The following is a 109,372-nucleotide window of genomic DNA, read 5'->3' as shown; positions in this document are numbered from 1 at the left end:
CAATCCGAAACCGGCGAAGCCGCCGCGCAGAATCGCCTGGCCATGGGTGATGCTGGGCGCGTCCACGCTGGCGCTTCTGCTGGTCGTCACCCTCGTCGTGGTGAAGGCGACCCAGCGGGACACGGGGTCCTGGCAGCTGGCCGGCGAGGAGTTCGCCGCCGATCCCGTCGCCCGCTCCGACGGGCGCGACCAGGAGCTGCGCTCCGTCGCCTCGGTCGGGAGGCTGACCGTCGCGGTCGGCGGCGAGCGGAGCGTCCTCGGTTACCGGGCCGTCTTCCTCGTCTCGCCGGACGGGGGCCGGACGTTCGCCTCCGCGCGGGTCCGCACCCCCTCCGGAGAACCCGCCCCGCTGGACGACGTGCCGTCCTTCGTCGCCGGTTCCCCCGCGGGCTGGACGGCCCTCGGCCGCAGCGTCGCGGGCGGCACCGTGGTGTGGACGAGCCCCGACGGCCGGATCTGGACACGCCAGCCCGACCAGGCCGGACAGCCGTTCGCCGCCCAGGACAGGGTCCGCGCCCTGACCCGCTACGCGCAGGGCTTCATCGCCACCGGAGGCACCACCGCCAAGGGCGACCACAGCGACACCGCCCCCGTCGTCTGGTTGTCGCAGGACGGCCGGAGCTGGCGCCGCGTCACCGGCTGGCAGCTGCACCCGCCCGCCAAGGGCACCCTGGAGTTCACCGAGGTCGCCGCCGTTTCCGGCGCCATCGTGCTGAGGGGGGTGGCCGAGAAGGGCGCCGAGGTCACGTGGCGCTCCGTGGACGCGGCGGCGACCTGGCAGGAGTTCGTGCCGCCCAAGCCGAAGGACTCCAAGGGCCTGCGCCTCGCCGCGACGGCCGGCGCCCTCCACGTGATTCGCCAGGTCAAGGACGGCGCGAAGCTCTACTCGTCCGCCGACGGTCAGGAATGGACGGAAGGTCCCGCCCTGGAGGCGCCGGGCCTGGAGAGCGTGCAGGGCCTCGCCGGAGAGGGCGGGGCGTTGACCGCCTCCGTCGTCACCGACCGGCGGCTCGACCTGCTGGCCTCCAAGGACGGCGCGGCCTGGGCGCCGGCCGGCTCCCTCGCCCTGCTGGAAGGCCGGGAGGTGACGGGCCTCTCGAGCGTGGAGGGCGGCGCCGTCATCACCGGCCGGGACACCGGCGGCGACGACGTCAACGCGCTGCTGGCGGTCCGTGACACGGCGGGCGGGGAGATCCCGGCCAAGATCTCCGGGCTCGTCGTTCCCGACAAGTCCGTCACCGCGCTGGCGCAGCGCGGCGGCACCGTCATGGCGGTCGGCAGCACCAACGGGGACGCCTCCGTCTGGCTCTCCTCCGACGGGCGCTCCTGGCGCAGGGCCAAGGGCGGCACCCTCGCACGGCCCGGGACTCAGCGCCTGCACGGGGTGACGGCCGGGGACGCGGGGTGGCTCGCGGTCGGCGCGGACACCACGGGCCGTCCGATGGTCGTGACGTCCCAGGACGGCACCGACTGGATCCAGGCGGACCGGGAAGAGATCTTCGCCGCCGACGAGGACACCCCCGTGACGGCGCACGCGACGGTCAGCGGACCGGGCGGTTACGTCGTCGTCGGGGACTCCGGGGACAGCGCCATCACCTGGCACTCCACCGATCTGAAGACGTGGGAGCGGGGGGCGGGGGCCAGCGGGGACAACCTGGAGGGCGCGCCGACCACCCGCAGGTGGATGCGTTCGGTGGCCGCCGGGCAGTTCGGCTTCGTCGCCGCGGGCGGTGTGACGGACCCCGAGGCCTACGGCGGGGTGTTCGTGCGGAGGCCCACCGTCTGGGCGTCGCCGGACGGGCGCAAGTGGATCCTCACCCGCCTGCCGCTGCCGACCGGCGTCAACGAGGGCTGGCTGACGCACATCGTGGCCAAGGACGACCTTCTGGTCGCGTCGGGGACCGCGGTGGTCGCGGACGGCGCGCGCACGTGGTCGCTCACCTACCTGTCCTCGGACGGCGGACGGACGTGGCAGGCGGTGGAGCTTCCGGCCGAAACCGGCCAGAACGTCACCGTCACGGCGATGACGGTGACGTCCAAGGGGGTCCTGGTCGCTGGAACGGTGGGGCGCCCCCGGGACGTGATGCTGTGGTCGACCCGGGACGGGAGGTCCTGGAGCAGGTCCCGCCCGTCGGGGCTCGGCGCGAACGGGCCGGGGGACCAGCTGCTCACCGCGGTGACGGCGGCCGGAGGGTCGCTGATCGGGGTGGGCGCGAACGCCGCGGGCGGGGAGGACCAGCCGACCCTGCTGGTCAGACCGGATGAGTAAGCGGAGTCACATAGTTGTTGAAATCTGTATGACTGATGAGGCGGTCGGCCCTCCGCAGGATGCGCGTGGCCGGATTCGGTCAAAGAGACGGCTGTGAATTCGAGGGTGGTTGCTCCGCCATTGACTACATTCGTCGGGAGGTTCAGAGAAGGCGGAAATCGTGGGGATTTAGCGTGAAAACGCGTTGGTCGGGGGGCGTCGTGACGGTCGCCCTGCTGCTCGCGGCCCAGACCGGCCCCGGACAGAGCCTCCTCACCGCCGCGGGACTCCGCCAGGCCCCCGAGGGCTTCACCGAACTGGCCTTCGCCAACCCGCACGCGCTGCCCGAACTGGTGCTGTCCACCACCGTGCTGCCCCTGCCGGAGTTCACCATCCGCAACCGCACCGGGCACGCCCGCGACTACGGATGGACCGTCACCCTCACGGCCGGCACCGAGACCAGGCTGGTCGCCAAGGGCCGCGTCCGGGCCGCCCACGACGGCACGGCGGTCGTCGAGCCCTTCTCCACCTTCCAGTGCGGAACCGGCGAGTTCACCCTCGCGGTCCGGCTGGAGGGCAGCGGCGAGAGCATCGACCACCGGTCGGCGTGCACCTCCGACCCCGACCAGAGGAGACCAGGGTGACCTCCCGCCCGGTGGTGGCGGTCGTCGTCGACGCCGTCCACCCCTACAGCTTCGGCGGGCGGGAGAACCGGTACCGGGAACTGTCGGGCCACCTGTCCGAACGGTTCGACCTGCACGTCTACACGATGAACTGGTGGCGGGGGCCGCGCGTCCGCGAGGAGGACGGGCTGACCTTCCACGCCCTGTGCCGCCACCTGCCGCTCTACCGCGACGGAGCCCGCTCGCCGCTGCAGGCGGTCTTCTTCGCCGTGGCCTGCCTGCGGCTGCTGGGACGCCGCTTCGACGTGATCGAGGCCGACCAGATCCCGTTCTTCCCGATCCTGGTCCTGCGCCTGGTCGCCACGCTGCGCCGCCGCCCCCTCATCGGCACCTGGCACGAGGTGTGGGGGCCGGACTACTGGCGGGACTATCTGGGCCGCCGGTGGCGGCTCGGCTGGTGGGTGGAGCGGCTGGCGATGCGCGCGCCCGACCGCATCATCGCCGCCTCCTCCGAGACCGCGCTCAGGCTGGAGGCCCACCTCCGCGGGAAGGTGCCGGTGACGGTCGCGCCGAACGGCGTCGACCTGGCCCGCGTGGCCGCCGCCGAACCCGCCGACGACCCCTGCGACCTGGTGACGGTCAGCAGGCTGATGCCGCACAAGCGGCTCGACCTGCTGCTGGAGGCCGTCGCGGTGCTGCACGCCCTGGAACGCCCGGTGACCTGCCGCATCATCGGCGACGGGCCGGACCGCGAACGCCTGCGCCGGCGGGCCGACGAACTGGGCATCAGCGACTCCGTCGACTTCCGCCACGACGTCCGCGAGCAGAAGGACGTGTACTCCCTCATCAAGTCCGGGCGGCTGTTCGCCTTCCCGTCGGTGCGCGAGGGGTTCGGCGTGGCGGCGCTGGAGGCGCTGGCCTGCGGCGTGCCGGTGGTGACGACCTCGGCCCGCGACAACCTCGCCCAGTTCCTGGTGGCCCGCTCCGGCAACGGCATCGTCTGCGCCCCCCACCTGGCCGACTTCACCGTCTCCCTGGTCCGCGGCCTGGACCGCGCCCCGGAGAGGCGCTCCGACCGCTGGCTCGCGGAGTACGAGTGGAGGCTGGTCGCCGACCGGGTGGCGGAGGTCCTGGCCGCCTCATGAGGATCCTCCACATCGGCCCCTACCCGCCCGCCAGGGACGGCATCGGCGTCTACACCCGCACCCTCGCCGGGGCGCTCACCGCCCGGGGCCACGAGACGGCCGTCGTGTCGGCACGGCCCCACCCCTCCTCCCCGCCGGAGGTCATGGCCGCACTGGGAGACCCGGCCCTCCCCGAGAAGACGGCCCGTTTCAGACCCGACGTGGTGCACCTGCAGTTCGCCGTTCCCGCGTTCGGCCCCCGAACCCCCGCCGTCCTCCGCCTCCTCGACGCGCTGGACGCACCCGTGGTCGCCACCCTGCACGAGGCCGCCCGGGACCTGGCCCTTCTCCGCGCCCCCGGCCGCATGCTCTACCGCCGCCTCACCGACCGCTGCGCCGCGCTCGTCGTCCACACCCGGGACGCCCAGCGCGCGGCAGGCCCGAAAGCGGTACTCATCCCGCACTTCTGCGCCCCGCCGCCTCCTCCCGCGACCACTCCCGACGCGCTGCGCGAACGCTTCGGCCTGGGCTCCGCTCCCGTCCTCCTGGCCTTCGGCTTCATCCACGTCGACAAGGGCCTGGACGTCCTCGTCGACGCGCTCCGGTCACTCCAGGCTCCGGTGACCCTCGTCGTCGCGGGAACGGTCCGGGGCAGGACGGGCCCGTTCAGGCTGATGGAACTCCGCGACCACCTTCACGAGCGCGGAGTCCGCGCCTCGATCAGGCGGCACGGGTTGGAGAACCGGGTGGTCTTCACCGGTTACGTCCCCGACGAGGAGGTCGCCGCCTGGTTCGCCGCCGCTGACGTCGCCGTTCTTCCGTACCGCAAGGCCGCCCAGAGCGGAGTCGCGCACCTGGCTCTGGCGATGAACGTGCCGGTCGTCGCCACCGGGGTGGGCGGCCTGCGGGAATTGTTCGGGTCCTCGACGGTGCCTCCGGGAGACGCGGAGGCGTTCGCGAAAGCGGTCACGGAGGCGCTGGACGGGGGCGGAAGCCCGTCACCCGGCGTCCCGCCCGGACCCGAGGAGGTCGCGGCCCGGACCGAGGCGCTCTACGAGAAGGTGCTGGCCGGTGCCGCCTGACCTGACCGTCGTCGTCTGCAGCAAGGACGGCGCCGGACGCATCGAACTCTGCCTTGACGCCCTGGACATGCAGACGATCAGGGGCGGGCTCGAAATCATCGTCGTCGATGACGGGTCGTCCGACGCGACCGCCGAGATCGCACGCGAGCGGGGCGCGAAAGTCGTGCGGCATCCCCGCAACCTGGGGGCCCCGGCCGCCCGCAACACGGGCCTGCACGCGGCTTCCGCGCCCGTCGTCGCCTTCCTGGACGACGACTGCGCGCCGGAGGAGAAATGGGCGGAACTGCTGCTGTCCGCCTACAAGAACGAGGACGTCACCGGAGCGGGCGGACCGATCGTCCAGGCGGGCGGGCGCGGGTACACCGCACGGTTCATGAAACGGAACCACCGGCACGTCCCGCTCGAACTCGGACTAGCCGAGCGGACGGGCCTCCCGGCGCGGTTCCTCATGTACTTGCGACGGCAGTGGCAGCCGTCCGAAGCCGAGGGGCGCCGCTACGTCCACGCCTTCTGCGGCGGCAACATGTCGTACCGGAAGGCCGCGCTCGAAGCGGCGGGAGGCTTCGACGAGGAGTTCCGGTACGCGTCGGAGGAAGAGGATCTCGCGCGACGGCTGGACGGGCGGCTGCTGTTCATGCCGGAGGCCTCCGTCGAGCACCACGGGGTGCCGTCGCTGTTCGGGCGGAGCCTCGCGTACGGACGCGGGAACGCGATGCACTACCGCAAGTGGCCCTCCGTGCGGCCGACGGTCTTCCCCTGGCCGGTGCTGGCGGTGGTCCTCGCCGTCGCCTCTCTGCGGTTCCCCGCCCTGGCGGCCTCGGTGGTCCTGCCGCTCCTGCTCTACCCGGGATGGGCGCGGGTGGCGTTCAGGGGGCAACCGGACGCCGTCGCGGACCCGTATGTGCGGCTCGTGCAGGAGGGGATGGAGAACGTCGGGTTCGTCCGGGGGCTGCTCCACGCGCCCCACGGGCCGAGCGCGGAGCAGCGTCAGTACGGGTACGGCGCCCTTCTGGTCGCCATCGCGGCCCTGACCCAGGTCAGGGAACTGTGGGCCGCGCAGTTCGTCCTCGCGGTACTGCTGCTGACGGTGCCGGGATGCCTGCTGCTGCGGGCTCTGCGCGTTCCGGGAGAGCGGATCGCGGCCTTCCCGCTCTACGTCCCGGCGGCTTCGCTGGCGGTGCTGCTGGCCTCGGGCCTGGGCGTCGACTTCGTGTGGCCGCTGTTCTCGGACGTCCCGCCGCTGCGGGCCGGTCCCCTCCTGGCGGGCCTGGAGCTGTGCCTCCTAGCGCTGCTCGCCGCGGGAGGGAGGGCGGGCCCCGGCACGGTGATCCCCTGGCGGGAGCTGCCGTCGCCCCTTCCACTGGTACTGCCGCTCGTCGCAGCCGGCGGGGCGCTGTGGCTGAACCATGGCCGGGGGCCGGTCCTGGCGGCCGTCGCGGTCTTCGGCTGCCTGGTCCTGCTGGCCGTCGGAGCGGTGGAGGCGAGGAGTCGGGACGGCCGCCCGGCGATGATCCTCTACTCGGTCGCGCTGGCGATGATGTGGTCGTACTCGCTGCGAGGCGACATCGTCTACGGCTACGACGTGGCGACCGAGTACTTCATGGCGTCCCGTACGGTCACGGAAGGCGTCTGGCACGCCGGGCCGCATCCCGACGCCTACGGCGCGATGCTCAGCATCACCGTGCTGCCCGCCCAGCTCGCCGCGCTGACGGGGCTGCCGGTCCTGATGGTGCTGAAGCTGCTGCTGCCCGCCGTCTTCGCGATGCTCCCCGTGGGCGTGTTCTTCCTGGCCCGCCGGATCCTGCCGGGGCGGTGGGCGTTCGCGGCGGCGGTGCTGGTGACGGCGCAGGGCGGACTGGCCCAGCAGATGCCCGCCGTGGCCCGGCAGGAGATCGCGATGCTGATGTTCGCGGCCCTGGTCGGGGCGCTGCTCGACACCGGCCTGCGGGCCCGGCAGCGCACCGTGCTGGCCGGCCTGTCCGGCGCCTCGATCGTGGTGTCGCACTACACGACCGCCTACGTCACGATCGGCCTGCTCGCGGGCGCGCTGCTGCTGGTCCTGCTGCTGAGGCTCGGCGGCGCCGGGCCGGTGACCGCCGCGCTGGCCTGCTGCGCCGCGGCGGCGTTCGTCTGGTACGTGCCGGTCACGGCCTCGACGTCCAACGTGGGGGAGCTGAGGGTCGCGCTGCAGTCGGACGGGTTGCGGCTGCTGCCCCGGGCCGTCAAGGGGGAGAGCGCGTGGAACGCCTTCCTGCGGGGAGCCGAGGCGACCCGGATCTCGACGGTCGCCTACGCCGACCAGGTCGTCCTCAAATACCGGCCGCCGAACATCGCCGTCACCCCGGCCGAGGACGCCTCGAAACCCCAGTACGCGCTCGGCGACGCCCAGGCCCCCGAACCCGCCGAACGGCTCCCGGCCGTCAGCGCGGGACTGGACGTGGCCCTGCTGATCCTCCAGCAGCTCGTCAACGTGCTCTGCCTGCTGAGCGCCCTCTGGCTCCTCGTCCGGCGCGGGGCGGCGCCCACCGCGCGGAGGCTCGCGGCGCTGGCCCTGCCGATGCTGGGCTTCCTCGTCCTGGTGCGCTTCTCCGGCACCCTCGCCACCGCCTACAACCCCGGGCGCGCCCAGCTCCAGGCGATGGTCCTCACGTCGATCACGCTCTGCTGGCTGCTGCGCTCGCTGGTGCCGCGGCTCCGCCTCCTGCGGCCCGCGCGCTGGCTGGCGGGGACGGCCGTCGCGGCGGGCCTGCTGCTGTTCGCCGGGACGAGCGGCGCCACCGCCCTCGCCCTCGGCGGCCCCCGTGCCGCCAACCTCGCGGACGACGGCGAGGACGTGGAGCGGTTCGAGCTCTCCCGGCCCGAACTGGCCGCGGCGGACTGGCTGGGAGACCGGCTCCCGTACTCGGCCGACCGCGTCTACGCCGACAGGTACGGCCAGCTCAGGCTCTTCGCCGCCGAAGGCCCGGGGGTGCGGGTCCTGACCGACCTGACGCCGCTCACCCTGGACCCGGCCGCCTGGATCTACGCGAGCCGCGCCAACACCCACCACGACAGGGCCCGCTCGCTGTTCGCCGGGAAGCTGGCCGTCTACGCCTTCCCCGAGCTGTTCGTCGCCGACCACTACGACCGGGTCTACACCAACGGCAGGGCGGAGGTGTTCCACCGGTGAGCCCGACGCTGAGCATCGTGATCATCACCAGGGACGAGCCGGGCCTGCCCGCCGTCCTCGACGCCCTGGCCGGGCAGACGGACGACCGCTGCGAGGTGATCGTCGTCGACGCGTCCGCCGAACCGGCGGCGCGCACGGACGCGCACGTCATCCCCTTCCAGGGTCCGCCCGGCGTCCGGGTGACGATCCCGCACCAGCGCAACGCGGGAGTCCGCGCCGCGAAGGGGGAGGTCGTGGTCTTCCTGGACGCGAGCTGCGTCCCCGGACCGCACTGGCTGGAGCGGCTGACCGAGCCGATCCTCGCCGGACGGGAGAACGTCACCGTCGGCCTGACCGTCAGCCCGCCCGGACGCGAGGGCCTGTACGACGAGGGGCTGCGGAACGCGGGCCCCTACCTGGAGGAGGCGCCCACCCTCAACCTGGCGTTCCGCAGGGAGCTGTTCACCGCGCTGGGCGGCTTCGACGAGGGTTTCGCCTACGGTTCCGACGTCGACTTCACCTGGCGGCTGCGGGACCGGGGAGAACGGCTGAGGTCCGTCCCCGGCGCGGTGGCCGTCCACGACTGGGGCGACGCCCGCAGGCAGGCCCGCCGCTCGTTCGCCTACGGCGCGGCCCGCGCCCGCCTCTACCGCAAGCACCGCGCCCGCCGGGCCGGCCTGTGGCGCAGGGAGCCCATGGTCGTGGCCTACCCCCTGTTCCTGCTGGGCCTCCCGCTGACGTTCGTCTTCCCCCTCTACCCGCTGCTGCTGCTCGTCCCGGCCTGGCGCCACCGGCACGCCGGCGTCCGGCGGACCCTCGCCGACCATCTGCTCTACGGCGCGGGCGTGCTCAGCGAGCTGACCCGCCGATGAGGCTGCTGGTCTTCCCGCGCGACGCCAACCCCTACCAGGAACTGCTCCACGGAGAACTCCGCGGGCAGGGGGTGAGAGTGAGCCACCTGGGCGAGCTGACGCCCTCGCACACCCTGAACGTCCTCCTCCTGCCGGTGGAGCTGGCCTGGCACCGGCTGCGCGGAGCCCGGCTGGTGCACCTGCACTGGACGTGGGGGTTCCGCCTCGCCTCACCGGCCCTGGCCCGCTGGTGGTTCACGGCGGTGCTGGCGGCGGTCGCCCTGCTCGGGCAGCGGCTCGTCTGGACGGCGCACAACGTCCTCCCGCACGGCCCGGTGTTCGACGACGACGTCGCGGCCCGGCGCTTCCTGGTGCGGCGCTGCGACCTGGTGATCCTGCACGACCCCGCCACCCGCGACGCGCTGCGCGAGATCGGCGCGCCGCCCCGGCACGACGCCGTCATCCCGCACGGCCCCTACCCCGCCCCGCCGCCTTCGGGCAGACCGCCGGGAGACCCGCGCACCTTCCTGTTCTTCGGCCGGATCGAGCCCTACAAGGGCGTGGAGGAACTCCTCGCCGCGTTCGCGCGCGTCCCCGGCAAGGCCAGGCTCGTGGTCGCGGGCGACTGCCCCGATCCGGGGCTGGCGGCACGGCTGCGCGCGGCGGCCGACGAGCGGACGGAGCTGCGCCTCGGCCGGGTGCCCGAAGCGGAGATCCCCGCGCTGATGGCCGAAGCGGACGTCGTCGTCCTGCCGTTCCGCTCCATCACCACCAGCGGCAGCGCGCTCCTGGCGTTGAGCCACGGCCGCCCCCTCGTGGTGCCCGACCACGACACCCTCGCCGAGCTCCCCGCCGTCCGCTACGACGGGACGGTCGAGGCCCTCACCGAGGCGCTCACCGCGCTCAACGAGGTGGACGCGTCCGTCCTCAAAGCGGGGGAGAGGGCGAGCCTCGCCTACGCGCACCGGGTCGGCTGGCCGGAGCTCGCCCGGACGACCCGCGCGGAGTTCGACGCCCTGCTCGCCCGGCCCAAACGGCCCGTCTGGCGGACGTTCCCGCGGGACGCGCTGCTGCGCGGCTCGACCCTCCTGCTGGCCAACACCGCCGTCCTGGCCGTCCTCGGCTTCGCGTTCTGGACCCTGGCGGCCCGCCGGTACCCGCCCGCCGACGTGGGGCGGCTCGCGGCGGTGGTCGCCGCCGTCAACCTGCTGGCGACCGTGGCGGCGCTGGGCCTGCCCAACACCCTGCTGCGGCACCTGGCGTCCGCGCCCCGGCCCCGGCTGCTCACCGCCGCGGCCGTCGGAGCGGTCGGGTCGGCGGGCGCGGCGCTGGCGGCCCTCGCCTTCGTCGCCTGGAGCGCCCTCCCGTTCTCCAAGGACCTCGACCCGGCTCCCGGCACCGTGGCGCTGGTCGTCGCTCTGGTCGTCGCGACGGCCGCGGGGAGCACCTTCGACGCCGGGCTCATCGCGGTCCGGGCCACCGGCCCCCTGCTCGCCAAGAACACCGCCGGATCGGTGCTGAAACTGGCGGTGCTGCTGGCCGCCCCGGCCGGAGCCGCCGCGCTCGTCGCCTCCTACGGCTCGGGAATCGCGGCGGCCTGCCTGCTCGGCGGCCTCGCCCTGCTGCCCCGGCTGGCCCGGGGCGGCGGCCCGGCGGGGCTGCGCGACAGGCTCGGCTTCTCGCTGCGCAGCCACCTCGGCACGGTGCTGGGCATCCTGCCGAGCACCGTCGTGCCGCTGCAGATCCTCGCGATCCTCGGCGCGGGCCCGGCCGCCTGGTTCGCGGTCGCCTTCCAGATCGCCGCCTTCCTCACCTTCATCCCGGCCGCGGCCGGGCAGGTGCTCTTCGCCGAGTCCCGGCGGGCCTCCCGGCGCCGCAACATCACCCTCGCCCTGCTGTGGACCTACGGGCTGCTGCTGCCCGCCGTGTCCCTCACCCTCCTGGCCGCGCCCCGGCTCCTGGCCGTGTTCGGCCCCGGCTACGCGGCCGAGGCCGCCGGACCCCTCCGCCTGCTGGCGCTCTCGGCCCTGGTCGGAGCCGGGAACTACCTGGTGGACGCCCTGCTCATCGCGGACGACCGGACGGCGGCGTTCACCTTCGCCAACGGGGCCAACGCCGTGCTCGTCCTGGCGGCCACGGCCCTGTGCGCGCCGCACGGGGTGACGGCGGCCGCCGGGGGCTGGGCGCTGGCCCAGGCCGCCTCGCTGCTGATCGGGATGGGGCTGCTCGCCCGGGGCCGTCAGCCGAGCCGGGAGACGCGGACGTAGTCGACGAGCATGTGCCGGGGGAACTTCGTGCTCTTGTCCGGCCCCTCGGCCCAGTCCCCGCCCACGGCCAGGTTCAGCAGCAGGAAGTACGGCCGGTCGAACTCCCAGCCGGGGGTGGCCGCCTTCTTCCGGCAGGCGTGGGTGAGCCCGTCCACGGAGAAGCAGATGCCGTCCTTGCGCCACTCGGCGGCGAAGACGTGGAAGTCCCCGGCGAAGTCCTGCCCGTCCGGCAGCCGGTAGGTGTCGGTGACGTCGAGGTCCCGGTCGCCGTGCAGGCTGCTGTGCACCGCGCCGGGGTCGCGGCCGAGGATCTCCATCACGTCGATCTCGCCGCGCCCGGCGTCCGGCGGGTCGCGGCGGGCCCAGAACGCCGGCCACATGCCCTGGCCGCCCGGCACCTTGATGCGCGCCTCGATCCGGCCGTAGGTGAAGGTGAAGCGCCCCTCGGTGGTGAGCCGGGCGGAGGTCGCGGCGCAGCGGCGCGGACGGCAGTCGAACAGGTGGGCGTTGTCGTCCCTGGCGGTGATGACCAGCCGCCCCCGCCCGTCGAGCGCGGCGTTCTCGGGCCGGTAGTAGTCCAGTTCGTCGTTGTAGCCCAGGTGCCCGTCGATGAGGTTCCACTTGTCGAGGTCGGGAGGCCCCGCCGGCCCGTCGAACTCGTCGGAGAAGACGAGCCCGGGTCCGGGCGGCCCGTCCCGCAGCGAGGCCGAGAGACCGGCTCCGGCCAGCGCGCCCAGAACGAGGCCGCCGACGGCCATCACCCCGCTCGACCGCAGGAGACGTGCTCTCCCGAGGCCCTGCTGCTTCTTCTGCGGTACCGGCATGATCGGTGCGTCCCAGTCGGTCTTCGCCTATTGTCGAAAATACGGGCTGATCGAGATCTTCACACGGAGCGGCCCGGCGAGTTCGAACGGACAGGTCGTTCCCGGAGGCCCAGGTGTCGGCAGCGAGCCCGCTCGACCGCGCCGATCCCAGGCGGATCGGCCGCTACCGCCTGGTGGGCAGGCTGGGCTCGGGCGGCCAGGGCGTCGTCTATCTCGCGCAGGCGCCCGACGGCCGCAGGGTGGCGGTGAAGGTCCTGCACGCACGGCTGTCGGACGATCCTAAGGCGCGCCGCAGGCTGCTCCGCGAGATCGAGGCGACCCGCAAGGTCCGGCAGTTCTGCACCGCCAGGGTCCTGGACGTGGACGCCACCGGCGACCGGCCGTATGTGGCCAGCGAGTACGTGCCGGGGCCGACCCTCGCCGAACTGGTGCGCGCCGAGGGGCCGCGCGGGCCCGACGCGCTGGAGCGCCTGGCCACCTCCACCCTCACCGCGCTGTCCGCCATCCACCGGGCCGGGGTCGTCCACCGCGACTTCAAGCCCGGCAACATCATCTACGGGCCGGACGGGCCCCGGGTCATCGACTTCGGGCTCGCCCGCCTCCAGGACGGCGGGTCGTCCACCACCGACTCCATCGGCACCCCCGCCTTCATCGCCCCGGAGGTCGTCTCCGGGGCGCCCGCCGACTCCCGCGGCGACATGTTCGGCTGGGGCGTCACCATGGTCTTCGCCGCGACGGGCGAACCGGCGTTCGGCAGCGACAGCATCCCGGCCGTCCTGCACCGCATCCTGCACGAGGAACCCGACCTGGAGGGCCTGGCCGAACCGGTGCGCTCGGTCGTCGCGTCCTGCCTGTCCAAGCAGCCCGCCGACCGGCCCTCCGCCACCGAGGCGCTGCTCGCGCTGCTGGCCCACGACGGTGAACCGGAGGAGGCCGGGGACCACGACCCCGCCGCGACCCTGGCGATGGAACCGCCGCCGTCCGTCGAACCGGACGAGCAGGAAGAAACCGACAGGCCGTCCGCCGAGTACGCCGAGTACGCCGAAGATACCGACCCTCCCACCGACCTCGGACTCGGCGAGACCCTGGCCGGAGCGGCCACCGAGCCGCTCCGCCCGCCCCGGATCCGGGGAGTGCCCGGCCGCCGCGTCCTGCTCGGGGCCGCCGCGGGGACGGTGTTCCTGGCCGCGATCCCCTCGGTGCTGCTGCTGAAGGACGGAGAGGCGACGGGACCGGACGGGCCGCCGACCCCCGCCGGAAGCGCGCCGCCCCGCGAGGTCGCCGAGGCCGGGACCCTGCCCGTACAGCCGGACACCGTCTACACCGCCGTCTACAGCGTGGACGGGACCGAGCTGTTCACCAGCACCGCCGAAGCGGTGCTGCGCTGGAACGTCGAGAAGAAGAAGGTCGTCGAGACCTACCGGGGAGTCCGCAGCAGCCTCGAACCGAGCCCGGACGGGAGCGTCTTCGCCTCGGTCGCCTCCGACAACTCTGCGCGGCTCGTCGAAGTCGCGGGCGGCAGGCAGATCCGGAGCATGCCGCACTCCTCCTGGGTCGCCGCGCTCTCCTGGAGCCCCGACGGACGCACCCTCGCGACCGGGAGCCACGACGGAGAGGCCAGGCTGTGGGACGTGGCGACCGGCGAAGTCCGCCTCACGCTCACCGGCCACACCGACTGGGTCACCTCCGTCGACCACAGCCCCGACGGACGGCTCCTCGCGACGGCGAGCAACGACCGGACCGTCCGCCTCTGGGACGCCGCGACGGGGGAGCCGCGCCGGGTGCTCACCGGCCACACCCACTGGGTGCAGACGGTCAGGTTCAGCCCGGACGGCACCCGCCTGGCCTCCGGCGGAACCGACAACGCCGTCCGGATCTGGGACGCCGGCACCGGACGCCGGCTGGCGGTGTTCTCGGGCCACCGCAGCCGCGTCAACATGGTGTGCTTCAGCCCCGACGGCAGGACCCTCGCCTCGGCCGGTCACGACCGGACCGTCCGCCTGTGGGACGTCGCCACCGGGACGTCCACGGCCGTCATCACCGGCCACGAGGACTGGGTGTTCACCATCGGGTTCACCCCGGACGGCAGCGGCCTGGTCACCGCGGGCACCGACCGCACCATCCGGCTGTGGCGCATCAGCTGATCGTGGACACCTGGTTGGCGGGCGGCGCCTCGATGGTCACCGGCACGCCCCAGCGCGAGTAGTCGACGGTGAAGCTGGAGTCCTTCAGCACCGCGTAGAACCGGCGGGGCAGCCCGTCCGTGCCGACCCACAGCGTCCAGCCGACCGCGCCGGAGCCCTTGAACTTCTGCTCGGTGAGCTTCGCCGCGTCGGTCTCGCCCTCGTACCGGCGGACCTGCGTGCCGTCCAGGTTCTCCTCGGCGGGGTCGCCCTTGAGGCGGCCCTTGCGGACGATGTCCAGACCGGTGTCCACTGAGAGCTCACGAAGCGACGACTCGACGCCGTCCAGCAGGGCGGTGAGCATCTGCTTCACCTCCACGGGCTCGGCCGGGATGTCGTCCCGGGAGAGCTTGGCCCACGGCTTGCCGGGCTCGATCTCCTCGCCCTCGGTCCGGGCGTAGACCACGCCGTCCAGGACCACGGCCTCGGTCGGGGGCGGCCCGGAGATGGTCAGCCGGAGCGCGGGCGACTCGGTGTCGGTGCGCAGGTCCCCGCTGCCCTTCTCGGCCCCCTCGCCCTTGGCGGTGATCTCGGCGTGGACGCTCCCCGCCTCCTTCACCCGTCCGCTGATCGTGTCGACGAGCGGGCCGGCGGAGTCCGGCAGCTCCACGGAGGGGAGCTGGACGGCGGGATCGCCCGCCGGGCTGCTCGCCGGGGCGCTCGTGGGGGTTGCGGGCTCTTCGACGCCGCCGGACGAGCAGCCGCCGAGCAGCAGCGCCGGGACCAGCAGGGAGGCGGGCAGCAGGTTCCTCAGAGGACGCGCGGGGATGGACATGGAGACCGAGGCTAGCCCGAGGCGGCCCGCCGGGGCATGGGTCCAGGGACCCTGTCGGGTGAGCCGCGCCGTTCCTACAGTTCGTCCATGATCGTGGCGTTGTGCTTGGGCGTGGGGCTGGCCGGGCTGCTCGCAGGCTGGTTCCTCGCACCGGCGGCCGAGCGGTACACCGGGGAACTCGGCGCCCGCCGCAGGACGGCGACCGCGGTGACCGCCGGGCTGGTCTCGGCCGCGCTGGCACTGCGCTTCGGCGCGCACCCCGTGCTCGTCGCGTACCTGTACTTCGGGATCGTCTGCACGCTGCTGACCTTCATCGACCTGGCCGTGCAGCGACTCCCCGACCCCTACACGCTGCCCGCCTACCTGGCCGGCCCGCTCCTGCTCGCGGCGGCGGCTCCCTTCACCGAGCAGGGCTTCCCCCGGCTCGTGTACGGGCTGATCGGCCTGGCCGCCCTGTGGCTCGTCTACGGAGTGCAGCACTTCCTGCTGCCCGACGCGATCGGCCGCGGCGACGTCAAGCTCGCCGGCGTGCTCGGCCTGTACCTGGGCTGGCTCGGGCTGGACGCCTGGATCTGGGGCATGGTCGGCGGCATGCTGGCGGGCGGCCTGTGGGGAGTGGTGCTGCTGCTGCGAGGCAAGCGCGGCACCCACTTCCCCTACGGTCCGTTCATGATCGGCGGAGCGCTGGCGGCGGTGCTGCTGCCGCCGTGACGGATTGGGCCCACGGGCCCTGTCCGCGCGCGCCCGCGCCCCTCTAGGTTGCTCGGGGACCGTACGGTCCCGCGACACTGCCGTTCTCTCGAGGGGTGCTCGATGGCGAGGCGGATCCGAGGGCGGCGCCGGGACGAGGGCGCGGCCACCCCCATTCTCATGATGGCCATGGTGCTGTTCCTGGCCATGGCGCTGCTCCTGTTGTCACGGATCGCGCAGGCCGGCGACATGCGCACCCGCGCGCAGACCGGAGCGGACGCCGCGGCGCTGGGCGCGCTCGCCGCGCTGCGGGACGAGGCGGTGGACCTGACGCTGACGCAGGGCCTGGACCCGTCCTCGGCCGGCTACTGGCTGGTTCCTGGCGGCCCCCAGCCGCCCGCCGCCGAGTACGCCGACAAGAACGGCACCGCCCTGGTGGGCGCGCCGGAGCTCAGCGGCGTCGCGGGCGACACCGTGAAGGTCTCGGTGAAGACCAAGGACTGCCAGCTCCTCGAGGAGGACGAGCAGGCCGACGGCGCCGAGGACTGCACCGACTCCGCGGGGCGGAAGGGCCAGGGCCGTTCGGGCACCGCCACGGCGACCGCCACCGTCAACTGGCCCGTCTGCGTGCCGGTCGTCACCGAGGCCACCGGGTACCAGCTGTTCTGCGACGGAATCCAGGTCTACCCGAACGGCGACCGCGGCATCCTCGAGAAGCTCATCAAGATCCGCCTGGTGGACGAGGGCTCCGCCGTCCCCTACCTGGGCTTCCCTTCGGACGAGGACGGCGGCAACTACCCTCCCGAGGCCATCGGCCCCGGCGGCATCACCGAGCGCACCGCCGAGATGCGCGCCAAGGTCATCGAGACCTTCGGCGCCCCCTACCCGGTCGGCTGCCTGCGCGAAGGCGACCCGCAGGACCACGGCAAGGGAAAGGCCTGCGACTTCATGACGGGCCCCTACGGCCAGATGCCCAACGCCGCGCAGGAGGCCCGAGGCGACGCCATGGCCGCCTGGGCCGTCGCCAACGCCAAGGCGCTGGGCATCCACTACGTCATCTGGAAGCAGCAGATCTGGAACGCCGACCGCGCGGGCGAGGGCTGGCGCCCCATGGAGAACCGCGGCAGCATCACCCAGAACCACTGGGACCACGTCCACATCTCGATGTACTGACGCCTACTCCAGGGTGAAGGAGGCGGCGATCGGGTCGACCACGGCCGGGGTGAGGGACTCCGGGGGGCCTTCGAGGGAGACGTAGCAGAACTCGTCGTCGGAGACGGGGACGCGGACGTCCACCTGCTTGTAGGTGACCTGGTCGTGGCTGCGGGTGCCCGAAGAGGTGATCTTCAGGGCGGGCTTGCCGCCGACGGCGGTGTCCTCCACCTGGGCGCCGGTCTTGGCCTGGGCCTTCCTGCGGAGGGATTCCAGGTCGCTGCCGGTGAGGCCGCCGGAGTCGCAGGCGGCGCTCAGGTGGACGGCGAACGAGCCGGACGCCGACGCCGGGTCGAGCGCCCAGACGGCGCCCTTGGCCTTGAGCTCCTTCTGCAGGTCCATCACGAGCTCCCCGAGCGGGTTGTCCTTGACGCCCCAGGAGACCTGGACGACCTCGGAGGTGTCCGTCGTGAGATCCACCTGGTTCCATCCGGCGGGGACGGTGACGCTGAAGCCGCGGGAGCGCAGCACCTGGCCCTGCCCGGCGGCGGCCGGAGACTCTGTCGGGTCCACTGAGGCCGCCGAGGAGGACGTGTCCGGGGACGCGGGAGGCGCGGTCGTGGACGGGTCGCCCTGGCAGCCGGAGAGCAGCAGGGCGCCGGCGATCGTGCACAGCGTGACGCGAGAGAACACGGGAGCTCCTGAGATGTAGGGGGTTGCCTCAGGGTAAGAGTCCGGTTCCCCGCGGGGGGTTCAAACTGAGATGTTCAGCGGCCCGTGGTGTTGCGGCGGATCTTCTGCAGCTCTTCGGTGATCTTGAACTGGTTGATCACGAACTCCAGGGCCATCCGGACGAAGAGCACCTGGAACAGCCAGAAGAGGGGGGCGACGACGAGGGCCACGTAGAAGAACTTGTCGGAGTCGCCCTCGTCGTAGGGGTTGTTGCCGTCCAGGCCCCAGATGCCCAGGAACAGGAACACGCTGATCAGCGTGATGACGGCCAGGGACAGGAGGTAGAAGCCCCGGATGAGCATCGGGGTGACCATCGCGTCGAACTTCGTGTCCAGCAGGGCGCCGAAGAAGCCCTTCTTGCGGACGACGGGGTGCCCCTGGGACTGGCCGGGCGGGGGCGACTGCGGGCGCTGGCGGTCCTGCGGGGGGAGCGCCTGCTGCGGGCCGGTGTGGCTCTGCGGAGGGAGGGCCTGCTGCGGGCCGGTGTGCTGCGGGCCGGGCTGCCACTGCTGCGGCGGGTTCTGCGGGCGCGCCTGCTGGCCGGGCTGGCCCTGCTGTCCCGGCGGGTTCTGGGGGCCGGGGCGGCCCTGCTGCTCGGGGGGCTGGTTCGGGCCGTATCCGTACTGCTGGGGGTTGAACCTCGGCTGTTCGGACGGGGTGGTCATCCGGCCTGCTCCTGTCATCGGGGAACCTGCGTCCACCTTAGAGCGCGGGGGGTGGCGAGCGTGGCCGACACGGAGTGGGGTTACCTGTTGTAGGGGAAAGAGGAAGGGGCATAAAGGGCGAATCAATCAGCCGAAACCAATTCCCTTCAGATGTCCTGTCCATAGCCTCCGGCTATCGAGTCGGGGAAAAGCATCTGTGATGAGCATCACAGCAAGATGGCGCGTTGTTAGCTGTGTCACATCGGTCGGGGAAGAGCGTAAGGTCGCCTTCCTCAGACCCCTGAGGAGGCTGCGATGGCTACGGTCGAAGCACCCGCGAAGACGCGGGCGCGGATCTCGGCGAAGACCTTCCGGACCGACGACTGGCGGAAGTATCCATATGTCACGTTCATCATCTTCACCGCCTGGGTCGCCTACGCGACGGTCCGCGCGATGTGGGGCTCCGCCTTCTACGTCCCCGAGTACAACTACCTGACCCCGTTCTACTCGCCCTGTGTGAACGAGGCGTGCAACAGCGTCACACTCGACGGGGTGACGGGAAGCGCCGCGCACTTCGGCACGTTCGTACCCGCGAACGTGCCTTTTTTCATTCCCTACGCGCTGGTCTCCCTGCCGTTCCTGCTGCTCTTCCGGTTGACCTGCTATTACTACCGCAAGGCCTACTACCGGTCCTTCTGGGCGTCCCCGCAGGCTTGCGGAGTCCGCGAGCCGCACGCCAAGTACACCGGCGAGACCCGCTTCCCGCTGATCGGGCAGAACCTGCACCGGTACTTCTGGCTCATCGCGGGCGTCATCTCGGTGATCAACACCTATGACGCGATCCTGGCCTTCAAGGGCAAGGACGGCGGCTTCGGCATCGGCCTGGGCAGCCTCATCCTGCTGGCCAACGTCATCCTGCTGTGGCTGTACACGCTCTCGTGCCACTCCTGCAGGCACGTGGTGGGCGGCAGGATGAAGAACTTCTCCAAGAACCCCGTCCGCTACCGCCTGTGGACGTGGGTCTCGAAGATCAACGCCCAGCACGGGACGTACGCCCTCGTCACGCTCGGGTCCCTGGTGGTCGCCGACTTCTACGTGATGCTCGTGGCCAGCGACACCATCAACGACTTCCGCTTCTTCAACTGAGGTCCTCATGACTGAATTCGAGCGACACTCCTACGACGTCGTCGTCATCGGCGCGGGCGGCGCGGGAATGCGTGCGGCCATCGAGGCCCGGCTGCGCGGCAAGAAGGTCGCGGTCATCTCCAAGTCGCTGCTCGGCAAGGCGCACACCGTCATGGCCGAGGGCGGCGCGGCGGCCGCGATGGGCAACGTCAACAGCAACGACGACTGGCAGGTGCACTTCCGCGACACCATGCGCGGAGGCAAGTTCCTCAACAACTGGCGGATGGCCGAGCTGCACGCCAAGGAGGCACCCGAGCGGGTGTGGGAGCTGGAGGCCTGGGGCGCGCTGTTCGACCGCACCAAGGACGGCAAGATCTCCCAGCGCAACTTCGGCGGCCACACCTACCCCCGGCTGGCGCACGTGGGCGACCGGACCGGCCTGGAGCTGATCCGCACCACCCAGCAGAAGATCGTCGCCCTCCAGCAGGAGGACCACGCCGAGTTCGGCGACTACGACGCCCGGATCAAGGTGTGGGCCGAGACGACCGTCACGCGGCTGCTGAAGGACGGCGACCGCATCTGCGGCGCGTTCGCCTACGTCCGCGAGACCGGGAAGTTCGTGGTCTTCGAGGCCCCCGCCGTCATCCTGGCGACCGGCGGCATCGGCAAGGCGTTCAAGGTGACCTCCAACTCCTGGGAGTACACCGGGGACGGCCACGCGCTGGCGCTGCTGGCCGGGGCGTCGCTGATCAACATGGAGTTCATCCAGTTCCACCCGACCGGCATGGTCTGGCCGCCCTCGGTGAAGGGCATCCTGGTCACCGAGTCGGTCCGGGGCGACGGCGGGGTGCTGACGAACTCCGAGGGCAAGCGCTTCATGTTCGACTACGTCCCCGACGTCTTCAAGGACCAGTACGCCACCACCGAGGAGGAGGGCGACCGCTGGTACACCGATCCCGACAACAACCGGCGCCCGCCGGAGCTGCTGCCGCGTGACGAGGTGGCCCGCGCGATCAACTCCGAGGTGAAGGCCGGCCGGGGCTCCCCGCAGGGCGGCGTCTTCCTGGACGTCTCCTCGCGGCTCCCCGCCGACGTGATCACCAGGAAGCTCCCGTCGATGTACCACCAGTTCAAGGAGCTGGCCGACGTCGACATCACCAAGGAGCCGATGCAGGTCGGCCCGACCTGCCACTACGTCATGGGCGGCGTCGAGGTCGACCCCGACACCGGCGCGGCGCTGGTCCCCGGCCTGTTCGGGGCGGGCGAGTGCACCGGCGGCATGCACGGCTCCAACCGGCTGGGCGGCAACTCCCTGTCGGACCTGCTGGTCTTCGGCCGCAGGGCGGGCGCGGGCGCGGTCGACTACCTGGAGTCGCTGGAGGCGCCGCCCTCGGTGCCCGAGGCCGAGGTCGAGGCCGCCGCGGCCGAGGCGCTGGCTCCGTTCGCGCGCCCCGAGGGCGAGAACCCCTACACCGTGCACGGCGAGCTCCAGCAGACCATGAACGAGCTGGTCGGCATCATCCGCACCGAGAGCGAGCTGGAGACGGCGCTGGAGGCGCTGGTGAAGCTGCGCGAGCGGGTCGAGAACGTCGGCGTCCTGGAGGCGGGTCCCGGCGGCCGCGGCTACCACCCCGGCTGGCACCTGGCGCTGGACCTGCGCAACATGCTGATCGTCTCCGAGTGCGTGGCGAAGGCCGCGCTGACGCGGCAGGAGTCGCGCGGCGGCCACACCCGCGAGGACCACCCGGCCATGTCCCCCGAGTGGCGCAAGGTCAACCTGGTCTGCCGGCTGGACGCCGACGGCGGGGTGGAGCTGCGGCGCCAGCCGCTGGACCCGATGCGCCCCGACCTGCTGGCCCTCTTCGAGAACTCCGAACTGAAGAAGTACCTCACCGAGGAGGAGATCCCCTCATGAGCTATCTGGGCAGGTTCCGCGTGTGGCGCGGAGACAGCGGCGAAGGCTCGCTCCAGGACTTCGAGGTCGAGGTGAACGAGGGCGAGGTCGTCCTCGACGTCATCCACCGGCTGCAGGCCACGCAGACCCCGGACCTGGCGGTCCGCTGGAACTGCAAGGCCGGCAAGTGCGGCTCGTGCTCGGCCGAGATCAACGGCAAGCCCCGGCTGCTGTGCATGACGCGGATGTCGACGTTCGCCGAGGACGAGACCGTCACGGTCACCCCAGTCCGCACGTTCCCGGTGATCCGCGACCTCGTCACGGACGTGTCGTTCAACTACGAGAAGGCCCGGCAGATCCCGGCGTTCGACGGCGGGGACACCGCCCCCGGCGACTTCCGGATGCAGCAGATCGACGTGGAGCGCTCGCAGGAGTTCCGCAAGTGCATCGAGTGCTTCCTGTGCAACAACGTCTGCCACGTGATCCGCGACCACGAGGAGAACGAGCCGAAGTTCGCCGGCCCGCGCTTCCTCATGCGCATCGCCGAGCTGGAGATGCACCCCGCCGACGTCCAGGACCGCCGTGAGATCGCCCAGAACGACCACGGCCTGGGCCTGTGCAACATCACCAAGTGCTGCACCGAGGTGTGCCCCGAGCACATCAAGATCACCGACAACGCCCTGATCCCGATGAAGGAGCGGGTGGTCGGCAAGAAGTACGACCCCCTGGTCTGGCTGGGCTCCAAGCTCGGCATCGTCCGCAAGGGCGAGGACACCCCGAGCGCCTGAGCGCCCGAACGCGAAGGAGCCCCCGTCCCGGAAAGGGACGGGGGCTCCTTCGTGAGGGGGGTTACCGGGCTGAGAGGGCCACGTTGACCAGGATGTTGGCGACGACCTGGCCGTTGCGCTTCTTGCCCGCGTCCTGCAGCAGGGCGTCGAGGACCCAGGCGATCTTCTGGTCCTGGGTGTCGCCGGGGGCGGAGACCTGCTTGAAGACGGGGCCGCCGTTGAAGGAGGCGGGCGTGACGACCGGGGCGGGGTCCGTGACCGGGGCGGGCTCGGTGGCCGGCGGCGGCGTGGTGGCCGGCGGGGGCTCGGTGCCGCCGAACTGGCCCAGGATCGTCTGCAGCGTGGCGATGATCGTGTTGATCTGGGTCGGCGTCAGCTTCATGGCCTCGGTGAACAGCTCGAAGAACCGGGTGAAGTCACCGGCGAGGAGCTGGCGGGCGATGTCGGCCATGGCGGGCGGGAACGCGGCCAGGACCTGCTCGACCAGGCTCAGTTCTTCGACGAGGGCGGCGGCCAGGACCTGGGCCTTGGAGGGGGCGGCCTGCGCCGGGGTGACGGCGGTCAGGGCCGGGGTGATGGCCAGGGCCAGGGTGGCGGCGGCCAGAGCGGGCTTGCGGATCTTCAAGGATGGCTCCTCGTGGGGCGGAACTCGGGGGGACGGCGAGGAGGAGGCTCGAACTCCCTCGCGTCGAGCCTGCTAAGAGTAGTGACAGAAATGAACAACTTTCAAGATCTGGCCCTTTCTGGTCCAGGCGTGACAAAAACCAACAAAAAGACGCTCCAGGGTCGAGCCCTGGAGCGTCCTTCGTGCTGATTCGCGCCGGTACCGGAGAGGTTACTTTCCGGAGGCCTTCAGCCAGTCCTTGTTCATCCGGCCGATGAACTCCAGCGGGATGCCCTTCGGGCAGGCCACGGTGCACTCGCCGGTGTTGGTGCAGCCGCCGAAGTCCAGCTCGTCGTGGGTCTTGACCATCTCGAGGACCCGGCTGTCACGCTCGGGCTGGCCCTGCGGGAGCAGGCCCAGGTGCGAGATCTTGGCCGACATGAACAGCGAGCCGGAACCGTTCGGGCAGGCCGCCACGCACGCGCCGCAGCCGATGCACTCGGCGGCGACGAACGCCTTGTCGGCGTCGGCCTTGGGCACCGGGGTGGCGTGCGCGTCCGGCGCGGTGCCGGTCGGGGCGGAGATGTAGCCGCCCGCCTCGATGATCTTGTCGAACGCGCCGCGGTCGACGACCAGGTCCTTGACGACCGGGAAGGCCTTGGCCCGCCACGGCTCGACGTCGATCGTCTCGCCGTCCCTGAACTTGCGCATGTGCAGCTGGCACGTGGTGGTGTTGCGCTCGGGACCGTGCGGCTGGCCGTTGATCACCAGCGAGCACATGCCGCAGATGCCCTCGCGGCAGTCGTGGTCGAACGCGATCGGCTCCTCGCCCTCCAGGGCCAGGCGCTCGTTGAGCACGTCGAGCATTTCCAGGAACGAGGCGTCCTCGGAGATGCCGTCGACGTCGTAGGTGACCATCTGGCCCTTGTCATCGGCGTTCTTCTGACGCCAGATGCGGAGCTTCAGCTTCATGAGATTCGCGCCTCTTACTTGTAAGAGCGGGTGCTGGGCTTGACGTATTCGAAGAGGAGCTCTTCCTTGTGGAGCACCGGCAGGTCACCGCCGGTCCACTCCCAGGCGGCGGCGTAGGAGAAGGCCTCGTCGTCGCGCTTGGCCTCGCCCTCCTCGTCCTGGGACTCGGCACGGAAGTGCCCGCCGCAGGACTCGGTGCGGTGCAGGGCGTCGACGCACATGAGCTCGCCGAGCTCCAGGAAGTCGGCGACCCGGCCGGCCTTCTCCAGCGACTGGTTCAGGTCGTCGCCGGAGCCCGGAACGGTCACGTTCTGCCAGAAGTCCTCACGCAGCTCGCGGATCATGCCGATGGCCTTGCGCAGGCCCTCGTCCGTCCGCTCCATGCCGCAGTACTCCCACATGATCTGGCCCAGCTCGCGGTGGTAGGAGTCCACCGTGCGGTTGCCCTTGATCGACAGGAACTTCTCGACCTGGGCCTTGACCGCGCCCTCGGCCTCCTGGACGGCCTCGTCCGGCACCGGGGCGGCCGGGTTCTTCGCCAGGTAGTCGCCGACGGTCTGCGGGATGACGAAGTAGCCGTCCGCCAGGCCCTGCATCAGCGCGGACGCGCCGAGGCGGTTGGCGCCGTGGTCGGAGAAGTTGGCCTCGCCCAGCACGAACATGCCGGGGATGGTCGACTCGAGGTCGTAGTCCACCCACAGGCCGCCCATCGTGTAGTGCACGGCGGGGTAGATGCGCATCGGCTGCTCGTACGGGTTCTCGCCCGTGATGCGCTCGTACATCTGGAAGAGGTTGTCGTACTTGGCCTCGACGGCCTTGCGGCCCAGACGCGTGATCGCGTCCTTGAAGTCCAGGTAGACGCCCAGGCCGCCGGGGCCGACGCCGCGGCCCTCGTCGCAGACGTTCTTGGCGGCGCGGGAGGCGATGTCACGCGGCACCAGGTTGCCGAACGCCGGGTAGATGCGCTCCAGGTAGTAGTCGCGCTCGTCCTCGGGGATGTCCGAAGGCCTGCGGGCGTCGCCCGCCTCCTTCGGCACCCACACGCGGCCGTCGTTGCGCAGCGACTCCGACATCAGGGTCAGCTTCGACTGGTGGTCGCCGGAGACCGGGATGCAGGTCGGGTGGATCTGCGTGTAGCAGGGGTTGGCGAACAGCGCGCCCTTCTTGTGCGCCCGCCAGGCCGCCGTCACGTTGGAGCCCATGGCGTTCGTGGACAGGAAGTACACGTTGCCGTAGCCGCCGGTCGCCAGGATGACCACGTCGGCGGTGTAGGACTTGATCTCGCCGGTGATCAGGTTGCGGACGACGACGCCGCGCGCCTTGCCCTCGTGCATGATCAGGTCGAGCATCTCGTGCCGGGCGTGCAGCTCGACGTTGCCGAGGTCCACCTGGCGCATCAGCGCCTGGTAGGCGCCGAGCAGCAGCTGCTGGCCCGTCTGGCCGCGGGCGTAGAACGTCCGGGAGACCTGCGCGCCGCCGAAGGAGCGGTTGTCGAGCAGGCCGCCGTACTCGCGGGCGAACGGGACGCCCTGCGCGACGCACTGGTCGATGATCTGGGTGGAGATCTCCGCCAGGCGGTGCACGTTCGACTCGCGGGCGCGGAAGTCGCCGCCCTTGACCGTGTCGTAGAACAGACGGTGCACCGAGTCGCCGTCGTTGCGGTAGTTCTTCGCGGCGTTGATGCCGCCCTGCGCGGCGATGGAGTGGGCGCGGCGCGGGGAGTCCTGGAAGCAGAACTGGATGACCTTGTAGCCCAGCTCGCCCAGGGTGGCGCCCGCCGAGCCGCCGGCCAGGCCGGTGCCGACGATGATGACGGTCTTCTTGCGCTTGTTGGCCGGGTTGACCAGCTTCACGTCGAACTTGCGCTGGGTCCAGCGGTCCGCGATCGGCGTGGACGCCGGGGCCTTGGTGTCGGCGACCGGGTCGCCGACGCGGAAGTATTCGGTCTCGCTCATTAGTCGATCAACCCCACGGTCACGGAGAAGGGAACAACCAGGAATCCGACGACGATCAGCAGGGAGAAGGCGGTGGCGAAGAGGTTCAGGGGAGCCTCGTGCTTCGGGTTCTTCAAACCGAGCGTCTGCACCGCGCTGACCAGGCCGTGGCGCAGGTGGAAGCCGAGCGCGATGACGGCGGCCGCGTAGAAGAGGGTCACCCACCAGCGGTCGGGGGCGAAACCGGCGACGACGTTCTGGTAGGCCTCGCCGTGCACGCCGTTCGGGTTCACGGTGCCGACCGTCAGGTCGAGGATGTGCCACACGAGGAAGAGCAGGATGATCACGCCGCCCCAGCGCATGGTGCGCGCCGCGTAGGAGCCGTTGACCTTCGCCCGGTGCTGGTACTTCACCGGACGGGCCCGCTTCGCCCGCGCCGTCAGCTCGGCGGCGGTGCTGAAGTGCAGGAAGATGACGACCAGCAGGCCCACCCGCTGGATCCACAGGAACCAGCCTTCGTGCAGGGCGGGTTCACCGAGGGTGCGCAACCAGGCCGCATAGCCGTTGAACTCCTGGAGCCCGAAGAAGATCTTCAGGTTTCCGATCATGTGCCCGAGAATGAAGAGCACCATCAGGCCGCCGGTCACGGCCATGATCGCTTTCTTGCCCACCGTGGACCGGTAGAGGGCGGGGATCGTCGCTATAGCCACGGGCCGAACCGTACAAATGTGACAACTATTAGGTCCAAGTCATGAACCTTCTAGTTTCCATAGCCGCAGACTATGAGTGCTGCCGGGCAGGCGAATTCGCCGGTTGGTTCAGACCACTCCGGTGACGGATTTCACATGCTCACCGGGAACCCCGGGAGGCCGTGAGCTGCCCGGACGGGACCTCGCGCCCCTTCCGAACCGGCTTCGAACTCACCGTACCCCTCACTTTTCCGGCCGCTCTCCGGGGTGCCCCGAAGGGATCGGCCCACACGAATTCCGCCGGGGGCGTCCCGGGCGACCGGAGCACGCCTCCTCCGCGCGCGGGGGCGCGGAGGAGGCGTGCTCCGGCGGGAGGGGTCAGCGGGCGGCCAGGGCGTCCTTGAGGAACGAGACCTGGAGGTGGAGCAGGTTCTCGGCGACGACCTCCTGAGGGGTCATGTGGGTGACCCCCGACAGCGGCAGGACGGTGTGCGGGCGTCCGGCGGCCAGGAGGGCGCTGGACAGGCGCAGGGTGTGGGCGGCCACGACGTTGTCGTCGGCGAGGCCGTGGATGATCATCAGGGGGCGCTCCAGCTTGGGGGCGTCCTCGATGAGGGAGTTGGCGACGTAGGCCTCGGGCTCCTCGTCGGGGTGGCCCAGGTAGCGCTCGGTGTAGTGGGTGTCGTACAGGCGCCAGTCGGTGACGGGGGCGCCCGCGACGGCGGCGTGGAAGACGTCGGGGCGGCGCAGGACGGCCAGGGCCGCCAGGAAGCCGCCGAAGGACCAGCCTCGGATCGCGACGCGGTCCAGGTCCAGCGGGTACCGCTCGGCGGCGGCCTGGAGGGCGGCGATCTGGTCCTCCAGGACGACGTCGCAGAAGTCGCCCGCGATGGTGCGCTCCCAGACCGGGCCGCGGCCCGCGCTGCCCCGGCCGTCGGCGATGACGACGGCGAAGCCCTGGTCGGCCAGCCACTGGGCCTCGCAGTACATGCGGCCCACCGCCAGGACGCGCTGGGCGTGCGGGCCCCCGTACGGGTCCATCAGCACGGGCAGCCGCTCGCCGGAGGCCGGGTCGAAACCGGACGGCAGCAGCACGGCGGTGCGGATCTCCCGCTGCCCGGCGGAGAACAGCGCGACGTCCGGGGTGATGACCGGCTGCTCGGCCAGGTTGGAGATCTCCACGCCGGTGCCGTGGATCCAGGTGCGGGAGCGGGTGGAGCCGAGGGTCGAGCCCGTCAGCACCGTCACCTCCCCGGCCCGGACCCCCGAGTACACGCCGGGCTCCTCCGTCAGCCGCGTGACGCCGCCCTCGGGGGAGTAGGTCCACACGTGGACCTCGGTCGGCTCCTGCGAGGCGGTGAACAGCACCGAGGCGCCCTGGACGCCCAGCACCGAGCGGACCTGGAGGCCCTCGGGGGTGACGGGCTCGCCGCCGACGGTCAGCCGCCGGGTGCCGTCGTCGTCGAGCGTCCAGACCAGGGCGCCCGAGGAGGTGCGGGCCGGGACCCCGGAGACGATCTCCAGCCAGATGGAGTCGTGGTCGGCGTGCTCGACGGTGGTCTCGCCGTCGAGGTCGTCCACGTTCAGGACGCGCAGGGTGCGCTGGTCGCGGGTCTGCACGACGATCAGCGGCCCCCGCTCGTTCCAGGAGGCGCAGACCAGGTAGGGGTACATGCCGCGGTCCCAGGCGACGGCCGCCCTGCCGGTGCCCTCGGCGGTCACGATGGACAGGGAGACGATGGCGTTGGCGGTGCCGGCCGCCGGGTAGGCGACCTCCTGCGCGGGCCGCTCGGGATTGGCAGGGTCGGCGATGTGCCAGCGCTGCACCGGCGTCTCGTCCACCCGGGCGACCAGGAGGTTGCGCCCGTCGGGCGACCACCAGTAGCCGCGCATCCGCCCCATCTCCTCGGCGGCGATGAACTCGGCCAGCCCGCACGAGATCTGCGGGCTCTCCGGCCTGGCCACGACGGTGTCGGCGCCGGTGGCCAGGTCGATCACGTGCAGGGAGCGCTCGGCGACGTAGGCGACCCGGCCGCCGCGCGGGTCGAGCCGGGGGTCGAACACCGGCGTCACGGCGTCCAGCTGCCGCACCGCGCCGCTCGCCAGGTCGACCAGGAACAGCTGCCCGGCCAGCGCGAAGACCGCTTTGCGGACGGCGTCGTCGGTCGTGTAGGCGACGATGCCGCCCGCGGCCTCCCTGGCGCGCTCCCGGCGGGCCCGCTCCTCGGCGGGCAGGTCGCCCTCGTCCACGTTCAGCCGGGCCGGGTCGGCCAGGAGGGTCTCCTCGCCGGTGGCCGGATCGAGCCGCCACAGGCAGGTGACGGGGTCTGTGCCGCCCCGGCTGCGCAGGAAGAGCACGGCCGAACCGTCGGGAGCGATCGTGATGCCGCGGGGCGCGCCCAGGGTGAAGCGGCGGGTCCTGGCGCTCTGCCGGGGAAAGCTCATCGTCATGCGTCCAGCGTAGGACGAGCCGCCGACACCCGGGCACGCCGCCGTCCCTCCTGCGGATCACCGCGGTCCCACCCCTGTGCCGTGACCGATCTCACATCGTCACTGGAGATCTACTGCGCTCTTCTCGTAATCAGAGCAAACTGGCAGCAGTCACCTCAGGCAGGGCGACACGACTCCGGGAGCCGTCCGATGAAGCAGATCACCCCCTTGCTCACCCTGGCCGCGGGAGTCATCGTGGGCGGCGTCGTCTACGGGCTCGACGTCCGCGCCTACAAGGACGACGGGCCGCCCGAGGCCGCCGCGCCCGCGGCCTCCTCCCCGGCGGTCGCTCCACCTCCGACGGCCGGATCCGCCGAGCCGAGCGCCTCCCCGTCCGGGGCCCCCGCCGCCGACGGCAGTTACGCCGGGTACGCCCAGGTCAAGGGACAGCGGGTCCCGCTGGCGATCACTATCCGGGCAGGCAGGGCCATCGCCTACCTGTGCGACGGGCAGAGCCTCGAGGCCTGGTTCAAGGGCGCGGTGGACACCGGGCTGAACCTCGTCGGGAAGAACGGGGCGGCCCTGACCGGCCGCTCCGCCTCCGGGGGGATCGCCGGCGAGGTCACCGTCGCCGGGGGCACCTACGCCTACACGCTCCAGGAGGCCCGCAAACCGTCCGGCCTGTACCGGGCGACGGGCCCCACCCGGGAGGCCATCGGCTGGATCGTCCAGGCCGGCGGGCAGGTCGGGTTGGCGACCTCTCCCGACGGCACCTCCCGTCCCGCGCCCGTCCTCGACCCCGCCACGTTGACCGCCACGGTCGACGGCGCCCAGATCACCGCAGCCCCCGCCGATCCGGAGGAATGATGGCCACCGCACCCCCGCCCGCCCCGCCCCCGCAGTCCGCCGCCCAGGCCCCGCCCGCCCCCGGCCCGTCCGCGGCCCTCCTGCTGGTCCCCCTGCTGGCGGGCTGCCTGGTCGCCGTCGCCCTGGGCGTCTACGGCGGCCTCCACGAACCGACGAGAGTGGGCGTCCTGCTCGCGGGGTTCTCCTCCGCGCCGGCCGCGAAGGCCTGGACCGCGACGGGGGCGATCGTCTTCGCGGGCGTCCAGCTGCTCTCGGCACTGGCCATCTACGGCAAGCTCGGCACGGCGCCCAAGTGGACGGGAGCCGTGCACCGCTGGTCGGGGCGGGCCGCCTTCCTGATCGCGATCCCGGTGGCCGTCCACTGCTTGTACGCCCTGGGCTTCCAGTCGGGAGACACCCGGGTCCTGCTGCACTCGCTGCTGGGCTGCCTGTTCTTCGGGGTCTTCACCGTCAAGATGCTCGGCCTGCGAATCGACCGGCTGCCCGGCTGGGCGCTGCCCGTCCTGGGCGGGCTGGCCTTCACCCTGCTGGTGGGGGTGTGGCTGCTGTCGTCCGTCTGGTTCTTCTCCACCAGCGGCCTCACCCCCTGAGGCGCCTCGGGATCTGAGGGACCCCCGGCCCGTGAGGCCCGGGGTCCCGGCGCCTCGGGGGCTACCCGACGAGGAACAGGTCGTCGCCGCGCAGCTCGACGGTGGCGGGGGGCAGGGGCTCGGACGCGGGCCCGCGGGCGACCGTTCCGTCGGCCACCTTGAACCTGCTGCCGTGGCACGGGCAAGCGGCCTCGGCGCCTTCGATCTTGTTGACGGTGCACCCCTGATGGGTGCAGACGGCCGAGAAGGCGACGTACTGGCCCGCCGTCGGTTGGCTGACGATGACCTTGGCGTCGGGGAAGACCTTGGAACCGCCGACAGGGACGTCGGCGGCCTTGCCGATCGCCTTGTCGGCGACCTCCTCGGGCTCCACCTTGCCGTAGACGCCGCAGCCGGTGGCGGCGAACGCCAGACCCGCGGCGCCGGTGGCCAGGACCGCGCGCCGTGAACTCGTGTGCTCCGTGATCGGGTCGCTCATGATCCGAATCGTGACACCTCCAACCCCCTCATGTCTCTCTATGGGAGGGAATCGGTTCCGTCCTATGGCGGACGGGTAAGCAACAATGGCGGGTGTGCAGCTCCAGCAACTGGCCTACTTCGTCGCGGTGGCGGAGATCCGCCACTTCACGCAGGCGGCCGAGTCGCTCGGCATCGCGCAGCCCTCGCTGTCCAAACAGATCCGGACGCTGGAGGGCGAGCTGGGCGCGCCGCTGTTCAGCCGGGCGCGCGGCAACATCACCCTGACCCCGGCCGGGGAGATCCTGCTCCCGCTGGCCAAGCGCATCCTCGCCGACGTCGACACCGCGCGGCTGGAGGTGCGGGAACTGGCCGGCCTGGTGCGCGGCCGGGTCCGGCTGGGCGCCACCCCGTCGCTGTGCGCGGGCCTGCTCGCGGACGTGCTGCGCCGCTTCCACGACGTCTATCCGGGCATCAGCCTCACCGTGGAGGAGGGCGGCTCCCGCGACCTGGTGCGCGAGCTGACCCGAGGCTCGCTGGACCTGGCGCTGGTCATCCTGCCGCTGGCCGAGGACACCCCGCTGGTGACCACCCCGATCCTGCGCGAGCACCTGGTCGTGGCGATGCCGGCCGACCAGCGTTCCCGGCGCTCCCCGATGTCCATCTCCGACCTGCGCGACCGCGACCTGGTGATGTTCCGCTCCGGGTACGACCTGCGCGACTCCACCATCGCCGCCTGCCGCCAGGCCGGTTTCGAGCCGCGTTTCGCGGTCGAGGGCGGCGAGATGGACGCGGTGCTGCGCTTCGTCGAGGTGGGGCTGGGCATCGCGGTGGTGCCCAGCATGGTGCTGGCCGGACGGCCCCGCCTGCGCGGCGTCCCGCTCACCGGGGCGGACAACCTGGCGAGCACGACGTCGGTCACCCGGCGGGAGCTGCCGCCGCCGCCGGGACTGCAGCGCACCATCGCGATCGCGCACCGCAAGGACGTCGCGCCCACGCACGCCGCCCGCGCCTTCCGGGGCATCCTGGAGGAGTTCCTGGTCGAGGCGGCGCGGGAGGAGACACTGCCGGCGGGCGTCCAGTACCTCTCCTGACCTGCCCCGGACCCCGGGGACTGATCGGCCGATCCTCGCTTCGCTGCGGTCGTCTGATCAGGTGCCGTTCCAGGTGCGCCACAGCGCGGCGTAGGAGCCGGACAGCGCGAGGAGCTCCTCGTGCGTGCCGAGCTCGGTGATCCGGCCGTCCTCGACGACCGCGACCCGGTCGGCGTCGTGCGCGGTGTGCAGCCGGTGCGCGATCGCGACGACCGTCCGGCCCTCCAGCACCGCGCCGAGGGACCGTTCGAGCTCGCGCGCCGCCTGCGGGTTCAGCAGCGAGGTCGCCTCGTCCAGGACCAGGGTGTGCGGGTCGGCGAGGACCAGCCGGGCCAGCGCGAGCTGCTGGGCCAGGGCGGAGGACAGCTCGGCGCCGCCGGAGCCGACGACCGTGTCCAGGCCGGGCCCCGACCAGCCGACGGCCTCCAGCGCGCCGGTCAGCTCCTCGTCGGAGGCGGGGCGCACCAGGGTGAGGTTCTCGCGCAGGGTGCCGCGGAAGACGTGGTGCTCCTGGCTGACCAGGGTGATCCGGTGGCGCAGCTCCTCCAGCGGCAGCTCGCTCAGCGGCACCGAGTCCAGCGTCACCGAGCCGGTGCGGGGCGCGTCGATCCCGGCGAGCAGCCGCCCGAGGGTGGACTTGCCCGCCCCGGACGGCCCGACGACCGCCAGCCGCTCGCCGGGCTTGAGGTCCAGGTCGACCCCGTGCAGCACGTCGCGGGTCCCGTAGGCGTACCGGACGTCCTGCGCCGACAGCTCCACCCCGTCGGGGGCCTCGCGGTTCTTGCGGTCCTCGGCGAGGCCGGCGACGCCCAGCAGCCGGGCGAGCGAGGACCCGCCCAGCTGGAGTTCGTCGAGCTCGGCCAGCAGCAGGTTCAGCGGATGGGCGAGCTGCTGGACGTACAGCGTCGCCGCCGTCACCTGGGCCAGGGAGGCGTGCCCGTTCAGGTACAGCCAGCCGCCGAACAGCAGGGTCAGCGTGACGGGGAAGACATAGGACAGCTCCAGGACGGGGTACCAGACGGTGCGCAACCGCAGGGACCGGCGTTCGGCCGCGTAGCTGAGCGCCATCTGCGCGTCGGCCTGATCCCTGCGCGACCGCTCCCTGCCCAGCGCCACCACCGTCCGGGCGCCGTTCACCGTCTCGGCGAGCCCGTCGATGACCTCCGCCCAGGCGGCGTTCTCACGCAGGTAGGCGTCGCGGGCGCGGCTCAGGTACCAGCGGGTGCTGATCCACAGCACCGGCACGACCAGCAGGACGGGCAGCACCAGCAGGGGGCCCGTCAGCACCAGCGCGCCCAGGGTGCACAGGCAGGTGACCAGGGCGATCACCACCTGGAGCAGGCCGTGGCGCACCGACCGGTTGAGGGTGTCGATGTCCCGGGTGGTGCGGGAGAGCAGGTCGCCCGTCCCGGCGCGTTCCACGGTCGCCAGCGGGAGCCGGAGCACCCGTTCGACGAACTCCTCGCGCAGTTCGGCCAGGACCCGTTCGCCGAGCCGCGAGGAGGCGGCGAACGCCTGCCGGGTCAGCACCGCCTGCAGGACCACGAACACGGCGATGCCGACCGCGATCAGGTCGATCCGCCGGGCGTCGGGGTTCTCCAGCAGCCGGCTCAGCAGCCAGGGCGTGGTCAGGCCGCTGGCGGTGGCCAGCGCGTGCAGGGCCAGCGCGAGGCCCAGGGGGCGGGGGTGCCGCCGCACCAGCAGCCCGGTGTAGGCCCGTACCTCCGCGGCGGAGGCCACCGGCAGTCGCATGATCACTCCTTGGTTCCGGCGCCGGCGGTCTGCCTGGTGACGGCGGCCCGGTAGTCGGGGGCCCGGTCGAGCAGCTCGCGGTGCGCGCCTTCGGCGGCGACCTCGCCGCCGGAGACCCAGACGACCCGGTCGGCCCGGTCCAGGACGAGGGGGCTGGAGGTGAACACGACGGTGGTGCGTCCCGCCCGGTGCCCGGCGAGCCGCTCGGCGACGCGCGCCTCGGTGTGCGCGTCGACGGCGCTGGTCGGCTCGACCAGGATGAGCACCTCCGGGTCGGCGGCCAGGGCCCGCGCGAGTTTGAGCCGCTGCTGCTGTCCGCCCGAGAACTCCCGGCCGCCCTCGGCCACGAGGCCGTCCAGCCCCGTCGTCTCGACGACGTCCTCGGCGCAGGCCGTCCGGATCGCCCGGCGCAGGGCGCGCTCGTCGCCGTCCGGGGACAGTTCGGCGGCCAGGGCGCCGGTGAACAGCCGGTCCTCGTTCCCGCTGACGAGGATCCGGCGGCGCAGCCCCGCCAGTTCGGCGAGCGGGACCCCGCCGTAGCGGACTCCCTCGCCGGTGTACCCGCCGAGCCGGTCGGCCAGCTCCCCTGCCCGCTCGCCCGCGACGACCGCGGTGAGCAGACCCGGCTCGGCCCGCAGTCCGGAGCCCGGATCGACCAGCACGGCGGCTTCGGGCCCGTCGGGTTCGCGCGTCCCGTCACCGGGGTGCTCGGGTTCCAGCGCCAGGAGGCGGACGACGCGGGCCGCCGCCACATGGGCCTTGATGAAGGACTCGGCGGCGTCGGCGAGCGTCCACAGCGGGTTCACCAGGAACGCGGTGTAGCCGTAGGCGGCGACGAGCTCTCCGGCGCTGATCGTCCCCGCGGCCAGCTGGTGGGCGCCCAGCCAGGTGACGGCCAGGACCAGCAGTCCGGGCAGCAGCACGCCCGCGCCCTTGAGGGTGGCCTCGGCGCCGGCCGTGTGCGCCCCGGCCCCCCTGAGCCGCTGGGACCGGGCGCGGAAGCCCCGGCCGAACGGCTCCTCGCCGCCCAGCCCGCGCAGCACCCGCAGCCCGGCGACGAGGTCGGCGGCCTGGCCGGTCACCTCCCCCTCCAGCTCGCGCTGCAGGGTCCGCCGCCGGTGCACCGGGCGCATCAGGGGGGCGCTGACCGCCATGATCAGCGGGACGCCGAGCAGGACCACCAGGCCCAGGCGCGGCGTGGAGGCCAGCAGGACGACCGTCACCGTCGCGATCGCGATCACCGCGCCGGAGCCGCGGGTGAGGATCTCCACCGCGGAGGACAGCTTCGAGACGTCCGAGACGCCGACCGCGACGACCTCCCCGGTGCTCATCCGCCTGGGCAGGGTCGCGCCCAGCCGGGTGGCCTGCCGGGTGACGAACTGGACGGTGCGGTAGGCGGTGTCCAGCCAGACGAAGACCGCCAGCCGGTGCAGGGGCGTCCCCACGGCGGCCTGGACGAGGCCGAGCAGCAGCAGGATCAGGGACCAGCGCAGCAATTCCGACTCGTCCCGTCCGACCAGGCCCCGGTCGACGGCGCGGCCGATCGCGGCCGGCATGAGCGCCTGGACGGCCATGAAGACGGCGCTCAGGCCGATGGCGGGGAGGAGTGTCCGCGCCTGCGCGCGTGCCAGCCACCCGAGGAACCGCCAAGGTCCGCGATGGTCGGGCGTCCCCGGGTCGGAGAGCGGCAGAGAGCGCATCCTCTGACGGTAAGTAACAAAGTGTTGACGATGCCAACCATTTTTTTTCCGGCTCTCCTCCCGGTCAGTGCCGGTAGGGCCGTTATCGGGTGTGGAGCCGGGGGACCCTGGTATCCGGAGTGGTCCGCACCGCTGATTAGGCTGCTGCACATGAGCGATCGCCGCATCCTGTTCATGCACGCCCATCCCGACGACGAATCGATCAATACGGGCGCGACCATGGCCCGGTACGCGGCGGAAGGCGCCCATGTCACCCTCGTCACCTGCACGCTGGGGGAGGAGGGCGAGATCATCCCGCCGGAGTACGCCGAACTCGCCTCCGACCAGCAGGACAGGCTGGGCGAGCACCGGATCTCCGAGCTGGCCGACGCCTGCAAGGCCCTGGGCGTCGCCGACCACCGGCTCCTGGGCGGCGCGGGCCGCTGGCGGGACTCGGGCATGGCGGGCGTGGCCTCCAACGAGCGGCCCGGCGCGTTCTGGCAGGCCGACCCGGACGAGGCGGCGGCCCAGCTCGAGGAGATCGTCCGCGAGGTCAGGCCGCAGGTGATCGTCACCTACGACGACAACGGCTACTACGGCCACCCGGACCACATCCAGGCGCACAAGATCTCGTGGCGGGCGTTCGAGAACTCCCAGGGCACCGACTGGCAGGTCGACAAGTTCTACGCCATCGCCATGCCGCGCTCGGTGCTGGCCCGCTCGGTGGCGGTGCTGAAGGCCAGCAGCCCCTTCCGCAGCCCCGGCAGCGTGGACGAGCTGCCCTACGGCGTTCCCGACGACCAGGTGACGACGGCCATCGACTGCCGTCCCTACCTGCCGCAGAAGCTCGCGGCCCTGGCCGCCCACCGCAGCCAGATCACCGTCGAGGGCGCCTATTTCGCGCTGTCCAACAAGGTCGGCCAGCAGGCCTTCGGGGTGGAGTACTACACCAGGCTGGCGGGGCCCGAGGGGCCTCGGGGAGCGGACGGGCGTGAGAACGACCTGTTCGGCGGGCTAACCTGATTTTTCGTGAACAGGTCGGACAGTGTCCTCACGGGCGCACTCTACGGACTTCTCGCGCTGGGGGGCGTGTTCCTCGCCCTGGTCGGCTCCTTCAGCTACGGGCGCTCGCCTCTGGCCGCCCTGGGGCTGTGCGCGCTCAACCTGGTGGCCTTCCGCGCCGCGGGCTGGGCGGCCGGCGGGCGCACCGGCGCGTTGATCCCCGCCGCGACCTGGCTCACCACCGCCGGGCTGCTCTCGACGGCCCGCGCCGAGGGTGACGTGATCATCACCGGCGGCGCCCTCGGGATGGTCTTCCTGCTCGGCGGGGCCTTCGCCGCGCTGGCCGCCGTCGCCCTCACCCCCGCCGCCCGCTCCTGGCTGACTGGACTGCCGCATGACGTCCCCGCCCGATCCCGCTGAGTTCCGCCGCGTGGTCGGGCGCTTCGCCACCGGCATCACGGTGGTGACGGCCGTCGCGGACGGGGTCGACCACGCGATGACGATGAACGCCTTCACCTCCGTCTCGCTCGACCCCCTGCTCGTCCTCTTCTGCGTGGAGAAGAAGGCCCGTTTCCACAAGGTCGTGCTGGACGCCGGGACCTGGGCGGTGTCCATCCTGGGGGAGGGCTCCGAGGCCGCCTCGTCCTGGTTCGCCACCCGGGGCCGCCGCTGGGAGGACCAGCTGGAGGGCTGGGCGACCCACCGCGGCGAGGTCACCGGTGTTCCCGTCCTGGCCGAGGCCATCGGCGCGCTGGAATGCCGCACCCACTCCGTCCACGACGCGGGCGACCACACCGTGGTGATCGGCGAGGTGCTGTCCGCCGGCTCCCCGTCGGAGGCCGACCCGCTGCTGTACTACCAGGGCGCCTACCGCACGCTCCGGAGCGAGTGACCGGGTAAAAAAAGAACCATGGATCCCGCGCCTGTTTCCCGGGACGGCGGGCAGATTTAGCCTGAATTCATGACGACCACTTCCGCCCGGCTGCTGGAGCTGTCCGACGCGCATTCGGCGCACACCTACCATCCGCTTCCCGTGGTGATCTCCCGGGCGGAGGGCGTCTGGCTGACCGACGTGGAGGGCAGGCGTTATCTGGACATGCTCGCCGCCTACTCGGCGGTCAATTTCGGGCATGCCAATCCGAGGCTGACCGCCAGGGCGAAGGAGCAGCTCGACCGGGTCACGCTGGTCAGCAGGGCCTTCGAGCACGACCAGTTCGGCCCGTTCGTACGGGACCTGGCCGCACTGTGCGGCAAGGACATGGTGCTGCCCATGAACTCCGGCGCGGAAGGCGTCGAGACGGCGCTGAAGACCGCGCGGAAATGGGGTTACGAGGTCAAGGGCGTGCCCCCGGGAAAAGCCAACGTCATCGCTTTCCGCGGCAATTTCCACGGGCGGACCACAACGATCATCTCCTTCTCCGACGACCCGGACGCGCACGACTCCTACGGCCCCTACACGCCGGGTTTCCGGCTCGTGCCGTACGGGGACCTCGAGGCGCTGCGGGCGGCGGTCGACGGCGCGACGGTGGCCGTCCTGATCGAGCCGATCCAGGGCGAGGCGGGGGTGAACGTGCCGCCGTCGGGGTTCCTGCGGGCGGTCCGCGAACTGTGCACCGAGACCGGGGTCCTGATGATCGACGACGAGGTCCAGGCGGGCCTCGGCCGGACGGGGCGGACGTTCGCGGCCGACCACGAGGACGTCGTCCCCGACGTCTACATCCTCGGCAAGGCGCTGGGCGGCGGGATCATGCCGGTGTCGGCGGTGGTCGCGGACCGGGACGTGCTGGGGGTGTTCGAGCCGGGCCAGCACGGCTCCACGTTCGGCGGCAACCCGCTGGCGTGCGCGATCGGCCGGGAGGTCGTCGCGATGCTCAGGGAGGGCGCCTACCAGCGGCACTCGGCCGAGCTCGGCGCCTATCTGCACGAGCGGCTGGGCTCGCTGCCGGGGGTGGAGGGCGTGTCGGGCCGGGGCCTGTGGGCCGGGCTGAGCCTGGGGCGCGCGGCCAGGCCGGTGTCCGAGCGGCTGATGGAGCTGGGCGTGCTGGCCAAGGAGACCCACGAGACGGTCCTGCGGCTGGCGCCACCCCTGGTGATCACCAGGGAGGAGCTGGACTGGGCGCTGGAGCGGCTGGAGGCCGCACTGGCCGTGAGCCAGGGAGCTACCGGTCGGTAGGATTTCGGTCATGACCTTCGCGACGGCAGACCTCATCGACGACTTCGACGCCGAACTGCTCAGCTGTGAGACCCAGTTCCGCCAGTACGGCGGCAACCCCGTCTTCGGCGGTCCCATCACCACGATCCGCTGCTTCCGCGACAACGGCCTCGTGAAGCGCACGCTGAACGGCCCGGGCCGGGGTCGGGTCCTCGTCGTCGACGGCGGCGGCTCCCTGGCCTCCGCGCTGTGCGGCGACCTCATCGCCAAGGCGGCCGTCGACAACGGCTGGGGCGGGATCGTCGTCCACGGAGCCGTCCGCGACACCGTCACCCTCGCCACGCTGCCGATCGGCATCAAGGCGCTCGGCTCCAACCCGCGCAAGAGCGCCAAGGACGCCGCCGGCGAGACGGACGTGCCCGTCACGTTCGGCGGCGTGGAGTTCAAGCCCGGCGACTGGCTCTACAGCGACTACGACGGCATCGTCGTCGCCGCCCGTGACGTGCTGGCCGGGCCGGTCGACGAGGCCTGACCGGCCGCGCTACCTGCTCGCGCCGGGCTGGATCCGGCTCATCAGGGTGGAGAACTCCTCCAGGGTCAGCTTGCCGTCGAGGCTGAGGTCGGCGGTCAGCATGATCTCGACCACCCGCGCGGTGCTGGCCTCCTGGCCGAGCGCGCGCATCAGGTTGCGCAGCTCGTCGGTGTCGATGTAGCCGTCGCCGTCGGCATCGATCAGATCAAAAGTCGCCTTGTACTCATTCGTCACGCGTGCACCGTATCTCAGTGCCCCTTGATCAATCCGACTTTGGCCACTTTGACGGTCCGCGCGCCGCGCACGCCGCCCAGCACGACCCTCCGCGAGGACGTGTTGTCGGCCAGGCTCGTCTCCACCAGGCGGCGGGCCGGATTCGCGGCGACCTCCAGGTGGTAGACGCCGTTCGGGACGCGCGTGATGTCGAAGGACTGGCCGGGCAGCGAACTCCCGTAGGTGTCGCCCGACCCGGCCTCCAGGACCTGGCGCACCGACACCGAGGTGTTCTCACCACACGAACTGGACAGGTCGGTGTTCTCCGGCCGCCAGTTCGCGCCTTCGACCGTCAGGTCCACCTGGTCGGTGTTGGCCAGGCAGAAGGCCTCCTTCTGGCCCCGCACGACGCGCTTCTTGTCCGCGGACAGCAAGCGGTAGGCGGCGAAGTCCTTGAAGTGCCAGTGCTCGTGGCCCGTCTTCGGGTCCCATTCGAACCCGCCCGTCTTCGTGAAGCCCGTCTGGGCGCCGTCCGCGCCGTAGAAGTACTGGTAGGCGTCCATGACGTCCCCGCCCTCGCGGCGGAAGCCGTCGACGACGAGCCGTGACGGGCCCGCGTTCCACACCGTGGCGGCGAACCGCAGGTAGTCGCGCTTCCTGACGACCCGCCCGGCGTCGTCGACGTGCGAGACCGCGACGTCCCAGGCCGGCAGCGCCCGCAGGTTCGGCTTCGGACCGTCCGGGACCGTAGAGCGACCGGACGGGCGGCTGCCGGGCTTCGTCTTCCGGTCCCGGGCGGACAGCGAGACGCGGCCTTCCGAGTGCGCCCTGGCGTCGCGGACGGTCAGCCGGACCGTCCGGGCCCTCCCCGAGATGCCGAACAGCCGCCGGTACTTCCGCGCGACGGCCACTTCGACGCTGTACTTGCCGGGCTTGAGGTCGACGGGACGGTCGGCCGGGGCGACGGCCAGTGCCCACCCGGGCTGGACGCCCCACACCGTGCCGAGCGTGAACGGATGGGTCGGACACGACTCGGGATAGAGGCCGAGCGGCTCGGCGTCCTGCCGGACCCGGTTGGCGACACCTGCCGGACAGAACTTCTGGGCCAGCCGCTTCACCGTCCTGCCGCGCGTGTTCTTCACCTTGACCTCGAGGAAGCCGGGCAGGCCGGAGAAGTCCTTCACCAGCCCGCCGGGCAGCTTCACGTCCCGGCTGCCGACCCTCCGGAAGACCTCGGGGCGGCGCTTGTAGGAAGTGCGCTTCACGCGCAGTTCGAACCGCTCGTCGGCGGCGAGGTACACGCCGAGGTCGAGCACCACCCCGGGAGCATCGGAATGGCCGGGATAACGGTCGATGACCACGCTCTTCGCGGCGGTGATCAGCCGGAGGGAGGGTTCGGCCGCGGAGGCGGGGGCGGCGGGCAGGGAGGTGGCTACGGCCAGGCAGGAGAATCCAGCACAAAGAACACGGAACATGGCTACTCCGAGTGATCAGAACGGGGGATAACCGAGAGTATCCGGTCGATCACTTCATGTGCGGTGAATTCGTAAGAACACCTTGCCCTCGCGGCTGTTCGAGGATTGTTGACGTTGGGTGACGTGTTCATGGCTTAAAGTTGCGGTCATGCTTTTCTTGAGGAGACGGAAGCTGCTGCGGCAGCCCCTCGCCTCGCCGGTCACTGCGCAGGGCCTGCACCGTTCGCTGGCCCTGCCCAGGGGCCGCTCGGTGACCCTGGCCGAAGGGCGCGTGCGCATCGACGGCGGACGGGACGCCCGGGCCCTCGCCGCCCGGCTGGCCTGGGAGCTCCCCGACGAGGTCCGCGTTGAGCTCTACGACGAACGGATCGTCATCGCGGGAGAGCCATCTTCCGAACACGACGCGGTGGTGGAGCGCCTGGCGGAACAACTCGCCCCCTTCGCGGAGTCCCGCGGGTGGGCGGCGCGTCGCGCCCCGACCGTCCTGATGCCGCACGGCCCCGCCTACGTGCGCTCCGACCTGGTGTTCGTCCGCGCGGGCTCGTCCTGGCCCGGGGAGGTCCTGCTCGGCTCGGACCTGGCCCTGGCCGTGGAGGTCGCCGCCGCCCCCGACCCCTCCGACGACAGGGGCCTCAAGCGCGTCTTCTACGCGCTGGCCGGCGTGTCCTGCTACCTGCTGTTCGACCTGGCCCTGGAGCAGGTGACCCTGTTCGACATCCCCTGCGACGGCGACTACCAGCAGGACGTCACCGTCCCCCTGGGCAAGCCCCTCCAGCTGCCCGACGGACCCCTCCTCCAGACCGCCATACCCGACTGATCGGTAAGGCTGCGAAGAGTACCCGGATGGTCGCACAATGCGCTCATGATGCGACTCATCGTCTTCTGTTCCGCTCTGCCGCTGGTGCTGGCCGCCGGCTGCGACGCCGACCCGGCAGAACCCGCCCCCGTCCCGTACACCGCGGTACCCGAGACCCCCAGCCCTTTCCAGCCCCCCACGGCCCCCGTACTCCAGCCGTGATCCAGCTGGTGTGGGAACTGCATCGATCTTGTGGCCTGGACGTGATCAACCGCCGGTTATCGTGCGATCACCGGAGAAGAAGGAGAAAGGGTGGAACGATGACGGAGGAAGCCAACAGAGGGCGCAGAGTGTCCGGAGACCAGCGGGCAGAGCTGTCGAGGATCGCCGCAGAGCAGTACGCGGCGGGCCGCAGCATCCGGGCACTCGCCGCAGAACTCGGCCGTTCGTACGGCTTCGTCCACAAGCTGCTGGGCGAGGCCGGAGTCGAACTCCGCGGCCGGGGCGGCAACAACCGCTCCAAGAAGAGCTGACCCGTCCCGGGCGCGCTCGACCGGCACGGTGAACTGGGGGCGGTTCCCGTGCCACATCCGCAAGAAGACCGTGGGCCGCTCATCCCGAGCGGCCCACGGCCTTTTCCGCGGGGCCCGTCCGGGCCCGCGCCGCCCGTCCCGGCAACGTCCGCCCAAAGAAGCCCCCGGTGTCCGGCACGCTCCGTTGACAACGCCGTCACGGAAAGCGAACCTCGTCGGTATGGATCGTCCCGTACGGCTCGCGCCGGGGCTCCTGGTGCTGCTGGGGCTCGCCTCAGCGGCCGTGGTGCTCACTTTCCTGCGCACGGCGTCGGGATGGGCGGCTCCGGCCGTCCTGGCCCTGATGCTGACCATCGCGGTGCACCCCATCCGGGCACGTCTGGCCCGGATGGGTGCACCCGAATGGGTGCGCTTCCTGGTGCCGCTCCTGACGGTCCTGGTCTTCCTGGCGGCGATGGGCCTGGCCGTGGCCGTCTCCGTCAGCCAGCTGATCTCCCTGCTGCCGCAGTACTCCGCCGAGGTCGTGAACATCGGCGAGAACCTGACGGCCCTCCTGGCCCGCGTCGGCGTGGACACCAGTTACCTGAGCCGCCAGGTCAAGGACCTCAATCCCGCCAACCTCGTCCCGGTCCTGCAGACCTTCCTCAACGGCGTCATGAGCCTCTCCTCCACGGGAGTGCTCCTCGTGACGCTCCTGTTCGCGATGTGCCTGGACGCCACGGCCCTGGGCCACCAGCTGGCCGTCCTGGAATCTGACAAGCCGGACCTGGTCCGGGCTCTGCGCAGCATCGTCCGCGACACCTACAGCTACCTGAAGGTCAGCACCATCTTCGGCTTCCTCATGGCCACCCTGGACGTCATCGCCCTCACCCTCCTGGACGTCCCCCTGCCCCTTCTCTGGGGCCTCCTGGCCTTCATCGCCAACTACATCCCCACCATCGGCTTCCTCCTCGCCCTGATCCCGCCCGCCCTCCTGACCCTCCTCATCGCGGGCCCCGCCAAGGCCCTGGCCGTCGTGGCCGCCTACCTGGTCATCAACTTCGTCACCCAGTCCCTCCTGCTCCCCAAGTTCCTGGGCGGCGCCGTAGGCCTCTCCGTCACCCTGACGATGCTGTCCCTCATCGTCTGGACCTCGGTCCTGGGCCCCCTGGGCGCCATCCTCGCCGTCCCCCTCACCCTCATGGTCCGAGCCCTCCTCCTCGACATAGACCCGGAGAAAGCCTGGGCCGGCCGCCTCCTCACAGGCGCGTCCCCCCGCCCGGAGTGAAGCCCGTTCCCTCCACGCCACGTGGGCTGGAGCGGAGAACCAGCGGGTCAGCCCAGCACGGTGAAGCGAGGCAGACGGCCCTCGGTGCGCAGGCCGGCTTCCTGCAGTGAGATCGAAGTGGAGCCGAGCTTGGCCGAGTCGATCAAGCCGGGTGGGTTGAAGGCGGAGAGCAAATAGTCGCCCGGTTTGACGCTTTCAGGGACTTTGAAGGTGAAGGTTCCTTCGATGGGGAAGATCCAGGCACACTCTGAGGTGCGGTATGTCTGCTCTTGTTCGTCCAGAGTGAGTTTCGCTGGGATTCTCGAGACAGCGGCGACAGCAGAAAGGCCGGGCAACGTCTGCGAGGCCGGATAGAGCCAGACTTCGTTGTCCGCCTTCTTGAACTGGTCGCCTGCGTTCGTTCCAACAAAATAGGACCGGTGATAGGCATCGGCCTTGTTGCTGTTGGGCCCGTGGCATCTGTAGTCGTTCTCGGATAGGTATTCCATGCCCCAGACCGCGCGTGCTTCGTAGCGGACTTGCAAGGTGACCCGGGTTCCGTGCACGGCTTTCGCGGGGGTCGCCGACAAACGATAGCGTGTTCCAGGGCCAGCTTTACTGCCATGCGGGATGCTTTCGTTCCCCGTCACCAGAGCGGCATTGTCGAACCACTGTTCGTAGGAAGTGGTCGAAGTGCCGCCCGTATCAGGGCCGCTCATGATCAACCAGCAGAGGGCGCCGACGGCAACGACACCTGCCCCCGATGCGGCGGCCTTCCCTCCTCCGACCTTCGCCAGCCAGTTACTTTTTCCAATTCCATCATTCAGGACCGTCGTAGCGACGCTTGTTCCTACCTGTGCTGTTCCCGAACCCGAGGTGAGCAGAGCCAGCGGGAACAGAGCGGCGAAGGCTGCTGCTCCGGCGGCCAGCGCAGCCAGCCCTCGCGACTCCCAGTCAGGTCCGTAAGCCTCGCCGGCAACCTGTTCCAGCTTCTCTACGAAAGCCAATGCTCTCGGGGGGCGGTGCGCTGCTTCTTTGGCCATGCCGGCGGTAACCAGTTCGCGCAGCTCTTCTGGGAGCCTCTCCAACGGCACGGATGCTCGGAGATGCTGTGTTGCCATCTCCATCAAGGTTTCTGCTTGAAACGGCCGGTATCCCGTCACGCACTCGTAGAACACACAGGTAGCCGCATATACATCGGTGGCGGTAGTGGAACCCTCGCGTCTCCACTGCTCTGGAGCCATGTACGAGGGAGTCCCGCTCAGTGAACGTTCGCCTGACAGCGCAGCGACTCCGAAGTCGATGAGCTTGCTCTGGCCGTTCTCCTGCACCATCACATTCGCAGGCTTGTAATCTCGGTGCACAATTCCTATTCGGTGGGCTGCGTCAAGTCCCAGCAACGACCCTTTTAGTATGGCCAGCGAGGCTTCAGCCGTCAGCTTTCCGTGCTGCTCGAGGATCTTCTGCAGGGACACCCCGTCGACGGCCTCCATCACGATCGCCGCTTGGCCTCCGTGATGCAGGTACTCCCGTACCTGGGCCACATGCGGGTCACGCACTTTCGACAGGAGCTCCGCCTCTCGGCGGAGAGCATTCACTTGCCGCTCGTCATGCAGCAGTCCTGCCGCAAGTAGCTTGATGGCCACCAATTCCGACGACCCGGTGTGCCGAGCCAACACTACGCGTCCCTGCGCTCCCTGCCCCAGTTCTCGCAGCTCGGTGTACCGGGGAAGCAGTTCGGCTGCGCTCACCCGAATCGCTGCAACTGCTCCGTCAAGATCTCTGTGGCCTTTTCTGCGATCGGATCGCCAGAGTCCTTCGGCTTCACTCGCTGCCAGTAAATCGAGCTGAAGACGATGTTCCCGCGCTGCGCGTAGTCTATGGAATAGTAGAATACGTTGATCCTGCTCAGCGACGGAGGATAAACACTCTTCTCGAATCCTCTAACGTGCCGCCAGCCCAGGACATCCCCTTCGGTCATCTTCCACGTGTCGTCGTGCTGGTAGGCGAACCTGTCGTCGGGAAGTTTCTTCTGGGGAATTTTCTTGCTGGCAGGGCACTTGGCGAGGGCCTCGCGTATCCGGTCCATGGAGGCTGTGGCCTGATCCGCGGTCAAATGGACGGAAACCAGTTGGGCGTAATTGACCCCCTCGAATCGGAATCTGGGTGCGCCGAACTTCTGCGCCCATACCCGGGGTGAGCCCACGAGAGCGATCTTCGAGTCCGAGCAGCCACGTACCTTCCCCTCTTTGAAGGCATCCGGAAGACCTTCTTCGGTCCACTTCTTCCCCAGATCCTTCACATCGAAGAGAGCGCTTTTCGCCTTTTCGGCCGCGTAGGTGGGCTCAGGCGTCGCGGTTGCGGTCGTGGTCTCGCTCGACGCCTTCGCCGATGGCGAAGGCGTCTTTTTCCCGTCGCTGCACCCGGTCAGGGCCGCTGCCAGAAGTATCAACGCCGCCAGCGAAGTCCGATAACCGGAGATGAGCAAGTTCCGCCCCTCGGCTCAGTTGTCGTTTGCTTCTGTCTGAATCTCGTCGACTACCAGTTCGAGCTCTCCGGCGGGCGACAAGTATTCATCTTCGAGAATCACAGGCTCTCCTACGCCTTCATTACCAGGGCACGTGCCCGCGCAGGTCCAGGAGATCTTCCAGACAGGAAAGGCCTCGATCGTGAAGGCCTCCATGCCGTGGTAGGCCGAGGACGTCTTGAAGTAGTAGTCGCACTCATTGCCCTCGCCTTCACCGTTGATCCGGATGGGGGCATCGCAGAACTTCTTGCCCTCGACGAAATTCCAGTCGATGCCCAGGAATTCTGCTGTCGCGGTGATGGTCTGGGGCAAGACTCCCTCTGCAGCCCCCACAGAGGCCGAAACGACGAGGTCTTCGGTCTGATCTTCCGGAATCCAGAAGGACGTCTTCACCCGGACATATGTCTTCGGCTCGGGTGCGACCTCGATGGTGGGGACAGGGAATTCGATCTGGTCGCGAGCCTGGGCGACGGTGTCCTCGGTGTTGGGCACCGCCGGCGCGGGCGGGTCCGGAACCTCGTCTTCGAGTCCTCCGTTGTCCACCTGGCTGGGGCCGTCGCCGGGGCCGTTGTTGTTACCGCCGCCGTCGCCCGGCCCGTTGTCGTTGTTCGGGCCGCCGGGACCTCCCGGGTTACCGGGAGCTTGCCCCTCGGCACCGCAGCCGAGGGTGCCTGCCACCTCGCAAGGACCCGCATGGGCGGGAGCGGAGAAGGCGGCGAAGGACCCGGCGACCAGAGCCAGTGTGAGGAGGGCGGAGCGGGCGGAGGTTGCTCTGAGGGGGGTCAGCATCGCTTTCCCTTTCGCGCTTCGGCGACCTTCCAGGTGGTGCCGTCGTATTGGAAACGGGCTTGGTAGGCGTACGTGCTGCTCTTATTGGTGCCGCTGATGCGTTTTCCGGTCTTGGCGGAGAACTTGTAGGCGCCGAGGGTGCGCACGCAATCTACGACGAGGATCGAGGAGAGATCCTTGGAACGTGAGTGGACCTTGGGGTTCAGGGCGTTGCGGAAGCGCCAGATGACGCCCTTGCGGTCCTTGAAGGTGGCGTTGACGTCCTTGGTGATGATGCTGAGGAGCGGGTCCGTCGCGACTTCGGCCAGAGGCTCGGGATCGCCTGTGGCGTAGGCCTTCTCGTATGCCCGTTGGTAGGCGCGGTACCGGTCCAGGACGTTCTCGTCCGCCTGGATCTTGGACATGGACGGCGGCGGCGCGGGGGGCGCGGTGGAGGCGGGGCCGCTCTGGGGGGCGGTGGGGGCGTCCGAGGGGGCGAAGGAACCGCTCTCGGAGGAGGGCGAGGCGCAGCCGGAGAGCGTGGTGAGCAGCAGGGTTGCAGCGGTGAGGCCGTACCTGGCTTTGTTCATGGCGGTCTGCTCAATCCGGCTTCGCGGGATATTGCACGACCGGAGCCTACAGAGACGTCAGATCCCTTGTAACCCCTGTATCGCAAGAGTTATCGACGTTTCACCGGAAACTCCAGGTGGGGGGACGCGCGGCGGGAAGTTGAAATTTTGGGCATCCCTTCTACGGGTATGCATGACGACCGTGATTGTTTGTCAGGAACGTCCCTCGGCGTCCCTGAAACGTTGTCGGGTGGAGAAGAGTGGTGGAGACTCTCTGCGATCGGGAGGAGAGGACGACATGAACAACGCTGCTCGGCATGTCATAGGGCTCGTGGTCGGGGTGCTGGTGCTGCCGGCCCTGGTGCTGTCGTTGTGCTACGGCATCATGGAGGTGTCCCGGAGCTACCGGGAGATGGCGAGCGCCTCGCCGGCCGGGGTCGTCGCGGTGGTGGCGGCGGGGGCTCTCCTGGGAGTGGTCTGCGGGTCCCGGCTCTCGCCGCTGGCCTCCCTGCTTCCGGGACTGGCGCTGCTCGCCTACGGCGTGGTCTGGATGATCGATCCGTTCGTGATCTCCCGTTACGCGCTGGACGCGATGCCGGAGACCCTGGGTTTCGGTCTCCTGACGATGGAGGGCACGGGCATGTTCCTGGTGCTGGGGGCCGCTCTGCTGGTCGCTTCGGTGCCGCCGTCGCGCTGGCGGGCGATGCCCAAGCCGCCGCCCGTGCCGTATCCGCAGCTGCCGTTCTCGACGCCCGCGCAGGGGCAGGTGCCCGCGCAGGGCCCGCAGCCTCCCGCGGAGGGTCCGCAGGCTCCCCCTCTGCCGTACCAGCCGGGTACGTGAGACGGTGGGGCTGCAAGGACGGACTTACCAGACGGTGGTCACACCCCTGAAGGCGTGGAGGTGAACGATGGTGGGAGCCGAGGAGCGGTTGCGGCTGCGGCACCGGGTCGAAGGGGAGGTCACCGTGGTGAGTCCCGGCGGCGAGGTGGACGTGTTCACCGCGCCGGCGCTGCGCGACTTCCTGCTGGAACTCCTCGAAGGCGGAATGCGCAGGCTCGTAGTGGACCTGTCGGGGGTGTCCTTCCTCGACAGCACGGGCCTGGCGGTGCTGGTGGGGATCTGGCAGAGGCTGCGCTACCACGAGGGTTCCTTCGCGCTGGCCGAGGCGAACACGAGCATCACCCAGGTGCTGCGCACGACCGGGCTGGACCAGGCGCTGAGGCTGCACGGCACGGTCGGTGAGGCCGTCGCCGCCGTGTGACGAGGCGGGGCCCGGCTCCGCGCGCGGAGCCGGGCCGAGGGGTCAGTAGCCGGCGGCCGGGTCGACGAGCCCGGTGAGGGGCCGGCCGGCGGCGAACAGCCGGACGTTCTCCGCAACCCGCTCGCACAGCATCGTCGCCACGTACTCGGACGAGTCGGCGCAGTGCGAGGTGATCAGCACCTGGTCGTGGTCCCAGAGGGGGTGCCCATCGGGGAGCGGCTCGGGGTCCGTCACGTCCAGTCCCGCCGCGGTGAGCTGTCCGGTGTCCAGGGCCTTGAGCAGCGCTTCGGTGTCGACGTGCGGGCCTCGTGCCACGTTCACCAGGACGGCTCCGGGCGGCAGCAGCGCGAATTCCGGCGCCCCCACGATGTGCCGGGTCTCGGGGGTCAGCGCCAGCGCCACGACGAGCACGTCCGTGGACGGCAGGACGGCGTGCAGTTCCGAGATCGGCAGGGTCTCGTCGGCGCCTTCCAGCGGGGTGGTGCTGCGCCGCAGCACCCGCACGTGGCAGCCGAACGGCTGGAGCAGCCGGACGAGTTCCGTCGCGATCCCCCCGCCGCCGAGGACGGTGACGTTCAGGCCGCCGAGGGAGCGCGGGTCGATCGGGTTCCAGTGCGGGGCGCGCGCGTGCCGGACGAGGTCGCGCAGGCAGGCCAGGGCCAGCATGAGGGCGTGTTCGCTGACCTGTTTGGCGTAGGAGCCCTTGGCGCAGGTGAAGGCCTGCGGGTAGGAGAAGACCTGGGTGAAGTGCTCGACCCCGGCCCAGGGGAGTTGCACCCAGCGCAGGTGCGAGTGCGCGTCCAGGACTTCCATGAGCGGCTGGGGGCCGCCGGGGAGGAGCCACACCAGGCCTTCGGCCTCCGCCAGGGGGACGACCTCGCCGCCTCCCCGCTCGACGGCCCGCGCCACCCGCTCCCGCAGGGGTCCGAGGGACACGTCGGTGGGGCGTCCCACCCCTTCGATCGCCGCTTCGGGGGCGATCGCGATTCTGACTGTCATACCCGGCAGTTTGCCACCATCCCGTTAAGGTCATGATTTCGGTCAGTGACGGATGACTCGCCCATAGCCATAGAATCTGCGATCTTCGCGAGTTACTGTGATCTATACGAGCGATTCACCAAATGAGGAGGCGTCAGATGACCGAAGCGGTGAAGAAGGGTGAACGTCTGACCGGCGCTCGGCGTGAGCAGCTGGCGAAGGAACTGGCCGAGGCTTATCAGTCGGGCCGCAGCATCAGGCAGCTCGCGGCCGACACGGGGCGCTCGTACGGTGCGGTGCACCGGCTTCTGGTCGACCACGGAGTCGCGCTGCGCGGCCGAGGCGGAGCCCGCCGAGCCAAGGTGTCCTGAGGCGTTCAGGCCGAATCGACTGAGTTCAGCAGGGCCCGTACGGCTTCCGGAACGGTGTCGTACAGAGGGATCACCTGATCCAGACGGGTGATCTCGAAGGCCTTCCGCACCCGGGGGATGGCGCCGGCCACCGCCACCCCAGGGCCGAGCCCCCGGGTCATCTTCTGCGTGGTGACGATGCTGTTGAGACCCGCCGCCGCGCAGAAGCGCACGTTCCGCAGGTTGACGACCAGGGCGCGGTCGCCGAAGCCGATGGACTCCAGCAGCGCCTCGCGGAACCTGGGCTCGGAGACCACGTCCAGCTCCCCGTGGACGTTGATCAGCACGTAATGCCCATAATCGGCTACTTCCGCCGCATAGTCCATGGAAGCCCCCTTCCCCCGTGACTATTCAGAGTCACTCGCCTACGGGTGGTTGCCAAGAGGGCCGGGCGAAATTTACCGATCCTTACCCCGAGCCATGCACGCTGGTCTGGATCTCCCGGACGAGCACCCGGGTGTGTCCGGACGCCTCCAGGAGGGGCAGCGTCCCGGCGGGGGCGTCGCAGTCGCCCTCGCACTCCCAGGACACCTCGTACTCGACGGTCGCGGTGACGGTGTACGGCTCGGGGGAGGAGCGCGTCCACACGTGCGAGCAGGGGCCCTCCGGGCCGCTGGAGCCCACGCAGACCTCCTGCCCGTCCCCCAGGTCCCAGCGGACCCGCAGCGGACGTCCGGTCAGCACGATCCGCTGCCCCGCCGCCTCGGCCGTGGCCCGGTAGGCCCGCCACAGGTCGGGCTCCAGCCACAGGAAGGTCCGCAGCCCGACGTAACTCGTGGGAGACGGCCGGGTGCGCGGCACCGGAAGCGGCATCTCCAGCCGTGCCTGCGCCATCCGTGCGACCTCCGACGTGCTCACCTTCGGCACCGCGATCAGCGTCGTGATGCAGAACCGCGACTCCTCCGGGCAGCGGACCATCACATAGGGCGCGGCCCGCCGCGGGTAAAGCGACCGCGCCGGACGCCCGCCGGAGAGCGTCTGGAGGCACGTGACGGTGGCGGCGACCTCGCACCGGGGGTCCACCGGCCGGGGTTCGAGCGGCTCGAACAGCAGCGATCCGAGGAGCAGGGAGGTCAGCATTCCCGCACCTCGCTGATCCGGGAGACCTTCCAGTGCCGCCCCAACCAGGAGTCCTCCAGCCTGAGCCGGGTCTCGACCAGGGTCTGCTCGGACACCGGGAGGGGCCGGAGCCGCCGTCCGCTCGCGGCGTCGAAGGTCGCCAGGCCGGAGGAGCTGACGCAGTCCAGCACCAGCGCCGTCCGCTCCCTGATCCACGCGAGCCGCGGGTTGAGCGCCAGATGGGTGCGCCGCACCACCGACCGGCGGCGCTGCTCCTCGATCAGGCCGGTGAGCCGGGAGGCGAAGGGCTCGGCCGCCACCTCCGGTATCCGGGAGGCGGTGCTGGTGCCCAGCGAGTCCTCCAGGACCCGGTGGAACTCCCGGTAGGCGTCCAGGACGGTGTCGGGGGGTGGATCGGAGGCGCGGTGTGGGGGAGGCGCGGGCGGGGCCGTCCCCGAGGGCGTGTAGGCGCTGGAGGCGTGGGTGGAGCAGGCGGCGAGCGGGACGATCAGGACACAGGAGGCCAGGAGGGGGCGCATGGCCGGAGCCTAAGGACGCCCCGGGTTTCGCCAAGGGGATTCGACCAAGTCTTGGGTTTCGGCCGAAGCACCCCTGGAAGAAGAGCCCTGGAAGACCTGTCAGCTCAGCAGGTCGAGCAGCCGCCGGTCCGGTTCGGCCCCGCGTTCCAGCGGGTCGATCAGCTCGTCCAGGTCGATCCGGTCGAAGCCCGGGCCGACCAGCACATGCTGGCGCAGCACGTGCTCGGTCTGGTACCCGCGGCGGCGCAGCGTGTCGCTGACCAGCGGCACCAGGATCCGGCTGACGGGGAACAGCTCGGGCGACTGCCCTCCGCACATCCTCAGGATCTCCGTCGCCCGCCCGCGCCGGACGAGTTCGAGCACGTCCCGGGCGAGCACCACCGGATGGCCGAGCAGTTCGGCGACGACCTCGCGGACCCGGACCGCGCACTGGGTGGCGGCCTCCTCCCACACCGCGGTGTCGACCGCGTCGAAGGTCACCGCGCGCAGCCCCGCGGGCTCGGGACCGATCTGCGCCCGCTTGCCGAACCTGGCGGACGTGGGGCAGGGCGCGGGCGGCAGCGGGGGAGGGGTGACGGGCCCGGGCGCGGCGCTGCCGAGCCGTTCGGCCAGCAGCTTGGCGAAGCCGGCCTCCGCCTCGACGGGCAGGGGCCGCAGCGGCACCGGCCGCACGCCGGGGGCCATGGGCGGGACGCGGGGCGTGCCGAGCAGGGCGGTGACCCGGCCGGCGAGTTCGGGGAGCTCGAACCTCTCGCGCTCCTGGCCGAGCCGCCAGCGCCAGGCCGGCCAGAAGTCCACCGGGTACCAGCCGGAGGCGGCCAGCGGCCCGACGTACTGCAGGACGAACCGCTCGAAGGTCAGGGAGAGGTAGGACGCGTGCACGAGCGCGGCGGCGACCGACTCGGGCGAGACGACCTGCGCGACGAGCGCGTCCGCGGCGTCGTCGGAGCCGGCCCCTCCGGCGGGCACCAGCGGCGAGGCCGCGTGCAGGTGCACCAGTTCGTGGGCGATGACCGCCGCCAGTTCGTCGGCGGGCAGGTCCAGGACGTAGGGGAGCCCCAGCAGCAGCCTGCCGGGCAGGGCGACGACCTCCGGCACCGGGTACAGGTCGATCTCGGCGGGAGCGGGCACACCGAGCCGGGCCGCCGTGTCCGTGGCCAGCAGCCACAGGTCCGGCTGGCTCTCGGCGGTGATCGGCATGGCGGCCGGTGCCGTGTCGAAGCCGGGTGCTGTCTTCATCATCAGATGCCGGAGGCTACCAACCGGTTAAGACGAAATGACCAGGTGATCAGCGTTCGTGGCGAGACTCACGCGAACCGGCGGAGGGCGCGGAGCGTCTGAGGCGGAGTGCCTAGGGTGGAGGCATGTTGCGCCTTATGGAGACCCGGACCGGACAGGTCGTCGGAGTCCGGCCCGGGCCCTTGAGACTCTATGTCCATCAGCCGGATGACCTGCGTGTCTGTCTCACCGCGGACATGATCCGCCGCGTGGGTCTCAGGCTGCGCCGCCGCGTCCTCACCACCGCAGCTCACGCGGCCGATCACGGGTGGTTGAGCATCGCCCGGCTGGACGCCGGAGAACCCCTTCCGGGGGCTCTGAGTGTGGGAAACCTCACCTCCGGGACTTCCGTCGGCGTGGCGGCTTGGACATCGGCCGGTCATGAGGATGCCGAACCGGCGGCGTTCCGGCTCGCCCTGCTGCGGCACCGCTACCGGGAGGAGGCGAGCATCGGGCCGGAAGCGGTCAGCGGCGCCGCGGCCGACCTGGCGCGCTGGCGCGACCGGATGGCGGACTGGGCCACCGGCCCCTCCCGTCCGATCCACGCCGCCTACGCCGAGGAGACGCTGGAGGCGCTCTGCGACGACCTGGACGTCCCGCGCGCCCTGGCCGTCCTGGACAGGCTGGTCGACGACGAGGACGTCGAGCCGGGCTCGCGCCTGGAGACCGTCCTGCAGCTCGACCAGATCCTGGCGCTGGAGCTGCCCGCGGCGATCGGCACGCGTTAGAAAGGGGCTCAGAAGGGGCCGAGAGGGAAGGCCTCGAAGCCGGGCGGCGGGGTGCTGTCGGCCTTGCGGACGGCGGCGAACCGCAGCCGGACGTAGTCGGCGACCCAGCCGGACTCCCGCCGCAGCGCCGGGGCGGCCAGCTCGTTCACCCGCTCCAGCAGCGGCTGGACGAGCGGCGGCGGCACGTCCCGCAGCGGCTCGGCGGCGAACACCCGCACCCAGTCCGCGGCGCCGTCGGGACCCTCCGTCATCCGGGTGGGGCGGTCGAAGTACTCCAGCAGGCGGACGGTGAAGCCCGCCTCCTCCAGCCGGGTGGCGTAACCGGCCGGGGTGGGGAAGAACCACGGCAGTTCCGGCTCGGTCAGCCCGAACTCCCGCCAGGCCGTCTGCATCGCGGCGATCAGCTCGGCGCAGTTGCCGGCCCCGCCCATCTCGGCGACGAACCGCCCGCCGGGCCGCAGCGCCGAGTACACGTGCGCGATCACCGCGTCGGGGTCGCGGGTCATCCAGTGCAGCGCCGACATGGAGATCACCGCGTCGTAGGCGTCGGAGACGGTGAAGTCGTGGGCGTCGCCGACGGCGAAGGACAGCTCGGGGAACTGGGAGGTGGCCTGGGCGATGAGGTGCGGGCTGCCGTCGATGCCCAGCGGGCGCGCGCCGCGCGCGTGCAGTTCGGCGGTGAGCAGGCCCGCGCCGCAGCCGAGGTCGATGACCTTCTCGCCGGGCTGGGGGTCCAGCAGGTCGATCAGCGGCTCACCCTGCGCGGAGACGTATCCGAAGGCGGAGTCGTACGTCGCCACGGACCAGTTCATAGAAGTGAAGATAGCTGACGAAAGTCCACGTGGGGAGCGGGATCCGAGTGCCGGAACCGGCGGTCCCGGGGGCTCTCGGAATGCGAGGGCGACGATCTTTTAGACTCGCCCCGACGTCGAGCCGGAAGAGAGTGGACCATGGAGTACCAGGAGATCGGCTACCAGGTCGAGGACGGCATCGCCACGATCACGCTGAACCGGCCCGAGCAGCTGAACGCCTACACCAACCGGATGCGGCTGGAGACGCTCGACGCGTTCGACCGGATCGACGCCGACGACGCGGTGCGGGTCGTGGTCGTCACCGGCGCGGGCCGGGCGTTCTGCGCGGGAGCGGACCTCTCGGCCGGCGCGGGGACCTTCGACTACGACAAGGCCCCGGAGATGTTCGGCGGGGACGACCTGCTCGCGGACGGCACGCCCCGCGACGGCGGCGGCACCGTCGTGCTGCGCACCGCCCGCTGCCTCAAGCCCGTCATCGGCGCGATCAACGGCGCGGCCGTCGGCGTCGGCGCGACCATGACCCTGCCGATGGACGTGCGGATCGCCTCGGAGAAGGCCAGGTTCGGGTTCGTCTTCGCCCGCCGCGGCATCGTCACCGAGGCGGCCTCCTCCTGGTACCTGCCGCGCGTCGTGGGGATCTCCCAGGCGATGGAGTGGGCGATGACCGGCCGTGTCTTCCCCGCGTCCGAGGCGCTCGAGGGCCGGCTGGTCTCCAAGGTGGTGCCGCACGAGGAACTGCTGCCCGCCGCCTACGCGCTGGCGCGCGAGGTCGCCGACAACACCTCGGCGGTCGCGGTCGCGGCGATCCGGCGCCTCATGTACGCGGGCCTGTCGGCCGAGACGCCGTGGCAGGCGCACGCCAACGACTCCCGGCTGATGACCGTGCTGGGCGCCGCGCCCGACGTGGCCGAGGGTATCGAGTCGTTCCTGGCCAAGCGCCCGCCGGTCTTCCCGATGTCGGTCTCGAAGGACCTGCCGGACGTCGTGCCGGACTTCCCCCGGCGCCTGGAGGACTGAGGGAGCTCAGGAGCTCCGGCGGCGGGGCGGGGCGGGCGGGACGACCTTGCCCGCCACGACGATCCCCTCGGGGATCTCGACGATCTCGCCGTCGCGCCGCCGCACGGTCAGGATCCCGTCGGCCCAGGATTCGAGAACGCCGACCACATCGGAGTACTCTCCCGTCTGCAGCCGTCGGCGCAGCGAGACCCGCCTGCCCATATCGGCTGGTGAGACCGTGACGACCAGACGCGCGGCGAATTGGGATGGCAAGTGGGCACCCCCACGTCGATATGAAGACCCGGCGACCGCAATACTATTGCTCACAAGCTTACGGTGAGCCGTGGCTGACGGCGGGGCCGGGAAGTTCTGAGAGGAGTACGGCGTGACCTACGTCATCGCGCAGCCTTGCGTGGACGTTCTCGACAAGGCGTGCATCGAGGAGTGCCCTGTCGACTGCATCTACGAGGGGCAGCGTCAGCTCTACATCCACCCGGACGAGTGCGTCGACTGTGGTGCGTGCGAGCCCGTGTGCCCTGTGGAGGCGATCTACTACGAGGATGACCTTCCGGACCAGTGGAAGGACTTCTACAAGGTCAACGTCGAGTTCTTTGAGGAGCTGGGTTCGCCCGGCGGCGCCTCCAAGGTCGGCAAGATCGAGCGGGACCACCCGATCACTGCTGCGCTCCCCCCGCAGGGCGAGTAACAGTCGTATCCCCTTCTCGGCCGTGACCTTCCTCGGGTCACGGCCGAGAGGCATGTCAGGAGGAGGAAGACCGATGGAACTGCCCGACTTCCCGTGGGACCGCCTGGAGCCGTACAAGAAGACGGCCTCGGCCCACCCCGGGGGACTCGTGGACCTGTCCGTCGGCACTCCCGTCGACCCGACCCCCGAGGTGGCGCGCAAGGCGCTGGCCGAGGCGTCCGACGCGCCGGGCTACCCGCAGACGTGGGGGACGCCCGCGCTGCGCGAGTCCGTCGCGCGCTGGCTGGAGCGCCGCCTGGGCGTCCTGGCGGATCCGGCCGCGGTCCTGCCCGCGATCGGCACCAAGGAACTCGTCGCCTGGCTGCCCCTGCTCCTGGGCGCGGGCCCCGGCGACACCGTCGTCTTCCCCGAACTCGCCTACCCGACCTACGACGTGGGCGCCCGCCTCGCGAGGGCGACCGGCGTGGCGACCGACGGCCTGCTCAAGCTCGGCCCGGCCCGGCCGAAGCTGGTCTGGCTCAACTCCCCGTCGAACCCGACCGGCAAGGTCCTGCCGCCCGAACACCTGCGCAAGGTCGTCTCCTGGGCGCGGGAGCGCGGCGTGACGGTCGTCAGCGACGAGTGCTACATCGAGCTGTACTGGGAGGGCCCCGAGCCCGTCTCGATCCTGCACCCCGACATCTGCGGCGGCTCCCACGAGGGCCTGTTGGCGATCCACTCGCTGTCCAAGCGCTCCAACCTCGCCGGCTACCGCGCCGGTTTCGTGACGGGCGACCCGGCGCTGGTGAAGAACCTGCTGGAGCTGCGCAAGCACGCCGGCATGATCATGCCCGCCCCCGTGCAGGCCGCGATGGCAGCCGTCTACGACGACGACGCCCACGCCGCCGAGCAGGTCGAGTGCTACCGGGCCCGCCGCGCCGTCCTGAAGGCCGCCCTGGAGTCGCACGGCTTCCGCGTGGACCACTCCGAGGCCTCCCTCTACCTGTGGTCCACCCGCGACGAGCCCTGCTGGGACACGGTCTCCCACCTGGCGTCCCTCGGCATCCTCGTGGCCCCCGGCGAGTTCTACGGCCCCGCCGGCTCCCGCCACGTCCGCGTCGCGATCACCGCCACCGACGAACGCGTCGCCGAAGCGGTCTCCCGCCTGACCTGAAAGATCGATAACATCCGGTTGTTCTCCCCCCGGAACAGCGGATGGTTCGAGTGCTCAGTGCGCTGGACGTGCCCTACCGCGACACGAGCGCCGGCGCGCTCGCCTTCGCGCTGGATGAGCCGCGCCTCGAGGCGCTGGCGGTCCGCGATCTCGCCGTCGCCGGACTGGACGTGCAGCTGCGGCTGCTCGGAGCGTCCCATCAGGTGGTCGCCGGGCCCGTCACCGAGACGGTCGCGTGCCTGCCGGGACGGGCGGGCGAGCTGCCGTGCGCGGTGGAGCGCCTCCTGGACGGATGGGCGTACGCGTTCACGGCGCGCACGCGCCGCCCCGCCGACTTCTCCGCCGAACTCGCCCGCGTCGAACGGCTCCTCGACCGTCCGGACGCGCTGAGCGGAGTGTTCCCCGGGGCGCCCGGCGCGCTGACCGGGATCGTGCTGGACCCCCTTCCCCGCGGCGCGGCCTGGCGGACCTGGCACACCTATCCGGAGACGGGGGAGCTCGTGGAGACGACCACCCGGATGGTGAGGCCATGAAGAAGGCCGTGATCGGCGGGGGCATCCTCACGCTGATCGGCGCGATCGTCCTGCTGGTGACCCTGACGGGCGGCGCGAAGTCGCCCAGGGACTGGATCGCCGGGCGGTTCCCCGCGAGCGGGGGCGGCTACCAGTCGGGGCAGCCGCCGCTCCGGACCGCCGACCAGATCATCCGGCGGTCCCAGCCGCTCGACCGGGCCTACGACCCGGCCGGGGTTTTCCTGCGCTATCCGGGGGCGGTCGTCGCGGTCCTTCCGGCGGCGGGGGGCAGCCTGATCTACGTGGACACGCCCGAGCGCGGCTACGCGCGCTGGCACAGGTACGTGAACGGGCGCTGGGGCGGGCCGGACGGGCGGGCCTCCCTGTTCCGCGGCGGCGGACCGGGGGACGGCAAATGAGCACGGCGAAACCGGGCGGGGAGCCCGGAGGCGGGCCCGGCGGAAAGAACCGGAAGAAGAAGGACGGCGGCGGCTGGATCGGCTGCCTGATCGTCGTCGCCGTCTTCGCCCTGCCCATCGCCCTGCCGATCGGCTGGGGGATGTGGGACGAGGGCGTCTTCGACCCCGACCTGTCGGACGACGTCACCGCCGTCGCGCTGGGCCCGGCCGAGACGGCGCGGCTGGCGGAGCGGCTGGCGGAGGCGTCGCGGCGGGACGGGATCTGCTACGGCTGGGAGGTCGAGTCCGGCACCGCCGCGCCGCTCCAGATCGGCTCCAACCTCGGCGTCGGCGCCGATCCCCGGCTGGACCCGGCGCGGTGCCCGAACTGGATCGTGCTGAGGGCCGACTACTCCTACATCTTCAAAGAGTGGAGCTCGGTCGGCCACTCCATCGAGGACAGCTACCCCAGGGCGGAGCTCGCGCCCGCGGATCTGGCCGCCTACAGCGTGGTCGAGCCCTCGGAGATGGGCGACCGGGCCGTCGCCGAGCTGGCCGACGCGATCGGCTCGCTGCCGCTGCTCGCCGCGGAGGCGGGCCTGGCGCAGGCGTCCCCCGCCCAGGGGCGGGAACCCGATCCCACCGCCTCCACCAACGACGAGTTGTCCTCGCCCCGCGGGGCCGGCTGGTGGTTCATGACCGGCCTCGGCGTCCTGCTGATCGCCCTCGGCCTCCTGTGGATCATCAGGGGCGCCGTCAAGGAACGGAAGTGGAGGAGGGACCCGTGATGTACGACGGCCTGCTCGAAGAGGTCCTGGCGACCGCGGCCTACGGGGTGCTCGGCGTCGGGCTGCTGGCCCTGGGCTTCCTCGTCGTGGACCTGCTGACGCCGGGGCGGCTCGGCCACGTGATCTGGACCGAGGACGGGCGGGGCGGCGCGGTCGTGCTGGCCGCCAAGCTGCTGGGCGTCGGGGCCATCGTCACGACCGCCATCGCCACCAGCTCGGACGACCTGGCCGAGGGGCTGCTGGGGACGGCGGTGTTCGCGCTGATCGGCCTGGCGCTGAGCGTCGTCGCCTTCTTCATCCTGGACTGGATCACGCCCGGGAGGCTGGGCGAGGTCCTGCTGTCGGGCGGCTCCAGCCCGCACGCCTCCTGCTGGGTCGTGGCCGCCACGGACCTGGCCACCGCGGCCATCGTGTCCGCCGCCGTCTCCTGATGCGGCTCGCACTTCCCCCGCGTGCCGCGCGGGTGATGGTGCTGGCCGCCGTCTTCGTGTGCGCGGCCTGCGGGCTGGTCTACGAGCTGGCGCTGGTGGCCCTCGGCGGCTACCTCGTCGGGAACTCGGTCACCCAGGCGTCGATCGTCCTGTCGGTGATGGTCTGCGCGATGGGCGTGGGGTCGCTGGCGGCCAAACCGCTGCAGTCCCGGGCTCTGGTGGCGTTCGCGCTGATCGAGGCGGTGCTGGCGCTGCTCGGCGGACTGTCGGTGCTGCTGCTGTACGCGGCGTTCGCCTGGCTCGACCTGTACGTTCCGGCGCTGGTGTGCGCGGCGTTCGTGCTGGGCGCGCTGATCGGGGCGGAGATCCCGCTGCTGATGACGCTGCTCCAGCGGATCCGCAGGCAGGAGGCGGGGAGCGCCGTCGCGGACCTGTTCGCGGCCGACTACATCGGGGCTCTCGTCGGCGGCCTGGCGTTCCCCTTCCTGCTGCTGCCGGTGTTCGGGCAGATCAAAGGGGCCCTGGTCGTCGGGACGGTGAACGCGGTCGCGGGCATCGCGGTCGTGTTGTGGGTGTTCCGAGCCGACATGCGCCGGATGACGAAGATCGCCCTGTGGGGTGTGATGACGGGCGTGCTCGTCGTCCTGGCGGGCGTATACGGGCTGGCCGGCCGCTTCGAGGCGACGGCGAGGCAGGCGCTCTACAAGGACCCGATCGCGTTCTCCACCCGCACTGCCTACCAGGAGATCGTGCTGACGCAGAAGGTGTCGCTGTCGGGACGCGAGGACATGCGGCTCTTCCTGAACGGAGACCTCCAGTTCTCCTCGGTGGACGAGTACCGCTACCACGAGTCGCTGGTGCACCCGGCGCTGGCGGGGCAGCGGGCCCGCGTGCTGATCCTCGGCGGCGGGGACGGGCTGGCGCTGCGGGAGGTCCTGAAGTACCCGGACGTCCGCGAGGTCACGCTGGTCGAACTCGATCCGGCGATGGTCGCGATCGCGCGGACCTATCCGCCGCTGGCCTCCCTGAACGCCCGCGCCTTCGACGATCCGAGGGTGGAGGTCGTCAACCGGGACGCCTTCGTCTGGGCCAGGGGGGAGCGGTCCCCCTACGACGCGGTGATCGTCGACTTCCCCGACCCGGACGAGGTCGCGACCGCCAAGCTGTACTCCGTCGAGTTCTACGGGCTCGCCGGGCGGCTCCTCGCGCCGGGCGGGCGCATGGTCGTCCAGGCGGGGTCGCCGTTCTTCGCGCCCCGCTCGTTCTGGTGCGTCGAGAAGAGCATCCGCGCGGCGGGGCTGAAGACGGCGCCGTACCACGTGGACGTGCCGAGCTTCGGCGACTGGGGGTTCGTGCTGGCCTCCCCCGGCGGGCCCGCGCCGGCCATGCCGTCCGGCGCCCCCGCGACCCGCTTCCTGGACGAGAGCGTGCTCCGGGCGTCGACGGTGTTCGCCCGGGATCTGCGCCGGCCGGACGTCGAGGAGAACACGCTGGTCAAGCCGGTGATCGTCGGGTACGAGGACGCCGAGTGGAGTGAGTTCTGAGTTTCGCCTCCCTGAAGCGACTGGTTTGGGAAGAATGATCACTTTCCGATCGGTCTACTGAGAGGTGGTGCGGAGTGGCTCCCATAGCGATGGTCAGGGCCTATGTGGAGAAGATCGTGTTGGAGATGCTGGGCGGCGAAGGCCCCCTGCACGTCGACGACGACGGCTCGATCCCGGTGCGGCGCGGCAGCGCCGTCTACTACATCGACGTGGTCGACCGCGGGGAGAACCCGGCGCTGGTGCGCGTGTGGTCGATCGTCCTGCGCAACGCGGCGGGCGGGCGGGCCCTGCTGAAGGCGCTGAACGACATCAACTCCCGCATCCTGCAGGCGCGCGTCTACTACGCGGACGGCGACGTCGTCATGAGCACCGAGCTGCTCGCCGACACGGTCACCGTCGAGAACCTCTCCTACGCGGCGGACGCGATCGGCTCGCTGGCCGACCGGTTCGACGACGAGCTCCAGGAGCACTTCAGCGGCGAGAAGTCCTTCGAGGGCGAGGACGCCGACGACGAGGACACGGTGGTGGTGTGATGCTCGCGGAGTTCAGCGACGAGCTCGCGTCCCTGGCGGGAAGGGTCCTGCCGAGCGTGGTGGCGCTGACCGTCACCAGCGGGCAGCGGACCGGGTACGGGTCGGGCTTCGTGTTCGACGAGAACCGGCACGTGGTGACCAACCAGCACGTGATCGAGGACGGCGAGGAGATCATCGCCGAGCTGCCGGGGCTGCCGCCGAGGGCCGCGAAGGTCGTCGGGTTCGACCGGCTCACCGACCTGGCCGTGCTGGAGCTCGAGGGGGACACTCCCGAGCACCTGGAGCTGCGGCCGGAGCACGCCAGGCTGGGCGAGCTGTGCCTGGCGCTGGGCTCGCCGCTGGGCCTGTACCCCGAGTCCGTCTCGCTGGGGATCATCAGCGGGCTGGCCCGCTCGCTGCCCACCCGGGGCGCCGCCCGGTCGCTGGAGCGGGTGCTGCAGACCGACTGCGCGATCAATCCCGGCAACTCCGGCGGGCCGCTGGTCGACGTGCGGGGCCGGGTCCTCGGGGTGAACACCGCGATCCGGACGGACGGCGCGGGCATCGGCTTCGCGGTCCCGGCCGGGACGGTCCGGGTGGTCGCCGCCGAGCTGATCGCGCGCGGGAGGGTCGGCCGGGCCTCGCTGGGCATCGCGATCGCCGAACGCCATGTGGAGATCGAGGGGCGGACCGTCAAGCGCCAGGTCGTCACCAGGATCGGACGCGACGCCGACCACGACCTGCGGGTCGGGGACGCGCTGCTGGCCGTCGACGGGGTGGAGATCGACGGCCGGGCGGCGCTGTACGACCAGCTCGGCGGGGACCGCGTCGGCAGGGCCCTGACGCTCGCCGTGCACCGCGACGGGCGGCTTCACAACGTGCGGGTGATCCCCTCGGAACTGGACGACTGAACCGGAGCGGGTTCGGCATACAATCCGGGGAAATCGGAGATTTTGGAAGGTTCCTATGCTGGAGCTGGCACGCCCCGCGGTCGACGTCCAGGCCGACGGCCTGGCGTTCACCTTGGACCTCCCGGCGCAGGAGGCGCTGGCCTCCCGCGCCTGGACGGTGGCGGGGATCGCGGTGGAGGCACGGCTGCTGAGCACCGGCCACCAGGTGGTGGCGGGCTCGCTGATCGAGACCGTGGCCGAGATGTACGGGCTCGAGGGGCCGCTGCCCTACAAGTTGCACCGTGAGGTCGGTGGCTGGTCGTACGGCTTCACCGCCGACATCTACAAGCGCGACTACGCCGACTTCAACCGCGCGGTGGCCTTCCTGCGGAACTACCTGACCGGCCGGGACGACGCCCTGGGCGCGGTCTTCCCCCTCCAGCCGGACGAGCTGGGCGGGGTGCTGGTCCGGCAGGTCAAGCGGGGTCTGGAGTGGCGGACCTGGCACACCTTCCCCCGGACAAGGCAGATAGTCAGTACCCGGACCCGGATGCTGATCGGCTGACAAAGCGGGTGCTAACCTGGCGCTGTCAGTGAGTACTTACCTGGGAGAGTGGCCCGTGGCGCGCGAGATCTTCAACGAGGAACACGAGGCGTTCCGCGACATGGTGAAATCCTTCATCGAGAAGGAGATCACGCCTTTTCACGAGCAGTGGGAGAAGGACGGCATCGTCTCCCGCGACGTGTGGCTGGCGGCCGGCCGCGCCGGGCTGCTCGGCATCGACATCCCGGAGGAGTACGGAGGCGGCGGTGACGACGACTACCGCTACTACGTGATCTTCAACGAGGAGCTGGCCCGCGCCGGCGTGCACGGCCCCGGTTTCGCCGTCCACAACGACATCAACGGCGGCTACCTGCGCCAGCTCGCCAACGACGAGCAGAAGGCCCGCTGGTTCCCCGGCTACTGCTCCGGCGAGATCATCACCGCGATCGCGATGACCGAGCCCGCCGCCGGCTCCGACCTGCAGGGCATCAAGACCACCGCCCTCAAGGACGGCGACCACTACGTCCTGAACGGCTCCAAGACCTTCATCTCCAACGGCATCCTCTCCGACCTGGTGATCGTCGTCGCGAAGACCGACCCGTCGGCCGGCTCCCGCGGCGTCTCCCTCCTGGTCGTCGAGCGCGGCATGCCCGGCTTCGAGCGCGGCCGCAACCTGGAGAAGGTCGGCATGCACGCCCAGGACACCGCCGAGCTGTTCTTCGACAACGTCCGCGTCCCGGCGACGAACCTGCTGGGTGAAGAGGGCATGGGCCTCATCTACCTGATGCAGAACCTGGCCCGCGAGCGCCTGTCCATCGGCGCCACCGCCCTGGCCGGCGCCGAGACCGCCTTCGAGCAGACCCTCGAGTACTGCAAGACCCGCACGGCCTTCGGCAAGCCCATCGGCGCCTTCCAGAACACCCGCTTCAAGCTCGCCGAGATGAAGACCGAGCTGACCTTCGCCCGCGCCTTCACCGACCAGTGCATCCTGGCCGACACCACCCACAGCCTGACCCCGGAAGACGCGGCCATGCTCAAGTGGCGCAACACCGAGATGTGCAAGAAGATCGTCGACGAGTGCGTCCAGCTCTTCGGCGGCTACGGCTACATGACCGAGTACCCGATCGCCAAGGCCTACCAGGACGTCCGCATCCAGACGATCTTCGGCGGCACCACCGAGATCATGAAGGAGATCATCGGCCGCAGCCTGTTCCGCTGACGCCGACCCGGGCATGGAGCGGATGCCCGGCGCCTCCTTGTGACTCGCATCTGCCGACCGCCTTCCAGAAGGCGGTCGGCAGAGCCATCGGCGGCGTTCGACACGGGAGTTCGCCTTCTACCGAAGTGGACGGCGTCCCGACCACGATCCCGGCTCTTTTGAATCGGTCAGGTCGGGAGGTCAGCCGAAGACCTTGCGGATCCAGGTGTACTGGGCGTCGAGGATGTCGGCGAGGAGGTCGAAGATGACGGCTCCCTTGCCGAGGGCGTCGTCGGCCCTGAGCACGAGCGGAGTGCCGTCGGCCGTGCCGGGAGGCTGTGACAGGACCAGGCGGGTGCCCGCGCGGTCGAGGGCCCACACCGGTTCGGCCGGTCGGGCGCCCGGGGACAGTTCGAGGTCCTCGGGCAGCAGGTAGCCCTCGGCGAGGTTGTCGAGGATCGCCCTGCCCGCGGGATCCTCGCCCGGCAGGACCAGGTAGGCCGGGTAGGACATGGCGATGGAGTCCTGTCGCAGCAGCGCCTGGATCCTGTGGTGATCGGGGCTGAACGCCGAGCCGGGCGGCGGGGGCTGGGACCGCAGCGACCAGGCCGCCGCCTCCAGGAACGTCGTCAGGTTCCCGCCGCACGCCGCCCACGCCCCCGGCACCGCTGAGAACCGGATGTACCCGGGGAACGGGGCCGGCGGATCCGGCATGGTGTTCAACCCGAGGAACAGCCGGGCCTCCTCCGCTGGCCCGGCTTCCCGGCACTCGTTCAGCACGCCCTGCGCGAACTGCCCCAGCTCGCCCGCACCATGGTCGGGAAGGTCGATCACCAGCTGTATCTGTCCGTCACTCACCGTTCCATGATGGTGCGTTTACCTGCGCCCCCACGCCCGAACAGGAGAACGTCCGCTTCTCTGTCGGTATGCGGTTGACCCTGACGCAGGGGCAACCGCTCAGCATGGTCGGCATGGACAAGAGGAGCAGTGCGAAAGCCGCCGGATCGCGCAAGCCGTACGACGGTCACGGCGGCGATGGGGAGCGGACCGGGAGAGGCGACGGGACGACGCGGCGCTTCACGATCCGCCATGACGGGGTCGTGATCCCGGTGTCCCGCGGCGGGCAGGGGCGGCTGATGGTCCTGTGCCCCGGGTTGAACTCGACGCAGGCCGACCTGCACGAGCTGGCCGGGCTGCTGCGGCGCGACCACGACGTGGTGACGTTCGATCTGCGCGGCCACGGGCTCGCCTCGGGTGCCGACCGGTACTCCTTCGAGGCGTTCCTCAGCGATCTCGCCGCCGTGATGGGGGAGCTGGGCCGCGTCGAGCCGGACGCGGCGCCCGTGCTCGTGGGCTACTCGCTGGGCGCGGACCTGGCGGTGCACTATGCCGCGGAGCATCCCGGCGCCGTCGCCTGGCTCGTCCTCATCGACGGGGCGAACCCGGTGCCCGAACCGTTCGTCACCGAGGCCGTCCTGCCGGAGCTCCGCGCCATGTGGGAGGACATGGCGATGCGGCAGGAGGCCCAGCGGGGAACCGCGCGTCAGGTGCTGCTCACCGCTCAGGAGATCCTCGACCTGAACATCGAGATCGACGAGGTCAGGTCCGGGATCCTCGACCGGTACCGGGAGATCGATCGACCCATCAGCATGATCGTGTCGACCTCGATGGCCGGTGACGGCGCCGAGGGGCATGCGCTGCGGCTCAATCAGAACTGGCGTGCCGGTGCCGAGCGGCTCGTCCGAGAGCGGCCGGGCGTCACCGTGTTCCGGCTCGATGCCGATCATCGGCTGGTCTTCACCCGAGCTCCGGAAATCGCCCGGATCATCCGGAGTGCACGAGATCTGGTCGGACGCGCGACCGCGTGAACTCCTCGTAGGAGACTGGTCGGATGCTGACCATCGGCGAGCTGGCGGCGTACGCCGGGGTGACGGTGCGTGCGGTGCGGCACTACCACGCCAAGGGGCTGCTGCCGGAGCCGGAGCGGGACCGCTCCGGCTACCGCAGATACGACGCGGGCGCGGTGATCGAGCTGATCAGGATCCGGACCCTCGCCGAGGCCGGAGTCCCGCTGGCACGGGTGCGGGAGCTGCTGCGGGCCGGCGAGGAGGAGTTCGCCGCGGCGGTCGCGGACATCGACGAGCGTCTGCAGACCGAGATCCGGCAGCGGCGGCGTCACCGGGAGCGGATCGCCCGGCTCGTCGCCGGGGATGGTCTGGCGCTGCCGCCGCAGGTGGTCGGGTACCTCGGCCACCTGCGGGCGCTCGGGATCGACGAGCGGATCGTCCGGTCCGAACGCGACGGCTGGATACTGCTGGCCGCGCAATCGCCCGAGCGGGTCGCGGAGTGGACGGCGCGCAAGCGCGAGCAGCTCGCCGACCCGCGGCTCGTCGACTTCTATCGTGCCCTGGGCCGGGCCCTCGACCAGACTGCAGACGATCCGCGGCTGGTCGAGCTGGCCGACGAACTGGCCGCCTACATCACGCGACTGGCCGACGAACAGGGCGAGGAGTACGTCGACGACACCGACATCGATCCGCCGCTGGTCAGGTTGATGGACGTGCGGGCCTTCGACACCGTGCCGTCGGCCCGTCGGCTGATGGAGCTGCTGAAGGAGCGAGGCTGGACCGGCTGGACCAGGCTCGAGCGCGTAGACCTCCGCGGGACGCTGCCCCCGACAGAGGCGATCGGCGGTGAAGAGGGCTCGCCGACATGTCGGTTATCGCGTGAGCTGCGGGTAGAGGGCGGCCAGGTCGCCGGACAGGCCCGCCTTCGCCCAGCGGGTGATGTCGTCGGCCAGGACCTCGTGGTCGTTCGCCTCGACGCCGTCGAGGGCGGCCTTGGCGATGTCGCGGGGGTCGGCCTTGGGGACGTCCTCGCCGTCCGTCATGTCGGTGTCGACGTATCCCATGTGCAGGCCGGTGACCGTGATGCCGTGCGGCAGCAGTTCCAGGCGCAGGGAGTTCGTCTGCGACCACAGGGCCGCCTTCGAGGCGCTGTAGCTGCCGGCGAGGCCCAGCCAGGACAGCACGGAGTGGACGGTGAGGATGTGGCCTCCTCCGTTGCGCTCGATGATCGGCGCGAAGGCCCGGGTGACGCGCAGGGGGCCGTAGAAGTTGGTCTCGAACTCGCGGCGGACGTCCTCCAGCGGGGAGCCGAGGAAAGAGGCGTTGACCAGCGCGCCCGCGTTGTTGACCAGGACCGTGACGTCGGGGGCCTGCTCCGCCGCGGCGGCCACCGAGGCGGCGTCGGTCACCTCCAGCGCCACGGGGACGGCGTCGGGGTGCGTCACGGTGCGCGGGTCGCGGGCGGTGGCGTAGACCTTGGCCGCGCCCCGGGCGTACAGCTCCTCCACCAGTGCCCTGCCGACGCCGCGGCTGCCGCCGGTGACGAGGGCGACGGCGTTCTTGATCTCTGTCATGGCTGACCTCCACGTGGAAACCGATCGGTTTCCGGTGAGCATAAACCGATCGGTTTCCGAAGTCGAGCGCGGGCTGTAGCCTGGGCGGCATGACGAACCGGCCCGCGGCGCGGAAGGCGCCCCCCGCGCAGCCGACCCGCGAACGGCTGCTGGACGCGGCGGCCGAGCTGTTCTACCGGGAGGGCGTCGGCATCGGGGTCGAGGCGCTGTGCCGGTCCGCCGGGGTGTCCAAGCGCTCGATGTACCAGCTGTTCGGCAGCAAGGACGAAGTCGTGGCGGCCGCCCTCGAACGTCAGGGCCCCCACTACCAGGAGGCGCTCCTTCCCCCGGCGGACCACGAGGGCTCTCCGCGGGATCGGATCCTGCACGTCTTCCGCCGGTTGGAGGAGACCTCCGCGGATCGGGACTTCCGCGGCTGCCCGTTCGTGGCGGCCGCCGTGGAGCTGAAGTCCCCCGACCACCCCGCGAGCCGGGTGGCCCGGCGCTACAAGGGCCTGCTCACCGCGTTCTTCCGCGCGGAGGCGGAGCGCGGCGGAGCACACGACGCCGATCTGCTGGCGCACCAGCTGACGATCGCCTTCGACGGCGCGAGCAGCTGGGCGGTCGTCCAGGCGCGGAGCCTGGACGGACTCGCCGTCAGGACGGCCGAGGCCCTGCTGAGCACCTCGGGGCTTTGAACCGCTCCGGTGAACGTCGCATCGCCGCCGTTCCGAGGCCGCAGGGCCGGGCCGGGTTCGGGGCTGACGCCGGGACGGTGCCCGGCGTCAGCGGCCATCTCCTTTGGAGCGTTCCGACTCTCGGGGTCAGGGGCGGAGGACCCACAGGTTCCAGTCGACGGCGCTGGACCGGCACTGGAAGTCGGTCCACTCTCCGCGCTTGACGCCGTGGTGGCCTTCCTCGGTGCAGCCGGCGTGCGTCCAGTAGTCGTCGAAGAACTCCCAGCCTGCGGCCTGGGCGGGAGCGGCGACCAGGGTGAACGACGCGGCCGCGCAGGCCGTCAGGAGAGCCGTGACGGCGGTGATACGTGGTTTCATGAAGGCGATTTTTACAGCACGCGACACCTATTTCACTCACCGTGATAACCCTGGTGTTGCTCCGCCCCGGCCAGGTATTTCTGTCTCACGCGGACAGGGAGCGCGCCGTGCGGACCACTTCACGGGCGTCTCTCGCATCCGCGTCAACACCATCCACCCGTGGGGTGTTCGCACCCCGATGGGCGAGACGAGAGCGGAAGGCCGGAAGGTCTTCACCGACAACCCCTCCTACGGGGTCGCCATGGGCCGGGTCCTGACGGACCCGGCGATCTCCGAGCCCGAGGACACCGCCGACACCGTGCTCTTCCTCGCCTCCGACGAATCCCGCACCATCACCGGCGACCAGGGCGCGGCCAAGGTCTGACGCGCTCTCGGCGGCCCTGATCCACCGCGTGTTCCCGCGCCCGTGCCGGGCGAGGGACGCGCCGGCGGGCGGGTTCGGGGCGTGTCAGTAGCGGCGGCTCCAGCGCCTGTCGCCTTCGTAGTGGTTGTTCGTGTCGTCGGAATAGAAGGCCGCGACCAGAACGAGCACCGCGATGAACAGTGCGAAAAGGAAAGCGGCCTGGGGGAGGCTCGAGTCGAACATCATGCCCTTCTCTCGAGGGTCAAGAGCGGAATGAATGGCTTTCGCTCCTATTGTGCGGGACCTGATGAACCGCCTGTGCCGCGCCGCGGCGAGGGCGCCGGGGCCGACGGCCGTGCGAGCAGCCGGTCCGTCCACCGTGAACACCGGTGACCTGGTCTTTCCATTTCTCCTGTGACGGGGCGCACAGGAAAGGCGGGATCCGGGACGGCCGTGAATGTAACGAAGGCCACGCGGTGGGGCCCCGGATTTCCACCGTGTACGGCTTCCGGCCGGACGGGAGGCGTCCGCCGAGGTGTGCGGAGTTCATTGGGTGAGTGCTTTGAGTAACTGGTCCTTAGCCATTCCGTAATGTATTGGAATCATTTTTCCGGCGATCCTCGCCGTGGAATTCGCCGACCGTCGCTCGCGGTCCGGTCGCGTGGGGGGGAGTACGACGGGAGGCCCCCTCAGAGCCGAGCGGGCCTCGGCAGGGTCCTATGAACTGGCCACCTCGGAGAGCGCGTCCGGGGCGGTCCGGGTCGCCGGGCGCATGACCAGGACCAGTACGGCCAGCCCGGCGAAGATGACCGCTGCGATCGCGCCGGTGACGTGCAGACCGGCGGTGAACGCCTCTCGCGCGGCGTGCAGGAGTTCCGCGCCCTGGTCGTCGGGCAGGTGCCGGCCGGCGGCGACCGCGTCGGTCAGCGAGTCGGACGTGCCGTCCATCCGGCTGCGGTAGACCACAGCGGCCACCACGCCGAGCAGCGCGAAGCCGAGCGAGCCGCCGAAGTAGTTGCCGGTCTCCGACATCGACGCGGCCGAGCCGGCGCGTTCCGGCGGTACGGATCCGACGACCAGGCCGGTGCCCAGCGCGAACAGCGGGCCGGTGCCCAGCGCCAGGACGGCGATGCCGGTCATCACCAGCGGCAGGGAGCCCTCCCCGTCGACGCCGACCAGCAGCAGGCCGCCCAGCGCCGACGCCGCCAGCCCGGCGGCGATCGCGGTCGTCTGCTTCATCCGCCGGGCCAGTGCCGGTGCGGTCATGGTGCCGACCGCCACGCCCAGGCCCATGGGTGCGAACAGCACCGCCGACGCGACCGGCGAGAAGCCCAGCACGTTCTGCAGGTACTGGGTCACCAGCAGGCCCGTGCCGGCCATGGCGATGCCGGCGAAGACCAGCGCGACGATGACGGCCGTGAACGGGCGGTTGCGGAACAGCCGCAGGTCCAGCAGCGGTGTCTCCAGCCGCAGCTGGCGGCGTACGAACAGGACTCCGAGGGCCGCGCCGACGATGAGGGCCACCGCAGGTACGGCCCGTTCGTCCTCGACGGTCAGTTGCTTGATGCCATAGACCATCGAAAGCACCGCCGCGAGGGACAGCCCGACGCTGACCGGGTCCAGCCGTCCGGCCCGGTCGCCACGGAACTCCGGCAGCAAGACGGGCCCGGCGAGCGCCAGCAGCACCATCGCCGGTACGGCGGCCAGGAACACCGACCCCCACCAGAAGTACTGGAGCAGGACCCCGGCGAGTACGGGTCCGAGCGCGCCGCCGGTGAACTGGCAGGCCGCCCAGATCGCGATGGCCTTCCCGCGCTGCCGTTCGTCGCGGAACATGCCGGTGAGCAGGGCGAGGGTGGACGGCGCCAGGGTCGCGCCGGCGACGCCCAGCAGCGCACGCGCGACGATCAGCGTCAGCGGGCCGGTCGCGAAGGCCGCCACGGCCGACAGCACCGCGAACGCCGCCGCGCCGATCACCAGCAGCCGCCGGTGGCCGATCCGGTCGGCGAGCGTGCCCATCGTGATGACCATGCCGGCCACCAGGAACCCGTAGCCGTCGCTGATCCACAACTGCTGGACGCCGGTGGCGCCGAGGTCGGCGCTCAGCTGCGGGAGCGCGAGGAGCAGCGCCGTCGTGTCCATCGCGACGAGGAACGTCGGCAGCATGAGGAGCGCCGCTCCCAGCCACGTCCGGTTGATTCGCATATCTGAAGCTCTCTGTTCTCTCGAGGTGTCGCCGGTCGGTCGGAGTGGCCGAGCGATTCTTGACATCGGTGCGGGCCGGCCGTGCGAAAGTTCTGGCGGGGATGTCAAGACGACGGCGTCGGCTCCGACCACCGGGCGAAGGGCCCGTTCCGGGGCCCGTGAACCACGAGGGGTGCGAGATGCAGTTCCTGATCAGCATGCACATCAACCCGGCCGTGCTGGACGCGCTGACCGACGGGGAGAAGACGGCGATCGGCGAGGGCCACGGTGCGTTCATCGAGGCGCTGAAGGCCTCCGGAGAGCTGATCACCACGCAGGCGCTGGTCGACCCGTCGCAGGCCGCCGTGGTGTCGGTGCGCAACGGCCAGCCGGTGGTGACCGACGGCCCGTTCCTGGAGTCCAAGGAGTACCTGGGCGGCTTCTACCTGATCGACTGCGAGAACAAGGAGCGGGCGATCGAGCTGGCCGCGCGGATCCCGGACGCCGCGATCGAGGGTCTGGGGATCGAGGTGCGGCAGGTGATGTTCGCCGACGGACGACTGGAGGCATGACGGCCCCGCCCATCGAGGACCTGCTGCGTGAGCTCACGCCGCAGGTCCTCGGCGTGCTGGTACGCCGGAACGGCCGGTTCGAGGAGTGCGAGGACGCCGTGCAGGAGGCCGTCCTCGCCGCCGCCGTGCAGTGGCCGTCCGAGGGCGTGCCGGACAACCCGCGCGGCTGGCTGGTGACCGTCGCGTCCAGGCGGCTCGTCGACCAGGTGCGCAGCGACCACGCGCGCCGCGAGCGGGAGTCGGCGACGGCCGCCGAGGCGGTGCCCGAGGTCCCGGACACCGACGACACGCTCGTCCTGCTGTTCCTGTGCTGCCACCCGACGCTGACCCCGGCCTCCCAGACCGCGCTGACGCTACGGGCGGTCGGCGGCCTGACCACCGCCGAGATCGCCCGCGCGTTCCTGGTGCCGGAGGCCACGATGGCGGCCAGGATCAGCCGGGCCAAGCAGCGCATCAGAGCCGCCGGAAGCACGTTCGCCCTGCCGGACGGCACGGAGCGCGAGGAGCGGCTACGGGTGGTCCTGCACGTGCTCTACCTGATCTTCAACGAGGGCTACACCGCCTCCTCGGGCACCGAGCTGCACCGCGCCGACCTCGCCCACGAGGCGATCCGCCTGACCCGGATGGTGCACGCGCAACTCCCCGAGGACGGCGAGGTGACCGGCCTGCTCGCGCTGATGCTGCTGACCCACGCCCGCCGGGAGGCCCGTACGACCCCGGTCGGCGACCTGGTGCCCCTGGACGAGCAGGACCGCAAGAAGTGGGACCGCGAAATGATCGACGAGGGCACCGAGCTGGTCAAAGCGTCCCTGGCCGGCCCGGCCCTCGGCCCGTACCTGCTCCAGGCCGCCATCGCCGCCACGCACGCCGACGCCCCCACGGCCGAGGACACCAACTGGCCGCAGATACACGCCCTCTACCTGATCCTCGAACGAATCGCCCCCAACCCGATGGTCACCCTCAACCGTGCGATCGCCCTCGCCGAGACCGAGGGCCCCCAGGCCGGCCTGGCCCTGCTGTCCACACTGGACGGCGACGAGCGGATGGCCGGACACCACCGGCTGCTGTCCGTACGGGCACACCTGCTGGAGAAGACCGGCGACACGTCCGGCGCGTACGAGCACTACCGCCGCGCCGCCAAGTCCACCGCCAGCCTCGCCGAACAGCGCTACCTGGAGCTCCGGGCCGCCCGGGTGAGGCCGTAGACGCTGGATTCGCCAGGTTGCATGCGGCTTCAGCGCTGCGAGATTCGCGAGCCATGCCACGGGAGAGCAGTCCTTGCTCGTAGTGGCGGGTAAGGAGAACAGCGCCTGGCACACGAACGCCGTTCTCCGGCCGGGGAAGCCGGATCGGACCTGGACGGCTCGTCGTCGTCAGCGCGAGCACGATCAGCTCGGCCGGGTTGAAGTCACGCAAGGCATCGGCGTGCGAGGCTACGGGATCGGTTCGTCAGGCTTCGGGAGCTCTGTCCGGACCGTTCTCAGCTTGCCGGGATTCCATGATGTCGTCGAACCAGTGGATGAATTCGTGCACGGTGCCGATCCGGGCCACTCGGTCATGCAGGGCTTTCTGATCGTGGCCGGGCAGGAAGTGGCCGAGCTTGACCTCTGCTCCGCAGCCACAGCCGCACGCGCGTGAGGCGTGTTCCGACTCGAAGTAGGTGATCGGGTTGCGGACGGCGTCCACTGGAGAGGGCTTGCCCACATAGGCGTCGTAGACGGGGTGTCCGGCGGTCAGGATCTTGCCTTCCATGGCGCGGCGGTTACCCGCCGGCACGATCCGCTCGATCTCGATCGCCTGCCGGATGACGCCCTTGTAGTTGATGAGTGCGAACTGCTCCCGGTCGGCCCGGGCGCCGAGCACCCAGCAGCCGCGGTTGGCCTCGTATATCTGCTCCTGGGTCATCTCCTCGGCGAAGCCGAGATATGCCCGGCCGAGCGGATCCTCCCACGGCTTGAGCGGCCGCATGTCTCCCAGCGTGATATGGATCATTCATCCTCTATACCTGAACCGAAATCCCGTCGCAACGTCCGGTGGCTGGGGATGGTGCTGAGAATTCGCCTTCGGTGCTCTTGGCCTGAGGGGGAGGGGTGTGATTTCGATTCGGCCTCTTGTGCTCAGATCGAATTTCAGTTCGCACACGCAAGTGCGGAGAAGGTCGCGTCTTCGTCGAGACGACGATCTGCGGAGTCCGGGTCGTTCGGCATGGTGCGGGTCTTCGGAATCGCTGAGCCTTCCGCGGGTTTTGATCAGGCTTGCTGCGCGGACATGGTCTTCGTCCAGACGCTCCGGGCCCAGGCGGGGGCGTTGCTGATGGCGAAGGCCGCGTAGACGTAGCCGACGAGGGCCGCTGTGGCGCCCACGAGGACCAGCGGGTTCTGTCCCCCGTACTCGTCGGCGTCGGGCACCACGTAGCCCTTGCCCGCCTGCCAGTTGACGAGCGCCTGGACGTTGAGGCTGAGGGCCAGGAGGCCGACGATGAGCGTGACGGGCAGCCACGGGAGCACCACGAGGAACGCCAGTGCCGTGGCGGACATGTTCTTGAACGCGGCGATGACCGCGACGGCGGCGAGGATCAGTCCGCTCCACAGAACGTACTGCGCGACCGCTTCGGCGTAGGGGTTGTCGCTGTGCGGCGGCCATTGGAGAAGTTCGTCGAGGCCGAGTTCGGTGCCGGGCGCGGGACCGAACGCCTCCGGGCGGATCGCGTAGCCCATGAAATTCGCCAGCAGGTCGGACAGGACGACCCAGACCAGCAGCAGCATTCCGGTGAGGGCCAGCGCGGCCACCATTCCCGCGGTCGTCGAGAGACCGGTCGTGACGAGCAGACGAAGCATGAGACCGACGCGTCCGGCTGCGCGCCCTCCGAAGAGGACCGCGTCGATCCAGGCTTTCGCCAGGAAATAGAAGGCGAGGATCCCGGCGATCACCACGAAGGGACCGCCCAGGTCGCGCAGTGTTTCGAGAAGGAAGTCGTCGGGTTTGGGAATGCTGCTGATGTCCATCAACGCACCACCATTGCATGGGGCCCCAGGGAAGACACATCTTTCCACGGACGGAGGCAGGCGTCAGGGAATCTTCTGAAAGCCGTGGAATCGGTCTGCGACAGGATGGCGTCGAGGAAGCCGCCGCCGCGGTCAGGCGCGGATCTTTCCGGTCGCATAGCTTTGTCAGCGGTCAATTAGGTGAGGTTTCCGTATGGCCTCTGCGTTGAGGCGGCTGGTGAAGAACCTGCGGTCGCCGAGTGACTACATGTCCCATCTGGGGGAGGACGACGACGATTCGGTCCTGGATCCGGAGCTGCCCGTGTCGGTGAAGCGGAAGATGTGCTTCGTGCCGGGGGCGCTGCATCCGGTGGGCGGGTTGCCGCGCAGGTCCGGGCCGCCGACCGCGCTCTCGGGCGGTGGGAGATCCTCCAGCGGGTGGCGACCCACAACGACGCCTACCAGGAACTCCTGGCCAGGACCGTCCGCGACGAACTCGCCGTCGTCGAGATCGAGGACCTCACCGAGCAGGCCAGGATCATCGAACACGCTCTGCGCGCCAGCGTCGCCGACGCCCGCCGTGCGGGTCTCGCCCTGCTCCCCGGTGCTCCTGAAGCCACCGAAAGGAAGGCCGGCTGATGTCCCGAAAGCTCACTCTGGCCAAGCTCCCCGTCTCCCTGGGCGCCTACGCGCTCTTCTTCCGCATCCCCGCGGGCCTCAACGTCCTGGGCGCCTTGATGCTCCTCTTCCAGGCCCTCTTGTTCCTTCTCTTCTTCCTGGGCTGACCCCGTGAGTCCGCGGGCCGGTAGGGTGCAGCGGATTTCTTGATCATGCGTGAAGGGTGAGAGCGATGCGTCGAGTTCTGCCGGCCCTGCTGGTGCCGCTGATGGTCTGGGGCGGAGCGGGACCGGCCGAGGCGGCTCCGGTCACCGATGTGGACGTGACCGCGCAGGCGTCGAAGACGATGGTGGAAGAAGGGGAGAGGTTCACCATCGGTGGGACGATGACCGGGATGCTCGACGGGGAGCGGGTGCCGCTCGCCGGGTACACGGTCCGGGTGGACGGAGGCGACGCCGGCAAGGGCAAGGCGGTGACCGGCGGCGACGGGAGGTATTCCGTTTCCTTCGTCGGGAAAATCCCAGGACGGTTCACAGTGAAGTGGACCTGGGGTTCCCTCGCTTCGATCCGTGTGGATGTGCGAACGCGCCTGCGGATGAAGGTCGAGCAGGCCATTCCCTCCGCGGGGAAGGTACGGATCGCGGGAAGGGCATGGCGTAGGGAGGAGGTTCCTCACTCGCTGCCCAAGGTCCGTCTGTTCATCGAACAGGGGCGGACGAAGAGTGGACCGTGGAAGACCATCAAGAAGGTGTCGAGCAAACCGAACGGCATGTTCGAGTATCCGTTCGACGTCTCGGTGCCCGCGTCGAAGCTCGGCTACTGGCGCGTGCGGTACGGCGGGAGCGAGTACTTTGGGCCCGCGAAGACCGTGGCGGTGCGCACCTACCGGACGAAGGCGACTTCCTTCCGGTTGAGCAAGACCAAGGCCGCCCACAGGAGCAATGTCACCATCAGCGGTGCCGCCTGGTACACGCCTGGTCTCGCCGGTACTTCCTACAAGCCGTTCAAGAAGGCGCGGATGCGCGTCGAGCAGCGCTGCAACGGCAGCACCTGGAGCGGCAGGGTCGCCCTTCTCCTACACGGTAAGGCCAACGCCAAGGGACGTTTCAAGGGCACCTTCCAAGCCCACTGCACAGGCGAACTCCGCGCCGCCTTCTATACCGATTCGGGGATGCTCATCGGCTACTCCCACAGCCTCCGCATGCAGGTCCCCGGCCGCTGATACCGAATCCGATGATCGATCGGTGACCGGGAGCCGAGTGCGAGAAAGTCCCGTGGGGACACCCGGCGGTTTCGCTCGAGCCGGTTCTCCGGGCGCCATGATCGTGGGGGTGTCGTGTGGGCTGTACGCCGTCTTCCGCCGGATAAGGCCGAGATGTGCCTCTTGTTGCTTTTGTCTTCCGTCTCTAGGCTGAGTCGGCTTGAAGATCCAGGAAGGGTGGCCATGTCCGAGGAAGCTCGCGAGTTCCGTGCCCGCTACGAGCGGCATGTTCAGTTTGTCCTAGACGGTGACATCACTTCCGCGCTGGCGGACATGGTGCAGGAGAACCTGGCGAAGATGGTCGAGGGCGTCACCGTCCCGGCCGGGAACGTCGTCTCGCTGCGCATCGTGGACGTCCGCAAGGAAGGGGAGACCTGGGTCGGCGACACCGTCTACACCACGACGGACGGGCCGATCGGGCTGCGCTCGTTCTGGGAGCTGCACGACGGGGTCTGGCTGGCCGCCGCCCTGGAGAACTTCCCCGTCCCGCAGGAGGCGTGAGAGCCGCCGCCGGAGAGGCACGGTCGCTGACCGCGGTGGCGGTCGGCGCACAGCACGTCGGTCGGCGTGAGCAGCGGTGGCATCAGTGGGGAGCCCCCGGCGACGAGTAGCTCGAGCAGCGCGTCCTGGGCCTGCGGGACCCGCCTCACCCGGCCGGTTCAGAGCATCAGCTGGTCGATGGTGATCGGCAGGGAGCGGACGCGGCGTCCCGTGGCGTGGTGGACGGCATTGGCGATGGCGGCGGCCATGCCGACGAGGCCGATCTCTCCGACGCCCTTGGTGCCCACCGGGGTCGCCCGGTCGGGCTCGCCCACGAAGACCACTTCCATGTCGGGGACGTCGGCGTTGACGGGCACCAGGTAGTCGCCGAAGGTCGCGTTGGCGATACGGCCCGTTCCGGAGTCCGTCACGGTGTCCTCGAACAGGGCTTGGCCGATGCCGCCGACGGTGCCGCCGATGATCTGGCTGGTCGCCGTCTTCTCGTTGAGGATGCGCCCGCCGTCGATCACGGAGACCACTCGCGCGACGCGCAGCAACCCCAGGTCGGGGTCGATGCGGACCTCGACGAACTTGGCGCCGAACGCGCCCGCGATCGCCATTCCCAGTTCCTCCGGCAGGGGCGGGGTACTGCGACCGTCGGCGCCGAGTTCCTCCAGGCCGTGCCGGGCGAGGATGTCGACATAGGACTCTCCCCGGCCGACGGCGCCGGCGCGGTGGATACGGCCGTCGCTCACCTCCACCTCGTCCAGACGCGCGCCCCGTAGAGGCGACGCCGCGTCATCGGCGACGAGATCGAGGAACTCCCGCACCAGGCGTCGGCAGGCCACGTGCACCGCGTTCCCGAGAGCGCCGGTGAGGCCGGAGCCACCGGCCTGCGGCGAGTAGGGCATGTCGGAATCGCCCAGGTCGAAGCGCACCCGGCCGGTGTCGAGGCCGAGCAGTTCCGCGGCCAGCTGGGTCATGACCGTGTAGGTCCCGGTGCCGATGTCGGTGGCCGCGCTGCGCACGAACGCCGAGCCGTCGCGGTTCAGCGAGGCGCGGGCCTGGCACGGCACCTGGTAGCCCGGATAGGAGACGCCGGCCAGCCCGTAGCCGACCAGTCGGTGGCCGTCGCGCATGGAGCCCGGCTCCGGGCCGCGTCGCGACCAGCCGAACCGCTCCGCTCCGCGTGTGTAGCACTCGCGCAGGGCGTTGCTGGACCAGGGGAGCCCCGACACGGGGTGCTCGGCCGCGAAGTTGCGCAGACGCAGTTCGAGCGGGTCCATCGCCAGCTCGTGGGCGAGTTCGTCGATGGCCGACTCGAGCGCGAAGTTCCCCTGGCCCTCGGCGGGTCCGCGCATGGAGCCGGGGCAGGGGATGTTGAGCCGTACCTGCCGGTCCCGGGTGCGGGTGTTGGGGCAGGCGTAGGAGACGGCCGAGCACTGGGAGACCGGTTCGTAGTCGTCGTCGTCCATCGCCACCGTCGAGACAGCCTCGTGCTGGACGGCGACCAGGTCGCCGGCACGGGTGGCTCCGAGCTTGAGGCGCTGGACGCTTTCGGGCCGGTGGCCGACCGACGTGAACATCTCGGGCCGGGTGAGCACGAGCTTCACCGGCCGCTGGACCTCACGTGCGGCCAGCACGGCGAGGATGACGTGGGGCCACACGCGAAGGCCGGCGCCGAAAGCCCCTCCGACATAGGGCGCGAGGACCCTGATGCCGCTCTCGGGCACGTTGAAGATCGTCGCCAGCGAGGTGCGGACGTTGTGCGGCCACTGTGTGGAGTCGTGCACGGTGAGCGCGTCACCGTGCCAGATCGCGACGGTCGCCATCAGCCCGAGCGGATTGTTGGTGTTGTCGGGGGTCGTGTAGGTGTTGTCGATGACGACGTCCGCCGCGGCGAAACCGGCGGCCACGTCGCCGCGTTCGGTGTCCAGCCGCCACGGATTCTCCACGACCGGTGCCGCGGGGTCGTCGATGTCGAGCAGCGCTTCGACGTCCTCGTACCGCACGCGCACCAGCGACGCGGCGTGCCTCGCCTGCTCCGCGGTGGCCGCCACCACCACGGCGATGTGCTGCCCGTAGTGCAGAATCCGGTCATTCTGCAAAGGAGCGGGCGGTGACGGCCCGAGAAGGGTCATCGGCCCGCGCGACAGGCGCATCGCGTTCTCGAACGTGATGACGGCGAGGACTCCGGCGGCCGCTCGCGCCTCGGCGGCGTCGATGGCCAGGATCCGGCCGACGGCGACGGTGCTGCGGACCAGCGCCGCGTGGACCATGCCGGGGTAGTCGAAGTCGTTCGGGTACTGGGCGCCGCCCGTCACCTTCAGGGGGGCGTCCACCCGGTCCAGGCCCGCACCGATGATCACTCGTGATCCGGCAGCGGTCATGATCCGGCTCCTGCGGCGGTCTCCAGGGCGCGTACCAGCGTGCGCTCGGCCAGCTCCACTTTGAACGCCGTGCCCGGCAGCGGTCTCGCCCCCGTCAAGGCCGCCTCCGCCGCGGAGCGGAAGACCTCGCCGCCGGGCGCCGAGCCGCGCAGTACGTCCTCGGCGTCCCACGCGCGCCACGGGATCGTCCCCACCCCGCCCAGAGCGACGCGCGCCTCGGCGATGACACCGTCATCCATGATCAGGGCCGCACCGGCCGAGGTCAGCGCGAACTCGTAGGAGACGCGGTCACGGACCTTCAGGTAGTGCGAGCGTGTTCCCCGCGGCGGCAGCGGGATCTCGACCGCGGTGATCAGCTCGCCACGCACCAGCGTGTTCTCGATGTTCGGTGTTTCTCCCGGGGGGAGGTAGAACCGGGTCAACGGAATCGTGCGGACACCGTCGGCCCCCTGGACGTGGACGAGTGCGTCCAGGGCGACCAGGGGCACCGCGACGTCGGAGGCGTGCAACGCGATGCAGTGGTCGCTGGTGCCCAGGATCGCGTGCATGCGGTGCGCGCCGGTGATCGCGGCGCAGCCGGAGCCGGGAGCACGTTTGTTGCACGCCGCCACGGTCGGATCCCGGAAATACCGGCACCGAGCCCTCTGCAGGAGGTTCCCGCCGATGGTGGCCATGTTCCGCAGCTGGGTCGAGGCGCCGAGGAGCAGTGCCTCACGGACGAACGGCAGTCGCTCCCGCACGACCGGGTCGGCGGCCAGTTCCTCCATGCTCGTCAGCGCTCCCACGCGGATCGAGGTGCCGGTGTGGGTGATGCCGCCCAACGGCAGGCGGGTGATGTCCACCAGCCGCTCGGGCTCGAAGACCCCGTCCTTCATGAGATCCAGTTGCGTGGTGCCTCCCGCGAGATAGGAGGCGTCGGGGTCCGCGCCGACCAGGGCCACCGCTTGCGCGGCGTCAGCCGCCCGCAGGTACTCGAACGGACGCATCACGCATCCTCCGACGCCGCGACGTCCCGGATGGCCGCACGGATGTTCGGATAAGCACCGCAACGGCACAGGTTGCCGCTCATGTACTCGCAGATGTCCTCGTCGGATCCCGCCCGTCCTTCGGCCAGGAGCGATACGGCCGACATGATCTGCCCCGGGGTGCAGTAACCGCACTGGAAGGCGTCATGGCGGGCGAACGCCGCCTGCATCGGGTGCGGGGCGCCGTTGTCGGAAAGGCCTTCGATCGTGGTGACCCGCCGGCCTTCGCACTGCGCGGCGAGCATCAGGCAGGACACGACCCTGCGCCCGTCGACGAGGACCGTGCACGCCCCGCAGGCACCCTGGTCGCAGCCCTTCTTCGCCCCCGTGAGGCCGAGATGGTCGCGCAGCGCGTCCAGCAGGGTGACGCGGGAGTCCAGCCGGAGGGCGCAGCCGACGCCGTTGACGTCGAAGGCCACCTCCACCGTCGAGACGTCCGTGGCGCCGTTCACCGCGGGAATGCCGGCGCCCGCGGCGGTCGAGGAACGCCGCGCACCTCTCATCCCGTCCATGGCATCTCCATTGTGAAGATCTTCCTCGATGGGCTTTTCTCCGCAGGGGTGAGCCTGGGAAAATTCTGCGCCGACTCCGCGCAGAACCATCGATTACCGCGGAGAGGAAAAGGCGCGAACCGTGTCTATTATGCCTTCGCCTTTCGTCAAGGGTGATCATTCCGAATGCAATCATCGGGAATGGCCGCCCTGGTGGAGGAATTCGACGCACCGCTCTTCCGAACCGCTCGGGGAACTCGTCCTCGACGCCGGCCTTCGCGACGCGGTGGGGAGCGGGCGAGGTCAGCTCGGCTCGGCGGGGGCGTTCTCCAGGGGGAGCCAGCGGCCGCCGGTCGCCAGGGCGTCGGCCTCGGCGGGGCCCCAGGTGCCGGGCCGGTAGGGGAGAGGCGCGGTGGCGGGGGCGAGGATGCCGTCGACGATGCGCCAGAATTCCTCGACCACGTCCATGCGGGCGAAGTGGCGCGGATCGCCGGTGATGGCGCCGGACAGGATGCGGACGTAGGCGTGGACGTCCTCACCGGAGAGCGGGGAGAGGTCGAGCCGGGCGGAGACCCGGCCGACGCCGGTGCCGGCCTGCTCGGCGAGCAGGTCGAGGGTGACGCCGGGCCGCGGGTTGAGGCGGAACCTGATCAGGTTCGGTGCCGGGTCCTCGGCGCCTCGGGCCCGGTAGAGGCGGGCGGGGGGCCTGTCCAGCTCCACGATGAGCTCGAGGGAGTGGGCCGCGAGGTTCTTGCCGGCGCGGATGGAGAAGGGGACACTGGACCAGCGTTCGGTGTCGACGTGGACGCGCAGCGCGGCGTAGGTCTCGGTGGTCGAGTCCGGTGCGACGCCCTCGGTCTCCCGATATCCGGCGTACTGGCCGCGCACGTAGTCCTCGGGCGCGACCGCGCGGACGGCCCGCAGCGTCCTGGCCTTCTCGTCCAGGACGTCCTGGGTGCCGCCGCTGCGAGGGGCTTCCATGATGAAGTAGGCGAGCACCTGGAACAGGTGGTTCTGGACGACGTCGCGGAGTGCGCCGACGGAGTCGTAGAAGGAGCCGCGGTCGGCGACGTCGAGGTCCTCGGCCATGGTGATCTGGACGCCGCGGACGTGGGCCCGGTCCAGGACGGCGTTCATGATCGGGTTGGCGAAGCGGAAGACCAGCAGGTTCTCGACGGCGTCCTTGCCGAGGAAGTGATCGACGCGCCGTATCCGCTCCTCGGGGAAGTACCTGGTCAGCTCCGTCTGAAGGGCGCGGGCGGAGGCCAGGTCGTGACCGAAGGGCTTTTCGACGATGAACCGCGCGTTCTCGTTGAGGCCCGCTTCGGCCAGCCCTTTGGCGACGGACACGAAGAAGGCCGGCGGGATGGCCAGATAGTGCGCGAAATGCTCGGATCCCGGGGCCTGCTCGACGATCCGCGCGTAGGTGGTGCTGTCGTCGTAGTCGACCGAGGCGACCTTCAGCAGGTCGGCGAGCCGTGAGAACACCTCCTCGTCGACGGGCCCGGCGGCGGCGATCGATTCGTGAGCGTGCCGGTGCAGGCGTTCCGGCGTCCAGTCACCGCGGGTGACGCCGATGACCGGCTCGTCGAGGACGTCCTGCTCCACCATCCGGTAGAGGGCTGGCAGCAGCATCCTCCTGGCCAGATCTCCGGTGATGCCGTACAGGACGAGCGCCTCGGCGCGCGATTCGGTGTCGGTCACTGACGTCCTCCTTTGCGCTGCGCCTCGCACACCGGCGAGGGGGAAGACCTCCGCCGGCTGGTCAGAGTCGGATGAGCACCTTGTCGTCGAACCTGTACCGGCCGCCGTGCCGGCAGGAGGACTGCGGCCCGCGGCGGCAGTAGTCGCAGGTGTCGTCCTCCCACGGGAACGGCGACACCATCAGGTCCCCGCTTCACGCCGTGCACGTCGGAGCCGACGTCCTCGACGGTGCCGATGAGCTCGTGCCCCACGGGCCGGCCCCGGTCGGTCGCGGGCATCGAGTGGTAGGGGTGCGGGTCGCCGCCGCAGATCGCCGCCCGCGGCACCCGGACGATCGCGTCCGTGGACTCGCGCAGCACCGGATCGGACTTGGTCCTCCACCCGCATGTCCCCTGCCCCGTACATCACCGTCACGCGCATGCCGGTCCCTTCCTAGAGGCCTTATTCGCTGTTTACCCCGCTCTTTCCGGGTGGGCGTATGCCGTATATCCGAATGGAGCGCATCTTTGGCAAAGGTTGCGATTTGCGCGATTGGAGCTGTTAGGGGTGCCGCAGATCGGAGATTCTTTCGTTCTCGGCCGGCAGGCGCAGCCGCCGATCGCCGCGAGGACGGTCGGGTGAACGGGTTCAGCGGCCGCAGGTGGCGATGTGGCGGTCGAATCCCGCTCGGCGCTTCTCGAGCTGCTCCTTCCGCTCCTCGGGCGTCACGTACTCGGTTCCGGCGGGGAGCGCCGAGGGTAGGGCGGAGAGCTTCACGACCTCGGAGGAGACGTAGGGCTCGTCGCCGACCCGGCCCCGGATCACGTAGCTCGACATCGATCAAGTAGGTAGGCAATACCAGGAACATCGCAATGGTCGTGAGGAGGCGGGCCCTCACCGAGTGAGCGGGGCCGACCGCATCCGGCTTCCGGCGGAGCGTCGGGAATAACCGGCGGCTTCGCTCGTGCTGCACGCTGCGTGGCAGATCTCATGGAGACGGCACAAGCCGGTACGGCCGCGGCCGTACCGGGATCGGTGTGGGAGATGTCGAGTCTGCGCCACGTCCGGCTGCCGGCCGGCATGGCGCTCGACGGTCCTCCCGATCCGGGGTGGGCGCTCGTGCTGGACGGTGCGGTCTCGCTGGAGACGGCGGCGGGGACGGAACCGCTCGCCGGCGGTGACGCGGTTCTCGTCGATGGACGTACCGCCCACCGGATCCTCGCGTCCGAGCCGTCCGGCCTGGTCGTCGCCGATCTGCGTCTGGCCGTTCCGGCGCACCGGCTGCCGAGTCCGCTGGTCGTGCGCGACTTCGGCGGCCGCCACAACGGCGTCTCGGCGCTCGTCGGGAAGTGCCAGCTCGGGGACGCGCGCCGGACGTCCTTCTTCGCCGCGAGCTACGGCAACCTCATCGGGGCGGCGATGACCGACTCCTGGCTCGAGGAGGAGGGGCGCGATGACACCTCGCCGGATCCGGCCGTCGCCTCCGTCGTCGCCGCCGTCACCGCTCGGCCGGGGGAGCCGTGGACCGTCGAGGGGATGGCGCGGCTGGCGCATCTGTCGCGTTCGGCGCTCGGGGAGCGGTTCCGCCGTGAGCTCGGCCGCAGTCCCGTCGAGGTGCTTCGGGAGGTGCGGATGCGGGAGGCGCGCCGGCTGCTCGGCGACGCCTCCCGTCCGGTGGAGCACGTGGCGTTCGCCGTCGGCTACGGGTCCGCCGCGGCTTTCAGCCGGGCGTTCTCCGCTCGCCACGGGGTCGCGCCGCAGGCGTGGCGCGGCGCCTCACCCACGCGGGACGCGGAGCATCGCGAAGCCCAGGCCGGCCACGACGGCGGACGCCGCGCCGAGCAGGAGCGCGGACGTGACGCCGTACGCGTCGAGGAGCACGCCTCCTGACGCGGAGCCGAGCGTGATCGCCACCTGGAACGCGGTCACCTGCAACGACAGGGCCGACTCGGCGCGCTCCGGCTCGACGCGGGTCACCCACAGCTGGGTGGCGACCGGCACCATGTTGAAGGCGAGGCCCCACAGCACGATCGCCGCCGAAAGCACCGGCAACGTCGTGGCGGTCACGGCGAGGAGAAGACCGGCGCCGAGCAGCAGCGGCGCCGCCGCGACGACCGCCCGCAGCCGGCCGGCGAACCAGCCGGCCGCCAGATTGCCGACCAGACCGCCCGCGCCCCAGGCCAGCAGCAGCCAGGTCGTGCTTCCGGGCGCCACCTCGTCGATGACGACCCGGATGTAGGGGTAGGCGGCGAAGTTGCCGAACGCGACGAGGACCACGCCCAGCACGCCCGCCATCAGCCGTCGGTTGGCGAGTGCCTGACGCAGCATGGTGAAACCGGCGGCGGGATGCGCGGGCACGGACGGCAGCGTCGCGGCGACGGCCAGCGCGCTCACGGCACTGAGGACGGCCGCGCCGACGAACACGGCGCGCCAGCCGACCTCGTCGCCGACCAGGGACGCGAGGGGGACGCCCGCGATGGTCGCGATGGTGACGCCGAGCGCGATGGAGGTCGAGACCATGTTGTCGCGGCCCGGCACGGCATGGGTTCCCGCGCCGAACGCGAACGACCAGTACCCGGCGATCGCGATGCCGAGCACGAGCCGTCCCAGGAGCAGGACGGCGAAGCCGGGAGCGGCGGCCACCGCCAGGTTCGCGACGACCGCCGCGCCCAGCAGCGCGACCAGCACCGTGCGCCGGTCGGTCCGCGGCAGCAGCACCGCGATGCTCGGGGCGGTGACCGCGCCGGCGACCGCGGTGGCCGCGACCGCCAGACCGGCGACGCCTTCGCTGACCCCGACGTCGGCGGCCAGGGCGGGCAGCACGCTCGCGGGCAGGAACTCGCTGGCCACGAGGGCCCCGATCCCAGCCGCGAGCGCGACGAGCGGAGGCCAGGTGGCGCGCTTCACGGACGGCGGAGGGATTGTGAGAGGCGGGGAGCCGGAAGGGAGCGGAGACGATTGAGCAGGCATGGATTCAGCTTCGTCGCCGCCGCGCCGCCGTGGTTGATCGTCTGACGCGCGCGGTTGATCGCACGACCGGTTCCCGTGCCTCGGCCGCTTCCCCTACCGGTCGGTGAGGCCCACGGCGTGGGTGCGGTGCGGATCCGCCTCGTCCTGCGTCATGCGCCCCTTCTCGGCGATCAGGGAGGGCGGCGCCGAGACCAGGGCGGTGACGGCTCCGGAGTCACCGCACAGAACCGGTCCTCCGCGTCATGGTGCGGGGCAGCGGCTTGTACGCGGTCCTGAGGGTGACACCGTTCCGGGCGTCGTGGCCCGGGGTGGAACGGGGGGAAACGCCGGTGGGGGTGCCGGGGCGTTCGATGGCCGGAACGACCCAGTCGGGGCACTGGGGGGCCGACTGGGGATTGACGCAGTACATGGTCTGCAGGCCGAGGACGCCGTTGACCGGCCAGCCGTGGAGGGTCGTCATGTGCGCGTTCGTGAAGACCCCCTTGACCTCGCGTTGTTCCACGAGCCTGCACGCCGATCCGGAGCAGCGATAGCGGCCGGCCCATGCGCGTAGAACGTAACTGGTTCCCTGCTGTTCGATGTTGGGGGACATCAACACCCGCTTCTGGGCGTAGATCGAGTGGATATTGTGTTTGTGCCGGACTTTGTCATATCCCCAGCCTTTGTCGGTGTCGCCGTCCCAGAAACCGCGTCGGATGGAGATGCCGCCGAGAGTGGGATGGACGGCTGTCGCGAGGACCTGGTCCGTTCTGTAGCCGGGTGGCGGAGGCGCCGCCGTCGCCGGTGCCCCGGCGTTGAAGACGGCGAGCAGAGAGGCCGCGCCGAGTGCGGCGGTGAAGGGAATGCCGGAGGGTAGGGTGCGCATGGTGACCGTCCTTGACCTGGAGATGCCGTGAACACTGCCGCCGAGGGCGAAGAGGTGCTGCGTTTCTTCTGGGAAGAGCTGCGGGTCGTCGATCCGCAGCGGAAGGAGGTGTCCGTGGAGCGTGCATGGGTGCACGGGCGCACTTCCGTGATAGTGCTGTACCGCTACCTCGGAAGCGGGCGGATCGGATATTTCCGGGACTTCGCGGATTGCACGCACGAAGGCGCGCGTTCCATCGGGGCGGCGCTCGCCCGGGACATCGACGAGCCGGTCGGAAACGCCAGAATCGACGTCGACCCCGTCACCGGGATCTCCTGGGTCGGTTTGGCGGGGCGCCGATTCCCTCCGGTTCCCGAGAATTAGACCGCTTCAGTCGTGGTGAAGCCGTGACGGCTGGGACGCTCGATCGCATGACAGCGATCTTCTCAGTGGTCAATAACTTTGTCGCTTAGCGTGACGGCTCTGGAGTTGTGCCACGTCGGACACACACTCCTGTCCCGTGCGCGGACGAAAAGCGACACGACCCGGCGACGGGCCGTCTGCGGCCGTCGGCGGTGGCCGGTCGTCAGGGCGTCGGCTTCGGCAGGACGGGTCAGGTGCGGCGGGAGGCCATCGTCTCGATGCCGGCGAGGATGAGGTCGATGCCGAAGGCGTAGTACTCGGCGAGGTCGAGGTCTTCGTCGATCGCCTCGGCGAAGGCGTTGAGCACCGGGAAGTCGGCGGTGGGGTGGCGGTGCAGGTGCATCTTGATCTGCCGGCGCCATTCGTCGGCGTCGCCGTTCCAGGACTGGGGGCAGGGCCGGTCGGAGATCAGCGCGCAGACGCCCTTCAGGACGTATGACGCGACCTGGTTGGCCTGGATCAGGGAGAAGCCGCCCCTGGTCAGGAAGGTCAGGGCGGTCTCCATGGCCTCCGCGAAGTTGGCCGATTCGAGTTTGTCGGCCGTCTGCAGCAGCTCGCTCGCGTACGGGTGGGCGTGCAGGCTGCCGAGCAGCGCCTCCGTCTGGCCGCGGATGCCCTCGAGCCACGGCTCGGTGCTCCGGTCGACGCACGCGTCGGCCATCAGCGCGTCGATCATGCCGAGGAACAGCTGGTCCTTGTTCTTGAAGTGCCAGTAGAGCGCCATGGGAGTGACGCCCAGCTCCTGGGCCAGGCGGCGGATGGTGACCGCGGCCAGCCCCTCCTCGTCGCCGATCCGGAGCGCGCTCTCGACGACCGCCTGCTTGGTGAGTGCCACTTGACAACCATACGCCGTACAAGTTCTGATGTACGACGTACATGTACGCCGTACAAGTACGTCGTATAGGAGCGGTGGAGGGGAAGTGGCAGTGGATCGCAGGGTCGCCTTGGGGGCAGTCGCCCTAGGAACTTTCATGACCTATCTCGACAACAACGTCGTCAACGTCGCGCTGCCGTCGATCCAGCGCGAGCTGGATCTCACGATCTCCGGCCTGGAGTGGATCGTCAGCTCCTACATCCTGGTCTTCGCGGGACTCCTGCTGGCCGGAGGCCGTCTCGCCGACATCTTCGGCGTCCGGGCCGCCTTCCTCGGCGGGCTCGGCGTCTTCACCCTGGCTTCGGCGATCGCCGGGGTCGCGGGCACCCAGGAGATCCTCCTCGGGGCACGGGCCCTGCAGGGCGTCGGAGCGGCGCTGCTGGCGCCCGCCGTGCTCGCCGCGATCGCGGCGCTGTTCCCCGAGCCCGCCGAGCGGGCCAAGGCCATCGGCCTGTGGGGCGGCGTCGGGGCACTCGCCCTGGCGCTCGGCCCGCTGATCGGCGGGGTGCTCAGCCAGCACGCCCACTGGGGCTGGATCTTCCTGGTCAACGTGCCGTTCGGCATCGTGACGGCGATCCTGGGCGCGCGCCACCTGCCCGCCGGCGGCGGCTCCCGCCGCCCGTTGGACGCGTACGGGCTGGTCGCCTCGTCGGCGGCGCTGCTCGCCCTGACCTACGCGCTCATCGAGGGCGAGCGGCACGGCTGGACCTCCGCCCTCATCCTCGGCTCCTTCGCCGCGGCCGCCGTCTTCGCCGCGGCGTTCCTCGTGATCGAGCGCCGCGCCGCCGACCCGATGATCGACCTGCGCCTGTTCCGCCGGAGGACGTTCACCGGCGGGCTGACGATCATCGGCCTGTGGTCGTTCGGCGTCTTCGGGATCTACTTCTTCCTCGCCCTCTACCTGCAGGGCGTCCTCGGTTTCAGCCCGACCCGGGCGGGCGCCGCGTTCATACCGCTGGCACTGGTCATGGCCGTCGTGTCGGGGGCCTCCGACCGGCTGGCGAAGCGGTTCGGCCCCGGCCCGGTCACCGCGTCCGGCATGGCCCTGATGGCGGCGTCGGTCGGCTGGATGTCCACGATCGGCGCGGGCGGCGGCTACCTCGACCTGCTGCCCCCGTTCCTGGCCTACGGGATCGGCGCGGGCATGCTGATCCCGCTCACCGACGTGGTCATCGGGGCGATTCCCGCGTCCGAGGCGGGCGTCGCCGGCGGCGTGCTCAACGTCTCCCGCGAGGTGTTCGGCCTGCTCGGCGTGACCGTCCTCGGCGCGATCCTCACCGCCCGCCAGGCCGCGGAGACCCCGGCGGCCTTCCTCGACGCCTACCGGTTCACCCTGGTGGTCGCCGCGGTGATCATCGCACTGGCGGTGCCGCTGGCCCTGGCCGCGCTGCGCCGCCCCGCCCCCGCCCCCGACAAGGAGACGGAGCCCGTCCTGGCCGCCTGACCGCCCGGGCTTCCCGCCCGAGCGAGTGCGTCCGGGCGGCGACGCCCGGACAAGGCCAGGCCGGGGTTCCCCGTCAGAAGAGGCAGTCGATGAGGCTGTGGAAGTAGGCCTTGAAGCGGCGCACGTTCTCCGGCGCGTTGGCATCCGGGGAGCGGGCGTACCCGAACTGCAGGCCGGTGTGGGCGTAGCCGTACGCGAGCCATACCGCGCCGTGGGCGGCCAGGACCGGGTCCACGTCCGGGTTCCCCAGCCCGCGCACCACGTCGGCCATGGCGGACATGACGGGGACGGCGTACCTCGCTTCGAGGTCGCGGATGTCCGCGGCGTCGGCGAGCCAGCGGTGCATCCACAGGGAGGGGAGCTCGGGATTCTCCAGGCAGAAGTCGAGGAACGCGTCGGCCAGGATGTGGAGGCCTTCCGGACCGGGCGGGACCCGCGACGCCAGCTCCTCCAGGAAGCGGTTCTCCTTCTCCCACAGGGAGTCCAGCACGGCACGGTAGATCTGCTGTTTGGTGCCGATCGCCAGCACGGAGTCCACCGGGACGCCCGCCGCGTCGGAGATCATCTGGATCGTCGTGGCGTCGTAGCCGATCTGCGAGAACAGCCTTCCGGCCAGGAGCATGACCTGCTCCTGCTCATCGGGCGAAGACGGTTCTCTCATGCTCCCCAGGGACCTTTGGATCGACGGCCTCGCCCCACTCTCGCATCCGGTGTCTTTCTGCCGTATCACGTGAGGCCCAAGTTCAGGCGAGAATCCGTTCGGCCGGACGGGCTCGTCCCCCCGGTCAGGCGCAGCCGTCGGCGCCGGGGGCGCACCAGACGGTGAGGTCGGTGAAGGGCATCGTGCTCTTCTTGGAACTTGCCAGGACGGAGGCGCCCAGGGCGACTCCACCGGCCTGGATCTCGCTGTCCTTCGGCCGGGTGAGCAGCGCGCCGTTGACGTAGAAGGCGAGGGTGTCGTCCGTCGCGACGGCGGTCAGGCGGACCTTGCCGTTCAAAGGGGTGCCGCCGGGGCGCTCTTCGAGGACCACCACGTCGTCGCCGGTGAACCACTTCCTGGTGAAGGTGCTGCCGTCGGCGCAGAGGACGAACTCATACGAGAAGGGTTCCCTGCGGCGGACGACGAGGGACGCGCACCGGGAGCCGGAGAGGACGACGTCCGTGCTGATGGCGACGTTCTCGAACCGGGAGACGCTGATGTCGCAGAACTTGACGTAGCCCGGTTCGGGGTCGACGTCGAGGAGGTATCCGGTGCCTGATGAGGGGCAGTCGGGGGTCTGGTAGTCGTCCGGGTCGTGCTGGATCCAGCCGTCCGGGACGTGTGCGGGGCGCGGTGCCGTGGCGGGGACCGAAGCGGGAGCCGAAGGGGCGTTCGGCGCGGTCGTGGAAGCCGTCGGGGCGGGAGTCGGGAGGGCCGCCCGCGCGTCGCCGCCGTTCCCGCTGGTGAGCGCGTACGTGGCGGCTGACGCGGCGACGACGGCCGCCAGGCCGACGGCGGCCGCGATCGCGATCTTCGGCAGGGAACGTGACGCGCCGACGGGGTGGGTGACGCCCTGGACGGGCGGCCCGCCCGGGAACATCGGGGGAGGGGTCTGCGGCGGGACGGCCGGGGCCCGGAACGTGGACGGCCTCGTCTCGGGCATGTCGGCACGGAGGAGCGCGTCGGAGAGTTCCCGGGCGGAACCCGGGCGGTCCCGGGGGTCCTTGGCCAGGCACCGCATGACCAGGTCGGCCAGGCCGGCGGGGAATCCCGGGCGGAGCTCGGTGAGCGGCTGCGGTGCGACGCTCATGTGGTGGTACATCAGCGCGGGCAGGGTGTCGACGGTGAAGGGCGGGCGGCCCGACGCGAGCGCGTAGAGCAGGCAGCCGAAGGAGTAGAGGTCGGTTCGGCCGTCGATCGCCTCCCCGCGGAGCTGTTCGGGCGCCATGTAGGACGGGGTGCCGATCATGCCCTGGGTCAGGGAGCCCGAGTGGGCGGCGATCCGCGCGATCCCGAAGTCGCAGATCTTCAGATCCCCGTCCGGCAGCAGGATGACGTTGGCCGGTTTGACGTCGCGGTGGACGACGCCCTGCTCGTGCGCCGCGGCCAGGGCCGAGGCGATCTGCGCGCCGAACTCCCGCACCTGCTCCGGGGGGAGGCCTCCTGGGGTGCGGGCCAGGAGACGCTGGAGGTCCTCCCCGTCCAGGAGCTCCATGACGATGAACACCAGTTCGCTCTCGTCGTCGGCGCCGCTGTCGAAGACCACGGTGATGCCCCGGTGCCGCAGCGCCGCCGCGGCCGTCGCCTCGCGCTCGAAACGCCGCATCGCCTGGGGGTCGTCGACCTGGTCGAGGGGGAGCAGCTTGACCGCCACGGAACGCCCCAGCCTCAGGTCGGTCGCCCGCCAGACCTCACCCATCCCGCCCCGCCCGAGCCGGGCGTCCAGGCGGTAACGCCCGGACAGGGTCAGATTCTGTCGCATGCGGTGCTCCCTCAACATGATCGATTCCATCGTCCTCGGATGGATCACCATGATCCCGCCATGGACCGACACAGTGGCCGATCCTGCCCAGAATGTGGAGGCAATCGTCGGCCGTCCTACTCCAAGGCGGGGGAGGTGCGCACCGCTTCGAGGACGAGGTCGAGCAGCCGGGCGGCCTGGCCGGGATCGGCGTCGGGTCCGGCGGACAGGGCGATGCCGACCACGAGCCGGATCAGGTCGTCCGCTGAGACGTCGGGACGTGCCGCGCCCGCCTGCTGGGCTCGGGTGAGGACGAGCGTCGCCGCCTTCCGGATGATCTCGTGGCAGTCGAAGCCCGGTTCGAGGGGTTCGGAGAGCAGGGAGCCGGTCAGCCCGTGGTCGCTGCGGGCGTGCGCCAGGAACGCGTGGAGCCAGGCGGTGAGCGCTTCGGCCGGGGAGGTGGCGGCGAGCTCGTCGGCCCGCTCGCGCAGCCGGTCGATGCGGTCGGCGAGGACGGCGGACTGGAGGGCCCGGCGGGTGGGGAAGTGCCTGTAGAGGGTGCCGGGGCCCACGCCGGCCCGGCGGGCGATCTCGTTGAGGGACGCGTCCGGGCCTTCCTCGGCGAAGGTCTCGCGGGCCGCGACGAGAAGGCGCTCGCGGTTGCGAAGCGCGTCCGCGCGCCGCGGGTGTCCTGGTTCTACGGACGTCCGGCCGCCGACTGTCTGCATCCCCCCATCTTCCGCGAATCATGCCGGGTAGCCAAGCGGAGAGGTTCTCCGTATTATCGCGGCCATAAACGGAGAACCTCTCCGTAAATGGCGGGAGACGAGCGATGACACAGGAGAACCCAGGCCGCACGGGGATCTGGACCTTCGCGTTCGACGGCGAGCCTGCGACACGGGTCCGTGAGGCGGCGGCCGAGATCGAGGAGCTGGGATACGGGGCGGTCTGGTTCGGAGAGGCGTTCGGCCGCGACACCGTCGGCCAGGCGTGGCTGCTGCTGAGCGCGACGCGACGCATCGTCGTCGCGGCCGGCATCGCCAACATCGCCTTCCGGGATCCGGTCGCGCTGGCGACCGCCGAACGGGCGCTGGGCGAGGCGTTCCCCGGCCGTTACCTGCTCGGCCTCGGCGGGCACCGGGTCGACGACCGGCCCATGCAGATGGACGGCTACACCGTGCCGGTCGTCGGCCGGGCGGTACCGACGATGCGCGCCTACCTGGACGCCATGGACGCGGTGCCCGCCCACGGGCCGGTCCCCGTCCCCGCCCCTCGCCGGGTGCTGGCGGCGCTCGGACCGAGGATGCTGGCGCTGGCGGCGGAACGGACCTGGGGCGCCCACCCCTATTTCGTCCCGGTCGAGCACACCGCGCGGGCGAGGCAGATCATGGGCCCCGACGCCTTCCTCGGCGTGGAGCAGGCGGTCGTCCTGGACCGCGACCCCGACCGGGCACGCCGGACCGCGCGCGCCCACGTCGCGGGCTACGCGCAACCGGCCCCCCACCAGCGCGCCAACCTGGAACGGCTCGGCTTCGGCGAGGACGACTTCTCCGGCGGCCCCGGCGGCGGACCGAGCGACCGGCTCGTGGACGCCATCGTCGCCCGCGGAGACCTGGAGGCGATTCACGAACGCGTCCAGGAGCATTTCGCGGCAGGCGCCGACCACGTCTGCATCCAGGTACTGACCTCCGATCCGACCGCATTGCCGCTGGATCAGTGGCGCGAACTGGCTCCGGCCGTCCTCTGACCGTGCGGGCATCGCGACTGCGTCGGCGATCCCGACGGGGGCCCGCCTGCCCGGACGCCGTGACCGGAGGCCCGGCTGTCGAGTTCCGGTGAAGGGCGGTGCGGGGCACCGGAGCCGCGGAGACCGCGTCTCGGTCAGGGGACCCGGCGGCTGTGGAGGTAGGCGAGTACCGCCAGTACGCGGCGGTTGTCGTCGTCCGAGGGGGACAGGCCGAGTTTGGTGAAGATGCCGGCCGTGTGCTTGGCCACGGTGCTCTCGCTCAGGTGGAGGCGCTGGGAGATGGCGGCGTTGGAGCGGCCCTCCGCCATCTGCTCCAGCACTTCGCGTTCGCGCGGCGTGAGCGCGGCCAGCGGCTCGTTCCCGGTGTTGCCGGCGAGGAGCTTGGCGATGACCTCGGGGTCCATCGCGGTGCCGCCCGCGGCGACCCGGCGCACGGCGTCGACGAACTGCTCGGCGTTGAACACGCGGTCCTTCAGCAGGTAGCCGATGCCTCCCGAGCCGTCGGCGAGCAGTTCGCGCGCGTAGAGCTGCTCGACGTGCTGGGACAGGACCAGGACCGGCAGCCCCGGGATCCGCCCGCGTGCTTCCAGCGAGGCCTGGATTCCCTCGTCGGTGAACGTCGGCGGCAGCCGCACGTCCACGATCGAGACGTCGGGGCGCAGCTCCAGCAGTCCTTCGAGCAGTTCGGGGCCGCTCTCCACGGCCGCCACGACCTCGAAGCCGTGGGCTTGGAGAAGGTGGACCAGACCATCTCGCAGCAGGTAGAGGTCTTCGGCGACGAGTACCCGGTTCACTGGGGAGACACTACGCGCTTCGGGGCTTTCTGGCGTGTATGGGTCTCGCGGTCGTGGGTGGCGGGGAGGAGGACGGCCGTCAGGTACATGGCGGTGCCGAGCACGACCATGAACGCGACGCACGGCCACTGCCAAGGCTCGGGCAGGTACAGCGCGAGGAACCAGCTCCTGTTCTCAGGGGCGATCACCTTGACGACGCCGGCCACGATTCCCTGCGGGAACAGCGGACACCACGCCGCCGACAACAGGAAGACCACCACGGCCGCCTTCCAGCGCGGCAGTTTGACGATGTCCCCGGCCCAGTGCTCGGGCAGCGCCCGGGGCAGCTTCATGGACGCCGTGGTCGGCCCGCCCGGCGGGCTCTCGATCGCCAGCACTCCGTCGAAGGCCGCCAGCCTGCGTTCGATCCCGGCCAGGCCGCTGCCCTTCGACGGGTCCGCCCCGCCCCACCCGTCGTCGGTGACCGTGATGAGCAGGTCCGAGCCGGCGCTGCCGATGTCGACCCGCACCGACTCGGCCCCGCCGTGCCGGGCCGCGTTGGACAGCAGCTCGCTGACCGCGAAGTAGGCGGCGGCCTCCACCGGGGCCTCGGGCCGGTACTGCAGGTCCACCTCGACCGACACCCGCAGCGGGCTGTCCATCGCCAGCGCCCGCACCGCGTCGCCGAGCCCGCGTTCGGCCAGCACCGGCGGGTGGACGCCGCGGATCACCCGGCGCAGCTCGGCCAGCGTCTCCGCCGACGCCTCCTTGGCCTTGGCCATCAGCGCTCTGGCCGCCTGCGGGTCGGAGTCCATGAGCCGTTCGGCGGCCCCGATCGTCATGCCGAGAGCCACCAGCCTGGCCTGGGTTCCGTCGTGCAGGTCGCGCTCGATCCTGCGCATCTCCGAGGCCTGCGTGTCGACCGCGAGGTTGCGCGCGCGGTTGAGCCGGTCCAGCCGTCCGGCCATGCGGCTGGAGACGGTGGCGGCGAGCAGGAGCTCGCACCAGAGCGCGTACACGCGCAGCCCGCGTCCGGGGAGCAGCACGAGCAGCGGCAGCAGCGTCACCTTGACCAGCGGGTCCAGCAGCAGCCAGAGCAGGTCGCGCCAGGTCGCCGGGTCGGAGAGCGTCCACTTCAAGCGGTCGTTCCAGGCCGGAATCCGGGGCGACTTGTAGAGGGTGCGGTCCGCTCGGTACATCCCGTCGGCCTGCCGCTGAGGGGGCGGCGGCTTCGGCAGGTACGGCGGGTCGATCCGCACCCCGGAGGAACGCTCCACCAGGCGCCTGGCCGTCTCCGTCACCCACCTGGTCATCCGCACCTGCGGCGGGAACAGGAACACCATGCCCAGCCCGAAGGTGAGGGCCAGGCACAGGAGCGCGGACACGAGCGTGACGAGCTCGGCGACGAGGAGCGCCGTCAGCGCCAGGACATGACCGAACTTCCGCAGCATGCCACCAGTGTGGTCGAAGGGCTCCTATCCGCATATGGCACCTAGATGCACCTTTGTCCGGCACCTAGCCCGCTTCTGCGGGGGACGCGCCGTCCCTAGCGTCGAGGACATGAACGTCATCGAGGTCGAGAACCTCCACAAACGCTACAAGGACCAGGTGGCGGTGGACGACGTGTCGTTCGAGGTCCGGGCCGGAGAGATCTTCGGCATCCTCGGCCCGAACGGCTCCGGCAAGACCACCACCGTGGAGTGCGTGTCCGGGTTGCGGACCCCCGACCGCGGCACGATCCGCGTCGCGGGCATCGACCCGCTCCGGGAGCGGGACGCGCTGCACCGCGTGCTGGGCGTGCAGCTGCAGAGCGCCGCGCTCCCCGACAAGATGAAGGTGGGGGAGGTGCTCGACCTTTACGCGTCCTTCTACCCCGACCCCGCCGACTGGCGGGAACTGCTCGATCGGGTCGGCCTGGGCGCCAAGAGCGACAGCATGTTCGGCAAGCTCTCCGGCGGCCAGCGGCAGCGGCTGTCCGTCGCGCTCGCGCTGGTCGGAAAACCGCGCATCACGGTGCTCGACGAGCTGACCACCGGCCTGGACCCGCAGGCCCGCCGCGACACCTGGGAACTGGTCGAGCAGGTCCGCGACTCCGGTGTGACGGTCGTGCTCGTCACCCACTTCATGGAGGAGGCGGAGCGCCTCTGCGACCGGATCGCGCTCATCGACTCCGGCCGGGTCGTCGCCACGGATTCCCCCGCCGGGCTCATCGGGCTGGTGGGGGGAGGGAAGCGGGCGAGCTTCCGGCCCTCCGCCCCGGTCGACGACGCCGTGCTGCTGGCCCTGCCGGAGGTCACGGACGTCACCCGCACCGGCGACCAGGTGGTGGTGACCGGCACCGGCGACCTCGCCGTCGCCGTCACACTCGCCCTGGCCGAACGCAAGATCGTCCCCGGCGCCCTGCACATCGAGGAGACCACCCTCGACGACGCGTTCGTCGCCCTCACCGGAAGGAAGCCGGCATGAAGAAGATCCTGCTCATAGAGACCAGGCTGTTCCTGCGCGAATGGGCCAACGTCCTGTTCCCCGTCCTGCTCCCGGTGCTCCTCGTCGTGGGCATAGGCCAGATCCCCGACCTGCGCAAACCGGATCCGGCGTTCGACGGCCAGCGCTTCGTGGACGCCCAGCTGCCCACCCAGATGATCATGCTCGCGCTGCTGACGCTCGCCTTCACGGCCCTGCCCAGCGCGCTGGCCTCCTACCGGGAGCAGGGTGTGCTGCGCAGGATGTCGACGACCCCGGTGCACCCGTCCCGCCTGCTCGGCGCGCAGCTCCTGCTCAACCTGTGCGTCGCCGCGCTCAGCGCGGCCGTGGTGATCGTCGTCGGGCGGCTGGTCGTCGGCTCCCAGATCCCCGCCCAGCTCTTCGGCTTCGTCCTGGTCTTCCTGCTGGGCGCCGCCGCCATGCTGGCCTTCGGCCTGGTGATCGCCTCGATCGCCCCCAACGCCAAGACCGCCCCCACCCTCGGCACCCTCGTGATGTTCCCCCTGCTCTTCCTCGCCGGCATGTGGATCCCCCGCGAGGTCATGCCCGACGCCATGCGCACCGTCAGCGACTACTCGGTCGTCGGCCCCTTCGTCAACGCCATGCGCGACACCTGGGCCGGCGACTGGCCCCAGCTCTCCCACCTGGCCGTCATGGTCGCGGGCCTCGCCCTGTTCTCCGCCCTGGCCGTGAAGCTCTTCCGCTGGGAGTAGTCCCGACGGCGGGACCAGCCGTCAGCCCTGCGTCGGGAAGGCGGGTCCCTTGATGAGGCTGGAGGAGGCGGTCTGCTTCGGTTCGTACCGGACGGGCGCCGGGAGCGGTGTTCCGGGGCACGTCCGGTCGCGTCGGGGATAGCGGCCGTCGATCAGGTACCGCTCGACGATGCGGTTGACGCAGGTGTTGGCGCCGCCGTAGATCCCGTGGTCGCCTTCGTTCCTCACGGTGATCAACCGGGAGTTCCGGTAGGCCCTGTGCGCCCGGCGGGCTCCGCTGTACGGGGCGGCCGGGTCTCCCACGGAGTGGACCATGAGTATTCGGGGCAGGCCGCCGCCGACCGGGCGGGGGAGCTCAAGCTGCCCGTGGGGGCGCTTCCAGTACGCGCACGGGCTCTGGATGTGGAAGTAGCCGAGCAGCGGGTACCTCCGGCCGAGCCGCTCGGTGAAGGCGAGCTGCCGGGCGGGGGTGCGGGGGAACTCCGTGTCGTTGCACAGGATGTCGAGGAGCATCGGGCTCTCGAAGGCCGTCGCGTCCGCGGAAGGAGAGACCTCGGAGCGGACCCGGGTTCGCACGCCGCCGGCCAGCGGGGACAGTTCTTGCAGAAACGCCGCGAGGAAGGCGAAAGAGGCCTTGGAGTAGAGCGAGGAGACGACCTTCGCGTCGAGGTCGGCGGGGCGGAGGACGGTGCGGCTCTTCCCTGAGACGAGGGTGACCTTGCCGTGCCGGGCGACGGCCGCGCGGATCCGCTCGTACCGCCGGACGACCGAGCGGCGGGACGAACCGAGCCCGAACACGTCGTCGTACCGGGCGGCCCACCTGGCGAACCGGTGGAACCTGGCCTGGAAGCCCCCGGCCCAGGCGTCGAAGGTCCTGTGCCAGCCGCCGCTGAAGTCGACGCCCGAGTCGAGGACGAACCGCCCGGTGTGCTGGGGCCACCTGCGGGCGTAGTGAGCGCCGAGCCAGGCGCCGCCGGAGTAGCCGACCCAGTGGATCCTCTCGACCTCCCCGCCGTCCGAGGTCCTGAGGTTGCGGCGGATCCACTCCAGGTCGTGGACGGTCTGCGCGGTCGTCACGTACCTGGAGGGAAGCTTCCTGCTCCCGCCCTCCTGGCAGGCCCTCGCCCGTTCCCTCATATGCGAGAGCAGCCTCCTGCCGTTGGCCGCGCTCCGGTCACGCGGATCCAGGATCCGTCCGCGGGCCGGCTGGCAGGACGCCGCGGTGCTGCGTCCGCTGCCCCGCACGTCGATGCCGATGACGTCCATGGCGTCGAGCACCCGTTCGCGCTTCCCGTCGACGAAGTACAGAGGGGTGAGAAGTCCCGGCGCGCCGGGGCCGCCGGGATTGGTGAACACCACGCCCTTTGCCTGTCGGCGCGCCTTGAGGCGGCTGATCGCCAGAGTGATCTTCCGGCCGTCCGGCTCCCTCCAGTCGAGGGGCGCCCGGAGTTCGGCGCACTCCAGACCCCGGTAGAGCGCTCTCGCCTGCCGGTCCTTCTTCCCGGCACAGGCCTTCCAGGTGACGCCCCGGGCGGAGAGCCGCCGCGTCGGATCCGGTTCGGCGGGCAGGGCCGTCGAGCGGGGGACGAACCCCGCCAGCGAGAGCACCGTCACCGAGACCGCGAACAGGGCGCGACGGCGCATGGGTCCTCCCGGAAGCACGGAGGAGAAGCCCCTGAAGACGGCGACCGGGGTTTCTCCCAAGATCTTGAGAAGGATCCTAGAAAGGAGAAAGGTACAAAAAGCCCGACTTGAATCTTCCGTCGGACTTGCCATTCCTGTTTTTGAGGCGGCCGGCCCCGGACGGCGTCCGCCGGGGCCTTGAAGAAACCGGCGACGCTCGTTATCCGGCCGTCCGGTCACAGTTTGAGCCGGAAGGGCAAGAGACAGACGACCACGTCGAGGTGTTCCCGCAGAGCGAGGGACAGGAAGAGGCCGCGCTGGTTGTGCAGTATCCGGTAGCGGAAGTGCTTAGGCTCGATGACGGGAATGAGGACGATCACCCATCTGTCCGTGCCGGCCGTCGTGTGGACGTACTCCAGGAGGGGCCGCACCACTGTGTGGTGGGGGTTCACGATGACCTCGAGCCGGACGCCCGGATCCCACTCCGCCCACTGCCCGCGCAGGCGGTCCGCCTCCGCGGGGTCGAAGCACACCGCGACGGCGACGACCTCTCCGCCGAGGGCCAGGCCCGCGCTCACGGCGCGCTCCGCCATGGCGGTGACGGAGCCGACGGGGATGATGACCAGTTTTCCCTGATCGGTCGCCTCGGCGGGCCCGGCGGGGCGGGCCGGTGTCCGGTGCATCTCCAGCTCGGACTCGACGTCGGTGTAGTAGCGCTGGATCCGGGCGAACATCAGCATGAGCAGGGGGATGACGATGACGACCACCCAGGCGCCCTCCAGGAACTTGGAGAAGAGCAGCACCACGGCGGCGACCGAGGTGAGCAGGGCCCCGGCGCCGTTGAGCAGCGCGTTGCCGAGCCAGCGGGGCGGACGCAGGCTCGACCAGTGCTTGACCATGCCGGCCTGGCTGAGGGTGAAGCCGATGAACACCCCGATGGCGAACATCGGGATCAGCCTGCTGGTCAGCCCGTCCACCGCGATCAGCAGCAACGCGGCCAGGATCCCCACGGCCATGACGCTGTAGCGGTAGACGGGGCGTTCGGTGCGCAGCGCGAACAGGTGGGGCAGGCGGTTGTCGCGGGCCAGCAGGCTCATCAGGACCGGCAGGCCGCCGAAGCTGGTGTTCGCGGCCAGGCCGAGGCCGAGCGTGACCACGATGTTGGTCGCGTAGTACGCCCAGCCGGTGCCGTAGGACCCGGCCGCCAGCTGGGCGAGGATGGTGACGCCCTCCCGGGGCCGCACCTGGTCGCGGTTGATGAGCAGTGCCAGCCCGACCAGCATCGACCCGAGCAGCAGGCCGAGCATCACCTCGGTTCGCTGCGCCCGCGCGATCCTGGGCCTGCGGAACATGGGAACGCCGTTGGCGATGGCCTCGATACCGGTCAGCGAGGAGCATCCGGAGGAGAACGCCTTCAGGAGCAGCAGGATCCCCAGCGACTCGGTCACGGGGACGGTGACGGGTGTTCCCACGACGGCCGCCGGCTGGGAACGGGCCAGCCCCAGCACCACGATGCCGAGGACGGACACCACGAACAGGATGGTCGGCAGCATCAGCACCCGTGCGCTGTCGGAGATGCCGTACAGGTTCACCACCGTCAGCAGGACCAGCCCGACCAGGCAGGTCTCCAGCAGGTACGGGGCCAGGACGGGGAAGGCCGAGGCCAGGCTGGCGGCCCCGGCCGCGAGGCTGACCGCCACGGTGAGCACGTAGTCGACGATGAGCGCCGCGGCGGCCAGCAGGCTCATCCGCTCTCCCAGGCTCTCCTTGGCCACACCGTAGGAGCCGCCGCCCTGGGGATGAGCGGCGATCACCTGCCGGTAGGAGAGCACGAGCACCAGGAGCAGGCCGACGATGACCAGCGTGACCGGCAGCGTGTAGCCGATCGCGAGGACGCCGGCGGAGGCCAGGACGAGCGCGATCTCCTGGGGTCCGTAGGCGACCGAGCTGAGCGCGTCCAGGGACAGCGCGGACAGCCCCTGCAGGCTGGTCAGGTGCTGCTTGTCCCCTTCGCCGTGGCGCAGCTGAAGCCTTCTGCCGGCGACGGGGGCCTTGGAGGCCGCGCGTTCCCAGGGCGGGAGGGAGGCCATGTCAGGAGGCCTTCATGACGTACCGGCGTCCGGAGCACCCGGTGTCCCTGTGCTTTCTGGTCGACATTTTCCCCTCGCCTTGGGTTTGGTTCCCGCCTCATTCGCCGGCGTTGTGGAGTCTCCCCAGATCATGGTTGGCGTCCGAGCCGTCGAACAATCTGACAAATGGAATGTTTGACCAGTTCATGGGCCCTCTTGGTTTTTGTTGATCCGGACATCGGAAACCAATGTCGTGTACATGGGGCTTTCGGCTGTGCGTTCAACGGCGTCCGAAGGGCCGAACCTGTCGCGATCGAAGGGGCTGACGTCTTTGCCATCGTCACCCGTGCCATCGGATTCCACCGGCCAGGCACCGAATTCAGAAGGGCGAAGCGGCCTCGACCATCTGCTCACCATTCCGAGGGGCATAGCCCAGGTCGATTTCCAGTCGAATTACTGGACCGGTCTGGTCTTCCTCATCGCGTTGTTCGTCGGAGGCTGGCAGTTCGGTGTCTTCGCCCTGCTGGGAACCGTGGTCGCCACGCTCACCGCCTATCTGTTCGGGGTCTCCTGGCAGAAAAGGGTCTCGCCGGGTCTGGAGGGCTTCTGCGGCACGCTGATCGGTGTCAGCCTGGTGCTCTATCTGGACATCCGGTGGATGACGGTCGCCCTCGTCATCCTCGGCGCGATCGCCGGAAGCGTGCTCACCTCGGCGATGAACGTGGTGCTCACCCCGTACGACCTGCCCACCTTCACCGCGCCCTTCTGCGTGATCACCACCGTGATGGTGATCGGGGGGCCGTCCTTCAGCCGGGTCTGGGCGGAGCACGCGGGCAGCGCCCCGCCGTCCGCCACCGCTCCCGGTACCGAGATGACCTGGACCTACTTCTGGAAGGGCGCGTTCAACGGTGTGGGCCAGGTGTTCTTCCAGAACGAGTGGTACGTCGGCGTGATCTTCCTGATCGGGCTGTTCATCGCCGGCTGGAGGATCGGGCTGGTGGCGTTCGTGTCCAGTCTGATCGGCCTGCTCACCGGCTGGGCGCTGGGCGCGCAGGCCGCGGACCTCGGGGCCGGCCTGTACGGCTACAACTCCGTGCTGACCGGACTGGCGCTGTTCGGCACCTTCGTCGCGGTGAGTTCGGCGGGCGCCGTCTTCGCCGTGATCGGCACGATCTCGGCGGCGGGCCTGACGGCCGGTATCGGCAATCTGTTCGAGGTGGTCGGCGGCCACACCCTCACCTGGCCGTTCGTGCTCGTGAGCTGGGTTTTCCTCGCCGCCGTCCCGATGTTCAACAAGCTCAAGCGTGCCGGATGACCGTTCGGCTATGAGAAGCCCGGAAAGGACCTCCGATGAACCTCACACCGCGAGAGATGGACAAGCTCACCATCTTCACCGCCGCACAGATGGCGATCAAACGCCGGGAACGGGGCCTGAAGCTGAACTACAGCGAGTCCGTGGCGCTGATCAGCTACGAGATCGTGGAGGCGGCCAGGGACGGCAAGACCGTCGCGGAGTGCATGGAACTGGGCAAGCAGGTCGTCGGCCCCGACGACGTCCTGCCCGGCGTGCGCGGCATGCTGAAGCTGATCCAGGTCGAGGCGGTCTTCGACGACGGCACCAAACTGGTCTCCTGCCACGACCCGGTGGGCGGGAAATGACGCCCGGTCCCCGCGGGGTCCTGCTGGTCGGCGGGCACGAGAGCCGGGACGGCCGGTGCCTGCCCGGGCTGGTCGGGCCCGGCGGCCCCGAGGCGTGCGCTCCGGGCCGCGACCTGCACGCCGCGCTCGCCGGCCGCGACCGGACCACGGTGGTGCCGATGACGTTCGGACGGGACCCGGAACTGCCGGCCGTCGCCGCGCAGACCCTGAGGTGGGCGGCCCGGGAACGCGAGCCGGGAGAACTGCTGCTCGCCGGGCCGCTGGGCACGGCCGGGCACCTGGTCGGCTGGATCAGGGGCGCGGTGACCCGGATGCTGCGCGACGCGCCGCCGCGGCAGGCGGTGCTGCTGGTGGCGCCCGCGTCCGGGCCCGAGCCGGACGCGGAACTTTTCAAGGTGGCGCGTCTGGTGCGGCAGTACGCCTCCGTGCGCTGGGTGGAGGTCGCGCTGACCGGCGGCGAGCCGGACGTGGACGAGGGCATGGAGCGCTGCCTGCGGCTGGGCGCCGAGGGTGTCGTGCTGGTGCCCGCCTCGTTCGTCCCGGTGCCCGCCCGGCCCGGCGTCCGGACCGCGGGGCCGCTCCTGGGCCCCGCCCCGCTCGCCGCGCTGATCCGCGAACGGGCGGCCGAGGCGGAGCACCGGTGGGACAGGTACGGCGACGACGGGCTGGCGGCCGCCGGCCACGGCCACGGCCACGGCCACGGCCACGGACATGCCCACGGACACCACGACCATGACCACACAGATCGTCACCGGGACTTCTCCGTGCCGGCGGCGGCGAACCCGAAGGAGGCGGTATCCCATGTCGGATGACGTTTACATCTACGGCGAGGGGAAGATCGAGCTGAACGCCGGTCAGCCCAGAGAGACCATCAGGGTCCGCAACACCGGTGACCGCGCCGTCCAGGTCGGTTCCCACTTCCACTTCTTCGAGGCCAACCGGGCGCTGAGCTTCGACCGGGAGAAGGCGTTCGGGAAGCGGCTGGACATCCCCGCCGGGACCGCCGTCCGGTTCGAGGCCGGGGACACCAAGGAGGTGACCCTGGTCGAGTACGGCGGCGGCCTGCGGCTGGTGGGTTTCGGCGGCCTCCTCAACGGCAGCGTCCGCTCCGCCGAGGCGCGCCGCAAGGCGCTGAAGATGATGCGCGAACGCGGCTACGGCGACGAGCCCGGCGAGGCCGGGGAGAAGTCGTCGGAGAAGCCGTCCAAGAAGCCGAAATCCGGAAAGAAGGGCTGAGCCGTCATGGCCGAGATGAGCCGCAAGCAGTACGCGACGATGTACGGCCCGACGGTGGGCGACCGGATCCGCCTGGGGGACACCAACCTCGTCGCCGAGGTGGAGAAGGACTACACCGAGGGGCACTACGGGGACGAGACCCAGTACGGCGGCGGCAAGACCGCCCGGGACGGCATGTCGGCCGATCCCGCCTCGGGCCGCTCGGTGGCCCTGGACCTGGTGATCACCAACGCGGTGATCATCGACCCGATCCTGGGCATCATCAAGGGCGACATCGGCGTCAAGGACGGGAAGATCGCGGGGATCGGCAAGTCCGGCAACCCGCACACCCAGAACGGGGTCGACCGGCGCCTGATCGTCAGCGCGAACACCGAGGTGATCTCCGGCGAGAACCTCATCGCCACGCCCGGCGGGATCGACACCCACGTGCACTTCCTCAGCCCCCAGCAGGCCCAGCACGCGCTGAGCAACGGGATCACCACGCTGCTCGGCGGCGGCACGGGCCCGGCGGACGGCAGCCGCGGCTGCACCACCACGCCGGGGCCGTGGAACATCGGCCGCATCCTGCAGGCCTACGAGGCCATCCCGATCAACGTCGGGATACTCGGCAAGGGCAACAGCAGTCTGCCGGTCTCGCTGGAGGAGCAGCTCCGGGCCGGCGCCTGCGGGCTGAAGGTGCACGAGGACTGGGGCAGCACCCCCGCCGTCATCGACTGCGCGCTGTCGGTCGCCGACGAGTTCGACATCCAGGTCAACATCCACACGGACACGCTGAACGAGGCGGGCTTCGTCGAGGACACCATCAACGCGATCAACGGCCGCGCGATCCACACGTACCACTCCGAGGGCGCCGGCGGCGGGCACGCCCCCGACATCCTGAGGATCACCAGCGAGCCCAACGTGCTCCCGGCCTCCACGAACCCGACGCTGCCGTACACCGTCAACTCGGTGGACGAGCTGCTCGACATGACGATGGTCTGCCACCACCTCAGCTACGACGTGCCCGAGGACGTGGCGTTCGCCGAGAGCCGGGTCCGCGCCGAGACCATCTCCGCCGAGACCGTGCTGCACGACCTGGGCGTCATCAGCATCATCGGTTCGGACTCGCAGGCGATGGGCCGGGTGGGCGAGTCGTTCACCCGCGCCTTCCAGGTCGCCCACCACAACAAGGACAAGCGGGGACCGCTGCCGGAGGACTCCGCCCGCAACGACAACTTCCGGATCAAGCGCTACATAGCCAAGCTGACCATCAATCCTGCCCGCGCTTCCGGGATGGCGGACACGATCGGCTCGCTCGAGGACGGCAGGCTCGCCGACATCGTGCTGTGGCCTGTGCACTCGTTCGGGGCCAAACCGTCCATGGTCGTCAAGGGCGGCATGATCAGCTGGGCCCAGATGGGCGACCCGAACGCCTCGCTGCCGACACCGCAGCCGGTCTACTACCGGCCCACGTACGCGGCGTTCGGCAAGGCGCTGTCGAGCACCTGCGTCACCTTCATGGCCGGCGCCGCGATCGAGGCGGGCGTGCCCGAGAAGCTCGAACTGGACCGGCTGATCCGGCCCGTACTGAAGTGCCGGACCGTCGACAAGCGCCACATGCTGCACAACTCGACGGTCGCCCGGATCGAGGTCGATCCCGAGACCTACAAGGTGACCGTCAACGGGGAAGTGGCGCACATCGAACCGGCCAAGAAGCTGCCCCTGAACCGGCTGTACTTCCTGGCATGAGCACGCTCGCCGACACCGACGGGCTGGCCCCGCTGCTGGCCCAGTTCCAGCTCACCGACTCCGGCTTCCCCAGCGGGATGTACACGTTGTCGCACGGGCTGGAGGGGTACGTCCAGCTGCGGATCACCGGTCCCGAGACCCTGCGCGAGCTGCTGACCGACCTGCTGCACCACGCGGTGGGCCCGGCGGACGCGGCGGCGCTGGTGCTGGCGCACCGCGCCGCCGCCGAGGGCGACTGGGACCGGCTGGTCCAGGTCGACCGGCGGCTGCACGCGATCAAGCTCAGCCGCGAGCAGCGCACCGCCTCGGTGCGGACCGGCCGGCAGGTCCTCGACACGGCTGCCTTCGCGTTTCCGGTCCCCGAGGCCGCCCGGCTGGCGGAGCTGGTGAAGGAGAAGAGCACGCCGGGCAACCACGCGGTCGTGGTCGGCGCGATCTACGCGGGACTCGGAGTGCCCGTCGAGCAGGCGGTCGCCGGTGACCTGTACGCCTTCGCGGCGAGCTGGACGGCGGCGGCGGTGCGGCTGGCCCGCACCGACTTCCGCCGCGCGCAGGCGCTGCTGCGCGAGATCCGTCCGGACCTCGTGGAGGCCGCGCGGACGGCGCTCGCCGCCGAGGACCCGCGGGACCTGCACGGCTCGGTGCCCGTGGCCGACGTCGTCTCGGCCGCACACGAACGGGCGGAGGCCCGCCTGTTCGTCACCTGACTCGTTCTTCACCGAAGGGAAAGACATGGAGCTGGAGAAGGTCTTCAAGGTAGGGGTCGGCGGCCCGGTCGGGTCCGGCAAGACCGCGTTGATCGAGGCGCTGGTGCCCCTGCTGCAGGCCCGGGGCCACCGCCTCGGGGTGATCACCAATGACATCTACACCCAGGAGGACGCCGAGCACGTCCGCCGCACGCTGGCCGGGGTGCTCGACGCCGAGCGCATCGTGGGCGTCGAGACGGGGGCCTGCCCGCACACCGCGGTCCGGGACGACCCGACGATGAACCTGGCGGCGGCCGCCGAGCTGCTCGACCGGTTCCCCGACATCGACATGCTGCTGTTCGAGAGCGGAGGCGACAACCTGACGCTCACCTTCAGCCCCGCGCTGGCCGACATGTACATCTTCGTGCTGGACACCGCCGAGGGGGAGAAGATGCCGCGCAAGCGCGGCCCGGGCACCACGGACTCCGACCTGCTCGTCATCAACAAGATCGACATCGCGCAGTACGTGCGCACCGACCTGTCGGTCATGGAACGGGACGCCAGGGCGGTGCGGGGGACCGGTCCGGTCGTGCTGACCGACTGCCTCACCGGCACCGGAGTGGCCGAGGTCGCCGAGCTCATCGAAACGCGCGCGGGGGCGGCGTGTACCACGCCGGCGTAGGGATATCGGGCGCCTCCGGGGCGACCGACCGCCTGGCGCCCGGGCGGTACCTGCCGGAGTGGATCCCGGAGGCGGTGTCGCGCCACGCCTCGGACGTGGACATGCTGCCGGCCGGCAGCCCCGGCAAGGTCGGGCTGCTCGATCTGGCGTTCGAGCGGATCGGCGGGCGGACGGAGCTGACCGGCCACTACCAGAAGGCGCCGCTGCACATCGCCCGGCCGCTCTACTACGACCCCGAGCTCCCGGACACGGCGTACGTCATGCTCATGTCGTCGGGAGGCGGCATCCTCCAGGGGGACCGCTACCGCATCGACGTCTCCTGCGGCGAGGGGACGTCCGTGCACCTGACGACCCAGGGCGCCACCCGGCTCTACCGGATGGAGCAGGACTACGCCACGCAGCTCGTCGAGCTCACCGCGGGACCCGGCAGCTACGTGGAGTACCTGCCGGACACGACGATTCCGTTCGGCGGCGCGCGGTACTACCAGCGGATCGGCGTCACCGCGGCCCCGGACTCGACCGTCGTGCTGGGCGAGACCATGCTCGCGGGCAGACTCGCCCGGGAGGAGCGGCACGCGTACACGGCGTACTGCAGCGACATCGAGGTCCGCGACACCGGGGGGCGGCTGCTGTTCGCCGATCCGCTCCGCCTGGTGCCGGAGGAGCGGACGGTGACGGGCCCCGCAGTGCTGGACGGGTTCGGGGTCCTGTCGTCCCTGTACGTCGTCACCGGCGCGCAGCCCGCGCAGGTCGTGGCCGACGCGATGCACGAGGCGCTCGCCGGCACGGGACTGAGGGCCGGCGCCGGCGTCCTTCCGGGGGACCGGGGAGCCTGGGCCAGGATCCTCGGGGCGGAATCGCCAGAGGTCGAGGCGGCTTTCCGGCGGGTCTGGGACGCGGTTCGCAGGCTGCTGCTGGGAGTGCCCGCACCCGACCGCCGCAAGCAGTGACATCCGCCGTCGGCGGTGTCCGGGAAACGGGGGGACGAGACAGTGGAGGACGCGGGAAGGGCGAGAGACCACCTACTCCACCGGGAGAAGGCCGAAGCCTCCGTCCTGGATCAGCACAAGACGGGGCCTCCCCGCCATCCGGGGCTCAAGCCCCGGGTGTTCCTGGACATCGCCGTCGGCGGCGCGATCGGCGCCCTGCTGCGTTATCTGATCACCGAGGCGATGCCCGGGGCCCAGGGAGGCTTCCCCTGGGGCACGCTCCTGGTGAACGTCCTCGCCTGCCTGCTCATGGGCCTGCTGACGACGTACCTGCTCAAGGGGCGGCCGCACGCCGTCGCCAAGCCGCTCCTGGTCACCGGTTACCTGGGCGGTTTCAGCACGTTCTCCCACCTCATCGACGGAATCGATTCCCTGGCCCGCGCCGGGAGTTGGGGCCTGAGCGTCACCTACGCGGTGGTCAGCGTGGTGGGCGGGCTGATCGCCATCGTGGTGGGGCTGCGGCTGGGAGGGGCGATCCCGCATCCCTCCGACCGGGCCGAAGGAGGCGCGGCGTCATGACGTTCCTGCTGGTGCTCATCGGAGGCGCGTTCGGCGCCATGTTGCGCTACGTCCTCGACGCGAAGGTCAAGAAGCGGTTCGGCAAGGCGTTCCCCTGGGGGACGCTGACGGTCAACATCCTGGGTGCGGGCCTGCTGGGCGCGCTGCACGGCGCGGGGACGGGCACCGCGGTGGAGGCCCTGCTCGGCACGGGATTCTGCGGCGCGCTGACGACGTTCAGCACCTTCTCGCTGGACACCGTCCACCTCATCCAGAGCGGCGACCACACCAAGGCCGCCGTGAACGTGTTCGTCTCCCTCCTGCTCGGCGTCGTCGTCTTCGCGCTCCTGTACGTCGTGTTCCGGGCGGTATGACTCGGACATGGCGACGGGGGGAGTGCGAGCCGACACGAGAAGCTGGCTGAGCCGGGCGCTCTCGCTGTCCCAGGACCCCTGGCCCTGGCGGGAGGCCACTCGCGCGGCGGTCGGGTTCGGTGTGGTGGTCGCGGTGGGGCTGGCCCTGGGCGAGCCCCGGATCGGGCTGTTCGCCGCGGCCGGCATGGCGCAGGGGGTGATGCGGCCGGACGTCGGCCCGTACCGGTCGAGGGTGCTGGGCCTCCTCGTTCCCCAGGTGGCCGGTGCGGCAGGGCTGGTCATCGGCCAGCTCAGCCACGGGCACGGCTGGTGGACGGTGGCGGCGACCACGCTCGTCGCGTTGTTCTCCGGGCTGATCAGCTCGATCGGAAGGGTCATGTCGGGCGCCGCGCTGAGCCTGCTGTTCATGAACGTGCTCGGCGCCGGGCTGCCGCCGGTCGGGGAGTTGTGGCTGCCTCCGCTGATTCAGTTCGCGGGCGGGCTCTTCTACCTCCTGCTGGCGGTGCTGAGCTGGCGCGTCTGGAATCCCGGCGCCGATCCCCAGCGCAGGGCCGTCGCCGCCGTGTACGACAGGGCCGCCGACGTCCTGGAGGCCTCCCCCCATCCGGGCGACGCCCGCTTCGCGCTCAGCGGCGCCATGGACGGCGCCCAGGACGCGCTGCTGCGCCACCAGCTCCGCGGGGAGGGAGACTGGGATCCCGAGACGCGGTGGCTGGTCGGCATGCTCAACGCGGCCGTGCCCCTGGTGGAGGAGACCGTCGTGATCGTCCGGTCCGGACGGTCCGCGCCGCCGGGGGCCGCCGAGACGTTGCGGACGTCGTGGACGTGGCGTTCGCCGAAACCGCGCACCTCGCCGGACTC

Annotated in this window: 115 protein-coding genes and 2 pseudogenes; 68 read left to right on the top strand and 49 right to left on the bottom strand. The window is 70.7% G+C overall.

What is annotated here, in order from left to right:
* Positions 1-49: 49 nt before the first annotated feature.
* From ABD327_RS09205 to ABD327_RS09175, 7 genes are all read left to right on the top strand, one after another.
* The gene (locus tag ABD327_RS09205) at positions 50-2,269 is read left to right on the top strand and encodes a DUF6242 domain-containing protein (protein ID WP_486303496.1); all 2,220 of its coding nucleotides are present in this window, start codon (positions 50-52) and stop codon (positions 2,267-2,269) included.
* 173 nt (positions 2,270-2,442) lie between these two features.
* A complete protein-coding gene (locus ABD327_RS09200) occupies positions 2,443-2,892 on the top strand; it encodes a hypothetical protein (RefSeq protein ID WP_344449815.1) in 450 nt (149 codons plus the stop codon).
* Positions 2,889-4,016, top strand: coding sequence for a glycosyltransferase family 4 protein (locus ABD327_RS09195; protein ID WP_344449814.1), 1,128 nt, complete (start codon positions 2,889-2,891; stop codon positions 4,014-4,016). Before ABD327_RS09200 ends, ABD327_RS09195 begins: the two co-directional genes overlap by 4 nt.
* Positions 4,013-5,077, top strand: a complete 1,065-nt coding sequence (locus ABD327_RS09190; protein WP_344449813.1) for a glycosyltransferase — start codon at positions 4,013-4,015, stop codon at positions 5,075-5,077. The genes ABD327_RS09195 and ABD327_RS09190 overlap by 4 nt, the downstream gene beginning before the upstream one ends.
* The gene (locus tag ABD327_RS09185) at positions 5,067-8,246 is read left to right on the top strand and encodes a glycosyltransferase (protein ID WP_344449812.1); all 3,180 of its coding nucleotides are present in this window, start codon (positions 5,067-5,069) and stop codon (positions 8,244-8,246) included. The genes ABD327_RS09190 and ABD327_RS09185 overlap by 11 nt, the downstream gene beginning before the upstream one ends.
* The gene (locus tag ABD327_RS09180; protein ID WP_344449811.1) at positions 8,243-9,097 is read left to right on the top strand and encodes a glycosyltransferase family 2 protein; all 855 of its coding nucleotides are present in this window, start codon (positions 8,243-8,245) and stop codon (positions 9,095-9,097) included. Before ABD327_RS09185 ends, ABD327_RS09180 begins: the two co-directional genes overlap by 4 nt.
* Complete coding sequence (locus ABD327_RS09175; protein ID WP_344449810.1) at positions 9,094-11,343, top strand: glycosyltransferase; 2,250 nt, start codon at positions 9,094-9,096, stop codon at positions 11,341-11,343. Before ABD327_RS09180 ends, ABD327_RS09175 begins: the two co-directional genes overlap by 4 nt.
* Here ABD327_RS09175 and ABD327_RS09170 read toward each other — a convergent pair.
* Complete coding sequence (locus tag ABD327_RS09170) at positions 11,316-12,167, bottom strand: glycoside hydrolase family 16 protein (protein ID WP_344449809.1); 852 nt, start codon at positions 12,165-12,167, stop codon at positions 11,316-11,318. The genes ABD327_RS09175 and ABD327_RS09170 overlap by 28 nt on opposite strands.
* Positions 12,168-12,280: 113 nt before the next feature.
* On the opposite strand from ABD327_RS09170, the gene ABD327_RS09165 reads away from it, so the two are divergent.
* Positions 12,281-14,311: a WD40 repeat domain-containing serine/threonine protein kinase gene (locus ABD327_RS09165; RefSeq protein WP_344449808.1), complete on the top strand. Its 2,031-nt coding sequence runs from the start codon at positions 12,281-12,283 to the stop codon at positions 14,309-14,311.
* Here ABD327_RS09165 and ABD327_RS09160 read toward each other — a convergent pair.
* Positions 14,304-15,125, bottom strand: coding sequence for an SCO4651 family lipoprotein (locus ABD327_RS09160; protein ID WP_344449806.1), 822 nt, complete (start codon positions 15,123-15,125; stop codon positions 14,304-14,306). The two genes, ABD327_RS09165 and ABD327_RS09160, sit on opposite strands and share 8 nt — an antisense overlap.
* Positions 15,126-15,212: 87 nt before the next feature.
* Here ABD327_RS09160 and ABD327_RS09155 point away from each other — a divergent pair, with 87 nt between their 5' ends.
* Positions 15,213-15,836, top strand: coding sequence for a prepilin peptidase (locus ABD327_RS09155; RefSeq protein ID WP_344449804.1), 624 nt, complete (start codon positions 15,213-15,215; stop codon positions 15,834-15,836).
* A 102-nt stretch (positions 15,837-15,938) separates the two neighbouring features.
* The gene (locus ABD327_RS09150; protein WP_344449803.1) at positions 15,939-16,988 is read left to right on the top strand and encodes a VldE C-terminal domain-containing protein; all 1,050 of its coding nucleotides are present in this window, start codon (positions 15,939-15,941) and stop codon (positions 16,986-16,988) included.
* 3 nt (positions 16,989-16,991) lie between these two features.
* Here ABD327_RS09150 and ABD327_RS09145 read toward each other — a convergent pair whose 3' ends face one another.
* Together ABD327_RS09145 and ABD327_RS09140 are read right to left on the bottom strand one after the other, a co-directional pair.
* A complete protein-coding gene (locus tag ABD327_RS09145; RefSeq protein WP_344449802.1) occupies positions 16,992-17,660 on the bottom strand; it encodes a hypothetical protein in 669 nt (222 codons plus the stop codon).
* A gap of 74 nt (positions 17,661-17,734) precedes the next feature.
* Entirely contained in the window at positions 17,735-18,364 is a 630-nt protein-coding gene (locus ABD327_RS09140; protein ID WP_344449801.1) for a DUF4282 domain-containing protein, read from the bottom strand.
* A 294-nt stretch (positions 18,365-18,658) separates the two neighbouring features.
* Between ABD327_RS09140 and ABD327_RS09135 the strand changes: the two genes are divergently transcribed.
* The 3 genes from ABD327_RS09135 to ABD327_RS09125 are packed head-to-tail and all read left to right on the top strand — an operon-like array spanning position 18,659 to position 22,150.
* Positions 18,659-19,489 carry a hypothetical protein gene (locus ABD327_RS09135; RefSeq protein WP_344449800.1) on the top strand — a complete coding sequence of 277 codons (831 nt, stop codon included), beginning with the start codon at positions 18,659-18,661 and terminating at the stop codon, positions 19,487-19,489.
* A 7-nt stretch (positions 19,490-19,496) separates the two neighbouring features.
* Positions 19,497-21,383, top strand: a complete 1,887-nt coding sequence (locus tag ABD327_RS09130; protein WP_344449799.1) for a fumarate reductase/succinate dehydrogenase flavoprotein subunit — start codon at positions 19,497-19,499, stop codon at positions 21,381-21,383.
* Positions 21,380-22,150 (top strand): succinate dehydrogenase/fumarate reductase iron-sulfur subunit, encoded by a 771-nt coding sequence (locus tag ABD327_RS09125; RefSeq protein WP_344449798.1) that lies wholly within the window; start codon positions 21,380-21,382, stop codon positions 22,148-22,150. The genes ABD327_RS09130 and ABD327_RS09125 overlap by 4 nt, the downstream gene beginning before the upstream one ends.
* A gap of 61 nt (positions 22,151-22,211) precedes the next feature.
* Here ABD327_RS09125 and ABD327_RS09120 read toward each other — a convergent pair whose 3' ends face one another.
* The 5 genes from ABD327_RS09120 to ABD327_RS09100 form a co-directional block, all read right to left on the bottom strand.
* Entirely contained in the window at positions 22,212-22,775 is a 564-nt protein-coding gene (locus ABD327_RS09120; RefSeq protein WP_344449797.1) for a hypothetical protein, read from the bottom strand.
* 210 nt (positions 22,776-22,985) lie between these two features.
* A complete protein-coding gene (locus ABD327_RS09115) occupies positions 22,986-23,726 on the bottom strand; it encodes a succinate dehydrogenase/fumarate reductase iron-sulfur subunit (RefSeq protein WP_344449796.1) in 741 nt (246 codons plus the stop codon).
* A 14-nt stretch (positions 23,727-23,740) separates the two neighbouring features.
* Positions 23,741-25,681, bottom strand: coding sequence for a fumarate reductase/succinate dehydrogenase flavoprotein subunit (locus ABD327_RS09110; RefSeq protein ID WP_344449795.1), 1,941 nt, complete (start codon positions 25,679-25,681; stop codon positions 23,741-23,743).
* A complete protein-coding gene (locus ABD327_RS09105) occupies positions 25,681-26,370 on the bottom strand; it encodes a succinate dehydrogenase cytochrome b subunit (RefSeq protein WP_344449794.1) in 690 nt (229 codons plus the stop codon). Before ABD327_RS09105 ends, ABD327_RS09110 begins: the two co-directional genes overlap by 1 nt.
* Positions 26,371-26,727: 357 nt before the next feature.
* Positions 26,728-28,800 (bottom strand): S9 family peptidase, encoded by a 2,073-nt coding sequence (locus ABD327_RS09100; RefSeq protein ID WP_344449793.1) that lies wholly within the window; start codon positions 28,798-28,800, stop codon positions 26,728-26,730.
* Positions 28,801-28,989: 189 nt separating this feature from the next.
* On the opposite strand from ABD327_RS09100, the gene ABD327_RS09095 reads away from it, so the two are divergent.
* Positions 28,990-29,646 carry a hypothetical protein gene (locus ABD327_RS09095; protein WP_344449791.1) on the top strand — a complete coding sequence of 219 codons (657 nt, stop codon included), beginning with the start codon at positions 28,990-28,992 and terminating at the stop codon, positions 29,644-29,646.
* Positions 29,646-30,236 (top strand): DUF6529 family protein, encoded by a 591-nt coding sequence (locus tag ABD327_RS09090; protein ID WP_344449790.1) that lies wholly within the window; start codon positions 29,646-29,648, stop codon positions 30,234-30,236. The genes ABD327_RS09095 and ABD327_RS09090 overlap by 1 nt, the downstream gene beginning before the upstream one ends.
* A gap of 61 nt (positions 30,237-30,297) precedes the next feature.
* Here ABD327_RS09090 and ABD327_RS09085 read toward each other — a convergent pair whose 3' ends face one another.
* Positions 30,298-30,714 carry a Rieske (2Fe-2S) protein gene (locus ABD327_RS09085; protein ID WP_344449789.1) on the bottom strand — a complete coding sequence of 139 codons (417 nt, stop codon included), beginning with the start codon at positions 30,712-30,714 and terminating at the stop codon, positions 30,298-30,300.
* A 94-nt stretch (positions 30,715-30,808) separates the two neighbouring features.
* On the opposite strand from ABD327_RS09085, the gene ABD327_RS09080 reads away from it, so the two are divergent.
* Positions 30,809-31,786, top strand: a complete 978-nt coding sequence (locus ABD327_RS09080; protein WP_344449788.1) for a LysR family transcriptional regulator — start codon at positions 30,809-30,811, stop codon at positions 31,784-31,786.
* Positions 31,787-31,843: 57 nt separating this feature from the next.
* On the opposite strand, the gene ABD327_RS09075 is transcribed toward ABD327_RS09080, so the two are convergent.
* Both ABD327_RS09075 and ABD327_RS09070 read right to left on the bottom strand, forming a co-directional pair.
* Positions 31,844-33,538, bottom strand: coding sequence for an ABC transporter ATP-binding protein (locus ABD327_RS09075; protein ID WP_344449787.1), 1,695 nt, complete (start codon positions 33,536-33,538; stop codon positions 31,844-31,846).
* A gap of 2 nt (positions 33,539-33,540) precedes the next feature.
* Entirely contained in the window at positions 33,541-35,238 is a 1,698-nt protein-coding gene (locus ABD327_RS09070) for an ABC transporter transmembrane domain-containing protein (RefSeq protein ID WP_344449786.1), read from the bottom strand.
* A 150-nt stretch (positions 35,239-35,388) separates the two neighbouring features.
* Here ABD327_RS09070 and mshB point away from each other — a divergent pair, with 150 nt between their 5' ends.
* The 5 genes from mshB (at position 35,389) to rraA (ending at position 38,903) form a co-directional block, all read left to right on the top strand.
* Positions 35,389-36,240: an N-acetyl-1-D-myo-inositol-2-amino-2-deoxy-alpha-D-glucopyranoside deacetylase gene (mshB, locus tag ABD327_RS09065; RefSeq protein WP_344449785.1), complete on the top strand. Its 852-nt coding sequence runs from the start codon at positions 35,389-35,391 to the stop codon at positions 36,238-36,240.
* Positions 36,241-36,246: 6 nt separating this feature from the next.
* The gene (locus tag ABD327_RS09060; protein ID WP_344449784.1) at positions 36,247-36,639 is read left to right on the top strand and encodes a DUF6113 family protein; all 393 of its coding nucleotides are present in this window, start codon (positions 36,247-36,249) and stop codon (positions 36,637-36,639) included.
* Positions 36,614-37,111 carry a flavin reductase family protein gene (locus ABD327_RS09055; RefSeq protein ID WP_344449783.1) on the top strand — a complete coding sequence of 166 codons (498 nt, stop codon included), beginning with the start codon at positions 36,614-36,616 and terminating at the stop codon, positions 37,109-37,111. The genes ABD327_RS09060 and ABD327_RS09055 overlap by 26 nt, the downstream gene beginning before the upstream one ends.
* 69 nt (positions 37,112-37,180) lie before the next feature.
* The gene (gene rocD, locus ABD327_RS09050; RefSeq protein ID WP_344449782.1) at positions 37,181-38,392 is read left to right on the top strand and encodes an ornithine--oxo-acid transaminase; all 1,212 of its coding nucleotides are present in this window, start codon (positions 37,181-37,183) and stop codon (positions 38,390-38,392) included.
* A 10-nt stretch (positions 38,393-38,402) separates the two neighbouring features.
* Complete coding sequence (gene rraA, locus ABD327_RS09045) at positions 38,403-38,903, top strand: ribonuclease E activity regulator RraA (RefSeq protein ID WP_344449781.1); 501 nt, start codon at positions 38,403-38,405, stop codon at positions 38,901-38,903.
* Positions 38,904-38,912: 9 nt separating this feature from the next.
* Here the strand turns inward: rraA and ABD327_RS09040 are convergent, their stop codons facing one another.
* Positions 38,913-39,137, bottom strand: a complete 225-nt coding sequence (locus tag ABD327_RS09040) for an EF-hand domain-containing protein (RefSeq protein ID WP_344449780.1) — start codon at positions 39,135-39,137, stop codon at positions 38,913-38,915.
* Positions 39,138-39,151: 14 nt separating this feature from the next.
* Positions 39,152-40,591: a lysyl oxidase family protein gene (locus ABD327_RS09035; RefSeq protein WP_344449779.1), complete on the bottom strand. Its 1,440-nt coding sequence runs from the start codon at positions 40,589-40,591 to the stop codon at positions 39,152-39,154.
* Positions 40,592-40,739: 148 nt separating this feature from the next.
* Between ABD327_RS09035 and ABD327_RS09030 the strand changes: the two genes are divergently transcribed.
* From ABD327_RS09030 to ABD327_RS09015, 4 genes are all read left to right on the top strand, one after another.
* On the top strand, positions 40,740-41,408 hold the full coding sequence (locus ABD327_RS09030; RefSeq protein ID WP_344449778.1) for a Uma2 family endonuclease: 669 nt from the start codon (positions 40,740-40,742) through the stop codon (positions 41,406-41,408).
* Positions 41,409-41,453: 45 nt separating this feature from the next.
* Positions 41,454-41,609 carry a hypothetical protein gene (locus ABD327_RS09025; protein ID WP_344449777.1) on the top strand — a complete coding sequence of 52 codons (156 nt, stop codon included), beginning with the start codon at positions 41,454-41,456 and terminating at the stop codon, positions 41,607-41,609.
* A 98-nt stretch (positions 41,610-41,707) separates the two neighbouring features.
* The gene (locus tag ABD327_RS09020; RefSeq protein WP_344449776.1) at positions 41,708-41,920 is read left to right on the top strand and encodes a helix-turn-helix domain-containing protein; all 213 of its coding nucleotides are present in this window, start codon (positions 41,708-41,710) and stop codon (positions 41,918-41,920) included.
* Between the two features lie 220 nt (positions 41,921-42,140).
* On the top strand, positions 42,141-43,187 hold the full coding sequence (locus ABD327_RS09015) for an AI-2E family transporter (protein ID WP_344449775.1): 1,047 nt from the start codon (positions 42,141-42,143) through the stop codon (positions 43,185-43,187).
* 47 nt (positions 43,188-43,234) lie between these two features.
* Here the strand turns inward: ABD327_RS09015 and ABD327_RS09010 are convergent, their stop codons facing one another.
* From ABD327_RS09010 to ABD327_RS08995, 4 genes are read right to left on the bottom strand one after another with little or no spacing between them, the layout of a single operon-like run.
* Positions 43,235-44,917 (bottom strand): serine/threonine-protein kinase, encoded by a 1,683-nt coding sequence (locus ABD327_RS09010; protein WP_344449774.1) that lies wholly within the window; start codon positions 44,915-44,917, stop codon positions 43,235-43,237.
* On the bottom strand, positions 44,914-45,654 hold the full coding sequence (locus ABD327_RS09005; RefSeq protein WP_344449773.1) for a hypothetical protein: 741 nt from the start codon (positions 45,652-45,654) through the stop codon (positions 44,914-44,916). Before ABD327_RS09005 ends, ABD327_RS09010 begins: the two co-directional genes overlap by 4 nt.
* A 15-nt stretch (positions 45,655-45,669) precedes the next feature.
* Positions 45,670-46,482 carry a hypothetical protein gene (locus tag ABD327_RS09000; protein ID WP_344449772.1) on the bottom strand — a complete coding sequence of 271 codons (813 nt, stop codon included), beginning with the start codon at positions 46,480-46,482 and terminating at the stop codon, positions 45,670-45,672.
* Positions 46,476-47,051, bottom strand: a complete 576-nt coding sequence (locus ABD327_RS08995; protein ID WP_344449771.1) for a hypothetical protein — start codon at positions 47,049-47,051, stop codon at positions 46,476-46,478. Before ABD327_RS08995 ends, ABD327_RS09000 begins: the two co-directional genes overlap by 7 nt.
* A 277-nt stretch (positions 47,052-47,328) precedes the next feature.
* Here ABD327_RS08995 and ABD327_RS08990 point away from each other — a divergent pair, with 277 nt between their 5' ends.
* Both ABD327_RS08990 and ABD327_RS08985 read left to right on the top strand, forming a co-directional pair.
* Entirely contained in the window at positions 47,329-47,871 is a 543-nt protein-coding gene (locus ABD327_RS08990) for a hypothetical protein (RefSeq protein WP_344449770.1), read from the top strand.
* A 67-nt stretch (positions 47,872-47,938) separates the two neighbouring features.
* Positions 47,939-48,292, top strand: coding sequence for an STAS domain-containing protein (locus ABD327_RS08985; RefSeq protein ID WP_344449769.1), 354 nt, complete (start codon positions 47,939-47,941; stop codon positions 48,290-48,292).
* Positions 48,293-48,334: 42 nt separating this feature from the next.
* On the opposite strand, the gene ABD327_RS08980 is transcribed toward ABD327_RS08985, so the two are convergent.
* Positions 48,335-49,291 carry a D-isomer specific 2-hydroxyacid dehydrogenase family protein gene (locus ABD327_RS08980; RefSeq protein WP_344449768.1) on the bottom strand — a complete coding sequence of 319 codons (957 nt, stop codon included), beginning with the start codon at positions 49,289-49,291 and terminating at the stop codon, positions 48,335-48,337.
* Positions 49,292-49,428: 137 nt separating this feature from the next.
* Here ABD327_RS08980 and ABD327_RS08975 point away from each other — a divergent pair, with 137 nt between their 5' ends.
* Entirely contained in the window at positions 49,429-49,641 is a 213-nt protein-coding gene (locus ABD327_RS08975) for a helix-turn-helix domain-containing protein (RefSeq protein WP_344449767.1), read from the top strand.
* Positions 49,642-49,646: 5 nt separating this feature from the next.
* On the opposite strand, the gene ABD327_RS08970 is transcribed toward ABD327_RS08975, so the two are convergent.
* The 4 genes from ABD327_RS08970 to ABD327_RS08955 form a co-directional block, all read right to left on the bottom strand.
* Positions 49,647-50,006, bottom strand: coding sequence for an STAS domain-containing protein (locus ABD327_RS08970; RefSeq protein WP_344449766.1), 360 nt, complete (start codon positions 50,004-50,006; stop codon positions 49,647-49,649).
* A gap of 82 nt (positions 50,007-50,088) precedes the next feature.
* The gene (locus tag ABD327_RS08965; protein ID WP_344449765.1) at positions 50,089-50,760 is read right to left on the bottom strand and encodes a hypothetical protein; all 672 of its coding nucleotides are present in this window, start codon (positions 50,758-50,760) and stop codon (positions 50,089-50,091) included.
* Complete coding sequence (locus tag ABD327_RS08960) at positions 50,754-51,278, bottom strand: hypothetical protein (protein WP_344449764.1); 525 nt, start codon at positions 51,276-51,278, stop codon at positions 50,754-50,756. The genes ABD327_RS08965 and ABD327_RS08960 overlap by 7 nt, the downstream gene beginning before the upstream one ends.
* 99 nt (positions 51,279-51,377) lie before the next feature.
* Positions 51,378-52,520: a M48 family metalloprotease gene (locus tag ABD327_RS08955; protein WP_344449763.1), complete on the bottom strand. Its 1,143-nt coding sequence runs from the start codon at positions 52,518-52,520 to the stop codon at positions 51,378-51,380.
* A gap of 245 nt (positions 52,521-52,765) precedes the next feature.
* Between ABD327_RS08955 and ABD327_RS08950 the strand changes: the two genes are divergently transcribed.
* Positions 52,766-53,284, top strand: coding sequence for a hypothetical protein (locus ABD327_RS08950; protein WP_344449762.1), 519 nt, complete (start codon positions 52,766-52,768; stop codon positions 53,282-53,284).
* An 8-nt stretch (positions 53,285-53,292) separates the two neighbouring features.
* On the opposite strand, the gene ABD327_RS08945 is transcribed toward ABD327_RS08950, so the two are convergent.
* Positions 53,293-54,096: a class I SAM-dependent methyltransferase gene (locus tag ABD327_RS08945; RefSeq protein ID WP_344449761.1), complete on the bottom strand. Its 804-nt coding sequence runs from the start codon at positions 54,094-54,096 to the stop codon at positions 53,293-53,295.
* Between the two features lie 138 nt (positions 54,097-54,234).
* On the opposite strand from ABD327_RS08945, the gene ABD327_RS08940 reads away from it, so the two are divergent.
* Positions 54,235-55,113 carry an enoyl-CoA hydratase-related protein gene (locus ABD327_RS08940; protein ID WP_344449760.1) on the top strand — a complete coding sequence of 293 codons (879 nt, stop codon included), beginning with the start codon at positions 54,235-54,237 and terminating at the stop codon, positions 55,111-55,113.
* Positions 55,114-55,119: 6 nt separating this feature from the next.
* Here the strand turns inward: ABD327_RS08940 and ABD327_RS08935 are convergent, their stop codons facing one another.
* Complete coding sequence (locus ABD327_RS08935) at positions 55,120-55,365, bottom strand: putative acetyltransferase (RefSeq protein ID WP_344449759.1); 246 nt, start codon at positions 55,363-55,365, stop codon at positions 55,120-55,122.
* A gap of 112 nt (positions 55,366-55,477) precedes the next feature.
* Here ABD327_RS08935 and fdxA point away from each other — a divergent pair, with 112 nt between their 5' ends.
* The 11 genes from fdxA (at position 55,478) to ABD327_RS08880 (ending at position 63,789) form a co-directional block, all read left to right on the top strand.
* On the top strand, positions 55,478-55,798 hold the full coding sequence (gene fdxA, locus ABD327_RS08930) for a ferredoxin (protein ID WP_344449758.1): 321 nt from the start codon (positions 55,478-55,480) through the stop codon (positions 55,796-55,798).
* Positions 55,799-55,871: 73 nt separating this feature from the next.
* Positions 55,872-56,951, top strand: a complete 1,080-nt coding sequence (gene dapC, locus ABD327_RS08925; protein WP_344449757.1) for a succinyldiaminopimelate transaminase — start codon at positions 55,872-55,874, stop codon at positions 56,949-56,951.
* A 41-nt stretch (positions 56,952-56,992) separates the two neighbouring features.
* Positions 56,993-57,484, top strand: a complete 492-nt coding sequence (locus ABD327_RS08920) for a DUF2617 family protein (protein ID WP_344449756.1) — start codon at positions 56,993-56,995, stop codon at positions 57,482-57,484.
* A complete protein-coding gene (locus ABD327_RS08915) occupies positions 57,481-57,882 on the top strand; it encodes a DUF4247 domain-containing protein (RefSeq protein WP_344449755.1) in 402 nt (133 codons plus the stop codon). Before ABD327_RS08920 ends, ABD327_RS08915 begins: the two co-directional genes overlap by 4 nt.
* A complete protein-coding gene (locus ABD327_RS08910) occupies positions 57,879-58,649 on the top strand; it encodes a hypothetical protein (RefSeq protein WP_344449754.1) in 771 nt (256 codons plus the stop codon). The genes ABD327_RS08915 and ABD327_RS08910 overlap by 4 nt, the downstream gene beginning before the upstream one ends.
* A complete protein-coding gene (locus ABD327_RS08905) occupies positions 58,631-59,080 on the top strand; it encodes a DUF350 domain-containing protein (RefSeq protein WP_344449753.1) in 450 nt (149 codons plus the stop codon). Before ABD327_RS08910 ends, ABD327_RS08905 begins: the two co-directional genes overlap by 19 nt.
* Positions 59,080-60,624, top strand: a complete 1,545-nt coding sequence (locus ABD327_RS08900; RefSeq protein ID WP_344449752.1) for a polyamine aminopropyltransferase — start codon at positions 59,080-59,082, stop codon at positions 60,622-60,624. The genes ABD327_RS08905 and ABD327_RS08900 overlap by 1 nt, the downstream gene beginning before the upstream one ends.
* A gap of 74 nt (positions 60,625-60,698) precedes the next feature.
* Positions 60,699-61,157 carry a T3SS (YopN, CesT) and YbjN peptide-binding chaperone 1 gene (locus ABD327_RS08895; protein ID WP_344449751.1) on the top strand — a complete coding sequence of 153 codons (459 nt, stop codon included), beginning with the start codon at positions 60,699-60,701 and terminating at the stop codon, positions 61,155-61,157.
* Positions 61,157-62,047, top strand: a complete 891-nt coding sequence (locus ABD327_RS08890; RefSeq protein ID WP_344450110.1) for a S1C family serine protease — start codon at positions 61,157-61,159, stop codon at positions 62,045-62,047. Before ABD327_RS08895 ends, ABD327_RS08890 begins: the two co-directional genes overlap by 1 nt.
* Positions 62,048-62,102: 55 nt before the next feature.
* Positions 62,103-62,591 carry a DUF2617 family protein gene (locus ABD327_RS08885; protein WP_344449750.1) on the top strand — a complete coding sequence of 163 codons (489 nt, stop codon included), beginning with the start codon at positions 62,103-62,105 and terminating at the stop codon, positions 62,589-62,591.
* 55 nt (positions 62,592-62,646) lie between these two features.
* Positions 62,647-63,789, top strand: coding sequence for an acyl-CoA dehydrogenase family protein (locus tag ABD327_RS08880; RefSeq protein WP_344450109.1), 1,143 nt, complete (start codon positions 62,647-62,649; stop codon positions 63,787-63,789).
* A 180-nt stretch (positions 63,790-63,969) separates the two neighbouring features.
* Here ABD327_RS08880 and ABD327_RS08875 read toward each other — a convergent pair whose 3' ends face one another.
* Complete coding sequence (locus ABD327_RS08875) at positions 63,970-64,626, bottom strand: hypothetical protein (RefSeq protein WP_344449749.1); 657 nt, start codon at positions 64,624-64,626, stop codon at positions 63,970-63,972.
* A 68-nt stretch (positions 64,627-64,694) separates the two neighbouring features.
* Here ABD327_RS08875 and ABD327_RS08870 point away from each other — a divergent pair, with 68 nt between their 5' ends.
* Positions 64,695-65,636 (top strand): alpha/beta fold hydrolase, encoded by a 942-nt coding sequence (locus ABD327_RS08870; RefSeq protein WP_344449748.1) that lies wholly within the window; start codon positions 64,695-64,697, stop codon positions 65,634-65,636.
* 23 nt (positions 65,637-65,659) lie between these two features.
* Positions 65,660-65,809 (top strand): annotated as a pseudogene (locus tag ABD327_RS08865) (MerR family transcriptional regulator); the annotation flags it as partial.
* On the opposite strand, the gene ABD327_RS08860 reads toward ABD327_RS08865, so the two are convergent.
* Both ABD327_RS08860 and ABD327_RS08855 read right to left on the bottom strand, forming a co-directional pair.
* Positions 65,767-65,904, bottom strand: a complete 138-nt coding sequence (locus ABD327_RS08860) for a hypothetical protein (protein WP_344449747.1) — start codon at positions 65,902-65,904, stop codon at positions 65,767-65,769. The pseudogene ABD327_RS08865 and the gene ABD327_RS08860 overlap by 43 nt on opposite strands.
* Positions 65,905-66,487: 583 nt before the next feature.
* Positions 66,488-67,189, bottom strand: coding sequence for an SDR family oxidoreductase (locus ABD327_RS08855; RefSeq protein ID WP_344449746.1), 702 nt, complete (start codon positions 67,187-67,189; stop codon positions 66,488-66,490).
* A gap of 89 nt (positions 67,190-67,278) precedes the next feature.
* On the opposite strand from ABD327_RS08855, the gene ABD327_RS08850 reads away from it, so the two are divergent.
* The gene (locus tag ABD327_RS08850; protein ID WP_344449745.1) at positions 67,279-67,866 is read left to right on the top strand and encodes a TetR/AcrR family transcriptional regulator; all 588 of its coding nucleotides are present in this window, start codon (positions 67,279-67,281) and stop codon (positions 67,864-67,866) included.
* A gap of 126 nt (positions 67,867-67,992) precedes the next feature.
* Here the strand turns inward: ABD327_RS08850 and ABD327_RS08845 are convergent, their stop codons facing one another.
* On the bottom strand, positions 67,993-68,223 hold the full coding sequence (locus ABD327_RS08845; protein WP_344449744.1) for a hypothetical protein: 231 nt from the start codon (positions 68,221-68,223) through the stop codon (positions 67,993-67,995).
* On the opposite strand from ABD327_RS08845, the gene ABD327_RS08840 reads away from it, so the two are divergent.
* Positions 68,222-68,587: an SDR family oxidoreductase gene (locus ABD327_RS08840; RefSeq protein WP_344450108.1), complete on the top strand. Its 366-nt coding sequence runs from the start codon at positions 68,222-68,224 to the stop codon at positions 68,585-68,587. The genes ABD327_RS08845 and ABD327_RS08840 overlap by 2 nt on opposite strands.
* 84 nt (positions 68,588-68,671) lie before the next feature.
* On the opposite strand, the gene ABD327_RS08835 is transcribed toward ABD327_RS08840, so the two are convergent.
* Together ABD327_RS08835 and ABD327_RS08830 are read right to left on the bottom strand one after the other, a co-directional pair.
* Positions 68,672-68,809 carry a hypothetical protein gene (locus tag ABD327_RS08835; RefSeq protein WP_344449743.1) on the bottom strand — a complete coding sequence of 46 codons (138 nt, stop codon included), beginning with the start codon at positions 68,807-68,809 and terminating at the stop codon, positions 68,672-68,674.
* A 474-nt stretch (positions 68,810-69,283) separates the two neighbouring features.
* Entirely contained in the window at positions 69,284-70,771 is a 1,488-nt protein-coding gene (locus ABD327_RS08830) for an MFS transporter (protein WP_344449741.1), read from the bottom strand.
* 179 nt (positions 70,772-70,950) lie between these two features.
* On the opposite strand from ABD327_RS08830, the gene ABD327_RS08825 reads away from it, so the two are divergent.
* Both ABD327_RS08825 and ABD327_RS08820 read left to right on the top strand, forming a co-directional pair.
* The gene (locus tag ABD327_RS08825; RefSeq protein WP_344449740.1) at positions 70,951-71,322 is read left to right on the top strand and encodes a YciI family protein; all 372 of its coding nucleotides are present in this window, start codon (positions 70,951-70,953) and stop codon (positions 71,320-71,322) included.
* Positions 71,319-72,527, top strand: a complete 1,209-nt coding sequence (locus tag ABD327_RS08820) for an RNA polymerase sigma factor (protein WP_344449739.1) — start codon at positions 71,319-71,321, stop codon at positions 72,525-72,527. Before ABD327_RS08825 ends, ABD327_RS08820 begins: the two co-directional genes overlap by 4 nt.
* Before the next feature lie 244 nt (positions 72,528-72,771).
* Here ABD327_RS08820 and ABD327_RS08815 read toward each other — a convergent pair whose 3' ends face one another.
* Positions 72,772-73,290, bottom strand: a complete 519-nt coding sequence (locus ABD327_RS08815) for a hypothetical protein (protein WP_344449738.1) — start codon at positions 73,288-73,290, stop codon at positions 72,772-72,774.
* Positions 73,291-73,571: 281 nt separating this feature from the next.
* On the bottom strand, positions 73,572-74,327 hold the full coding sequence (locus tag ABD327_RS08810) for a hypothetical protein (RefSeq protein WP_344449737.1): 756 nt from the start codon (positions 74,325-74,327) through the stop codon (positions 73,572-73,574).
* A gap of 417 nt (positions 74,328-74,744) precedes the next feature.
* Between ABD327_RS08810 and ABD327_RS08805 the strand changes: the two genes are divergently transcribed.
* The 4 genes from ABD327_RS08805 (at position 74,745) to ABD327_RS08790 (ending at position 76,686) form a co-directional block, all read left to right on the top strand.
* On the top strand, positions 74,745-74,945 hold the full coding sequence (locus ABD327_RS08805; protein WP_344449736.1) for a hypothetical protein: 201 nt from the start codon (positions 74,745-74,747) through the stop codon (positions 74,943-74,945).
* Positions 74,945-75,091: a hypothetical protein gene (locus ABD327_RS08800; protein ID WP_344449735.1), complete on the top strand. Its 147-nt coding sequence runs from the start codon at positions 74,945-74,947 to the stop codon at positions 75,089-75,091. The genes ABD327_RS08805 and ABD327_RS08800 overlap by 1 nt, the downstream gene beginning before the upstream one ends.
* Before the next feature lie 149 nt (positions 75,092-75,240).
* The gene (locus ABD327_RS08795) at positions 75,241-76,146 is read left to right on the top strand and encodes a hypothetical protein (protein WP_344449734.1); all 906 of its coding nucleotides are present in this window, start codon (positions 75,241-75,243) and stop codon (positions 76,144-76,146) included.
* Positions 76,147-76,368: 222 nt separating this feature from the next.
* Positions 76,369-76,686 (top strand): hypothetical protein, encoded by a 318-nt coding sequence (locus tag ABD327_RS08790; protein WP_344449733.1) that lies wholly within the window; start codon positions 76,369-76,371, stop codon positions 76,684-76,686.
* 158 nt (positions 76,687-76,844) lie between these two features.
* On the opposite strand, the gene ABD327_RS08785 is transcribed toward ABD327_RS08790, so the two are convergent.
* The 6 genes and pseudogenes from ABD327_RS08785 to ABD327_RS08765 all read right to left on the bottom strand — a co-directional run bounded on the left by ABD327_RS08785 (position 76,845) and on the right by ABD327_RS08765 (position 83,091).
* Entirely contained in the window at positions 76,845-79,055 is a 2,211-nt protein-coding gene (locus tag ABD327_RS08785; RefSeq protein ID WP_344449732.1) for a xanthine dehydrogenase family protein molybdopterin-binding subunit, read from the bottom strand.
* Entirely contained in the window at positions 79,052-80,041 is a 990-nt protein-coding gene (locus ABD327_RS08780) for an FAD binding domain-containing protein (protein ID WP_344449731.1), read from the bottom strand. The genes ABD327_RS08785 and ABD327_RS08780 overlap by 4 nt, the downstream gene beginning before the upstream one ends.
* Entirely contained in the window at positions 80,041-80,592 is a 552-nt protein-coding gene (locus ABD327_RS08775) for a (2Fe-2S)-binding protein (RefSeq protein WP_344449730.1), read from the bottom strand. Before ABD327_RS08775 ends, ABD327_RS08780 begins: the two co-directional genes overlap by 1 nt.
* Positions 80,593-80,874: 282 nt before the next feature.
* Positions 80,875-82,275 carry a glucose-6-phosphate dehydrogenase gene (gene zwf, locus ABD327_RS08770; protein WP_344449729.1) on the bottom strand — a complete coding sequence of 467 codons (1,401 nt, stop codon included), beginning with the start codon at positions 82,273-82,275 and terminating at the stop codon, positions 80,875-80,877.
* A 194-nt stretch (positions 82,276-82,469) separates the two neighbouring features.
* Positions 82,470-82,634, bottom strand: a pseudogene (locus ABD327_RS37445) (alcohol dehydrogenase catalytic domain-containing protein); the annotation flags it as partial.
* 268 nt (positions 82,635-82,902) lie between these two features.
* Positions 82,903-83,091, bottom strand: coding sequence for a hypothetical protein (locus tag ABD327_RS08765; RefSeq protein WP_344449728.1), 189 nt, complete (start codon positions 83,089-83,091; stop codon positions 82,903-82,905).
* 207 nt (positions 83,092-83,298) lie between these two features.
* Here ABD327_RS08765 and ABD327_RS08760 point away from each other — a divergent pair, with 207 nt between their 5' ends.
* On the top strand, positions 83,299-84,144 hold the full coding sequence (locus tag ABD327_RS08760) for a helix-turn-helix domain-containing protein (protein WP_344449727.1): 846 nt from the start codon (positions 83,299-83,301) through the stop codon (positions 84,142-84,144).
* On the opposite strand, the gene ABD327_RS08755 is transcribed toward ABD327_RS08760, so the two are convergent.
* Positions 84,031-85,161 (bottom strand): MFS transporter, encoded by a 1,131-nt coding sequence (locus tag ABD327_RS08755; protein ID WP_344449726.1) that lies wholly within the window; start codon positions 85,159-85,161, stop codon positions 84,031-84,033. The genes ABD327_RS08760 and ABD327_RS08755 overlap by 114 nt on opposite strands.
* A gap of 277 nt (positions 85,162-85,438) precedes the next feature.
* Positions 85,439-86,089 carry a hypothetical protein gene (locus tag ABD327_RS08750; RefSeq protein WP_344449725.1) on the bottom strand — a complete coding sequence of 217 codons (651 nt, stop codon included), beginning with the start codon at positions 86,087-86,089 and terminating at the stop codon, positions 85,439-85,441.
* 27 nt (positions 86,090-86,116) lie between these two features.
* Between ABD327_RS08750 and ABD327_RS08745 the strand changes: the two genes are divergently transcribed.
* Positions 86,117-86,452 (top strand): hypothetical protein, encoded by a 336-nt coding sequence (locus ABD327_RS08745; protein WP_344449724.1) that lies wholly within the window; start codon positions 86,117-86,119, stop codon positions 86,450-86,452.
* A gap of 229 nt (positions 86,453-86,681) precedes the next feature.
* Here the strand turns inward: ABD327_RS08745 and ABD327_RS08740 are convergent, their stop codons facing one another.
* Entirely contained in the window at positions 86,682-87,326 is a 645-nt protein-coding gene (locus ABD327_RS08740; RefSeq protein WP_344449723.1) for a TetR family transcriptional regulator, read from the bottom strand.
* An 85-nt stretch (positions 87,327-87,411) separates the two neighbouring features.
* Here ABD327_RS08740 and ABD327_RS08735 point away from each other — a divergent pair, with 85 nt between their 5' ends.
* Positions 87,412-88,809, top strand: a complete 1,398-nt coding sequence (locus tag ABD327_RS08735; protein WP_344449722.1) for an MFS transporter — start codon at positions 87,412-87,414, stop codon at positions 88,807-88,809.
* 73 nt (positions 88,810-88,882) lie between these two features.
* On the opposite strand, the gene ABD327_RS08730 is transcribed toward ABD327_RS08735, so the two are convergent.
* The 3 genes from ABD327_RS08730 to ABD327_RS08720 all read right to left on the bottom strand — a co-directional run bounded on the left by ABD327_RS08730 (position 88,883) and on the right by ABD327_RS08720 (position 91,978).
* Entirely contained in the window at positions 88,883-89,470 is a 588-nt protein-coding gene (locus tag ABD327_RS08730; protein ID WP_344449721.1) for a TetR/AcrR family transcriptional regulator, read from the bottom strand.
* 124 nt (positions 89,471-89,594) lie between these two features.
* The gene (locus tag ABD327_RS08725; protein WP_344449720.1) at positions 89,595-91,271 is read right to left on the bottom strand and encodes a serine/threonine-protein kinase; all 1,677 of its coding nucleotides are present in this window, start codon (positions 91,269-91,271) and stop codon (positions 89,595-89,597) included.
* 116 nt (positions 91,272-91,387) lie between these two features.
* On the bottom strand, positions 91,388-91,978 hold the full coding sequence (locus tag ABD327_RS08720; protein WP_344449719.1) for a TetR/AcrR family transcriptional regulator: 591 nt from the start codon (positions 91,976-91,978) through the stop codon (positions 91,388-91,390).
* 104 nt (positions 91,979-92,082) lie between these two features.
* Between ABD327_RS08720 and ABD327_RS08715 the strand changes: the two genes are divergently transcribed.
* Positions 92,083-92,997, top strand: a complete 915-nt coding sequence (locus tag ABD327_RS08715; protein WP_344449718.1) for a TIGR03620 family F420-dependent LLM class oxidoreductase — start codon at positions 92,083-92,085, stop codon at positions 92,995-92,997.
* 134 nt (positions 92,998-93,131) lie between these two features.
* Here ABD327_RS08715 and ABD327_RS08710 read toward each other — a convergent pair whose 3' ends face one another.
* Together ABD327_RS08710 and ABD327_RS08705 are read right to left on the bottom strand one after the other, a co-directional pair.
* Positions 93,132-93,791, bottom strand: coding sequence for a LuxR C-terminal-related transcriptional regulator (locus ABD327_RS08710; RefSeq protein WP_344449717.1), 660 nt, complete (start codon positions 93,789-93,791; stop codon positions 93,132-93,134).
* The gene (locus ABD327_RS08705; RefSeq protein ID WP_344449716.1) at positions 93,788-95,221 is read right to left on the bottom strand and encodes a sensor histidine kinase; all 1,434 of its coding nucleotides are present in this window, start codon (positions 95,219-95,221) and stop codon (positions 93,788-93,790) included. Before ABD327_RS08705 ends, ABD327_RS08710 begins: the two co-directional genes overlap by 4 nt.
* Before the next feature lie 109 nt (positions 95,222-95,330).
* Here ABD327_RS08705 and ABD327_RS08700 point away from each other — a divergent pair, with 109 nt between their 5' ends.
* Together ABD327_RS08700 and ABD327_RS08695 are read left to right on the top strand one after the other, a co-directional pair.
* Complete coding sequence (locus ABD327_RS08700) at positions 95,331-96,236, top strand: ABC transporter ATP-binding protein (RefSeq protein ID WP_344449714.1); 906 nt, start codon at positions 95,331-95,333, stop codon at positions 96,234-96,236.
* Positions 96,233-96,967 (top strand): ABC transporter permease, encoded by a 735-nt coding sequence (locus ABD327_RS08695; RefSeq protein WP_344449713.1) that lies wholly within the window; start codon positions 96,233-96,235, stop codon positions 96,965-96,967. The genes ABD327_RS08700 and ABD327_RS08695 overlap by 4 nt, the downstream gene beginning before the upstream one ends.
* Before the next feature lie 21 nt (positions 96,968-96,988).
* Here ABD327_RS08695 and ABD327_RS08690 read toward each other — a convergent pair whose 3' ends face one another.
* Both ABD327_RS08690 and ABD327_RS08685 read right to left on the bottom strand, forming a co-directional pair.
* Positions 96,989-98,611, bottom strand: a complete 1,623-nt coding sequence (locus ABD327_RS08690; RefSeq protein WP_344449712.1) for an alpha/beta hydrolase — start codon at positions 98,609-98,611, stop codon at positions 96,989-96,991.
* Positions 98,612-98,826: 215 nt separating this feature from the next.
* Positions 98,827-100,680, bottom strand: a complete 1,854-nt coding sequence (locus ABD327_RS08685; protein WP_344449711.1) for an APC family permease — start codon at positions 100,678-100,680, stop codon at positions 98,827-98,829.
* Positions 100,681-100,882: 202 nt separating this feature from the next.
* Here ABD327_RS08685 and ABD327_RS08680 point away from each other — a divergent pair, with 202 nt between their 5' ends.
* The 11 genes from ABD327_RS08680 to ABD327_RS08630 form a co-directional block, all read left to right on the top strand.
* Positions 100,883-101,974, top strand: a complete 1,092-nt coding sequence (locus ABD327_RS08680; protein WP_344449710.1) for an urea transporter — start codon at positions 100,883-100,885, stop codon at positions 101,972-101,974.
* Positions 101,975-102,009: 35 nt separating this feature from the next.
* Entirely contained in the window at positions 102,010-102,318 is a 309-nt protein-coding gene (locus tag ABD327_RS08675) for an urease subunit gamma (protein WP_344449708.1), read from the top strand.
* Positions 102,315-103,130: a sirohydrochlorin chelatase gene (locus ABD327_RS08670; RefSeq protein WP_344449707.1), complete on the top strand. Its 816-nt coding sequence runs from the start codon at positions 102,315-102,317 to the stop codon at positions 103,128-103,130. Before ABD327_RS08675 ends, ABD327_RS08670 begins: the two co-directional genes overlap by 4 nt.
* Positions 103,120-103,554, top strand: coding sequence for an urease subunit beta (locus ABD327_RS08665; protein ID WP_425547082.1), 435 nt, complete (start codon positions 103,120-103,122; stop codon positions 103,552-103,554). Before ABD327_RS08670 ends, ABD327_RS08665 begins: the two co-directional genes overlap by 11 nt.
* Before the next feature lie 6 nt (positions 103,555-103,560).
* Positions 103,561-105,282 (top strand): urease subunit alpha, encoded by a 1,722-nt coding sequence (ureC, locus tag ABD327_RS08660; RefSeq protein ID WP_344449706.1) that lies wholly within the window; start codon positions 103,561-103,563, stop codon positions 105,280-105,282.
* Positions 105,279-105,989, top strand: coding sequence for an urease accessory protein UreF (locus ABD327_RS08655; RefSeq protein ID WP_344449705.1), 711 nt, complete (start codon positions 105,279-105,281; stop codon positions 105,987-105,989). The genes ureC and ABD327_RS08655 overlap by 4 nt, the downstream gene beginning before the upstream one ends.
* A 25-nt stretch (positions 105,990-106,014) precedes the next feature.
* Positions 106,015-106,650, top strand: a complete 636-nt coding sequence (ureG, locus tag ABD327_RS08650; RefSeq protein WP_344449704.1) for an urease accessory protein UreG — start codon at positions 106,015-106,017, stop codon at positions 106,648-106,650.
* Entirely contained in the window at positions 106,632-107,600 is a 969-nt protein-coding gene (locus tag ABD327_RS08645; RefSeq protein WP_344449703.1) for an urease accessory protein UreD, read from the top strand. The genes ureG and ABD327_RS08645 overlap by 19 nt, the downstream gene beginning before the upstream one ends.
* A gap of 42 nt (positions 107,601-107,642) precedes the next feature.
* Positions 107,643-108,158 carry a FluC/FEX family fluoride channel gene (locus tag ABD327_RS08640; RefSeq protein WP_344449702.1) on the top strand — a complete coding sequence of 172 codons (516 nt, stop codon included), beginning with the start codon at positions 107,643-107,645 and terminating at the stop codon, positions 108,156-108,158.
* The gene (gene crcB / locus ABD327_RS08635) at positions 108,155-108,511 is read left to right on the top strand and encodes a fluoride efflux transporter CrcB (RefSeq protein WP_344449701.1); all 357 of its coding nucleotides are present in this window, start codon (positions 108,155-108,157) and stop codon (positions 108,509-108,511) included. Before ABD327_RS08640 ends, crcB begins: the two co-directional genes overlap by 4 nt.
* Before the next feature lie 7 nt (positions 108,512-108,518).
* Positions 108,519-109,372 (top strand): FUSC family membrane protein (locus tag ABD327_RS08630; protein ID WP_344449700.1); only part of this gene is annotated, 854 nt, incomplete at its 3' end.

Origin of the sequence: Actinocorallia aurantiaca (assembly GCF_039533685.1) — a bacterium.
GTDB lineage: Bacteria > Actinomycetota > Actinomycetes > Streptosporangiales > Streptosporangiaceae > Actinocorallia > Actinocorallia aurantiaca.
This window is presented reverse-complemented; position numbering and strand designations above follow the sequence as displayed.

Excerpts from the sequence above, each read along its gene's own strand:
- rocD (WP_344449782.1), top strand. The coding sequence starts at position 37,181 with ATGACGACCACTTCCGCCCGGCTGCTGGAGCTGTCCGACGCGCATTCG.
- ABD327_RS08980 (WP_344449768.1), bottom strand. The coding sequence starts at position 49,291 with ATGACAGTCAGAATCGCGATCGCCCCCGAAGCGGCGATCGAAGGGGTG.
- ABD327_RS09095 (WP_344449791.1), top strand. The coding sequence starts at position 28,990 with ATGAAGCAGATCACCCCCTTGCTCACCCTGGCCGCGGGAGTCATCGTG.
- ABD327_RS08775 (WP_344449730.1), bottom strand. The coding sequence starts at position 80,592 with ATGGACGGGATGAGAGGTGCGCGGCGTTCCTCGACCGCCGCGGGCGCC.
- ABD327_RS09075 (WP_344449787.1), bottom strand. The coding sequence starts at position 33,538 with ATGCGACTGCCGGTGGCCTCCGCCGCGGAGGTACGGGCCTACACCGGG.
- ABD327_RS08690 (WP_344449712.1), bottom strand. The coding sequence starts at position 98,611 with ATGCGCCGTCGCGCCCTGTTCGCGGTCTCGGTGACGGTGCTCTCGCTG.
- ABD327_RS08945 (WP_344449761.1), bottom strand. The coding sequence starts at position 54,096 with ATGAACTGGTCCGTGGCGACGTACGACTCCGCCTTCGGATACGTCTCC.
- ABD327_RS08915 (WP_344449755.1), top strand. The coding sequence starts at position 57,481 with ATGAAGAAGGCCGTGATCGGCGGGGGCATCCTCACGCTGATCGGCGCG.
- ABD327_RS08675 (WP_344449708.1), top strand. The coding sequence starts at position 102,010 with ATGAACCTCACACCGCGAGAGATGGACAAGCTCACCATCTTCACCGCC.
- ABD327_RS08825 (WP_344449740.1), top strand. The coding sequence starts at position 70,951 with ATGCAGTTCCTGATCAGCATGCACATCAACCCGGCCGTGCTGGACGCG.
- ABD327_RS09025 (WP_344449777.1), top strand. The coding sequence starts at position 41,454 with ATGATGCGACTCATCGTCTTCTGTTCCGCTCTGCCGCTGGTGCTGGCC.
- ABD327_RS09100 (WP_344449793.1), bottom strand. The coding sequence starts at position 28,800 with ATGACGATGAGCTTTCCCCGGCAGAGCGCCAGGACCCGCCGCTTCACC.
- ABD327_RS08665 (WP_425547082.1), top strand. The coding sequence starts at position 103,120 with ATGTCGGATGACGTTTACATCTACGGCGAGGGGAAGATCGAGCTGAAC.
- ABD327_RS09155 (WP_344449804.1), top strand. The coding sequence starts at position 15,213 with ATGATCGTGGCGTTGTGCTTGGGCGTGGGGCTGGCCGGGCTGCTCGCA.
- ABD327_RS08990 (WP_344449770.1), top strand. The coding sequence starts at position 47,329 with ATGAACAACGCTGCTCGGCATGTCATAGGGCTCGTGGTCGGGGTGCTG.
- ABD327_RS09000 (WP_344449772.1), bottom strand. The coding sequence starts at position 46,482 with ATGCTGACCCCCCTCAGAGCAACCTCCGCCCGCTCCGCCCTCCTCACA.
- ABD327_RS08815 (WP_344449738.1), bottom strand. The coding sequence starts at position 73,290 with ATGCGGCCGCTCAAGCCGTGGGAGGATCCGCTCGGCCGGGCATATCTC.
- ABD327_RS08785 (WP_344449732.1), bottom strand. The coding sequence starts at position 79,055 with ATGACCGCTGCCGGATCACGAGTGATCATCGGTGCGGGCCTGGACCGG.
- ABD327_RS08970 (WP_344449766.1), bottom strand. The coding sequence starts at position 50,006 with ATGGACTATGCGGCGGAAGTAGCCGATTATGGGCATTACGTGCTGATC.
- ABD327_RS08910 (WP_344449754.1), top strand. The coding sequence starts at position 57,879 with ATGAGCACGGCGAAACCGGGCGGGGAGCCCGGAGGCGGGCCCGGCGGA.
- ABD327_RS08730 (WP_344449721.1), bottom strand. The coding sequence starts at position 89,470 with ATGAGAGAACCGTCTTCGCCCGATGAGCAGGAGCAGGTCATGCTCCTG.
- ABD327_RS08820 (WP_344449739.1), top strand. The coding sequence starts at position 71,319 with ATGACGGCCCCGCCCATCGAGGACCTGCTGCGTGAGCTCACGCCGCAG.
- ABD327_RS08750 (WP_344449725.1), bottom strand. The coding sequence starts at position 86,089 with ATGCGCACCCTACCCTCCGGCATTCCCTTCACCGCCGCACTCGGCGCG.
- ABD327_RS08840 (WP_344450108.1), top strand. The coding sequence starts at position 68,222 with ATGAAGGCGATTTTTACAGCACGCGACACCTATTTCACTCACCGTGAT.
- ABD327_RS09175 (WP_344449810.1), top strand. The coding sequence starts at position 9,094 with ATGAGGCTGCTGGTCTTCCCGCGCGACGCCAACCCCTACCAGGAACTG.
- ABD327_RS08655 (WP_344449705.1), top strand. The coding sequence starts at position 105,279 with ATGAGCACGCTCGCCGACACCGACGGGCTGGCCCCGCTGCTGGCCCAG.
- ABD327_RS08890 (WP_344450110.1), top strand. The coding sequence starts at position 61,157 with ATGCTCGCGGAGTTCAGCGACGAGCTCGCGTCCCTGGCGGGAAGGGTC.
- ABD327_RS09130 (WP_344449799.1), top strand. The coding sequence starts at position 19,497 with ATGACTGAATTCGAGCGACACTCCTACGACGTCGTCGTCATCGGCGCG.
- ABD327_RS08855 (WP_344449746.1), bottom strand. The coding sequence starts at position 67,189 with ATGACAGAGATCAAGAACGCCGTCGCCCTCGTCACCGGCGGCAGCCGC.
- ABD327_RS08715 (WP_344449718.1), top strand. The coding sequence starts at position 92,083 with ATGACACAGGAGAACCCAGGCCGCACGGGGATCTGGACCTTCGCGTTC.
- ABD327_RS09035 (WP_344449779.1), bottom strand. The coding sequence starts at position 40,591 with ATGTTCCGTGTTCTTTGTGCTGGATTCTCCTGCCTGGCCGTAGCCACC.
- ABD327_RS08995 (WP_344449771.1), bottom strand. The coding sequence starts at position 47,051 with ATGAACAAAGCCAGGTACGGCCTCACCGCTGCAACCCTGCTGCTCACC.
- ABD327_RS08940 (WP_344449760.1), top strand. The coding sequence starts at position 54,235 with ATGGAGTACCAGGAGATCGGCTACCAGGTCGAGGACGGCATCGCCACG.
- ABD327_RS08860 (WP_344449747.1), bottom strand. The coding sequence starts at position 65,904 with ATGTCCGCGACCGCCGCGGCGAACTCCTCCTCGCCGGCCCGCAGCAGC.
- ABD327_RS09140 (WP_344449801.1), bottom strand. The coding sequence starts at position 18,364 with ATGACCACCCCGTCCGAACAGCCGAGGTTCAACCCCCAGCAGTACGGA.
- ABD327_RS08790 (WP_344449733.1), top strand. The coding sequence starts at position 76,369 with ATGTCCGAGGAAGCTCGCGAGTTCCGTGCCCGCTACGAGCGGCATGTT.
- ABD327_RS08670 (WP_344449707.1), top strand. The coding sequence starts at position 102,315 with ATGACGCCCGGTCCCCGCGGGGTCCTGCTGGTCGGCGGGCACGAGAGC.
- ABD327_RS08705 (WP_344449716.1), bottom strand. The coding sequence starts at position 95,221 with ATGCTGCGGAAGTTCGGTCATGTCCTGGCGCTGACGGCGCTCCTCGTC.
- ureG (WP_344449704.1), top strand. The coding sequence starts at position 106,015 with ATGGAGCTGGAGAAGGTCTTCAAGGTAGGGGTCGGCGGCCCGGTCGGG.
- ABD327_RS09115 (WP_344449796.1), bottom strand. The coding sequence starts at position 23,726 with ATGAAGCTGAAGCTCCGCATCTGGCGTCAGAAGAACGCCGATGACAAG.
- ABD327_RS08810 (WP_344449737.1), bottom strand. The coding sequence starts at position 74,327 with ATGGACATCAGCAGCATTCCCAAACCCGACGACTTCCTTCTCGAAACA.
- ABD327_RS09170 (WP_344449809.1), bottom strand. The coding sequence starts at position 12,167 with ATGCCGGTACCGCAGAAGAAGCAGCAGGGCCTCGGGAGAGCACGTCTC.
- ABD327_RS09135 (WP_344449800.1), top strand. The coding sequence starts at position 18,659 with ATGGCTACGGTCGAAGCACCCGCGAAGACGCGGGCGCGGATCTCGGCG.
- dapC (WP_344449757.1), top strand. The coding sequence starts at position 55,872 with ATGGAACTGCCCGACTTCCCGTGGGACCGCCTGGAGCCGTACAAGAAG.
- ABD327_RS08885 (WP_344449750.1), top strand. The coding sequence starts at position 62,103 with ATGCTGGAGCTGGCACGCCCCGCGGTCGACGTCCAGGCCGACGGCCTG.
- ABD327_RS09110 (WP_344449795.1), bottom strand. The coding sequence starts at position 25,681 with ATGAGCGAGACCGAATACTTCCGCGTCGGCGACCCGGTCGCCGACACC.
- ABD327_RS08700 (WP_344449714.1), top strand. The coding sequence starts at position 95,331 with ATGAACGTCATCGAGGTCGAGAACCTCCACAAACGCTACAAGGACCAG.
- ABD327_RS09070 (WP_344449786.1), bottom strand. The coding sequence starts at position 35,238 with ATGCGCTCTCTGCCGCTCTCCGACCCGGGGACGCCCGACCATCGCGGA.
- ABD327_RS09150 (WP_344449803.1), top strand. The coding sequence starts at position 15,939 with ATGGCGAGGCGGATCCGAGGGCGGCGCCGGGACGAGGGCGCGGCCACC.
- ureC (WP_344449706.1), top strand. The coding sequence starts at position 103,561 with ATGGCCGAGATGAGCCGCAAGCAGTACGCGACGATGTACGGCCCGACG.
- ABD327_RS08965 (WP_344449765.1), bottom strand. The coding sequence starts at position 50,760 with ATGCTGACCTCCCTGCTCCTCGGATCGCTGCTGTTCGAGCCGCTCGAA.
- ABD327_RS08760 (WP_344449727.1), top strand. The coding sequence starts at position 83,299 with ATGTCGAGTCTGCGCCACGTCCGGCTGCCGGCCGGCATGGCGCTCGAC.
- ABD327_RS08685 (WP_344449711.1), bottom strand. The coding sequence starts at position 100,680 with ATGGCCTCCCTCCCGCCCTGGGAACGCGCGGCCTCCAAGGCCCCCGTC.
- ABD327_RS08725 (WP_344449720.1), bottom strand. The coding sequence starts at position 91,271 with ATGCGACAGAATCTGACCCTGTCCGGGCGTTACCGCCTGGACGCCCGG.
- ABD327_RS09085 (WP_344449789.1), bottom strand. The coding sequence starts at position 30,714 with ATGAGCGACCCGATCACGGAGCACACGAGTTCACGGCGCGCGGTCCTG.
- ABD327_RS08900 (WP_344449752.1), top strand. The coding sequence starts at position 59,080 with ATGCGGCTCGCACTTCCCCCGCGTGCCGCGCGGGTGATGGTGCTGGCC.
- ABD327_RS08975 (WP_344449767.1), top strand. The coding sequence starts at position 49,429 with ATGACCGAAGCGGTGAAGAAGGGTGAACGTCTGACCGGCGCTCGGCGT.
- ABD327_RS08765 (WP_344449728.1), bottom strand. The coding sequence starts at position 83,091 with ATGTCGAGCTACGTGATCCGGGGCCGGGTCGGCGACGAGCCCTACGTC.
- ABD327_RS08800 (WP_344449735.1), top strand. The coding sequence starts at position 74,945 with ATGTCCCGAAAGCTCACTCTGGCCAAGCTCCCCGTCTCCCTGGGCGCC.
- ABD327_RS09015 (WP_344449775.1), top strand. The coding sequence starts at position 42,141 with ATGGATCGTCCCGTACGGCTCGCGCCGGGGCTCCTGGTGCTGCTGGGG.
- ABD327_RS08780 (WP_344449731.1), bottom strand. The coding sequence starts at position 80,041 with ATGCGTCCGTTCGAGTACCTGCGGGCGGCTGACGCCGCGCAAGCGGTG.
- ABD327_RS08830 (WP_344449741.1), bottom strand. The coding sequence starts at position 70,771 with ATGCGAATCAACCGGACGTGGCTGGGAGCGGCGCTCCTCATGCTGCCG.
- ABD327_RS08720 (WP_344449719.1), bottom strand. The coding sequence starts at position 91,978 with ATGCAGACAGTCGGCGGCCGGACGTCCGTAGAACCAGGACACCCGCGG.
- ABD327_RS09160 (WP_344449806.1), bottom strand. The coding sequence starts at position 15,125 with ATGTCCATCCCCGCGCGTCCTCTGAGGAACCTGCTGCCCGCCTCCCTG.
- ABD327_RS09030 (WP_344449778.1), top strand. The coding sequence starts at position 40,740 with ATGCTTTTCTTGAGGAGACGGAAGCTGCTGCGGCAGCCCCTCGCCTCG.
- ABD327_RS08695 (WP_344449713.1), top strand. The coding sequence starts at position 96,233 with ATGAAGAAGATCCTGCTCATAGAGACCAGGCTGTTCCTGCGCGAATGG.
- ABD327_RS08960 (WP_344449764.1), bottom strand. The coding sequence starts at position 51,278 with ATGCGCCCCCTCCTGGCCTCCTGTGTCCTGATCGTCCCGCTCGCCGCC.
- ABD327_RS09190 (WP_344449813.1), top strand. The coding sequence starts at position 4,013 with ATGAGGATCCTCCACATCGGCCCCTACCCGCCCGCCAGGGACGGCATC.
- ABD327_RS08845 (WP_344449744.1), bottom strand. The coding sequence starts at position 68,223 with ATGAAACCACGTATCACCGCCGTCACGGCTCTCCTGACGGCCTGCGCG.
- ABD327_RS08850 (WP_344449745.1), top strand. The coding sequence starts at position 67,279 with ATGACGAACCGGCCCGCGGCGCGGAAGGCGCCCCCCGCGCAGCCGACC.
- ABD327_RS08955 (WP_344449763.1), bottom strand. The coding sequence starts at position 52,520 with ATGATGAAGACAGCACCCGGCTTCGACACGGCACCGGCCGCCATGCCG.
- mshB (WP_344449785.1), top strand. The coding sequence starts at position 35,389 with ATGAGCGATCGCCGCATCCTGTTCATGCACGCCCATCCCGACGACGAA.
- ABD327_RS09020 (WP_344449776.1), top strand. The coding sequence starts at position 41,708 with ATGACGGAGGAAGCCAACAGAGGGCGCAGAGTGTCCGGAGACCAGCGG.
- ABD327_RS09205 (WP_486303496.1), top strand. The coding sequence starts at position 50 with ATGCTGGGCGCGTCCACGCTGGCGCTTCTGCTGGTCGTCACCCTCGTC.
- ABD327_RS09055 (WP_344449783.1), top strand. The coding sequence starts at position 36,614 with ATGACGTCCCCGCCCGATCCCGCTGAGTTCCGCCGCGTGGTCGGGCGC.
- ABD327_RS08985 (WP_344449769.1), top strand. The coding sequence starts at position 47,939 with ATGGTGGGAGCCGAGGAGCGGTTGCGGCTGCGGCACCGGGTCGAAGGG.
- ABD327_RS09090 (WP_344449790.1), top strand. The coding sequence starts at position 29,646 with ATGGCCACCGCACCCCCGCCCGCCCCGCCCCCGCAGTCCGCCGCCCAG.
- ABD327_RS08870 (WP_344449748.1), top strand. The coding sequence starts at position 64,695 with ATGCGGTTGACCCTGACGCAGGGGCAACCGCTCAGCATGGTCGGCATG.
- ABD327_RS08920 (WP_344449756.1), top strand. The coding sequence starts at position 56,993 with ATGGTTCGAGTGCTCAGTGCGCTGGACGTGCCCTACCGCGACACGAGC.
- rraA (WP_344449781.1), top strand. The coding sequence starts at position 38,403 with ATGACCTTCGCGACGGCAGACCTCATCGACGACTTCGACGCCGAACTG.
- ABD327_RS08835 (WP_344449743.1), bottom strand. The coding sequence starts at position 68,809 with ATGTTCGACTCGAGCCTCCCCCAGGCCGCTTTCCTTTTCGCACTGTTC.
- ABD327_RS09125 (WP_344449798.1), top strand. The coding sequence starts at position 21,380 with ATGAGCTATCTGGGCAGGTTCCGCGTGTGGCGCGGAGACAGCGGCGAA.
- crcB (WP_344449701.1), top strand. The coding sequence starts at position 108,155 with ATGACGTTCCTGCTGGTGCTCATCGGAGGCGCGTTCGGCGCCATGTTG.